Genomic DNA, 95,601 nt, shown 5'->3' on the forward strand with positions numbered 1-95,601 from the left:
TGCCGGGGTATAAGGCTGGTGATTTGGGAAAAAAGCGTTAACTTTACCATGGGAGTTGGTTTTTTGGTCAATGTAAAACTATCCCTTAACGGGGATATTTCCAACTCCCATTTTTTACCTACAAAATTTTATTTTGGACGGATGTGATTCTGCAACGGAAGTAGGAACACAACTTCTTCAGCAAAATCTACTAAAAGATGAATTTATTGCAAAATTGAAGTCCTCACTACCATCAATGCAATAGGTAATTTTAAAGCGTTTGCCGGTGCAAACATTCACTTTTTTAGCGAGGGGCTGTTTTGAAGTTGTCATTTTTTTTTAATTTAGCCACAAAGAATATAGGGAGAGAAAGAGTTATAGATTAAATCACTAGGTATCCCTAATTACATTAAGTTAGGGCGTAATGAAATTGATACATTGTGTTGCATAAATGAATAAAAAAGTTACTTATACAATATAATTCGAGTTTTAAGCTACCTTAAGTGAATGTTTTTAGTTATTAACTTTTAAACCTAATACTATGGGACTATTTGACAAATTAAAGAAAGCAACCAGTTTTATTACTGGTAATTCGGCCAAAGTTGAACTTAATGTTGCCAATGGCTATTTAGGAGCCCCCCTTACTGTTAATGTAACTGCAAAGGTTGGGGAAAATCCTCTTGAAGTGAAAAACGTTTACTTAAAAATCCGTTGCACTGAAACGACAAAGGAAGAAGTTGAAACAGACGAAGGCAAGGAAATAAAGGAAGATGAAAGCATCCTTTTTGATGAAAAAATAATTATTGCAGATGGAGGGGTATTTGAAGGGGGTAAAGAGTATTCGTTTACAAAAGAAGTTACATTGCCAGCTGATCAGGAAGCGTCATTAAATGAAACATCCAGGGTGGTAGTATGGCAGTTTTTAGCAGGTCTTGACACCAAGGGTAATGATCCTGATTCTGGTTGGAAACAAGTCATTATAAGTAAACAAACAAACTAATTACCCTTGCTTGGCAGAACTGGTAAATGTGCTTCAGAACTAATAACAGGATCACTTAGCCTCACATTAAACCGCTTAATTAGTTTTTAAATGGTGAACTTGATTTACTAATTAGTGACATACCAATGGGTAAACTAGTTTGAAATTAATATTCTACTTATGTTATTCTGAGGCTATTTATTGTTATTAACCTATTTCTGCTGCAAACTCAAACCTCTTCTCGGCGAAGTCCTCTACTTCGCCGAATTTTTGAAGGGGATTAAACATTATAAAATAATAATCGAGGAACTAACTTTATGAAGATAAACAGCCTAGGTTATAATTAGTCGTTTAATGCAATCAATATCAGACTGCTTGCTGAGATTATTACAATAGTACATCGGTTTTTTTAATTAACAGTAATCATTAATCCTAAACTTAAACATTTTGCTATGGAGAATAATGAATCCTATACAGAAATCACAACTAAAAGTTGGGGTACAAGAATAGCTGATTCCATTAAATCAGTTTTACTGGGCGTTATTCTATTTCTAGCCTCTTTTGTTGTACTTTGGTGGAACGAGGGGCGAGCCGTGAGGACTTCTGAAGGATTAGAGGAAGGACTCTCCCAGGTTATTTCAGTAAATCCTGATGCAATAAATGAGGCTAACGATGGGAAATTGATCCATATATCGGGAATAATAATCACCCAAGATACGCTTAGGGATAATGAATTCAACATTAAAGCCAACGCTCTAAAGCTTAAACGTGAGGTAGAAATGTATCAATGGGTGGAAGAGGAAAAGGAAACTAAGGAGAAGCAGATTGGAGGAAGCGAGAAAACCACTACTACATACGAATACTTAAAAAAATGGGTTGACATAGTTGTTAATTCCGATGATTTTAAGGTTAAAGAAGGTCATAGTAACCCATCAGGTTTTCCCTATTCACCGTACACAATAAGTGCAAGTGAGGCAAAATTAGGTGCTTTTATATTATCGGGCGATTTAATTTCTCAAATAAACGAATTCACCCCATATCCAATAAATAACTTTGATTCCCAAAGTTATAGGAATGCTAGAATGGTTAACGAAGGAAATGGAAACCATGGAAATGGTATTATTCAAAAAATCTACATAGGAAAGGGAGAACCAGCGAATCCAGAAATTGGGGATGTTAAGGTTTCTTTTAAAACAGTGAATTCTGGTAACCGTTATAGTATTATCGCCAAGCAAATAAAAAACACATTTGAGCCCTTTACTACCAAGTCGGGCATTAGTATTCAAATGGTGTCGCCGGGCGTGGTTTCAGCAGAACAAATGTTTAGCTCTGCCCAAAAAGGTAATACAATAACTACCTGGATTTTAAGGCTTATTGGATTTTTAATGATGTTTGGTGGAATATCGCTAATATTTAAACCACTTGTTGTATTGGCTGACGTATTGCCTTTTCTTGGGAACCTATTAAATTTAGGTTTATCTCTTTTTTCAGGAGTTGTTTCCTTTGGGCTTTCCTTAATTACTATAGCAATTGCGTGGATCTTTTATAGACCTGCGTTAGGTATAACTTTACTTGTAATAGCTATAATCACAGCTGCATATTTAATCGTTAAAGGTTCAAAAGGTAAAACAAATAAAAGCTAACACTAATATTCTGTTTAAAACTTTTATTGGAGTTATTAAAAGTTTTACTTCCCCATTTTTCGCACGCGTCGTTTAAGGCGCGTGCGTTTATTTATGTATTGGAAGCAAATAGTAACACAATACCAACTGCAAGTATACCATTTATCGCACCCACAAGCAATTGGGTGAACTAGGTTAAATGTAATTCAAATTAGGACTCACCTTGTATTCTTAACCGTGACCAATTTTTATTCTTTTATCACCATCCCTACTTAAACCTTATCCCCAGCACGGTAATATCGTCCCTTTGGGGTTCGTCGGCCTTGAAGTTTAGGAAATCGTCCAGAATGATGCTTTGCATTTGGGGCATTGGTTTACCCAGTGCCGAAACAATGGATGTGTGTAAGCGGCAGGTGGTATACTTTTTACGCAAAACGTTATTCTGGTCAGTGATACCATCGGTGGCCATTACCAGTATATCGCCTGCATGCATGGAGATACGCCAGTTTGAGAATTCCTGCTCCACGTCTGGCAGCACGCTGCCAATGGATTTGCGGTTACCCTTTAGGGTTTGCATGTTATTATCGCCCTTCAGGCAGTAGTAAAGAGGGCGGTTTGCCCCGGCAAAGGTTACCACATAGGCATTATCGGATTTGCGTTCAATTAGGCACAAAGCCACGTCCATACCATCAAAACTCTCGCTAACATCCTGCCGTAGGGCCTTGTTTACCTCGTCGTTAAGCTCGGTAAGGATAGCGGCAGGGTTATGGTTTTTGCGCTCAACAACAATCTCGCTGAGCAACCGGCTTCCAATTAACGACATGAATGCTCCGGGCACACCATGACCAGTACAATCCACAACGGCTATAAAAAGCTTATCGTTTGGCCTACCCTTGGGGCCAACCTGAGCAACCCAGTAAAAGTCGCCCGATACCAATTCCTTTGGAAGGTAAATAAGAAAGTGCTCAAAATCGTCGGCAAAAACGGTGTTAAGGTCTGGAAGTATAGCCTGCTGTATGGTTTTAGCATACTGAATACTATCGTTGATGTGTCGGTTGCGCTCCTCAAGCTCATCGCGCTGCGAGAGGATTTCTTCCTTTTGGTGCTGGAGAAGTAAGTTCTTTTCGGTTAGTGCTCGCTCCGACTCCTTTAATTCCTTGGTTCGCTCATCGACGAGCTGCTGCAGCTTGATGTTTGAAACCCTCAATATTCGGGTGTTAATCCTAACAATTACAAATATTATCAACCCAGCCAAAGCAAGGTATAGAATGAAAGCGTACCACTTTAGGTAGAAAGGATGGTCAATTGTGAACGGAAAATACTCAACCGGGCTTTCGATATCCTGGAGCGTTTTTGATTTTACCATGAACCGGTAACTGCCGGGTTTAAGGTTAGTGTACTCCTTGAATCTGCTTGTATTCCATGGACTCCAGTCATCATCGTAACCTTCAAGCTTGTACGAATACTGAAGTTGGTGGTTTGGCTGGAAGTAGGGCGAGGAGAAAAAGATAATTAGGTCGTTAACCCTGGCAGGCAGTACAATAGGTTGCTGAACCTGAACAGATTTTGCCCGCACAAAAGGTTGAGTTGCGAGGCTGTCAAAAGAAAACCCTCCGTAAACCGTGCCCTTTTTCTTTGAATATACCTGTCTGATAAATACCCTAGGTATTTGATCGGTGGGAAAGTGCTCGTTGGCATCGAAACGGAACAGTCCGTCGGTCGATGAAATCCACGATACATTATCGGAATCGGTATAAACATCAAAAAAGATGGTCTCCGGTATCAGGTTAAACTGGGCAGGGGAACGCCTGTAGGCTTTATCGGCATGCTTGGTAACCCTTTCCAGTTTACGGTTTGCCTGAAATCTATAGGTTTCAAACCAGATGTCGTTATTCCTATCGCATGCCAGTATTCTTAACCCAATAGTCCCGTTGGCATACTGAGTGCCCAGCATGGTTTCGGGTACAAAGGAGTCGGTTTCCTTATCGTAACTTGAAAGCCCACCCTCGGTGCTTGCCAGCACAAGCCCATCGATATAGTTAACCGCAATATCATCGCATTTGGGTTGAAATGGTAAAGAATAACTTTTATACTTCTCGGCTATCAGCTCATATGGATTTATTACATCCAGGAAACCTATGCCTTTATAGCGCTGAGTAAACCAAACATCTCCGTTTTTATCCTCGGTAACCTTGTAAACTTCAGAGGATGAACTATACAAATATCCCAGAAACGTGAATACGCCCCTGTTCTCCTGCAAAACCCCAACTCCATCGTAAAGGCCAACATAGAGAATGCCCGGGTAAATCTTGGATTTAATAAAGGAGTATGCATTTACTTTAATACTTGTTACTGGGATAGCTCTTTCTCCTTCAATCCTATAAATTCCGTTTGCGGTTCCTGAGAGCAAGTGTTCCTTGCCGCTTTCATCGGTGTAGATGAAAAGCCCCCACGCTAAATCGTTAATGCCGCTTACCCTTTCAAAGTGCGAATTTGTTTTAACGTGGACACCCGTATTGGAAGAGTAGTAAATGGTTCCCTTGAAATTTACAGCCGACTGTATAACCCCGCTTATTCCGTCCTGCTCAGTCCAACTTGTTAGCTGCGAATGAAAAGGCGAGTACGATATACCATTATTTAATGCCATCCAAATATTTTTGGAGTTATCGACATATAAATACCAAGCGGTATTGTCCTGTAGTCCGGTTTCCTTGCTGATGGTTCTTACAATTTTCCCGCTGTGATTGATAATGGCAACACCTCCGGAATAGGTTCCAATAGCCCAAAGTCCCTCGTCAAGCATTATTCCAGAGTAAATCCTGTTGGTGATAAAAAAATTATCGTTTGATGTTTTAAACGGGATGAGCGTTTTAAAATCGGTGGGTAAGGTGCGAGTGGTTAGTGCCTGCTTATTAAGAAGGTAAAATCCGTTTGTTTGCGTTCCAACCAGTAAGTACTGGTAATCGAATGGCAGGATGGTGTAAACCATTTGTGTACCAAGAATTTCGGTTCCGGGTACTTTTACCAGTGAATCGTTATAAAGGTAGGTTAAGCCGTAATCGCGCTGGTTAATAAAAATGAAATTATCCACATAGTATGAGCGATGGAACTGGGTTTTGGGCTCCCAGTAGTTAACGGTTAAATCGCTGTTAATTCTAAATAAAGCCTTAAAAGTTGAAAAGTAAACAGCCTGCCCGGTGTGGTAGATTTGCCTTATAAGACCTGGCTTGGCAAAACGCTCGGGCAACAGCTTAGAAAGGGAATAGTACTTAAGTGAGTTAGCCGAATCGGCGGCAAGGTATCCAACCTCATCCTGACCTCCAACCCAAACCCTGCCAGTGGGGTCGGTGTCTAGGCATCGGGCAAGGGCATTGTTAATTGAAATATGCTTCCATTCGGAGCCATCGTACTCAATTACACCAACATTATTGGCCACGTAAATCATCCCCCTGTTGTCCTGGGTAATTGCCCAGCTCTGCGAATGTCCATTATACTGCCGATGATGGAAGTTGACAAGCGGATAGCGGCCAATTTCCTGTGCAAAAAGGCTAATGCTTGTAATTGCTAATGCAAAAAACGGAAACAATTTTAAATAATGCCTCACAGCCCCTTTGATTTAAAAACACCAGCAAGTTATTAATTTATTGATATTGAAGCAAGCAAAAAAGGGTCTTTTTAGACCCTTCGCATATAAATCAGTTATCATGTTTTACCTGGAGAACTTATAGGAGTACCTGTAAACAACGCGGTACTTGTAGTCGGAGTAGTAGGCATCAACCTCATTGATATTCCCCTGGTTATCCACCTTATAGTTGCGCCGCGAATAGTCCGAAGCACCGTCCTCGTACCATTTTTCCTCAAGCAGGTTGCCGTTTTTATCGTACTTGTATGAGCTGTAAAGTATCTTGCTAGCGCCGGGTTTAGTCATGTAAACCTCAACCATCTGCTTTTTTTCATCGTAAACATAATCGTAGGTGGCACGTAGCTCTCCTCCGTAGTACTCTACCTTAGTTAATAGCATATCGCCATCGCCATAGGTAAAGGTTGTTCGGCCTAACTCCTTACCGGCAGGGGTAAGGTTTTTTTCATCAATTACCCGACCCTGTGAATCAAGAGTCCGCTCAATGATTTTGCTTAATGTTTCGGCAGGCTTATATATTGATATTTTAACCTTGTTGGTTGAATTTTCAAAAACCCATTTCTCCTCCACAGCATTGTTTGCCGAGTATTTAGTAATATCCTTTTGCTTGCCATCGGGCAAATAGGAGTAAGCCACACGGTAGGTTGTTTGGCCATCGTAACCTATTTCGGTAAGCTTATTGCCTTTAGAGTCGTAGGTAAAAGCTTGACGGAATGCCAAGGCAAATCCTTTTTTTGGAAGATCCTGGAACTGTTGGTACTCAATTTTTCGTCCGCTTCCATCGTACTTATATAAATGCCGCGAGGCAACTACTCCATTGGGCTTGTAGTTAACAACTTCCACAATATTTCCATTCTTGTCGTAAGTGGTCTCAACCGATTTATAACCCTTACTATCAACCTTATCGTTCTGTAAACGGTGAGTGTACTGGGTAATGGTTTCTATTCTGTTCTGAGCAATTTTATCCCTGCTCATGAGTTCGGTTATTGTTTGGGCGGTTAAACTCCCAAACAAAATACCCGTAAGAAACAAAAGAATACTTAAAGCTTTCATGTAAAAATGTTTACTTGGTAAACTGTTACGGCAAAGTTAGAATAAATCAAATGATTTTATACAAATTCCATACCTTTTCAGTGTAAGTATGGTGAAAAAATTAAAAATCGTCCTCTTCGGCCGAGATAGGGATAGTAACAGCAAGTATGAAAAAGTGGCGATTATTCTCGTAAGGAACAAAATGGTAATATAGCTTGCGTTTCGATTTGCGTGCAATATCAATTAACCCTAGACCGGCTCCACCCTTCTCATTAAGTTCACCTTCAACCATCTGCTGCATGAACATCTCCTTAAGTTGAGTTGGACTGGCGCTGTTTAACCTATCGAGCCTTTGCTCCAGGATGGGAACCTTATCGTTCCTAACCAGGTTGCCGGTTACAATGTAAAAGCTATCGCGCTCCTTACCCACTACAAACAAACCATTACCAATCTGTTTTTCTTTTTCATCGTAATCGTCGGAGTGTTTGGTGATGTTCTGCAAGCATTCAATCATGATGTGGAAAACCCTTTTGCGGGTTGCGGTGGGGACATTCATTTCAGCAATCTTCCTATTTGCCATAAAGGCAAATGAACGCATGATTTGGTGGTTCATTTCGCCCTTATATATAAGGGGAAAACCACTTGCTGCAATCTCATTTGCCAGGGTCGATTTTATGAAATAAATGACGCTATCCATCCGTAAAAATATCAGTTGAAGATACGTAAATAATTTTTATCCCGCAAAGTTTTAGCTCATGAACTTGTCTCCTTTTTTTACGAAACAATGCAATTTAATGATAAAATGATTTTTTTAGTGCACGAACTATATGAATTTTTAACAATACATACTACCTACCTTATCAAAACTTATGCCTGATTTATATACACCTCGAGCAAGGAGCATTTCCCCTGCGGTCGTAATATGATATCCTTCAGATCGGCAGGCAAGAGAAGCGTTTCGCCTTTAGTTAGCCGCTCGCTGAAGCCCGATGCGTAAACAACACTACATTCACCCTCAACACAAAGGTAAATAACAAAGGAATCGAGCATGTTATAGTCGCGTTGCATTGCGCTTGTAAAGGTAATCCTGTTAACGGTAAAGTACTTACAAGCGGATAGCTCACTTGTATTATTCACCTCATCCACCGGATGAGTTTTGGGGTTCTGAACCCTTGAGAAATCAATTACATCCACAGCCAGCTCGGTGTGGAGTTCGCGGGATTTACCTGAACCATCAACCCTATTCCAATCGAAAATTCTGTAGGTAATATCGGAGGTTTGCTGAATCTCGGCCAGCAGTACCCCTTTTCCAATGGCATGTACCCTACCAGCTGGTATAAAGAAAACGTCGCCAGCAATGGCCTTTTCCTTGTGCAAGTAACGCTCAAGGCTTCCCTCCTTTACAGCCTGAATGTACTCCTCGCGGGTAATATCCTTTTCAAATCCAGTGTATATAAGAGCATCCCTATCGGCATCAATAACATACCACATTTCGGTTTTACCGTAGGCATGATGACGTTCCCGAGCGGTATCATCGTCGGGGTGTACCTGTATTGAAAGGGTTTCGGAAGCATCGATGAACTTAATGAGCAAGGGAAACTCCTCGCCAAACCTCTCGTAAAGGCTTTCGCCCACAAGGTCGCCCATGTAAACCTCAATCAGTTCATTCAAGGTATTACCAGCCAAAAAACCATTCTGCACAACCGACACATCGCCTTCAACTCCCGATACTTCCCAGCTCTCACCATATTTTTCTTCGGGGTTTGGGAATTGCTTACCCATGGAATGGTGCAACCTGGTACCTCCCCAAATACGCTCCTTAAGGATAGGTTTAAACTTTAAAGGGTATAATGAATTGCTCATTGTCAACAGTTTATTTTTGCTGAAAACTATTTAAATAATTAACTTGCATTGCTACTTTTGCAAAGGTAACACTAAAAGTTGATAGGATGCTAATAATTGGTATTGCCGGTGGTACCGGCTCAGGTAAAACTACAGTTGTAAACAAGATTATTGATTTGCTTCCCAAGGGAGAGGTGGTTGTAATCCCTCAGGATTCCTACTACCGCGATAACTCACACTTACCCTTAGAGCAACGTCAGGAAATGAATTTTGACCATCCCGATTCCATTGAGTTTGAACTGCTGGTTCAACATGTTAAGGATCTGAAAGCCGGGAAACCCATTGAACAACCCATTTACTCATACCTAACATGCGCCAGAGCACCTGAAACCATTAAGATTGAACCCCGCCACGTGGTAATTATTGAAGGTATCCTGATTTTTACCTGTGAGGAACTCAGGAAGTTAATGGATATCAAGGTTTTTGTTGATGCCGATGCCGACGATAGGCTATCGCGTGTAATAGCCCGCGATATTGTGGAACGTGGCCGTTCAGTTAACAAGGTACTGGAGCGTTACGAAAAGACTGTAAAGCCCATGCACCTGCAGTTCATTGAGCCTACTAAACGTTATGCCGATATAATTGTACCTCAGGGTGGAAACAATTCGGTTGCCATAAATATTCTTACATCAATAATTGAAAAAACACTCCGTTCACATAATTTGCTGTAGCCATGCTCACCGATGTTAAGCTCGATGAAATTCTTTTCCTGGACATTGAAACGGTTCCTCAATACCCTGAGTATAACCAAATGCCCGAGGAATTTAAAAAGCTTTGGGATAGAAAGGCAAAAACGTTGGCTAAGCCCGATGAAACGCCTGAAGCAATATATGAGCGCGCCGGAATTTATGCCGAGTTTGGAAAAATTATTTGTATTTCCGTAGGCATAATTGTACCCTCTAATGGCAATTACACTTTCAGAGTAAAATCATACTATGGTGACAGTGAGATTGATTTACTCAAGGGCTTTGCCGAAATGGTAAACGGGTTTAGTTCCAAAAAACCTAACCTAAACCTTTGCGCCCACAATGGCAAGGAGTTCGACTTCCCATACATTGCCCGCCGAATGCTGGTTAACGGTATTAAAATACCCGATATCCTTAACGTAGCTGGCAAAAAGCCATGGGAGGTAAAATTCCTCGATACCATGGAGCTATGGAAGTTTGGCGATTTTAAGCATTACACTTCGCTGAACCTGCTATCGTATATATTTGGTATTCCCTCACCTAAGGATGATATAGATGGGAGCGAAGTGGCTAAGTGCTACTACGAACTGAACGATTTGAACCGGATTGTGATTTACTGTGAAAAGGATGTGCTAACAGTAGCGCAGCTTTTCCTGAGGTATAACGGTTTTCCAATTTTTTCGCCCGAAAACGTAAGCCGCTCCGAGGTTTAACCCAAAAAACTCTTTAATGCCGAGATAAACATTTCTGGTTTTTCGGCATGCACCCAATGACCAGCTTCGGGAATGCTAACAACTTGGCAATTAGGGTAAATCTCCTTTAGCCTACCTGCCTGATAGGCAGGTATATAGTTTGAATTCTCGCCAAGGATGAACAGCACATTGGCCCCCAATGCCGATGTTTTTTCAACCTCAACACCCAGTAAAAGGTGTTCAAGGTTATTTTCAAGTGCATTGAGGTTTATTTGCCACTCAAATCCAAGGGTCTTCCTTTTAAGGTTTTTGAGTAGAAAGTTTCTCAACCTCTCGTTGAGATTGTTTTGCTGCAATACCTTATCGGCATCCATACGTGAGACTATTTCTTCAGGCCTCAAAGCCTTAAGGGCTTCAATAATTCGCATGTGCTCAGCATAAGCTGATCGGAACCACTCATCCTCGGGGCTATAGCTCCACGGGGCAACATCAACCACAACCAGTTTTTCCACTTTGAATGGATACTGCGATTGGAAAAGCATTGCCACACGACCACCCATTGAGTGCCCCAACAGGTAGAAACTATCCAGTTTCAACCTATTGGTTAGCTCAAGCAAATCATTTACTAAATGCTGGTAGGTATGATCAGGTGAATGAGGGCTTTGCCCGTGGTTTCGCTGATCGGGGATTATGAGAGAGTAACTACTTTCAAGGTTTTTGGCTATGGAAATCCAGTTGTCGGACAAGCCGTAAAGGCCATGTAGAATTACCAATGGCTTACCCTGTCCAAGTTGCCTGTAAAAGAGTTCCATTTAAAAGCGAAGCTGACGGAGGTACATCTGAATGGTATTTTCCAGCCCGTAGTAGAGGGCATCACAAATAAGTGCATGCCCAATGGACACTTCGAGCAGGTTGGGAATATTTCGGGCAAAGTAGTTCAAGTTATCGAGGTTAAGGTCGTGGCCTGCGTTCAATCCAAGGCCAACTTCCATAGCTGCTTCGGCAGCTTTTACAAATGGCTCAATAGCCTGTGCAGGATTTTCAGGGAAATGCGTAGCGTATGGCTCAGTATATAGCTCAATCCGATTTGTTCCGGTATCGGCAGCATGCTTAACCATCAGGGGATCCGCATTCACAAATATTGAAGTTCTGATACCATGCTCCTGAAAACGAGCAATAACTTTTTTAAGAAAGTCCTTGTTGGCAATAGTATCCCACCCCGTATTGGAGGTAAGGGCATTGGGTGGATCAGGCACTAGGGTAACCTGGTGTGGGGTAACACTAAGAACTAACTCTATGAACGATTCCGAGGGATACCCCTCAATGTTAAACTCGGTGGTAATTACCGGGCGAATATCGCGAACATCCTGATAACGGATATGGCGCTCATCGGGGCGAGGATGAACAGTAATCCCTTCGGCACCAAAACGTTCGCAATCAATGGCTGCTTTCAGCACATTTGGAATATTTCCACCCCGGGCATTGCGTAAGGTGGCAATTTTGTTTATATTTACACTTAAACGTGTCATTGCAATCAAATAAGTTTAACTTTGTACAAAAGTAATCGTTTTTTACAAGAAATATGGTAGCCAAGGACATGATTTCCGATGTCATTCCTCCACTCAAAACCTCCGATACCGGGATAACGGCTTTGAACTGGATGGATATTTTTAAGGTGTCGCACCTACCTATTGTAAACGATAAAGAATTCCTTGGCTTAATATCAGAGAGCGATATCTATGACCTCAACATGCCCGAGGAGCCCCTTGGAAACCATCAGCTTTCGCTTTTGCGACCATATGTAATTGAGGACCAACATGTTTTTGAGGTAATGGAGGTCCTATCGCGCCTAAAGCTATCGTTAGTACCGGTACTCGATAGCTCAAAAAACTACTTGGGTGTAATCACCCTAATGGAACTTCTGCATTACTTTACTGAACTTTCAGCCCTTAGGCATAAGGGAAGCGTTATTGTTCTTGAGATGAACGTTAACGATTTTAGCTTGTCGCAAATTTGTCAGATTGTGGAGGGGAACGATGCAAAAATTCTTGCCGCTTATATTACCTCGCACCCAAACTCCACCCAAATGGAGCTAACGCTCAAGCTTAATGTCACCGATGTTACCTCAATAAAGCAAACCTTTCAGCGTTACAACTATAACGTTCTGGGAGCATACATGAAACAGGATGACGAAAGTGACTTGCTAAACGATAGGCTAAATTATCTATTCAAATTTTTGGACATATAAGCAAATGACCATAGCAGTATACGGGAAAAGAATAGATGCGGAATTTGCCGAGGCAACCCGAAATCTTTTTGCAGCACTCGAAAAATATCGGGTCAATGTTTTGATTTACCTTCCACTACTCGATTACATAAAATCAAACCTATCGTACACACCACATATCGGCGGCACGTTTATAACTACTCAGGATCTAAAGGAAACCGATGTAATGATTAGCCTTGGTGGCGACGGTACCTTTCTTGATTCTATAGCCCTAGTTCAGGATATGGGAATCCCCATTATGGGAATTAACTTAGGCAGGTTGGGCTTCTTGGCAACAACGTCAATCCCTGAAATTGACAATTCCATTGATCTGCTGATGGCCTCAAAGTACTCCATTGAGAAACGAAGCATGCTCCAGCTTGTAAGCGACACTAAACTTTTCGATCCATTCCCATACGCTCTCAACGATATGGTTATCCGTAACTCCGTTGCTGGGCTACTCCATGTTAATACATACATCAACGGCGATTATCTGAGCACATACTGGGCCGACGGGTTAATAATTGCAACACCTACAGGTTCAACAGCATACTCACTCAGTGTTGGAGGCCCAATACTTACCCCAAACCTATCGGCGTTTGTACTTTCGGCAATTGCCCCTCACCATTTAACCGTTCGTCCCCTTGTAATTCCTGACGACAGCCTGATTGAACTTGAAGTGTCAGGGAGAGACGAAGAGCTGATAGTTTCCCTGGATTCAAGAAACATCAGAGTCCCACAACCCGTTAAACTTATGCTTAAAAAAGCTCATTTCAATGCCAATGTCATCTGCTTAAAAGGAACAACCTTTTACAGAACCATTAGGAGCAAATTGCTATGGGGCATGGACAAAAGAAACTGACTGGTGGTTGAAACAAAATTGTATTTAATTCGTTTTAAATAGATAATAGTTAAACATTTACTATATTTGACTGCTGATATATATTTGCCATGCGTAGGGTAATATGTTTGATAGTGGGGTTATTGACAGGTTTGGTTCTGCATGCCCAAACCTGGAAACAAAATCGCATTGAGGTCTATTTAGGTTTGCCAGTTAACCACTATTTTGGAGATATTGGCAACTCCGCTAACACCAATGTTATTACCAGCATTAAGGATGTTAGGATTAGAGCCTTACGCGGTGGTTTTGGCGGGGGTGTTGGTTTTAAGGTTAATCCATTTATATCGGCACAAGCAAGTTTAAATACGGGTTTCCTTGGTAATACTGACGATGGCTCATACTACAGCTCCAGGGATTACAGATTTTCTACCTTTTATTCCGAGCTAACCGTAAAGGGAATTTACTACATTATTTCTGAGAGCCATCAGAATTACTACTATCGCATTATGGACTTCAGGGGCGGTTTGCGCCATATCAATAAACCGTTTAGCGTTTACGTTTTTGCAGGCGCCGGTGGTTTATTCTTCAGTGCAACACCCAATGACAAGTTGCTTTCCAGAACACCGCCACCGGGTTTTACTAAACCCGAGGTTGACGATTCAAAGTATTTTGCCCTGGTAATTCCCGCAGGTGTTGGTGTAAAGTATGAGTTTTATCCCCGTTTCCAGCTAGGGGTTGAACTTGGAGCCCGTTACGTAACCACCGATTATCTCGATGCTTTTTCATCGGTTTACTCTAGTCACAACGACATGTACTATACCATTAACTTTAACGTTTACTACAAAATTCCTTACCAAAAATTACTTAAACGCTCATTTTGGCAATTTTAATGGATAAATTAAAAAATCTATTACTTTCCTTAACCCTTTGCTGCTTAGCCATACTAGCTGGCAAAGCACAGGACCGACGCGATTTTGGGATTCAGGCGGGAACTACCTACTACTACGGTGAGTTTAACGAGGTAATGCCACTCTATAGCCCATCATTTGCAATGGGAGTAATTTTCCGGTATAACATAAATCATAACTACTCCATACGGGCATCGGCAATTTATGCCAATGTTAGCGGCTCATCCTCATCGGCAAATATAATTCCCGATCCCAACATCAGCTTTTCAAAAAATATAATTGGAGCTGAAGCAATGGGCGAATTTAACTTTTACTCCATTAACCCCACCAGCGCCCGCAAGGCAAACCTCTCGCCATATGTAAATGCTGGGGTTGGGCTTGCACAGATGGGCACCTCGTTAATTTTTCACATTCCTTTTGGTGTAGGCTTAAAATTTACCCCTGGTCAAAGGCACACCTTTGCCCTGGAATGGAGGTTTCACAAAACCTTTACCGATAAAATTGACGATTACAGCAGCCCCGACGATGGCCGCAAACCTTTTTTACACAATAACGATTGGTTCTCATTTATTGGATTGATTTATACCTATCGTATTCCAAATAACAGCTATATTTGCCCCGCATATAGATAGAATCATGTCGCTAATTGATAAAATTGACAGGAGCAGAGTCCCTGAGCACGTTGCCATTATTATGGACGGGAATGGTCGATGGGCAAAGCAGCGTGGCAACCAGCGAATTTTTGGACATAAGAACGGTGTAAAAGCGGTTAAGGCTGCCACTGAGGCCGCAGGCGAAATTGGGGTTAAGTATCTTACGCTTTATGCCTTCTCAACCGAAAACTGGAACCGCCCCAAGTCGGAAGTAGATGCCTTGATGAGTCTTTTGGTTGAAACCATCAACTCCGAGACGGATACACTCCTGAAAAATGGAATTCGCGTACTAACCATAGGCGATCAATCCATGCTGCCGCCTGATGTTCAGCGTAAGCTAAACGATGTTATAACCCGTACTGCAAGCTGCAACACCATAACTACCATTCTGGCTCTTAACTATGGCTCGCGCCATGAGATTACTGAAGCCGTAAAAAAAATTGCTGCTCAAACCAAGGATGGAACAATATCGCCCGACCAAATTACCCCCGAAATCATTTCTAAATACCTATATACTGCGAACATTCCTGATCCGGCCCTGCTGATTCGAACAAGCGGTGAGCTGAGGCTCAGCAATTTCCTGCTATGGCAATTGGCCTATACCGAGCTTTACTTTACCCCAGTTCTTTGGCCCGATTTCACCAAAGAGGATTTTTTTGAAGCAATAGTTGATTACCAGAAACGAGAACGTCGGTTTGGAAAAACCAGTGAGCAACTTTAAACGTTCGTAATTTTTAACAGTAGTTATTGGAGATTGGCTATATAAAATCATATTTTTGATGCCGAAGGTTATAATACTTTCGGCATTTTGCTTTGTAACATAGGAAATTATACTAATTTTACGCGTCAAAAATAAAAGAGTAACTGATTTGATATGATGAGATTTAGGCTTTTGGCACTTGCCATGTTCTTTATAGGGGTTTCAGCATTTGCCCAGGAAAAACCGTTTAGCTACGAACTTCCAAAAAGATATTGCGTTAAGGAGATCACTGTATCGGGGGTAAAGTTTCTAAATCCTGATGTTTTAATCTCCATGACCGCTATTAGTATTGGCGACACCATTCAGGTTCCGGGTGAAGCAATTACCAAAGCAGTTAAAAAACTGTGGGGGCAAGGACTTTTTTCAAATGTAGATATTAAAGCCTCTCGTATTGAAGGCGATGATATTTACCTTGAGATCAGCCTAACTGAGCAACCCCGCCTAACTACAGTGAATTTTACTGGCATTCGTAAAGGTGAGGCCGACGACCTGAAAGATAAGCTTAAACTCCGAAGCGGCTCCCAGCTAACTCAAGCCACCTTAGAAAATAGCATCATCATAATAAAGAAGCATTACAGGGCAAAAGGATTCCTGAACGTTGATGTTAATCCCGTACTGGAAAATGACACCATAATAAGCAACGGAACAAAGCTAACCTTCAATATCCAGAAGAACGACAGGGTTAAAATTGGTGAAATCACCTTTGAGGGTAACAAAGCCTATAGTCAGGCACGCCTACGCCGGGCATTAAAAAAGATACACCGCCGCGACCTCAACATCTTTAAATCGGCTAAGTTCATTGAAGCTGACTACGATGAAAGTTTGGATAACCTCGTTGCCTTTTACAACGAGCACGGCTATCGCGATTTTAAAATTCTAGGCGATTCCATTTACACCATCAACCCCAAAAGAATTGGTATCCACTTCAAAATTTTCGAAGGGCCACAATACCATATCCGCAATATTGAGTGGGTTGGCAATACCAAATTGCCTGCCGAGGCGCTCACGGCCGTTCTGGGGATGAAAAAGGGTGATGTTTATGATAGGAGTTTACTTGAAAAACGTCTCTTTACCGATGAAAACTCAATCTCAACCATTTACATGGACGATGGATACCTTTTCTTCCATCTTGAGCCAGTAGAGGTTCAGATTCAAAACGACTCGGTTGACCTTGAAATGAGAATTTATGAAGGCGACCAGGCTACCGTAAATAGGGTAATTATTGCCGGTAATACAAAGACCAATGAGCATGTTATCCGCCGTGAGATTTGGTCAAAACCCGGATACCTTTTCAGCAAGTCCGAAATAACCCGAACCCTCAGGGAACTTGGCCAGATGGGTCATTTTGACCCCGAAAAACTAGGGATTGATCCCCTGCCCAACCAGGCCGATGGAACCGTGGACCTTAAATATTCGGTTGAAGAAAAGGCCAATGACCAGCTCGAGGTATCGGGGGGTTGGGGTAACAAGATGTTTGTGGGAACCATTGGTATCCGTTTCTCAAACTTCTCGGTTCGGAGAATTTTCGATAAAGATGCCTGGCGTCCCGTTCCATCGGGCGATAGTCAGTCATTAGCAATCAGAGCATCAACCAACGGAACATACTATAAGGCATTTAGCCTTTCGTTTACTGAACCCTGGCTAGGCGGACGTAAGCCAACTAACTTCTCCTTCTCGCTTTACAGAACTATCCAATCAGGTGGAGTTAGCTACTTCTATCAGTCGAGCGATAAATACTTCAGGGTGAGCGGGGCTTCCGTTGGAATAGGAACCCGTTTGAAATGGCCCGACGATTACTTTACCATTTACAATGAGGTGGGAATTCAAAACTATAAGCTGAGCAACTGGTCAGGGTACTTTATCTTTACCGATGGGCAGTCGAACAACCTTAGCTACAAAGTTACCCTTGGCCGAAACTCAACTGACCAGATGATATACCCCCGAACCGGCTCAAACTTTTCGCTCTCGCTTCAAATTACCCCGCCCTACTCCCTTTTCAATGGCAAGGATTACAGTAAACCCATGGCCGACTCGGAAAAGTACAAATGGATTGAATACCACAAGTGGACTGGAAGAATACAATGGTATATACCTCTGGTTGAAAACTTGGTTCTTTACACCAATTTCCAGATGGGGGTAATGGGGTATTTTAATAGCAAGCTGGGCCATTCACCATTTGAGGGTTTTGACCTTGGCGGTGATGGTATGTCGGGATACAACCTTTACGGAAAGGAAACCATTGGTCTAAGGGGTTACCAGAACGGCTCACTTACACCATACGTTCGCATAGGTGAGAGCCTAGTTGGGAATGCACACCTTTACGACAAGTACACCGTTGAGCTGCGATACCCAATCTCACTAAAGCCGCAGGCTGCAATTTATCTGCTTACCTTCCTTGAAGCTGGTAATGCCTGGCAGAACGCTGGCGATTTTAATCCATTCAACGTTCATCGCTCAGCTGGTGTTGGGGCTCGCTTTTTCCTTCCCATGTTAGGAATGTTAGGCGTTGACTGGGGATATGGTTTCGATAAGGTGCCTGGACGTCCCGATGCACATAAGGGTCAGTTCCACTTCATTATTGGGATGCCTTTTTAATCCTTACGGTTAAAACTGTTAAACTTGGCATACAAATTGTGTGACTTTAACCTGAACCAAATATTAAAAAGTTATGAAGAGAACCATTCTGATATTAGCTGCACTTACAATTGGACTTGGGGCTTGGGCTCAAAAATTTGCCTACGTCGATACAGAGTACATACTCAAAAAAATACCATCGTATAAAGCCGCACAGGAACAACTCGACAAACTTTCAGAGCAATACCAGAAAGAAATTGAGGAAAAGTATGCCGAGGTTGACAAGATGTACAAGGACTACCAAACCGAAAAGGTACTCCTGACTGAGGAAATGAAAAAGAAACGTGAGGATGAGATCATAGCCCGTGAACGTCAGGTTAAGGAGCTGCAGATGAAGTATTTTGGTCGCGATGGGCTACTTTTCAAGAAGCGTGAGGAACTGGTTAAACCCATTCAGGATCAGGTTTTTAACGCAATCAAAGAGATTGCAGTTGAGGGGGGGTACGCAGTAATATTTGACGCTGCCGCCTCACCTAACATGATTTACACTAACCCACGATTCGATAAGAGCGAAGAAGTCCTACAGCGCTTAGGTTTTAAATAATTTTTATATATTTGCTTAAACTAAAAACGATAAACAATGAGAAAGATTCTTGGATTAGCAATAGTTGCTCTACTAACATTTAGTTTTTCAGGAGTAAAGGCCCAGAACTATAAATTTGGTCATATTAACAGCCAGGAAATACTAAAGGCTATGCCCGATAGGGATAGCGCTGAAGCAAAAATTAAGAAGTATGCTGAATCGTTACAGGATCAGATTGAGCAACTTCAGGTAGAATTCAATAAGAAGTACCAGGATTACCTGCAAAAACGAGCTACCTTCACCGATGCAATCCGTGAGATGAAAGAAAAGGAACTCACCGATATGCAGCAGAGGGCTCAGGAATACCAGCAGGTTGCCGAGCAGGATTACCAGCGTTATCAAGCTGAAACCATGAAACCTGTAATTGATAAAGCCGACGCAGCCATTAAAAAAGTTGCTAAAGCAAATGGGTTTACTTACATTTTTGATACCAGCTCGGGAGTTCTCCTTTACTTTTCAGAACAGAGTATCGATATTACTCCGTTGGTTAAGAAAGAGTTAGGCATTACAAAGTAAACTTACAATAACTTTAAATTTAGGGGGTAAACTGAACTTTGTTCGTTTAGCCCCTATTTTATTTACAATTGAAAGTAAATGAGCGGCAATTGTAATCCAATAGGAATTTTCGACTCCGGTGCGGGTGGTCTAACAGTTCTTTCAGAACTGGTTAAGGTTATGCCCTACGAGAAGTACATATACTTTGCCGATTCAGCAAATTGCCCTTACGGTTCCAAACCTGCCGAGGAAATTATCAACCTATCGGACAAGATAACACGCTTCCTAATAACAAAAGGTTGCAAGGTTATAGTTGTGGCCTGCAACACAGCAACGGCAGCTGCAATAGATTACCTGCGAAACTCATACAGCATACCATTTATTGGAATGGAACCAGCAATTAAACCCGCATCGCAAAATACTAAAACCAAAAGCATAGGGGTTTTGGCTACGGCTGGAACTTTTAAAGGACGATTGTACATTGAAACCAGCCGAAAATACGCCGCCGATGTTAACGTATGCTACCAGGTGGGCGAAGGGTTAGTAGAACTAGTTGAATCAGGAAAAGCTGATTCCCCTGAGGCAGAACAGCTCCTGCACAGATATATCGACCCAATGGTTGATTGTAACATTGACCATCTGGTTTTGGGCTGTACCCATTACCCATTCCTAAAACCTGTGCTGGAGAGAATGCTACCCAATCATGTCACCATTGTGGACCCTGCACCGGCAGTTGCCCTGCAAACTAAAAGGATAGCCGAAAATAATGGGTTGCTATGTAATCAAAATCTAGTAGATAGCACCAGTATCGATTTTTACTCAAGCAGTAATACTGAGGTACTTAAGCTGCTCGTTGAAATGAACATTAGACCACAATACAGGATTGAAGATTTATACTTTAACAATGTGAAACTGTAAAAACCCTATTGTATCTGTAAGTAAATTTTACTCATATGCGCAAAGAGGTTGAAATAGTTATTGAGAATACCGGACAAAAGGTTCGTGTAACTCCCGGGCACTCACTTCTGGAAATTTCAAAAATATTCGAAATAAAATCCGATTACCAGATTCTGGGAGCAATGGTTAACAACCAGCTCAAGGAGTTAGACTATGAGGTTTTTACACCAAAAACAGTTCGGTACATCGATATTACTCACCCTGCAGGAATGCGGATGTACCATCGGTCGCTATTTTTCCTGCTTCAAAAAGCTGTACGCGATATTATCCCCAGTTCCAAAGTACGAATTGAGCATTCCGTATCCAAAGGCTTCTACTGCGAGATTGACGGCTGCAACCTGCCCCTGGAATTACCGCTTATATTCAACATATGCGATAGAATGCGCGAGATTGTGGCGGCAGATTTGCCATTTCGGCGCGATAAGGTATTAACATCCGATGCTATCAAACTCTTTAGGGATTTGGGTTACGAGGACAAAGCCAGGTTATTCGAAACTCGTCCTACCCTTTACACCTCAGTTTACTATCTTGGCGACATGGCCGATTACTTCTTCGGAAGTCTTGTTCCATCAACGGGCTACCTAAAAGTGTTTGACCTCACTAAGTATTACGATGGTATGCTGCTGAGGGTGCCTAAACGGTTCCAGCCCGATGAAGTGGAAGATGTAGTAATTCAGAACAAAATGTTTGAAATCTTTCAGGAATATAAGGATTGGCTTGAGATTTTAGGCGTTGAGAATGTAGGAGCTATTAACCAAGAGGTAGCCAAAGGAAATGCCAGTGAACTAATAAAAATTTCAGAGGCATTACATGAAAAAAAGGTTGCCGACATTGCCGATAGAATACACCAGCAACCCGAACCGGTAAGGCTTGTACTTATTTCCGGCCCGTCATCATCGGGTAAAACAACTTTTGCTAAGCGTTTAGCAATTCAGCTAAAGGTTAATGGTTTAAAACCATATACCATCTCACTCGATAACTATTTTGTTGACAGGGAGAAAACCCCTAAGGATGAGTTCGGAAACTACGACTTTGAGGCACTGGACGCGCTTGATGTTGATTATTTTAACAATGACCTGGTCAGGCTGCTTAAGGGCGAAGAGGTGGAAATACCAAAATTCTCTTTTGAGGAGGGTAAGCGCTTTTTTGATGGCACCAAACTTCAGATTGAACCCAATGGCGTAATAATAATTGAGGGTATTCATGCCCTAAACCCAGCATTAACCCACTTAATCCCTAACAACCAAAAGTTCAAGGTTTACGTTTCGGCATTAACCTCTATTTCAATCGATGGCATAAACCGAATACCAACCACCGATAATCGGTTAATACGCAGAATAGTAAGGGACTATCGGTATCGAGGGTATAGCGCACTGGATACCATTGGCAGGTGGGAAAGTGTTCGTCGTGGCGAGGATAAAAACATCTTCCCATTCCAGGAGGAGGCCAACGTTATGTTTAACTCAGCCTTGCTTTACGAGTTTAGCGTTTTAAAACGCTTTGCTGAACCAATAATCCAGGAGGTTCCGCCAACCCGACCGGAATACGATGAGGCTCAAAGGCTGCTTAAGTTCTTAAGCTATTTCACTCCAATATCGGAACGCGAAGTGCCACCTACCTCAATCATACGTGAGTTTCTGGGAGGTAGCACTTTTTCCTATAAATAGCACAAAGTTTTCAACAGTGTATCGTACTGATTTATTGCTGTTTGTGCATTTTTTGTTAGTAACAATTACTCGTTTAAAAGCCCAAAAGATTAGATTTTTGGGCTTTTTTGTTACATTTTAAACAATTATTTCTTAATATTGTAACTAATTAACCCTATTGTGAACCTAAACCTTAGCCCAATAAACGATGCCTAGTATCGTTACAGTGTTATATAACCTGGTTGGCATTACCCTACTGAGTTTCCTGATTGGAAACGATGTAGCATTAAATGTAAATGTTCCGAAGGCAGTAAATGCCGGTAGCGAGTTTGACGTTGAAGTTATCTTGAAAAAGGGAAACCTTAGCGGTTTTGCTCGCCTACAACAGGATTTACCCATGGGTTTAACAGCCCAGCTAGTGGAATCGTCGCTTGGCGACTTTTCATTTGACGAACAAAAACTCCGATTCGTATGGCTTCGGCTTCCTGAGGGTAAAGAGATGCGTTTGGTTTACCGGGTAAAGGTTGACGAGAGGCTTAAAGGGTCGTTCACACTAAAAGGTACATTTGCCTACGTTGACAATAATGAACGAAAAACAGCCGAATTCCAAACCTCCACCATTAGTATTAACCCATCGACCAGGATTGACCCCAATTTAATTGTTGACATTAACGAGTTTCAGACCATTATTCCACCACAAGCGCCAGTTGGATTTGTGGCTAGCAATGTTAGATGCATAAGGCAAACCCCTATCCCTTCAGGTGCTGAGAATGACTATCTGGTAAAACTACTAGTAAACAAGGGTAATGCCCAGAAGTTTGCCAAAATTGAAGAAGACGTTCCTGAAGGATTTACAGCCGAAGCGATTGAAACCAAGGATGCTGTTTTCACCTTTAAGGACCAAAAGGTTAAATTCCTTTGGATGAACCTCCCGGCCGAACCCCGATTTGTTGTATCCTACAAACTCATTGCCCCCGATGGGAAAGGAAATATTACCGTTAGCTTAAAGGGAACCTTCTCATACCTTGTGGGAGAGGCTACTAGGGTTATAGATATCATTCAAAAGGATATCGACCTAACGAACATCGACCCTGCTGCGCTTGACGGACTAATTTCTTCAACTTTCTCAACCGAAGGAGCAAATATCATCTCAGGATTTACCCCTTACTCCGAAGGTGGAATTGATATTCCAATTGAGTATAAAAAAATTGAAGACAAGCCAAAACCTAAAGCCAAGCCGGAATTTGATATGGAACCCTTTATGCTTATGCCCGAAAAAGGGGTTTACTATAGGGTTCAAATTGCAGCCGGACATAAGCCCATTGATATTAAACGATACTTTACCCGCTATAACATCAAGTATGATGTTAGAACTGAAAAACATGAGGGATGGTACAAGTATTCCATCGGTTCTTTCAAGGAATACAAGGAGGCTCGCGATTTTAGAATACTTATTTGGAATTCCACAAGAATTAACGATGCCTTTGTTACTGCTTACAACAACGGAACTCGAATTACTGTGCAGGAAGCGTTAATGATTACTAGTCAAAAGTGGTACAGGTAGTTTTATGAAAAAACTAATTAAATTACACTTAGGGAGGTTAGTAACTGTTTTAGCACTTTTGGTGGTGCTACCAAATGCGCTTCATGCCCAAATTGATGAGGAAGAATACTATAAGGGAATACTCGATACCATAGTTGAAGTTCAAAACCCAGTTTACAAACCGGTAATTTCGTTGGGTGTTGGTTACCTGAGTTTCTGGGGTGATGTACGAAATCCTATCAGTTCCCCTCTTTACGGGAATGTTGCAGGAAAGCTTAATGTTTCCAACCTGGTGGGCCGCAAGCACTACTTTAAGGGAAATATCTTTGCCATATATGGCGATATTTTTGCCCACGACCCCAAGCTCTCCTACCTTATGCAACAGCAGCCTTTGCCCCTCGACGATTTGAATAATCCTATTTTTGTTAACTCGGCCTTTAAAACCAACATCTTCCAGTTAGGATTATCGTTTGAGTACAACTTTGGCCATGTTTTTGGCCCTGCAAAACGCTTTAAACCCTTCCTATCAGTAGGTTTTTCAACCATTTTCTTTAGCCCAAAGGGCAATTTCCTCAACAACGGATCGGGGAACTTTTACTATTTCTGGTCCGATGGAACCATGCGAAATTTCCCTGAGAATGGGCCCGATGCCTACCGTGCAAGAATAGTGAGATTTGACAGCGATTACGAAACCGATTTGTCAGGAAAAGATCTCTATAAGCAGGGTAGTATCTCGCAACAAACTTACTCAGTTCCAATTGATCTTGGGTTCGACTTTTATCTCTCCGATAGGGTAAACCTAAGGGTGGGAACTGCTTTTAATTACTGCTTTAGCGATAAAATTGACAACTACGACAGTAAAATAGCCAAAGCCCAAGGATATCCTGTTAAGAATAATATCAAGGATATATTTAGCTTTACCTACTTTACCATGAATTTCGACCTGTTCTCCGATCCAAAAACAATTCTTGTGGAGAGGGTTTTTGCTATGCTGGGTGAGGATTACGATTACGAGATTTTCTTTAGCGATGCAGATGGAGATGGCGTTTTCGACAGGTTTGATGAGTGCCCCGACACCCCGGCTGGTGTTGCTGTCGATTCAATAGGTTGCCCATCCGATACGGACTTTGATGGTGTATTCGACTACATGGACAAGGAGCCTAATACCCCGGAGGGCGCTATTGTTGACGAAAATGGTTCGCAGGTAACAGCCGATGTTCTGGCTGCCATGTTTAACCGAAAGAGCGAGGCTGTTTCGCGTAAGCAGGTTCGTTTAATCCCTGTTACCCACGTTTGGTCGCGCAGTTTGAACTATACACCGGGTAAGATTCCCGAAAAACTCAGGGTTGTTGACTCCGATGCCGATGGATACATATCGTTCCAGGAACTGATGAGGGCAGTAAATGAGTTTTTTGACGGCACAAACAACCTTACCCTTCAGGATTTGTACGACCTAAACGAATACTTCTTTGCACAGTAACCCAAACCTAACCAATATATATTCTCACAAAAACCTATTTGGTTTTAAAAGGAAAGAGGCTGGTTTTTATACCCAGCCTCTTTGATTTTCATAATAATCCTTGAGAATAATGAACAAAATTAAAATGTGAACATACTATTAAAAACACCAAAATACTAAATTGTTTAGCCCTTAGTAACTTCCCTCAAACTCCATTATATTCCGATTCATTCCACCCTAAAGTCACGCAATTAACGGATCACGTTTAACGGTTCACGTTTAACGGACTATAACTTCCTCTAACTTCATCATATTCTGTTACTCCGGCTCATTCCGCCTCATTCCTCTAGAAATTTGCCCTGTTGAATATGCTAACCCAGGTAACTCAGGTTGATGTGTCTACCTACTTCTTATCGCCCCCTAAGCCAACAACCTGGTAATCGGCAACACTTAGTGTTCTAGATATATTTGGATTAAACTCCTTTATCCAGAAATCGGCACGGGCATTAGAGTTTGCATCCTTGAAATGCATTTCAAGCACTGTGCCCAATAGGTAAGCTGTCCCTCCAGTAGCCAGGTACTGGAAACCATTCATGTGTCCAAAAGCCTCGGAGTAGTTATACTTTATATCGTTCGTAGCCCAAAGCTCTACCTTGCCTTCGGGGTTTTCATAAACGTATTCCTTACATTTATAGCCCAGAATATTTTTTGTGCGTCCTGTGGCCTTATAGTACATATTATAGGCCGATAAATCTTCTTGAGGAACTGGCTCGGCGAGCTCATCCTTCCCCTTTTCCTGTTGGACTGAGTCGGGTTCAAAGTTCATGGCTATACCGCTTTTCTCACCATCCTTATCGCTTAGAATGAGCATTGCCTTGTTCTTGTAGTCAAAAATCATCAATGATTTTTCCTTCTTCCCCGTTTCGCGATTCAATGCCTCAAACTCCATGGCAAAGTTTTGCGAGTTCTTATCGAAATAAAAGGCGTATGCACCCTTGTTAACCTCTGTTGATGCGGAATCGACCGACTCAATATCCATCTTCATGCTTGAAGTAAAATTGTAGGCCGGATCAAACTTCACATTTTTGAAACCCATTAGCCCCATCATCTTTTGCTGCATATACCTATCGGCAGCGCTTGGCTGCTTCTTTTCCTGTTTTTCAGGCTGCTCCTCCTGCTGTTGTTCTTCAACCTTTTTTTCATCCTCGCCACGTTTCAAACTTTTAGCTACGGCTTTTTGGGCTTTATCCTTTAGGAAACCGCCTACTTGAGCCTCGGTTACCATGGTTACGCCCATTAGGGCAATAATCAAGGAAAATGCAAATGTTTTACGTACCATTTTTTTAAGTTTATATGTTTAAAGTAATGCAAGTTAACCAAATGATTTGAACATTGTGCTGACTGTCAGGTTATTTTTTGGAAAATATTTCAATACTTTTGCGAAGTAACAACATGATTTATGCAGAAAGGGAAAGAAACAAAGCCTCATATTGGTATTTATGGCCGCAGAAACAACGGCAAGAGCTCGTTAATTAACCTGCTTGCCGGGCAAAATGTTGCCATAGTATCGGACTTTGCAGGTACAACAACCGACCCAGTAAAAAAGTCGTTTGAGATTACCGGATTTGGACCTGTAATACTGGTTGATACTGCCGGAATTGACGATGTGGGTGAGCTTGGACAGAAAAGGGTTGAAAAAACCCTACAATCCATTAACCATATTGACCTTGCCCTGTTGGTGGTTACCTCAAATACTTGGGGCGATTATGAGGAGATGCTGGTAAACGAGTTTATCAAAACCGATACACCATACCTAGTGGTTCATAACAAGAGCGACATTGAGCCTGCTTCCAGTATTTTTAAGGAAAAGCTGAGTGGCAAGAGGCATTCGGGATTTATTGATATCAGCTGCAAATCCCAAACCCAACCCGACGAACTTATTAGCCTAATCAAGAAAGCCATTCCCGAATCGTCGTATAGGACACCCACGCTGCTTGGCGACCTTATATCGTACGGTGATATTGTTTTACTTATCACCCCAATTGATGTTGAAGCTCCCGCAGGCAGGTTGATACTCCCGCAGGTTCAGGCCATACGCGATGTTCTAGACAACGATGCCGTGGCAGTTGTTCTTAAGGAACGTGAGGTTGATGCCTTCCTACGTAAAACACAGGTTAAACCTGCATTAGCCATTACCGACAGCCAAATTTTTGTTAAAGCCGATGCATCAATCCCCCGCGACATTCCGCTAACCAGCTTTAGCATACTTTTAGCCCGCCTGAAGGGCGATTTTGAAAACTACCTTAAGGGCACTCCAAAAATATCGGAGCTAAAGGATGGCGATAGGGTGCTTCTGCTTGAAAGCTGCAACCACCATGTTTCATGCGACGATATTGGTAGAGTTAAGATTCCAAGGTGGATATCGAACTTTACCGGGAAGCAGCTCGAGTACGATGTGGTTGCAGGCCTCGATGCCCTACCCCGCGATATTAAGGAATACTCACTTGTTATTCAGTGTGGTGGCTGTATGATTACCCGCAAGCAACTTATTAACCGCTTGCGTCCGGCCATAGAGGCAGGCATACCTGTTACCAACTACGGAATGGCTATTGCCTATGTTCAGGGTATTTACCAGCGTGCCATTGCACCTTTTACAGCAAACAAGGAATCGAAAGCCGATTACCTCTAGGCTTTAGTATGGGTCAACATCAATGGCGATAACCACCGTGCTGGTTTCCCTTTTTTGCTTTAACATCGTAATACTATACCTAATAAACTCCTTGATTCGCTGCAAGGGCTGCTCACGCTTAATCTTTACAAGAATCTCGAGTATATATAGCCCTTGTACTCTCGAAATTATTGGAGGCTCAGGCCCCAGTACATTCTCACCCAGCGAATGCCTTAGGGTTTTTGCCAGATTCTCAGCGGTATCTTCCAAGTGATGCTTATCCTTATGTTTGAGGGTAATCCGAACAAGGCGGTAAAAAGGCGGATAGTGGAATCGGTTACGCTCTGCTAGCTGCCATTCCCAGAAAGTAAAAAAGTTGTTACCTGTAACGCTTTTAATAACGGGATGATCGGGCTGCGCTGTTTGAATAATAACTAAACCCTGCTTCCCCTTTCGCCCAGCCCTACCGCTAACCTGAGTAATCAGCTGAAAACTCCGCTCAAATGCTCTGAAATCGGGGAAATTAAGCATATTATCGGCATTTAGAATGCCTACAAGACTAACCCGGTCAAAATCGAGCCCCTTGGAAACCATTTGGGTGCCAACCAGAATATCAATTTTACCTTGCTCAAAGCCCGAAATAATTCGCTCATACGATGAGCGGGAACGGGTAGAATCCAAATCGATACGCTCAATAACGGCATCGGGGAAGAATACCGAAAGTTCATCCTCAACCTTTTCGGTTCCAAAACCCTTAGGCTGCAGGTTTGTACTCCCGCATGCAAGGCATGAACCCATCTGCTCCATACCAAAGCCGCAGTAATGACATGTTAACTGATTGGTATACTTGTGGTAGGTAAGCGTAACATCGCAATGCTCACAGTGGGGCACCCAACCGCAATCGGCACACTCAATAAAAGGAGCATACCCTCGCCTGTTCTGGAAAAGTATTACCTGCTCCTTTTGGGAAAGAGCGTTCTCGATGGCACTCAGGAGAGTATCGGAAAAGTGCGACTTCATTCGCTTTCGCTTACGAGCGTCGCGGGTATCAACCACAATAGTACGTGGTAATTCCAAACCACTAAAGCGCTCCAGCATCTTTACTAATCCAAACTTACCGGATTTAGCGTTAAAGTAAGTCTCTACTGCCGGTGTTGCGGTACCAAGTAAAACCTTAGCCCCAACCTGTTTGGCTAGGACAATAGCAGTATCACGAGCGTGGTATCGGGGTGCAGGGTTGTACTGCTTGAATGTATTTTCATGCTCCTCATCAACAATTACTAACCCTAAATTTGAAAAAGGCAAAAAAATTGAAGATCGAACGCCGAGAATTACATCGAAAGGCTCCTCGCTTAGCATTTTCAGGTAAACCTCAACGCGCTGAGAGTCTGAGAACTTGGAATGGTAAACACCAACCCTATTCCCAAAAACTTTGCGCAGACGATTAATTATTTGTGTGGTCAATGCGATTTCGGGTAACAGGTAAAGCACCTGTTTCCCATTTTGCAATGCTTGGTTAATAAGATGAATGTAGAGCTCAGTTTTTCCGCTTGAGGTAACTCCGTGCAGCAGCACAATATCGTGTGAGCTAAATTGGTTTTGTAATTCGTTGAGGGCGTTAATCTGAAAATCTTCCAGGGCAAGGGGGTTACGAGTAGTAGGATCGCTATTAGCATTATCAATCCTTGAGGTTTCAACCTCATCCTGGACTATATATCCTTTGTCAATTAACGACTTTAAAACGGATGCCGACACATCAACCTTTTCCAGCAGGGTTTTCCTGAGAACCCTTGCAGTAGATAAATCGTTTGGAGTAGTTGCCTGTGAGGCAATAGCAAGTATTAGCCTTTGCTGTGCTGGTGCACGTTTAAGTGAATCAATAAGCTCACAGAGCTTTTTCTCATCGGAGTATTCCGGTGCCAAAGCAATATAATTTTCGGTTTTAGGGCGATAATCGGACTCTATATCCTCAGTTATGAAAAGCAATTTGCGCTCCAACATCGATTTTATAACGCTCATAGGATGTTTGAGACCCGACTTTTGGGTAAGCTGCTGGATGGTAAGCTTACGCTTTTGCCCTAGCAGATGGATAAGGGTCATCTCCTCATCGGAGAGGTCAATTTCATCAAATTCGCCAGAAGCAATGTAGGTATCGCTCTCCATTTTTAATCCCGATGGTAGCGCAGCTTTCATTACCTCGCCAAGCGAGCACATGTAGTACTCAGCAAGCCATTCCCATAACTTATACTGGCTAGGAAGCACAATAGGCGTAGTATCAATAACCTGTAAAATATCCTTTACCTGTTGTACCTGGGGTTTTTCAGAGTGTACCCTGTAAACCAGAGCTGAGTAAAGCCTGCGTTGGCCAAACGATACAACAACCCGGACCCCAGGTTGAATCATTTTTTCCATCTCAAAGGGTACGGAGTAGGTGTATGTTGCCTGAAGAGCTAAAGGCAAAATAACATCAGCATAAAGTTGGCTTGTCATTATAACAGCTTTTTCACTCTGGAAAGTTATATAAAATAGTTGTTCATGCTAAGGCTTAAGCCTAACTGTTAATATCTTTATGGAGCTAACTGAAACAGCAAAAAACTTGCTTACAACATTTTGTGTTTTTATCAATGAAATGGTAATGCAAATCATCAATTATCTTCGTTTTGTCAAAATAATTTTACTAACTTGCGAAAAAATTATTCCTTGCGGAAGTTTATAAACAGGGTAGATTAATTGAATTTTTAGAAGCGATGAAGGATTTGTTTAAACTTAAAGGTAAACTTTTAGTCCTAATAGTTGTTAGTGTTATTATATCCGTAGGTTTAAGTTCATGCCATAATAATATTCCATGTCCGGCCTACGCAAGTGTGGTAAAGTAAAGTATATTTGTATAAAATTTTGGCCTATGAAAACTAGAAGAATCGTAACTGGATTATTGCTACTTGCATTTGTAGCAGTATTAGCAAGTTCATGCTCCAAAAAAACTTGCCCAGCCTACAGTAAAATTTACCGTAGTACAGTAGTTAACAACTAGGCTATCCTATCTTGTATTGCCCACAAAGGATTTGTCAATCCTTTGAAATATTGAATATTACAGGGTTTCTCGGTAAGAGAAACCCTTTATTTTTATTCATTATCAAGGTTTTATGTGTTAGTCGGTACACAAAATGCGTGTTGAAAAATTATTTAGAATGTTAAATTAGTTCATATGCTTTAGATGAAAAGCAAAATTTAATAACTTGTACTGCCAATTAAACCGATAAACTATGATTGAAATGTTTAACTCATCGATTGGGAAAAAGCTGGTAATGAGCATAACCGGATTGTTTCTAATGGTATTCCTGCTAGTTCATTTAACTGTAAACATGCTGCTACTGGTGGGCGATGGTGAGGTTTTTAACCGAGCAGCTCATTTCATGGCCAGCAACCCTGCCATTAAGGTAATTGAGCCCTTGCTGGCAATCGGCTTTGTGTTTCACATTATCTATGCAACCTACCTTACCATTAAAAATCAAAGAACAAGGCCAATAGGTTACTCAAAAACTACTTCTAATGGTCTTTCAACCTGGTCGTCGAAAAATATGTTCATTCTGGGTACTACCATTTTCATTTTCTTAATCATACACCTAGCAAATTTCTTTTGGAAGCTAAAGTTTGGAACCGTTGAAACCATTACTTACGGGAGCGACACTATGCCCAACGCATACGCATTGGTTTCGGGTCTTTTCATAAGCTACTGGTGGTACGATTTGCTTTACGTGATTGGTGCAATTTTTCTTGGATTACACCTGAGCCATGGTTTTTGGGCTGCATTCCAAACCCTTGGATGGAATGGTACAAAATGGCTAAAACGCCTTGAGGTGTTAGCCTATGTTTACGCCATTATTATTGGAACGGGATTTAGCATCATCCCAATCTATTTTTTACTGTTTAAGTAGATTTTAATCCGATTATAAATATCGACAGCTATGAGTAAGCTAAACGCCAAAATACCTGAAGGCCCATTGGCCGAAAAATGGACTAATCATAAAGCGAAACTCCGACTGGTAAACCCAGCCAACCGACGAAAACTCGACATTATTGTGGTAGGAACAGGCCTTGCAGGTTCATCGGCAGCATCAACACTTGGCGAACTGGGGTACAACGTAAAAGTGTTTTGCTACCAGGATAGCCCCCGAAGGGCTCACTCCGTTGCAGCACAAGGCGGAATAAACGCTGCTAAAAACTATAAGAACGACAACGATAGCGTTTACAGGCTATTCTACGATATGATTAAGGGTGGCGATTTCAGAGCCCGTGAAGCAAATGTTTACCGTGCTGCTGAGGTAAGTAACCTTGTAATTGACCACTACACCGCACTGGGAGTACCTTTTGCCCGTGACTATGGTGGATTAATTGAAAACCGTTCGTTTGGGGGCGTTCAGGTTTCAAGAACCTTTTACGCTAAGGGACAAACCGGCCAACAGTGCCTTATTGGCGCCTACTCCGCCCTCTCGCGCCAAATTGATAAAGGAACTGTTACTATGTACCCCCGCAGGGAAATGATGGATCTTGTTGTAATTGACGGAAAAGCACGAGGGATTATAGTTCGCAACTTAATAACCGGCGAGATTGAGCGCCACTCGGCTCATGCAGTAGTCTTAGCCACTGGAGGTTACGGCACAATCTATTACCTCTCAACACTCGCGCTAAACTCAAATGGCTCAGCCGCATGGCGTGCCCATAAACGTGGCGCATTGTTTGCCAATCCAAGTTTTGTGCAAATTCACCCAACCAGCATTCCGGTGCTAAACGACCACCAGTGCAAGCTTACCCTCATGTCGGAATCGTTAAGAAACGACGGCCGGGTGTGGGTGCCAAAAACAAAGGGTGACCCCCGCAAACCCAACGAGATACCAGAGGACGAACGGGACTACTACCTGGAGCGTCGTTACCCTGCTTTTGGGAACCTTGTTCCGCGCGATGTGGCCTCACGTGCCGCCAAGGAACGCTGCGATGCCGGTTACGGGGTTGGCCCAACAGGCCTATCGGTTTACCTCGACTTCCGCGATGCCATTCAGAAAAAGGGCCGTAAGTACATTGAGGAAAACTATGGCAACCTATTTGAAATGTACGAGAAAATTACAGGAGAATCGCCTTACGAGGTACCCATGCGCATTTACCCTGCTGGCCACTACACCATGGGAGGGCTATGGGTTGACTATAACCTGATGACTACCATCCCTGGCCTATACGCCATTGGCGAAGCCAACTTTAGCGATCATGGGGCAAACCGCTTAGGTGCCAGCTCACTCATGCAAACCTCGGGCGATGGTTACTTTATACTACCCTACACCATTGCCGATTACTTAGCCGACGAGATAAAAACTCCCAAAATTCCCACCAATACCCCTGAGTTCGATGCAGCCGAAAAAGAGGTTAAGGAACGGATTGAAAGGTTAATGGCAATTAACGGAACCGAAACGGCTACCAGCTTCCACAAGCGGCTTGGAAAGATCATGTGGGATTACTGCGGGATGGTTCGCAACGAGGAAGGGCTTAAAAAGGCACTTACATTGCTCGATGAGCTAAAGGATGAGTTTTGGAAAAACCTTAAGGTTCCCGATACTGCCAGCGAGCTGAACCAGGAACTGGAAAAGGCAAATCGCGTAGCCGACTTTCTTGAACTCGGTAAACTTATGGTTTACGATGCACTTAACCGTAAGGAAAGTTGCGGGGCACATTTCCGGGAGGAAAGCCAAACTGAAACAGGAGAGGCCAAACGCGACGACGAGAACTACTCATACGTTGCAGCCTGGGAGTTTACCGGCGATGGCAAGGAGCCAATACTCCATAAGGAAGAGCTTAAATTTGAATACGTTAAGCTTCAAGAGCGCAGCTATAAATAGCATCTCATCAACCATATAATACTAAAGGCTATGAAGGTGAAACTCAAGATATGGCGACAGAAAGATTCCCTTAGTAAAGGAAAATTCGAGGTTTATGAGCTCGATAATGTTGCCCCCGATATGTCGTTCCTTGAAATGCTCGACTCGCTGAACCAGCGACTGGTTAGGGAGGGAAAAAGCCCGGTGGCGTTCGATCACGACTGCCGCGAGGGGATTTGCGGTTCCTGCGGCATCTACATAAATGGTCGACCCCATGGAAACGACCACCGAACCACCACCTGTGAACTGCGTATGCGCCGCTTTAAGGATGGCGAAACCATTACCATTGAGCCCTGGCGTGCAGCAGCTTTCCCTGTTGTGAAAGACCTAGTGGTTGACCGCTCAGCCTTTGATAAGATTATACAAGCTGGAGGTTACATTAGCGTGAACGCAGGTGCCGCACAGGATGCCAATGCTATTCCTGTACCCAAACACAATGCCGATGTTGCCTTCGACACGGCATCGTGCATAGGTTGTGGGGCATGCGTGGCTGCTTGTAAAAACGCATCCGCAATGCTCTTTGTGGCTGCCAAAATCACCCACCTCGCACAATTTCCACAAGGGCGGGTTGAAGCACCCGAGCGGGTTAAGCGTATGGTAGCCAAAATGGATGAACTAGGTTTTGGCAGTTGCACTAATACACGTGCTTGCGAGGCTGAATGCCCAAAGGGTATTTCCATTAGCACAATTGCAAAGCTAAATCGCGAATATATCACAGCTAAACTTAAGGACTAAAAATGCCAACTAAAAAAGATAAATCGCCCGACATACTGCTTGTTCCGGTTGATTTTGGGGACTACTACGAAAAGGCCATTGAATTCGCTCAGAAATTAGCCCCAATTACAAAATCACAAATCCATTTACTTCATGTTCTTGATTTAAAGGATTGGTGGCTCGATGAGGTTAAAGAGGAACGGCTTATCAATGAGGCCTTTAATAAACTGCTTAACATATCGCGCCAGTTTGGATTACCTGAGGACTCAAAGCTGATGGTGCTAACCGGAAAACGACACCATAAAATTGTGGAATACGCTGAGCAGGAAAACGTCCGCTTTATCCTTATGGTCGATAATTACCCATTTGCCCAGGAAGGAAAAAGAATTGGATCAACCCTGGAGAACGTGATAATGAAGGCTACCAAGCCTGTAATAACCGTAAAAACCGTTCCTGAAACAATCTTTAAGAATATGCTTGTTCCCCTGGATCTGACTAAAAATTGCCGTGTAAAACTATTTAACTCTGTTGCCCTTGCTCTAAAATTCGACTCTAAACTAAACATCGTATCGGTAATTTTTGGGGATATCGACCCTGAAAAAAGCCGAATAAATGAAAAGATTGAAAAGTATGCGGCTGTTTATGCTGAAAATCACATACCCCATACTAAAAAATTGATTCGCAAGGATGAAGATTTTGCATATCAGGAAATACTTGATTACGCCGATGAAATTAAGTGCGACTCCATTATAATTATGACGCACAAGGAAAACGTGGGCTTTGATAACTACGTGGGCGCATTTGCTCACCACATTATCAATGAGGCCAAGGTCCCGGTTATCAGCCTTAACAATGCATCATCAACACAAACAACCAGGGATTTACTGTCGTCAATTATTGATCCCTTAAATATTTTTTAGGGTGTTGGCTCACCAATTTGCCTAAATATGTTATAAATTTGCAGTGCAAACAGGCGGGAGTAGTTCAGCTGGTAGAACATCAGCTTCCCAAGCTGAGGGTCGCGGGTTCGAGTCCCGTTTCCCGCTCAAACGTAAAGGGGTTAACCCCTTTACGTTTTTTTATATAGCTTTATTTAGCTACAACCATGAGCTTAAACCTGTTTATGTAAAACAATTAAACGGGTTGATGTTCATTTTTTTGATTAATTTTGCAGTTTAGTAAAAACGGATTAAATGGCAGTAAAAAGAGTAAAGAAAACATCAAACACCGAGGATTTACTTACGTGTATAGTTGATGCTATTCAAGAAAAAAAGGGGAAAAACGTTGTATCGCTTGAGATTGGAGCTTTGCCGAATGCCGTATGCAAGTACTTTGTTTTCTGTAATGCCGACTCCACCACACAGGTAGATGCCATTGCAAACAATATTGAAGATAAAGTGTTAGAGAAGCTGGGCGAAAAGGTTTACCGCTCCGATGGTTACCAAAATGCAATATGGATTGTACTAGACTACATCGATATAGTAGTGCATGTATTCCAAACCGAATGGCGCAACTACTACCGTGTTGAAGCACTTTGGGCCGATGCTAAAGCTATACAGTACGAAGAAGTTTAACAATAATACGTAATAATAGAAATAGTCTTATATGGCTGAGAACAACAATAGCAACCCTATGATGAACGATGAAAACGGCAAACCCAAAATGCCACGATTCAACGTTTACTGGGTTTACATCATTATAATTCTTGGATTTTTCCTGATCCAGTATTTTTACTCTGGCAAAACAGCTCAGCTAACCACATGGCAGGAGGTAAAAAACCAAATGCTGGAAAAGCAGGAAATAAGCAAGCTATTGGTGGTAAGGAACGCTGGCAAGGTAGAGGTTTACCTTAAGGAAGATAAGCTAGAGAAGTACAAGGATCGACTAGGACAGGGGTTTGGCGCTGTTCCAAAGGCAGGGCCTCACTTTTACTTTACCATTGGTTCCATTGAAACCTTTGAGCGGCAGCTTGCCGAGGCACAAACCAATATAGAGGAAAGTCAAAAAATATACCCGGAATACGTTGACCGGCCAAACTATTGGGCCGATATACTCTCATGGGTACTTCCGTTCGTAATACTTGCAGCCATTTGGATCTACATTTTCCGCAGAATTTCCAGAGGCGGTGGAGGCGGACCAGGAGGCGGGAATATTTTCTCGGTAGGTAAGTCAAAGGCACAGCTGTTTGATAAGGAAACACGCCCAAGGGTTGACTTTAAGGACGTGGCAGGGCTTGAGGAAGCCAAAATTGAGGTAATGGAAATAGTTGATTTCCTCAAAAACCCCAAGAAGTACACTGAGCTGGGTGGTAAAATTCCCAAGGGTGCTTTACTGGTAGGCCCTCCGGGAACTGGTAAAACACTACTTGCCAAGGCTGTTGCCGGCGAGGCCAACGTTCCCTTCTTTAGCATGTCCGGTTCTGAGTTTGTGGAGATGTTTGTAGGCGTGGGAGCATCGCGCGTTCGCGACCTGTTCCGTCAGGCCAAGGAAAAGGCTCCATGCATTGTATTTATCGACGAGATTGATGCCATTGGCCGAGCTCGCGGTAAAAACCCGAGCTTCTCCGGTAACGATGAGCGTGAGAACACCCTTAACCAACTTCTCACCGAGATGGATGGATTTGCCTCCAACCAGGGTGTAATCATTCTGGCAGCAACCAACCGCGCCGATATTTTAGACCGTGCTCTTTTGCGTGCTGGTCGTTTCGACAGGCAAATTCATGTTGAACTGCCCGACCTCAAGGAACGTCTCGATATCTTTAAGGTTCACCTTCGCCCTCTTAAGCTTGAGGAGAATCTCGATATCAGCTTCCTGGCAAAGCAAACCCCGGGATTTTCTGGTGCCGATATAGCCAATGTGTGCAACGAAGCTGCTCTTATTGCCGCGCGTAAGAATAAAAAGTATGTTGAGAAGCAAGATTTCCTTGATGCCATCGACCGTATCATTGGAGGGCTTGAAAAGAAGAATAAGATTATATCAAAGGAGGAGCGTCGCACCATTGCCTACCATGAGGCTGGACACGCCACCGTTAGCTGGCTGCTTGAGCATGCTAATCCTTTGCTCAAGGTATCAATCATACCCCGTGGCAGGTCGTTAGGCGCGGCATGGTATTTACCCGAGGAACGACAGATTACCACAACCGAGCAGCTATTCGACGAGATGTGCTCAACCCTTGGAGGTAGGGCAGCTGAGGAGATAAACTTCAATAAGATATCAACTGGCGCTCTGAGCGACCTGGAAAGGGTAACCAAACAGGCCTACGCCATGGTTGCTTACTTTGGAATGGGCAAGAATCTTCGAAATATAAGCTACTACGATTCCACCGGCCAGGTTGAATTCACATTTTCCAAACCCTACAGCGAGAAAACCGCTGAACAAATTGACGAGGAAGTTAAAGAAATAATCGATAAGGCCTACGAAAGGGCTAAGCAGATACTTACCGAGAATCACGAAGGTCATGTTCAGCTTGCCGAGCTACTACTTGAACGTGAAGTTATCTTCAGCGAGGATTTGGAAAAGATATTTGGCCCACGGAAAACCCTAAGCCGTGAGCAAGAACTGGTAAAAGAGCTTGACGAGGAGGCTCACAAGCAAGATTTAGAAAGCAAAGAAAACCAAACCGAATAAACCATGGACCAAAACTGGCAGGAGGTGTTTTCCACCTCGCATACATGGCAGGCCGAAATGGCTAAACAAATCCTCGAGGAAAACCAGATTCCTGCTGTTGTGGTTAACCGTAAAGATTCCAGCTATCTTTTTGGCGAAGTTGCAGTGTATACAGAGACTGAAAACGCTGAAAGGGCTAAAGAACTTTTAAAAGATATACAGGGTTGAGCGAGTTTTTAAAACGTACCATTAGCGGATTACTTTTTGTAATCGTACTGGTTGGGGCAATTTACATTGGCCACATAACCTTTTTCATTCTTTTTTTAGCCATTACCACTGCCACCATGCTTGAGTTCTACCATTTAGGACTTAAAGCCAAGTTAAGGCCACAATCGCTACTTGGAGTATTCATTGGGATGGCCTTCTTTATTTGGTCGTACTTCTACAGCTCAGGCCGGATTGAGCAGCTAACGCTTTACGGTTTTGTACCTTTGCTCGTTTCAATTTTTGTTGTTGAACTTTACAGGCATCAGCAAAAACCAATGCAGAACATAGCATTTACCCTGCTTGGTATTTTCTACATTGCCTTACCGTTTTCGTTAATGAACTTCATTACCATCAATGGCTCCTCGTATAGCATGGATTACAACCCGAACATATTACTAGGAATACTCTTTCTGGTTTGGGCAAACGATACCGGAGCATACGTTGTTGGTGTGAGTATGGGTAAGCATAAAATGATTCCCCGCATATCGCCCAAAAAGAGCTGGGAAGGTTTTGTTGGGGGTATAGCCACCACGCTACTGGTAGCATGGGTTATTGCAATGTTTTTCGATGAGGTAAGCCTTAAACACTGGCTTGCAATAGGACTAATTACAACCTTTATGGCGGTACTGGGCGATTTAGTGGAATCGATGTTCAAACGCAGTATAGGGGTTAAGGATTCCGGGAAATTTCTTCCGGGACACGGGGGGCTACTCGACCGTTTTGACGCATTGTTAATGGTACTCCCCATGGTTTATGTTTACCTTGAAGTAATGATGATTATTTAAATTTTTTAGTAGATATGAAGGTTCACAAGGAGGGATACTCAATTCTTTTTGTAACACTGGCAGTCCTGGTGGTACTATGCGCCGTTTCCTGGTTAATCCTGCCAAAAGCAATTTCAATTGTTGCAACGGTAGCATCGGTGCTGCTAATGGCTTTCTTAACCCGATTTTTCAGAGTACCTTCAAGGCAAATTGAAAACCGCCAGAATGCGGTTTTATCGCCTGCCGATGGCACAGTTGTTACAATTGAGGAGGTAGAAGAGAACGAGTACCTTAAAACCCGATGCATACAGGTTTCAATATTCATGTCGGTTTGGAATGTCCATATCAACTGGTTCCCAGTAAGTGGCGTTATTAAGTACTACAAGTATCACCCCGGCGATTACCTTGTTGCATGGCACCCAAAATCGTCGTCGCACAACGAGCGAACCACGGTTGTGGTTGAGCGCCCCGATGGTGTTAAAGTATTACTCCGCCAGATTGCTGGCGCAGTAGCCCGAAGGATTGTTTGCTACGCCGAGGTGGGGAAACCTGTAAACCAGTGCTCTGAGCTAGGTTTTATCAAGTTTGGCTCACGGGTTGATGTATTCCTCCCGCTTAACGCCGACATTAAAGTAGCCATTGGTCAAAAGGTGACCGGAAACCTTACGGTTATTGCTACCGTTTAGCCAGTACTTACACCAACACAACCTCTACACCTTTTTCCTCAAGCTGTTTAACAAACAGCTCGTTAACCCCTTTATCGGTAATTATCAGGTCAACCTGGTCGAGCTGACATATCCGACTAAAACCCCTACGGCCGAATTTTGAGCTATCGGCCAAAACAATTACCTTTTCGGCGCTAGCTATCATTTGCCTGTTCAGCGAGGCCTCAAGGGCATTGGTTGTGGTTAGACCAAATTCGGGGTCAATACCATCAACTCCCATAAAGAGCTTGCTGCATCGGAAACCCTCGAGCATCTTTTCGGCAAAGGGGCCAACAACCGATGTGGCGGTATGTCTTACCAGTCCTCCTAGCTGTAATACCTCAGCCACTCCCCTTACGGCAAGCTCACGGGCGGCAACCAGCGAGGCACATATGACAGTAATGTTACGTCGTTCGCCTATTTGGCGTGAAAACTCATTGATGGTACTCCCAGAGGCAAGAATAATACTCTCCCCATCGGAAATTAAACTGGCCGCATAGCGCGATATGCGCTGCTTCTCCTCAACATATAGCTGCTCTTTCTCTATTACATGCCTATCGGCTATGTACGGGTTACTTACCGATGCGCTCCCATGCGAGCGGAATAGCAGATTCCTACTTTCAAGAAGTTTCAGATCCTTTCGAATGGTAACCGCTGAAACTCCCAGTTGCTCGCTAAGCTCAACTACCGATACATAGCCTGTCTCCTTGAGTATTTCAAGAATTTTTCTATGCCGTTCCGCTATGCTCAATGTCATACCTACCAATTTTATCTCAAACATAGTGATTTTTTAAATCCGATGTCTTAAGTAGATACCTAAAAATAATTTCATTTAATTTCGTTTTGTTTCGTTTTATTTGTTATTTTTACCAAAAATATTTCGTTGTATTACTAATTCTTACGATATGAATAGAGAACAGATGCTCAGCCAAGCCGTGTCAAATGATCAGGGATTTGACTTTGTAATTATTGGGGGTGGTGCAACAGGTGTAGGAATTGCTCTTGAAGCAGCAACCCGTGGCTATAGAACGCTGCTACTGGAAAAACATGATTTTACAAAATCAACCTCAAGTAAAAGTACCAAGCTGGTACATGGCGGGGTGCGGTATTTGGCTCAAGGCGATATTGCTTTGGTGCGCGAGGCCTGTATCGAGCGAGGTAGGTTGCTAAAAAATGCCCCCCACTTAGTAAAAAATCAAAGCTTTGTGATTCCAACCTTTGGCTGGTTCGATGAGCTGATGTACACTGTTGGCCTAACGTTTTACGATTTACTGGCTGGCCGCTACAGCCTTGGGCGTTCGCTCAGGGTTTCAAAGAAAAGAGCGCTGGAGTACATTCCAACCATCGAACCTAAAAAGATTACTGCCGGTGTGGTTTACCACGATGGCCAATTCGACGATTCGCGCCTGGCCATAAATGTCCTTCAAACAGCAACCGAACATGGTGCCTTGGTGCTTAACTACATGAACGTGGTTAAACTCACCAAAAACACCAATGGTACTGTCGACGGGGTTGTGGCTGAGGATTTGGAAACGGGCAGGAGCTACACTTTCCATGGAAAAGCAATAATAAACGCAACCGGCGTTTTTGCTGACGACGTACTGCAAATGGACATCCCCGGCCAGGCAAAAACCATTTCGCCAAGTCAGGGTGTTCATGTTGTGCTCGATAAAAGCTTTTTACCCGGCAACCATGCCATGATGATACCCAAAACCGACGATGGACGGGTACTATTTGCTGTTCCGTGGCACAACCGCATAGTGGTTGGTACTACCGATACCCCCATACCTAACGCATCGCTTGAACCTGTTGCGCTTGAGGAGGAAATAGAATTTATTCTGAACACTGCCGGCCGATACCTAACCAAAGCACCCAAACGAAGCGATGTGCTTAGCGTATTTGCGGGATTACGGCCGCTTGCAGCACCTAAAGGCGATTCAAAGAAAACCAAAGAAATATCCCGGAGCCATAAAATCATTGTAACCCAGTCCGAGCTCTTTACCATGGTGGGAGGCAAGTGGACAACCTTCCGCAGGATGGCTGAGGATATGGTAAATAAGGTTGAAGCGGTTAAGGGCTGGGAGAAAAGTAAATCAAGAACCCGGAACCTGAAAATTCATGGTTACTCAAACAATGTTAACCATAGCGACCCGCTCTATGTGTATGGAACCGACAAGGAAAAGATCCTTGAACTGGCAAAGGTAGAGCCTGAACTTGGCGAAACCTTAAGCCAGAGTCTTGGCATTATTAAAGCCCAAGTGGCGTGGGCAGTTCGCCATGAAATGGCCCGTAATGTGGAAGACTTTTTGGCGCGTCGTACCCGATGCCTGCTCCTGGATGCTCGCGAGAGTATGCGCATTGCACCTGCGGTAGCAGCTATAATGGCAAGGGAATTGAACCATGATAAAAACTGGGAACGCGAACAGGTGGAAAATTACTTAGCTATTGCACAGAACTACATTCTTAGCTAATTTGTGAAACCCTAACAAAACCTAAAATCTACCTAAACCTATGGAAAAGTTTATAATGGCACTCGATCAGGGCACAACCAGTTCCCGCGCCCTGATTTTTGACCAAAAGGGGAACATTCGTTCCATGGCCCAAAAGGAATTTCAGCAGATTTTCCCTAAACCGGGCTGGGTTGAGCACGACCCCAACGAGATTTGGTCATCGCAGGTGGCGGTTGCAGCCGAAGCCATGTCGAAAATTGGGATTAACGGTCAAAATCTGCATGGCATAGGTATTACAAACCAACGCGAAACCACTATTGTTTGGGACAGGAATACCGGTGAACCCATCTATAACGCCATTGTTTGGCAGGATCGCAGAACTTCATCGCTTTGCGATGAGCTTAGGGCAAAGGGATTCACTGACACGATACGACAAAAAACCGGACTGGTGATTGATGCCTACTTTAGCGGAACAAAGGTTAAGTGGATACTCGATAATGTTCCCGGCGCACGCGAAAAGGCAAACCGGGGCGAGTTAGCCTTTGGTACAGTGGACACCTGGTTGGTGTGGAAGTTAACCCGCGGAAGAACCCACGTAACTGACGTTTCCAACGCCAGCCGAACCATGCTTTTCAACATTAACACCCTAACATGGGACAAAGAGCTGCTCGAACTTTTACAAATCCCTGAGAGCATTTTGCCTCGCGTGGCTTCGTCGAGCGAGGTTTACGATCATACCAATACTACATTTTTTGCAACAAAAGTACCTATTGCAGGCATAGCCGGCGACCAGCAGGCAGCCCTTTTTGGACAAATGTGTGCCAGCCAGGGCATGGTTAAAAACACCTACGGAACCGGTTGCTTTATACTCATGAACACCGGGAAAAAACCTTTTCTCTCAAAAAATAATCTGGTAACCACTATTGCCTGGCAAGTAAATGGCGACACCTACTATGCCCTTGAAGGTAGCATTTTTATTGGCGGAGCCGTAGTGCAATGGCTACGCGATGGTTTAGGTATCATCAAAAGCAGCGCTGAGGTGGAGGAGTTGGCCCGCCAGGTACCCGACAACGGCGATTTATACCTTGTACCAAGCTTTACCGGAATGGGTGCACCGCACTGGGATCAGTATGCACGCGGGTTGATGATTGGTATCTCTCGCGGAACAACACGTGCACACATTGCCAGAGCTGCACTGGAAAGCATCGCCTTTCAAACCATGGATGTGCTTGATGTTATGGCTAAGGATACCGGCATAAACCTTACGGAATTGCGAGTTGATGGCGGTGCTTCAGCTAATAATCTGCTCATGCAGTTCCAATCCGATGTGCTTGGCATCAACGTTGTACGGCCTAAAACAATAGAGACAACCGCTATGGGTGCAGCTTACCTGGCAGGGTTAGCCACGGGTTACTGGAAAAATATTGAGGAGATTGCCAACCTTTGGCAACTCGATAAAACTTTCACTCCCGGTATGCCAGCCGAAACCCTACAAAAAATGAAGGATAAATGGGCCGATGCTGTTGAAAGAGCAAAATCGTGGCATAGGTAAACCAATATATAATCCCCAGATTATGTTATACTTGCAATTAAATCAATAAAAATGGACAACAAGAAGAATAACAAAATGGCAATTGGGCTTTCAATTGGTCTTGCCTTAGGAGCAATAGTTGGGATTACTGCAGGAGTGTTGCTGAACGACATCGCACTTTGGTTATCAATTGGAATAGGAAGCGGAATGGCATTTGGGATTGCAATAGGTGTTTTAATCGGTGATAGAAAAAAACTGTGAATAATGACTCGTGACGCATTATTAAAGTAATAATGAGGTTTGTTGTTAGCCAAGCGAAATTGAACGATTTCCATGGAACTTGGGTTTAAATTTTCAGCTTGAAGCCCTCGCTGTAGCGTTTTGTCACGTAATTACTTTTGTCCATACGCATAAATTAGTGTAGACATTTTTCAGTACGGGTCACAGCCGCTCGTTTAACGATTCACGATTCACGTTTAACGAACTAAACTTCCTCTAACCCTATCATATTCCGATTCATTCCGACTCATTCCGACTCATTCCGACTCATTCCGATTCATTCCGACTCATTCCGATTCATTCCGATTCATTCCGACTCATTCCGATTCATTCCGACTCATTCCTCAAAAAAGTTTCCGCCTTCCCGTTTTTACTAGCCCGGTTGAATTTGTTAATTCATTGTACCTTTGATAAATGATTCAAAACAATATACTTACCAAAATTTTTTCATACTATTGTAAAAACTTTGACGCGGTGAAACACCCATGTAAGTCAGCTTGCACAAACACAGATGAACAACCGAGCGTTGTTTGCGAGCTCGACGAAGTCAAACTATGGGTGTTCCATCCGCTCGATAAAGTTTATTAAAAGCAAGACTGTAACGTGTTAGTAATTAATAATATAAATATTTTGTACGGATGAAAAAGTTGATAATTTTTTTAGGTATAGCGTTGACTATAGGTGTTATTTTAGCTCCCCTTAAATTGATAGCATGGTCGGAACACCCACTACTGGCATACCCGGTTCTGAGCAGCATTCCCGACCTCACAAAACGAAATCCGGTTGAGGTGCAAAGCCTTAAAGCTTTTCTTATAAAAGAAGAAAAGGGGTTGGCTGAATTTCTGATGCGATACGAGGAGTGGGCTAAAACAAACTTACCCAACTATGCTCCATTACCACAGGGCCTTGAGTTTAAGCACACTGGCAACCAAAGCGATATTGTTTACCGTTTTCTCACAGCCCTCAGGTTAAACCCTAATATCAAGCTAAGATTGTACTTACATTTACTTCCAAACCAGGATATTAATGGGAAAACCGTTATTCCGCCCTCGGAATTAACCACTCTGACCGATGTTAGTTCGCTAAGCCACACCAACTACGTGGTGATTAATGAAGGCGAATTGGTTGCTCCGCTCCAAGTGCTGTGCACCGCCAACGACGAGCCCGACTATGGGTTTGATTTGGGTTTGTTTGAAGATAATGGCACCAGCCACGGAAAAACCTATGGATTCGGCGTTCAACCCTTTGGCGATCCTAAACTCGAGTACGGCAGCCAGGCTCCTTTTCACATGGGGTTTTACCACGAGGCAAAGCTGGTTTACGCTTTTGGCCCATTCCTCAGGAAAACCTACCCCGAATACCGCATAAGCCTTTTCAAGGCACTGGCTGAGTACGCATTTGCAACTGGCAACGACTACTGGGGTTGGCGATTCATGGGCTGGGGAATGCACTACCTTGGCGACCTATCGATGCCGTACCACACAGCCCCCCTACCCGGAATGAGCGCCGCTCGAATGATTTGGATTAACCTCAAGGCTATTATTGGCTTCCCAAAAAGCAAAAACGATGCCGTTCAGCTGGTATCAAATAAACACTCCGTACTTGAGCAGTACCAATGGATAGCCATGCGTGAGGCATATAGCAACTATGATACCAACCCACTAATTGAAGCGCTTAGAGCTGAAACCCCCATTACACCCTATTCCAACGACTTTGCCCGTACTGTAGTGAGCCAAATATCGGTTGACCGAAGCCGTAAAGTTGACAAAGCCCTAAAAGAATTCTGCCCCCCACTTCTGGTAAAAGACCCATCGTTTGAGGCCAGTAAATCAAAAGAACTTGACAACCTTATGGATCAAATCAACAATTACTCAGGAGCAAATGGGATTGAACAGCTTAACGCATTGCTTACTGAGATGCTCCGTACCTACAGCATGTCGTTACGAAGCTACTACAACGCAATTGTTAGCAAAGCATAACCGATAATTTGCTATTTTTACGCCGTAAAAATGTAAACAATGATAAAGTATAAACGGATACTGCTTAAACTTAGCGGCGAAGCTCTTATGGGCGACGATAAGTACGGTATTAACACCCAGGTGCTTACCAGCTATGCCAAACAGATAAAGGAAGTTGCTGACCTTGGCGTTGAAATTGGGATTGTTATTGGTGGGGGAAATATTTTTCGGGGTTTGAGTGGCGTTTCCAAAGGATTCGACCGGGTAAAGGGCGACCAGATGGGAATGCTGGCCACGGTAATTAACAGCTTGGCGCTACAATCGGCCATTGAGGGAGCAGGCGGAAAGGCTAAGGTTTTTACCGCCACCAAGATGGAGCCCGTTGGCGAGCTCTACACCAAAGCAAAGGTTATTGAAGGGTTCAAGCAGGGCTACGTGGCGATTATTGCAGGCGGAACCGGGAATCCTTTCTTCACTACCGATACAGCCTCAGCATTACGCGGTGTTGAGATTGAAGCAGAGGTTCTCCTGAAAGGCACCCGTGTTGATGGTGTTTACACTGCCGATCCCGAAAAGGACAAAACAGCCGTAAAGTTCGATGAGCTAACCTTTACCGATGCTTACGAGAAAAAGTTAAAGGTGATGGATCTTACCGCCTTTACCATGTGTAGCGAGAATAACCTTCCTATCCTTGTATTCGATATGAACACCCCGGGCAACCTAATGAAAGTTGTTACCGGCGAAAGAATTGGTACATTGGTAAAAAATTAATACTTTTAGTGTCCGAAACAATAAAAATCATAAAGCCATGAACCTTGACGATGCAAAAAAAGTTATAGATATTGCCGAGAGCAAGATGCAAAAGGCCATTGAGCATTTGGATAATGAGCTTAGGGTTATCAGAGCCGGAAGGGCAAACCCGGCCATGCTTTCCGGCGTTATGGTTGACTACTACGGAACAATGACCCCGCTCACCCAGGTGGCAAGCGTGGGCAGCCCCGATGCCCGCACCATCGTGGTGCAACCCTGGGAAAAAAAGATGATCGACCCCATTGAGAAAGCCATCATGGCCGCTAACCTTGGCTTTAACCCCCAAAACAACGGCGAATCAATTCGCATAATGGTACCTCCCCTAACCGAGGAGCGCCGCAAGGATTTGGTTAAGCAGGTAAAGCACGAGGGTGAGAATGCCCGCGTGAGCATTCGCAACGCCCGCCGCGATGCCCTTGAGGAAATCAAGAAGATGCAGAAAAATGGCCTGCCCGAGGACGCCGCTAAGGATGCTGAAACCAAAATCCAAAAAATTACCGACAACTACAATAAGAAAGTAGATGATGTGCTCCACAAAAAGGAGCAGGAAATACTTACCGTATAGGATGTGAACGTTCCGTCATGCAAGGGTGTTACTTAACCGGTAACACCTTTTTTTTATCCATCACATTCTTAGCCTCGATATACCGGGAAAAACTTTGTCGAGGAATCTCATATTTAGTGTACCGTGTGCAGGGGTAGTGTACAGTGGGAGGGGTGATATTTAAGGATAAAGGATAAAATTTTAAAATTTCAGATTTCAGATTCATGATTGAAGGTGGTTTCTTAAGCCATCAACCAACAACCATCAACTAAATTGTTATCACAGAGTTACACAGTGTAACACGATGTTTCACAGAATGGCATTGACGAACTACGCTTCACGAACAACCAGCAACTACTCCTGTCATTCCGAACTAGTCGAAGAATCGCATTAATGAAGAGTTGTAGATTCAATGAGATGCTTCGGCTGGGCTCAGCATGACAAGGTGAGAGAGGATGCTAAGGGTGTTGTCATCCCGAGCGTTGTCGAGGGATCTCATAAAAGGATAAAAGGGGAAAGAGATGCTTCGGCTGGGCTCAGCATGATAATCGTCTTATGAGCCGATCAACATCAAATATCAGAGAGTGTAGGACTTAGCTTACAAGAACAACGAACAACGAGCAACGAGCAACCTTTCCAGCCCCGTAGGGGCTAAACATTTGTAACTCCATCACGACTCCTACCTGTATAGCGATGCACGCTATGGCATTCCAAAGAGCAAGGGTGAAACGTTGCATCGCAACAGATAAGCATGGCAAAGAGCCTTTTACATGTTCTTTCATGTCTTGATACAAGAAAGAACCAAAGAAGATCAAGGCTGAAAGGCCCGACCCATTGACAGGTCAGGCTTTTATACCACTGCTTGCTTCTTCCACTCCATTCCCTCTCAGAAAAAAGGTTTTGGGTGAGGTCGTTTTCCATATTCAACATAGATGACCCCTCTAAATCTCCCCTGAGAGGGGAGACTTTAGCCCTGTAATTAGGTCTCCTAAATGCTTTCCCCCTCTCCTATCAGGAGAGGGCTGGGGTGAGGTCGTTTCCCACGAACAACGAACAACCTTTCCAGCCCCGTAGGGGCTAAACATTTGTAACTCCATCACGACTCTTACCTGTATAGCGATGCACGCTATTGCATTCCAAAGAGCAAGGGTGATGCGTTGCATCGCAACAGAAAAGCATGGCAAAGAGCCCTTTACATGCTCTTTCTTGTATTGATACAAGAAAGAACCAAAGAAGATCGAGGCTGAAAAGCCCGACCCATTGACAGGTCAGGCATTTATGCCTCGGCTTGTGTCGCTCATTGTTGTACGAGGAATCGCATTAATAAAGAGTTTATGGTACAAAAGGATTCTTCGGTGAACTCAGCATGATTTGAGGGCTAAATTCTCTTTTCCTAACAAACAACAACCGTCAACTTTCAACTAAATCAACTTCACCATCTGTGTTTCATTGGATTAACCATCAAATAATGTGTATCGCAGTTTAAACCACTTATTCAGCGTAATCTGCGTTCTATTAATCTCACAATCAACAATCAACGAACAACTTCATTGGTTAGGTAGAATAGTAAGTAAAAAATTAAAAGACCGTTTGATAATTTGTAATAAATTTTTTATACTTGTTCTAGCAATAAAACTCTATTTTATAGCGCCTATACACCCAAAAATGGAAATAAGGCGCAACTAAGTAGCGCATATAAACTAGTTGTGTGCAACCTTGACCTAAAAACCATAAAGAATGGAGTTTGACAAGAAAATATTATCCTTTTTAAAACCTGATTTAGTTGATAAGATTCTGCAAGAATCAAGTATAAAGGAATTCCCCAAAGGAACTGAAATTTTAAGAGAACAACAGTATGTTAAAGTATTGCCTCTTGTTGCAAGTGGACTTGTAAAAGTATATTCAAGATTTGACGAGAAGGAATTATTACTCTACTATATTGAGCCTGCTCAAAGCTGTGTTATGACATTCTATGCTGCACTAAAAAACACACCAAGCAAGGTTTTCGCTACAACCGAAGAGGATTCAAAGATTATTTTAATTCCTGTACAACTATTGCCTAATTGGCTTAAAGAGTATCCTGACTTCAACGAACTATTTTTTAATCAATACAATCTAAGGTATTCAGAACTTTTAGATACAATTAGTCAATTGTTATTGGATAAAATGGATAAGAGACTTTATGATTATTTGAAAAAGAAATTGGAATTAATTAATAGTATTTCAATTAAAATGAGTCATAACCAGATAGCTAACGAATTAGGAACTGCTCGTGAAGTAATAACCAGAGTGCTGAAAAAACTTGAATCCGATGGGAAAATAATACAAAAATCTGGTGAAATAAGAATTATCGCTGATTGGTGACCACGGTCACTGCACAGCAATAAAACACCACTTACCTTTGTAACGCAATAATGCAGGAATATTTAAATTTTAAAAAAATGAAAAAAAACATGGGAAAAGCAGACAGAATTATTAGAGTAATAATCGCTGCAATAGTCGGAGTACTTTATTTCACAGGAACAATTTCTGGAACATTAGGCATTGTTCTTTTAGTATTTGCAGGTGTTTTCGTTTTAACTAGCTTGATAAGCTTTTGTCCACTTTATGCACCATTTGGAATTAGAACATGTCCGTTAAATGAAAAAAAGTAAGACTATGAAAGCAATAAAATTAGCAGCAATTATCTTTGGATTATTTAGTTTGCTACTTGTTATTTCTTGTAGTAAAGATGACGATAGTACAAATAATACACAGAGTCAAGTACAGAACAATATTCAAAGTGGTACTTGGCGAATAACGAAATTTATAGACTCCGGAACAGATGAAACCAATCATTTTGCGGGTTACAACTTCACCTTTAAGAGTTCAGGTGTATTAAACGCAAACAATGGTACTAATAATTACGATGGCACTTGGAGTATTACTGACAGCAACAGTAATGATGATAGCCAAGATGATTTAGACTTTAACATAAATTTTAACTTAACTAATGATTTTAAAGACTTAAATGATGATTGGGATTTTATCTCTCAGTCCACTACTAAAATTGAACTTATAGATGTTAGTGGTGGAAATGGCGGAACTGATTATCTAACATTTGAAAAGAATTAAAGGCAGCACACAACATCGTGTATAAGTAATGGCGGGGTCTGTAACTAATTTTAGCATTCAGCCCCGCATATACTTTTGTGTTAGTTGGACTGGATTTGCTCCGAAGTCCGCCACTACTCATACACGTCACCGTTATACGTCATTGTCTGTAAGATAGATGGAGAGTTGATTAAATATGAAACCCGAAGTTAAAGAACGTCTAATAATTGGTTTGATTCAGTACTTAAGTGCCCAATCATCAGGTTCAGGCAATTTTGCCGTGGCTGATGGTTATATGGCAATTGATAATTACTTCTCTGCTATCTTACTTGACCAAGGAATTGACCCAACTCGAAATCATAAACAAAAGCTAAACCTTATGCTCTCGCATTTTGGAGACCTGCTGCGAAAGGCTGAAGCTACTCAAGATGATCTTGAAGAATTCTATGATTATTGGCAAAAGGTACGATATTCCTCAATGATTCCGACACCGAACAAAACGCTTTATTTCCTTCGTCTATGCTATCGTATTATATTCGTTATTTTGGAGGAAGTTGCCTTCCGAAATGGTAAATCTCATAACGAATTGGAAGAGGAACTATATACTGAAATTCTAGGAAACCGTTGGTCAAGTTTTGATGAAGAGATTGGTTACATTCATGAAGTATGGCAGCAGGAGGCCGAAATTCAAGGTGAAATGGGCATCGGCTCTAAACTTGGCAATAAAATGCTAAATCCATCTAATTTTTGTGCAATTTGTGCATTAACCGATGACGAAATTACCAAAGAAATTATTGCCAAAGATTCTGAATTTGGGTCTAAGGTTGCGGATTTTTATCAATCGTTTCTCAAATTAGTTGTGTATGTTCAAAATGCCCGCTTTAAGCAAGGTGTTGAACCTGATGAAATTACGAATTTCATGTTATCCTTAAGATTGGGTTACCATGGGCAAAGTATGAAGGAAATAGCAGACGATTGGGGGAAAATGATTGCCAAGGCTCTTGAATCTCTTAAGAATAAGTCAACAGAGACTCAAGATAGAGAGGATGACAACGGCGTATAACACGGTGTTTGTGGTTCGCTACGCTCCCCTAAATTTTGCTTCGCAAAACTTCACAAACACCGAAGCCGTTAACTCACCACCCCAACATTCAGCAGTTCCGCTGCCAGGGTAAGGCGTTGTACCCAGTTCCCGGGCAGAACCATGTGGTGGTTGCCAAAGGGAGTTTCCGTAAAATACTTTGAGGCCGAAGGGCTAAGCTCAACCTCCAGCTGGGTGCGACAGGCATTCCGGCTTTTGGGCTTATCGGTAACCCTGGCTAGCGTTACAAATATGTGGTTCAACGTACTGTCGAACCTAAAGATGGTTACCTCATCGCCCTTAAGCTGGCCGCTTACGGCGTAACCCTTGCCGGTTTCAAAGTGGGTATCGAGCTTAAACGAGGTTAGATGGTTAACCGGCGCAGTACAGTGGGCAAGCATGGCTTTGCCATTGCCCACATGAGCTATATTGGCCATCCATGGAATGGCGTTGCATACCTCTGACGATAGCATCATTGCGGCAGCACTGCAAATATCGGCCTCGCAGGCTGTGGGTATGCCATCGTAGTTTAGCTTGGCTAATGCCAGGCAGGCGGTATGTCCGGTCTTGTTGACCAATGGGAAACATTCCACGGCCATGGCGTTAAGCCTGTAAAACGGAATAAGCGAGGCAAGCCCCTCATATATCTTACCGCTCTCAATGAGTTCCACCCGGTTCTCGGCCATGCCAAAAAGCGAGGTAAAGTCTGGCGAAACCTGCGATATCTCATCAAAAACAATATCATCCCAGCTAATATCAACCTGCTCAACCCCCAGCTTGCTTTGTAAAAGGTAGGGGTTAACACCGCTGGCCACAAGCCACGGCGATGAGCTGCCCACCACACCAAGTCGCTGACCGTGAAGCTTGCGTACCCCCACAAAGGCATTGTAGTACTCACTCAGGTACTCGGCGGTTGAAGGGTTATCGGCATCGAGCAGTACGGAACGTATGTTATGCTGGTTCATCCAGGCTTTAACCTCGGTGGCAGCAGCCCATGCGTTGGCGTCGCGTGAGGCGAGCAGCAGGTAAAAGCGGTACTCCTGCACCGACTCAATGGCTATATGCTCAGAGCCCCCGGTCAGAAACATAAGCACATCGGGCTTATCGTTCACAAACTCCATCTCCTCGGGGTTAAACAAACCCATATACTTCTTTTTGGCCTTGTCGAAAACTGAAAGCTCTGCTGCCGGAAAGGCAAGCAACTTTACCCTTAACCTATCCTTAATAAAATCGTTACTACTCATTGTTTTCAATGCTTTTAACAATACTGATTCCGAATCTGATATACTGGTAAACATCCTCAGGAGTGCCATCGATACGGTTGTTGTTCCTTACGTGTCCCAACCTAACCACCACGGCATTCAAGCTAGGAATTACAAAGATATACTGTCCCAGCAAACCGCGAGCATACCAGGTCTTGTATCCATCAACATTTATCATCCACCACTGGTAACCATAGAAATCGACATTCCTGTTAGTTTCTGGGTCAAAGAGGTAACTTGCCGGCGTAAGCGACTCGTTAAGGTATTCTTCCGGCACAATCTGTTCCCCATTCCAACGGCCACCGTTCAGCACCAGCTGACCAAAGCGGGCAAAATCGCGGGCATTGGTGTTAAAGCAGCAGAACGCCTTTTCAACGCCATCCTTGCGGTCCAAACACCAAAGGGCATCGTGTTCGGCGCCAATCTTTGACCATATCTTTTCCGAGGCGTAATCGGCCAGCGTTTTACCGGTTGCCTTTTCAATAATGAGCGATAGCAGCTGTGTGTCGCCGCTACGGTACTCAAATGTCTTTCCGGGTTCCTTTACCACCGTTTGGTTTAGCACCAGCTTGGGCAGGTTTTTTCCATAGTAACCCTGCGTGGTAAGGGAGAATAGCGTACTATACGATTCGTCCCAGCTTAGCCCTGAGCTCATGGTGAGCAGATGCTTTATGGTGATTTTTGCCTTATCGCCCTCAGCAAACTCAGGGAGGTAGTTCCCAACTGGTTCATCGATACTTTTCACATAACCATCGCTTAGGGCACAACCCATGAGCAGGCTAACAATGCTCTTGGCCATTGAAAACGAGTTGGAGTATGAATCTTTTCCGTATCCATCCCAGTACGATTCAAAAAGTAGAGCGGTATCCTTTACAACCAGGAAGGCTACTGTGCGGAAATCGTTAAAGTATTTAAGCTGATCGTTGGTAAGCTGATAGGAGTTGTACTTTTCATGCAACCTCCAGGGTTGAGGCGTACCCGCCTTAACGGTACGGTTATGGAATATTTTGTAGTCGTCGATATTTACCTGCTGGTAAATTAGTGCCCGCACAATGTAATGGTTCTGTGGCAAAGCCAAATATACTGCAAGGGCTACAACAACCACTACACTGGCCACCTTAAGTTTTCGCTTCCAGTTCATAGCATGCTAGGTTTAGGTTGATATGTTGTGTCGAAATTAAGGATTGTTTTGGATTTTTTGTGATATTTGTTCTCAAAATATTTCATTTGACCCGAATTATGAAAAGCATGATGCTCCGAGTAGCGCTTATTTCAACATATATATCGATTTTTTTTAATTCCATTGCTCAACCTGATAGCTCTGGGGTAGGCCTCTACCTTTTGGGACAATCGTTTTTTGATAACAAGGAGTTTACCGGGAACATCAAAAAGGGGTATACACACCCCGGCTTTTACATACAACCGGCCATCAAATTTGAAACGGAACAGTACAGCATTGCAGCGGGTTTCCATACTTTATACCTTGCCGGTGCCGACTCGCTTGAACGGTTAGTACCTGTTTTTTCGGCTAGATTACAGCTAAATAGCAAGGTAACCCTAATTGTAGGAACATTAGAATCCAAAAACGGCCACTGGCTACCCGAGCCACTATTTAAGCCCGAAAGGCTATTCCTGAACCAACCCGAAACGGGTGTACAGTTCTTGTATCGAGGGACTGAGAGCAAAGCCGATTTATGGATAAACTGGGAGCGTTACATCAAAGCTGGTAGCCCATTTCAGGAAGAGTTTACCGTAGGCTTTACACATCTGTACCACCGGAACAACAATACCGGATTCTCCAATGCCTTTCATGCAATGGCTTTCCACCATGGCGGGCAAATTGATAGCACCAACCTACCCGTTCAAACACACATAAACCTTGGAGTTATTCCTGCATATAGCTTACAGCCCCTGGCTAAAACACGATTTGAATTTTCATCATCGCTTTACTACTACAAAAACCTTTCCCCATCGTTTACCTCCTATTACAGCTCAGGCTTTGGCCTACACCCTCAGCTCAGAGCATACCACAATAGCACCACCATCGATATTGGTTACTGGTACTCCGATGGGTTCATAAATCCGCGCGGCGAAGAGCTTTTTGGGTCAATATCTACAATTAATCCTACATTCAACCAAGCGGTTCGCACAATGGGTACTTTTTCAATTGAATTCCAAAAGCTATTTCGGGAAAGATTGCTGCTGAACGCAAATTTCAAGGCATACTACGATTTTAAGTCGGGATTGCTGGAGTACAGCTACACGCTACGGCTGTTGTTTGATGGTAAGCTTACACGGGTGAAGTAAAAAACCCGACCTGTGGTGGTCGGGTGGCAAGCTTTACAATTTTCGTTTTCTACTTATTTTCTTTAGGACAGTAGATGTTAACCATCTGCTCAGCTGGTTTGTAGCCCAGCTCCACAGCTTTGCGGAAATCGTCGCACCCCGACTTGAACTCCTGAACGTTCATTTTTGAGATACCGCGGTTATAGTATGCCTCGGCATTCTTGGGGTCGGCCTTAATTATAACATCATAATCGGGGATGGCATCCTTATGGTTGCCCATAATTGCCTTTGAAACGGCACGGTTGTAGTAAGCCTGAACGTAATTGGGGTCAATGGAAATCACCTTGTTGAAATCGGCAATTGAACCCTTGTAATCCTTTTGGAACGCACGGGCAACACCCCTGCCGTAGTATGCTTTAAGGTAATCGGGTTTAAGCTCAATGGCTTTATTGAAAGCAACAACGGCCTGCTTGAACTCACCCTTACGGAGCAATGCTCCACCCTTTACTCCGTAAGCCAATGGCAATTTAGGGTTAACTGCTATGGCCTTATCGAGTACCTTAATGGCATCGTCGAATCGCTGCACATTGGCAAAGGCATCACCAAGGCTATAAAGGGCTTCCTCGTCCTTGGGGAGTTCCTTAAGTGCTATTTCCAAATCGGCAATTGCACCATTGTAATCCTGAATTTTTAGTTTAAAGATTCCCCTCTTCTTGTAGGCCTCAGGGGTAGCGTTAGCCCCTTCAATCATCTTATCGTAATCGGCAATTGCTCCCTTAAAGTCGGCAAGGTTTGCCAGCGACTCGCCACGGCTGTAAAATGCCTCAAGGTTTGAGCCATCGAGCTCAATACTGCGGTTATAGTCCTTGATGGCTTGCTCAAAATCCATGGTTGCAGCGTTTAACAACCCACGCTGGTAGTATGCCTTTGAGCTGGAATCGTTCATTGCTATAGCCCGGTTCAGGTCAGCCATGGCCTGCGAATACTGCTTTAGCTTACGGTACGATACTCCTCGTTCAATGTACAGCTCAAAATGAGTTGAATCAATACCAATAGCCGTACTAAAATCGGCCAAAGCCAGCGAGTCGTTATTTAAAGCGGCAAGGGTTACACCGCGCTTAAAGTAGTAATCGTAGCGTTTGGGGTTTAACTTAATGGCTCTGTTAAACTTTTCAAGGGCAAGCTCATACTTGGCCGAATCGAGCAGCTTTAAACCTTCATTGTAGCTGTTTTGCGCTAAACGGGGCTTAAGCAAAATGTAGGCTGCAAAAGCTATGATAACCAGCCCAACAAGTATAACCACAGTACGTTTCATACAAATCTGCTTTAATATCAATTCAAATTTATACGATTATTTTGATATAAAGGTTATTTATTGGCTTCAACTATCAACGCGCAGTTGAGTTTAGCCACCTCGCGCGCAAAACGTGGGTTTTGGTTTGAGAGTAAATCGGTTAGCTTGTGATAGTTGGGGTCGTCGTGATGGCTTATGAAGAAAAGCGATTTGTAGTTCCTGAGGTAAAAGTTATAGCTATCGCTATAGTTTCGGTAGGTATTGTCGTTAACCGTTTTGAGCAGGGTGTAGGTTGAACAGATTTTTTGTGCATGCTTCCTAAAATCAACCGAATTGGGATAATCAATAACATTGAGGTACCAACCCGTTGAATCGGTAACCGGGCAGAACGATACCATATCGTTATTGAGCATGAATTTCACCTTAGCCAGTGTATCGGATAAACGGTTGGTCATATGCTGGCTACCATAGAGGCCAAGTTCCTCGGCAGCAAAGGTTGCAAAAACAATGGTTGTTCGGGGTGCAAAACCCGATTGCTTAAGAACTCTGGCAATTTCAAGGGTTACCGCAACGCCGCTGGCGTTATCGTCGGCACCGGGAGCCACGTCAAGAGGGCTTTCGGGTTCAGTACTTCGTAAAATACAATCGTGATGCCCCCCAATAATGGTAAGGCTATCGGGGAACTCAACCCCAGGCAGTGTACAAACCACATTGTACTGCCAGGTTTCATAGTACTGGTTTCGGAAATATACGTTAAGCTGGAATGAATCGAGACGGGCAGTAGCGTATCCGTAGCTTTTAAACTTATTCATTATTGCAACGGCTACTTCGCGCCTGTTTTCGGCCAGTGCAAAACGTGTACCAATTCCCTGTAGCATCCCAATTGTAGCAGCAATGCTATCGGCATGGATTTTTTTGGTTAACTGGGCAATTTCAGGATCGGGCTTACTGGTGGGGTCAACAATTTCTTCGTCCTTTGAACAGGACACCACAATGCCAAATAGCAATAGGGCCAACAACCCCTTAAATACATAACGGTAGGTAGAAGTCATAAACTTTAGTTTTGATGTAAAAATAAACATTCTGTTAATTCCGTAACGCTCCCAATTCAGAAAATTGATACCTTTGGTGGCTGAACCCTGAAATTAAAAGGTATAACAAAACCAATTACCCGATGGAGAACTTATCACTAAGTCAATTCAAGAAGTATAACAACCTTATAGGATGGTTCACTTTTGCCATAGCCACGCTGGTTTACTTGCTTACCATTGAACCCACTGCCAGCTTTTGGGATTGTAGCGAGTTTATAGCCAGCGGCAATAAGCTTGAGGTAGGTCATCCTCCGGGGGCACCCTTTTTCATGCTTATGGTTCGTTTCTTTACCATGTTTGCACCATCCCCGCAATGGGTTCCTATACTTGCCAATAGCCTATCGGCCCTTGCCAGCTCATTCACAATCCTGTTCCTTTTCTGGACCATAACCTACATGGCTCGGCGAATTGTTTCGCCCAAAGCAACTGAGTTCACCTTAACCCAGGTAATACTCATACTTTCATCGGGGTTTGTTGGCGCTCTTGCCTACACCTTTTCAGATACGTTCTGGTTCTCAGCGGTTGAAGGTGAGGTGTATGCCACCTCTTCGCTCTTTACAGCCCTTGTTTTTTGGGCAATCCTAAAGTGGGAAGAGCAAGCCGATCAGCCCCATGCCACCCGATGGATCATTCTAATTGCCTTTTTAATGGGTATTTCAATTGGAATACACTTACTCAACCTATTGGCTATTCCGGCCATTGCTCTTGTTTACTATTTCAGGAAATACAGCTACTCGCCTAAAGGCCTATTTTACACCCTTTTGATTTCAGGCGTGCTGCTAATTACCATAATGTATGGTATAATTCAGGGATTTGTTGTGATAGCCTCAAAGGTAGAGTTGCTTTTTGTAAATTCCTTTGGACTACCAATTAAATCGGGAGTTTTCTTCCTGTTTACCGTTGTACTGGCGCTGCTTGCTTACGGTATTTATAGAACACATAAGCAAGGCCGCGTGGTGCTGAATACAATTTTTGTAGGGCTTACGGTGATAATGATTGGCTACAGCTCGTATGCTGCAATAGTAATTCGCTCGTCGGCCAATCCGCCAATGGATCAGAATAGCCCCGACAACATGTTCTCACTACTATATTACCTTAACCGTGAACAGTATGGCGATAGACCTTTGCTGTACGGTCAGGTATTCAATGCACAGCCTATAGCAAGGGTTGAGGGGGAGCCTACCTATGCGCCAAAGAATGGTAAGTACGTTTTTGTTCGCACCAAGGATAAATACGAGTTTGACCCTGAATTCAAAATGCTCTTCCCCCGTATGTGGAGCAACGAACAAAACCATGTTAACGCTTACAAGAAATGGAGCAACTTTGATGGCAACCCCATTAAACGATTTGGGCCTGATGGCAAAACCGAAACCATTTACGTGCCCACCTTTGGCGAGAACTTACTCTTCTTCTTCCGATACCAGCTTGGCTTTATGTACTTCCGCTACTTTATGTGGAACTTTGCTGGCCGCCAAAACGACCTTCAGGGGCATGGCGAGGTAACCAAGGGTAACTGGATAAGCGGAATCCCTTTCATCGATAACCCACGTTTAGGGCCGCAGGAAAAGCTGCCTGAAATTTACCGTAACAATAAAGGGCGAAACCAATACTACCTACTCCCCCTGCTCTTAGGCTTAGCCGGTTTATTGTACCATCTTCGTAGGCATAAGCACGATTTTTGGGTAACCACCATGCTTTTTGTGATGACCGGAATCGCTATAGTTGTTTACCTGAACCAAACGCCCTACCAGCCACGTGAACGCGACTATGCCTATGCGGGAAGTTTTTACGCCTTTACCATCTGGATAGGTTTAGGTGTTTTAGCAGTTTATGAATTGCTGAGGAAAATTAAGGATAACCCAGCCACGGCTGTGGTTACAGCATCGGTATGCACGCTGGCCGTACCCGTACTAATGGCCAACGAGAACTGGGACGATCACGACCGCTCAGGGAGCTATGTGCCAGTTGATTTTGGGTATAACATGCTTATTGGATGTAAACCCAACGCCATTCTTTTCACCTATGGCGATAACGATACTTTTCCCCTATGGTACTCACAGGAGGTGGAGGGCGTTAGAACCGATGTTCGTGTTGCTAACCTAAGCTACCTGCGCGGAGAGTGGTACATTGAACAGATGCAGCGTAAAGCTTACCAAAGCGACCCCATACCAATCCGAATGACATATGACCAATACTTTACCGGTGCTCGCGATGCAATTGTGGTGATTGATAGGATAAAAGAACCCCTGAACCTTGACCGTGTGGTGGATTTCTTCCTTTCTGACAAACCCGAAAATATGATTCAATCACCATTTAACCAAAACGAAAGGATAAACTACATCCCTTCCAAACAGCTTTTCCTAACCGTTGATAAATCAGAGGTTAAAAGCAAAGTCGATTTGCCGGACAACTACCTAAACCGCATTGCCGACACCATGACCTGGACACTTAACAAGCAGGTTGTGCTTAAGGACGGGCAGGTAATCCTTGACCTTATTGCTACAAACCAATGGAGGCGTCCCATTTATTACGCCACAACTGTTAGCGGTGAAACCTATTTAGGTTTGGATAAGTATTTCCACCTGGAGGGTATGATGTACCGTGTACTACCTATTCCTGCCTCGCGGCAGTGGGGGACTGGTTCGGTTAACACCCGCGAGATGTGGGAAAACCTCATGGAAAAGTATAGGTTCAGGAGCTTGAACAACCCCAAGGTCTATCTGGACGAAAACAAGATGCGAATTGTATCTAACTACCGTAACCTTTTTGCTCGCCTTGCCAATGCTTTAGTTGATGAAGGCAAAATGGATTCGGCCATCACTGCACTGAACAGGTGCATGGAGCTAATTCCTCCTAAAAATGTTCCGCTTAACTACTTTGCCCTTTCCATGGTTGAAGGCTATTACCGTGCAGGCGATATGCAAAATGCCCTGAAATACTCTCAGCAAATGGTAAACCAAGCCTCCGAGGCCATATCGTACATGATTTATGATCTGGACGAGTTTCAAAAAAATTGGCTTGGAAACGAGCTTCAGCTAAATCTTGCAATACTTTATGAGTTAACACGAATGGCCAACCAGTACGAGAAGGGCGAGTACGCTAAACAGCTAACTGATAAGTTCAACTCATACGTTACGGTTCTTGAAGGGTAGTTATGATAAATCTTAGTCCCCCGCGTTTTTTTCAGAGGTTCTTCAGGAATGTGATTTGGAATTTCCCCTCCGAAAAGGAAGGGGTTTTCCTCACGTTCGACGATGGTCCAACGCCGGGAGTTACCCCATGGGTGCTGGAGCAGCTGCGCAAGTACAATGCAAAAGCTACCTTTTTTTGCCTGGCAAAAAACATTGAGATGCACCCTGAAATTTTTGAGATGATTGTGGCCGATAGACATGCTGTGGGAAACCACTCCTACAGCCATATCAAGGGATGGGGAACCGACACCACTCAGTATGTGCAGGATATTATTTACGCCAACAGCTTTGTAAACAGTAACCTCTACCGCCCACCCTACGGGCGTATAACGCCCAAACAGTTCAAGCTGCTAAAATCGCAATACAAGATTATTTTGTGGGATGTGCTTAGCATGGACTACAGCCGAAGGGTCTCACCCAAAAGGGTTTACCAGTACGTAGTACGAAATGCCAAACCTGGGTCAATCATTGTTTTTCATGATTCCTTGAAGGCTGAGCGTAACCTGCGCTACGCACTGCCCCGCGTACTCGATAATCTCAGCTCTAAAGGGCTAACCTTTAAATCGATTATTATTCCATGAACAGAATAATTAGATGAGTAATATACTCTTTATTGTTCAACTTCCGCCTCCGGTTCATGGTGCTAGTTTAATGAATAAGCTGGTAATGGGTAGGGCTTCGCAATTGCCAAACAACAAATGCTTTACCATTAGCCTTAACTTCTCAAAATCGCTTTCCGATTTACAGCGGTTTAAACCCCGTAAAATACTTAGGGCCATAACGGTTGTTTTCGAAATTATTGGTAAAATCATTAAGTACAAGCCCGATATAGTTTACTTCTCAATGGTTCCCATTGGACTTGTGTTGATTAGGGATAGCTTTTATTTAATGCTTTGCAAGGCATTATCACAAAAATCAAAAAAGATAATTCATCTTCACCGGCCGGGAATGCTACAGTTTTATAGTCAAAAACCATACCTGTACCGATTCTATAGCTTTATTTTCAAAAACTGCGAAATTGTTCACCTAACCCCTCGCCTGGCCAGGTTGGAGCTTTCCCCTTTGAACTTAAAAAAAACTAAAATTACCGTTATTCCCAACTCCATAATCAAAACACCCGAATACGAAAGGCACGAAAAGGACTGGAGCAATATCCTATTCCTTTCAAATTTTCTAATACATAAGGGGCATTTTGAGCTGGTTGAAGCATTTGCAATACTCAGCAGCAAATACCCACAGCTTAAGCTCACCCTTGCAGGGGCATTCCCATCCGAAACGGAAAAGCAAAACTTGCTGGAACGAATCAACCAGTATGGGTTGAACAGAACGGTTGAGGTTGTAGGCCCTGTTTACGGTCCCAAAAGATTTGAACTGTATAGTAGGGCAGGCATCTTTGTACTTCCATCAAAGCTAGAGTACTTCCCCCTGGTTATTCTGGAAGCCATGTCGGAACGATGTGCAGTTATAACCAGTGGAAAGGAAAATTTACAGGATACCTTTGTTGATGGCAAGCAACTGCTTTTCCTTGAAAGCGTAGACCCCTACAATATTTCGCAGAAGATTGAAAGATTAATTGAATCACCCCAACTTACCCAATCAATTGCGAACGAAGGCTATAAAAGGTTCACCGAAATCCAGGAAGAAAGCCTCTTAAAAATAGACAAGCTCTTCACCTGCCAATAAAGATTGATTGTACTTTCTATAATTTTCATGATTGCCTTCAATCCTAGGGCATCTACCATAAAATCTATATCTTTGCAAAAATCTTTTTACGGAATGACAACCATTGAACAGGTAAAAGAGCTTGCAAAGCGCCGCGATGCGCTGAGGAGGTATCTTTGACATCGACAAGCTTAGTATAGAATACGAAGAGGAACAGCAAAAAACACAAGCCCCCGACTTTTGGGATAAGCCCGATGAAGCAGAGAAACAGCTTAAGAAAGTAGCTTCAATCAAATCCTGGATAGATGGCTTTAATAAGGTAAACAGCCTTACCGAGGATTTACAGGTTATGTTTGACTTTGCCAAGGAAGGTGCTGCAACCGAAGAAGAAATTGACTCCCACTACAGGCAAACCCTCCAAGCCATTGAGGATTTGGAGCTAAAGAACATGCTACGCAAGGAAGAGGATAGGCTTGGGGCAATCATGAAAATCAACTCCGGTGCCGGAGGAACTGAAAGTATGGACTGGGCGGCCATGCTCATGCGCATGTACATGCGCTGGGGCGAGCGGAATGGCTACGAGGTAAAAGTTGTAGATGTGCAGGATGGCGAGGAGGCCGGCATAAAATCATGTACACTGGAGTTTGTGGGCGAAATGGCTTACGGATTTCTAAAGGGCGAGAATGGCGTTCACCGCCTGGTTCGCATATCCCCATTCGATAGCAATGCCCGAAGGCATACCTCGTTTGCATCGGTCTTTGTTTCACCAGCAGTTGACGAAACCATTGAAATAACCATTAACCCAGCCGACATTAAATGGGACACATACCGTTCATCGGGGGCCGGTGGCCAAAACGTAAATAAGGTTGAAACAGGCGTCCGCCTTTACCATATCCCTACGGGCATCGTAATTGAGAATACCGAATCGAGGTCGCAATTCCAGAATAAGGAGAATGCCATGCGACTACTGAAATCGCACCTTTACGAATTGGAACTACGCAAACGCCGTGAGATTCAGGCCGAGATTGAAGGGAAAAAGAAAAAAATTGAGTGGGGCTCACAAATCCGGAACTATGTGCTCCACCCCTACAAACTCGTTAAGGACCTACGGTCGGGCTATGAAACCTCCGATGTAAATGCCATACTCGATGGCGACCTTAACGAATGTATTAAAGCTTACCTGATGCAATTTGGCGACGAGTAGCCAATGCTACTCGTTTTTTCTTAGCCGGGCACGGGTAATTAAACCCACTGGTATAAAGGCAAAAACACGCCGGGCATGTTCCCTTGGTACTTGCGAAAGGAATAATCCAAGCACTACAATGGCTATTCCAGCTATTTTTACAATTCCTAAAGTTTCGCCTAACAGGAAATAGGCAAAAATGGCTGTAAGCACAGGAATTGCATTGGCAAACGAGTTTGCCTTGGTTACCCCAAGATGCTTAACCGAGTATGTAAATAGCAAAAAGGCAAAGGTTGATGCAAAAATTCCAAGCTTAACAAGCGGCATTAGCGAGGCAATGGTTACTCCAACGCTCATGAAATGGTTAAACTCAAACAAGAAAAATATTGGCAGAAAGTAAATTACGGCAATAGTATTCTGGTAAGTAATTATTGTAAAAACATTGTAGGCCGATGTCAACTTCCTAAGGGTAAGTGAATAGCCCAATGCGGCAAATACAGCCAGAAACATAAGGGCTATACCAACAGGGTTAGCCTCAAGTTTCCCAAATCCCTGATGGAATATAACCATGCCAACCCCTATAACCGAAACCATGATACCCACAAAATTCATTAGTGTTACTCGGGTCTTGTAAATATAAAACTCCCCCAAGGGGCTGAAAAGTGGAATGGTTGAGATAATTACAGCAGCTAATGTAGATGAAACCATGGTCATCCCAAAACTCTCACCCATAAAGTAAAGAAAGGGTTCAAAAAAGGCTAGCAAAAGGAAGTATTTCAAATCGCTAGCTTTAATTCTGGTCAGCTTCCTCATTATTAGTCCTACCGTGATAAAAAGGAAAATGGCAGAAATTGATAGCCTACCAACCACCAAAGTGATAGGTTTATAGAATTGGAATACCTCCTTATACCAAATAAAGGAGAGCGACCAAAAAACCATGGCCAGCACAGTTGCAGCATAAATCCCAATGGAATTATTCTTCATTGTTTAAAGTTCAATTTATTGGCAAAGGTTTAGAACGGTATAAACCCAAAAGGTTTACGCGACAAAAATAAAAAAAGGGCGTTGAACACTCAACGCCCTAATTTAATAATGCAAGCTTATTTTGCGGGAGGCAAAAGCACCTTGTTAATTACATGAATAACACCATTGGTAGCCTGTACATCAACAAGAACTACCGAAGAGTTCTCGTTAATTGTAACGGTTGTACCAACATTAACATTGATATCGCCATTCAACGTAGGCACATTACCACTAGAAAGTTGATTCGATTTCACATTACCTGATACTACATGGTAGAGCAGAATGGGCGTTAAATCATCCTTTGAAAGCTGGTCGATTCCTGATACTCCAATTTGAGTGAAAAGTGCACTAAAAGCATCGTTGGTTGGAGCAAACACTGTAAACGGACCCTGGCCCTTTAAGGTTTCAACAAGTTCAGCTTTTACCAGAGCCGAAACAAGAGTGCTGAAACTGCTATTAGCCAATGCTATATCAACAACCGTGGGTGGAAGTATAACCTTATCGATAACATGAACTATACCGTTAGTTCCAACCACATCGGTCGCAACAATTTTAGAATTGTTGTTCAGCTTAACAGCAGCGGCATCGACAAGTAAGGAAACTTTAGAGTCATTTGGTCCTGCACTCAAAGTTGAAACATAGCCAGTTTGAAGCTGAGTGGACTTAACTGCAGCACCTAAAACGTGATATAAAAGTATTGGGGTCAAATCCTCGGCATTAAGCGCATCTAAACCACTTACACCTAAATCAGTGAAAAGTTGACTAAATGCATCGTTTGTAGGAGCAAAAACCGTAAACGGTCCATCAGCTTTAAGAGCATTAACCAGGTTGGCTTTGGTTAGCGCAGCCACTAAAGATGTAAAACTGCTGTTTGCAAGGGCAATATCAACCACTGTTGGCGGAAGTAAAACCTTATCAATTACATGAATAACCCCATTGGTGGCTGAAATATCGGCAGCGGTAATACCAACATTTCCGTTGAGTTTGAGCATACTTGCATCAACCTTAAGTGAAACACCTAATCCACCTGCACCGGGGCTAAGAGTTGAAACATAGCCACTCGCAAGCTGATTGGATTCAACCTTACCCGATAAAACATGGTAAAGCAGAATTGGGGTTAGCTGGTCAGCAGTTAAGGCATCTATACCACTTACACCCAACTGATTGAAAAGCTCGTTGAAGGCGGCGTTGGTTGGAGCAAATACTGTAAAAGGACCAGTTCCCTGAAGGGTTGTAGCCAGGTTCGCCTTCTGGAGGGCTTGAACCAGAATTGAGAACTGTGGATTGGAAACGGCAACCTCAACAATGTTTTTAGGCATTTCCATCTCCTTTTCTTCATCCTTTTCGCAACTTGTTAATAGTAGCGTTCCCGCTAGGCCTACCAAAGCTAGTAGAGCAAATAGATTTTTTCTTGTTTTCATAATCGTGTGTTTTAGTTGATTATGCCCTACTAACATTAAAAAATAGTCTTTGTTCATTTTATATTCTATTTACATATTCTTTTGTTTGTTAATTTTTGTTATTTATATATCATTTTTATTGATTGATTTATTTGGCTGGATTTGGATTTATTTAACAAAAATCAATAATTTTACAGAAATTTGGTTGCAGGTATGGAAGAACTCATCAGGCTACGTCACGAGCTGCATCGCAACCCTGAACTCTCTGGCCAAGAAAGAGCTACGGGGAAAAGAATTCGTTTTTTTCTAAGCCGCTACCAACCACATGAGCTTTACTCAAATATTGCTGGTGAGGGAATGGCTGTAGTATACAGGGGCAAAGAGCCTGGCCCTACAGTACTATTCCGATGTGATATGGATGCCCTGCCCATTACTGAGCTTTCCGATTTTAAGTACAAGTCCAATACTCCCGGAGTTTCACATACCTGTGGCCACGATGGCCATATGGCCATTGTTTCAGGCCTGGCCGTTCGTTTTTTTGAGAATCCCTTAGAAAAAGGAAAGGTGATTCTGTTCTACCAACCCTCAGAGGAGAATGGTTCCGGTGCCAAGGAATCCATTGAAAGGCTAAAAGAGCTAGACCTCATTCCCGATTATGCCTTTGCGCTTCATAATTTACCCAAGTACAAAAAGGGCAGCGTAGTACTTGGCCGATACACCTTTACGGCAGCCTCAAAAGGCTTGATTATTAAGCTTACCGGACGAAACTCCCATGCAGCCTTCCCAGAACTGGGACTTAATCCATCGGCGGCTACAGCTGAAATCATTCAGCACCTGCTGGCATTGCCAACCAATTTTAAGTATAAGAACTTTGTGCTGGTAACCCTTATACACGTTAAGGTAGGTGAAGTGGCCTTTGGAACCTCAGCCGGTTCGGCTGTTATTATGGCTACACTCAGAGCCTTTGACGATTCCGATATGCACCTGCTTTCCGATAACGCTCTCAAAACATCAACCCAAATTGCAACCAGACATGGCTTAGCCATTGAAACCGAATTTACCGACGATTTCCCAGCCTCAGTTTGCGACCCGCAACTTACTAATGTTGTAGAGAAAATTGCCTCCGAGCAAAAGAAAGAGGTTATATACCTCAATGAACCCAACCGCTGGAGCGAGGATTTTGCCCACTTTACAGGGGTATGCCCATCGGTAATATTCGGACTTGGTGCGGGTGAAGACCACCCCGATATACATAGCCCAACCTACGATTTTCCCGATGACCTAATTATTGATGGAGTTGACCTACTGGAATCAATAGCACGAGAAATCACTTCCTCTGAATCCTTTTTAAAATACTAACCAGCCAGCCGTCAGGACGCTGGCTTACTAAGTAAACCCCTGCAAATACCAAAGCTGCAGCAGTTATCTTTTTGGCATCGAGGCTATCCATTCCCACCGATACAGCAACTAAGGCCGCTATAACAGGCTGAGAGTAAATATATATGCTAACAGTGCTTGCCTGAACGTACCGTAATCCCCATCCGTTCAGGAGGTATGCTAAAAATGTCGGGCCAAGTAAAACAAAAAGTATTGATGCGTAAATCATTGGTGGAATAACTGCCCACCTTGTAGTGGCTAAATCGTAAACACCAAAAGGAAGTAGGGAAATCAAACCAACCACAAAAACACCTTTCATAACCGTAATTGGTCTATACTTTAGCATAAGGGGCTTTACTACCACAAGGTAAAACGCATAGAAAAGAGTATTCAGGAAAAGCATGGCATTGCCAAGGGTATGGTTCTGCCCAACCTCCAAGGAGCCCTTGCTCAGGATAAGCAAAAGGGCACCCGATGCACCAATAAACAAACCTGTTACTTTAACAAAATTGATATGCTCCGATAGGACAAAGTATGCAATAAGCATTACCATCGCAGGGTTCAAGGTTGATATGATTGATGACTCGATTGGGGTACTATAGTTTAACCCATTGAGGAATAGCAGCTGATTGAATGAAATGCCAAACAACCCCGATGCAATAAATCGTGGATAATCAGCTTTGCTTATTCTCTCATCACTCTTATCAAATATCGAAATCAACCAGAAAAGAAACGAGGCCGTAACCACCCGAAGAAGAGTGAATGCCATGGGCGATAGGTAATTGGGCATAACCCCTTTGGCTATTGAGTAGTTAAGCCCAAACATAATGTTTGCAAGTATTATGGCTAAATGTGCCTCGGCTCGCTTATTTTTTCCAATCACCATATACATTAAAAATACAATGCAGTAGGATTTCTAAAACAAAGTAAAGTTTAAAAATGCAAAACTTACAGAAGGGTTACAAAGTTCATGTTTTTAACCCAATAAACAATTTAGCTTTTAATTAGCCATGATTTAAACCCTAAAACTTTAAATTTGTTAATTATTGCATTTGAAATTAATGCATAAGCAAACCGCCCATATTAAGGAAAACCCTGCACAACGTATAAAGGCAAAACTTGCCCTAATACCGGTTTTGCTTGGGCTGGGGGTAACAGGGGTCTTACTATACAATGAATTTAACCCTAGGGCTTTTGACGTTATAAACTTTACATGGAAATCAGCGTTGTGGTTAATGCTGGCTTGGCTTTTCATGGTTGGCCGCGATTTGGGTTACACCCTCCGGCTAATGATTTTAAGCGATGGTAAATTCCGATTCTGGAAGGCTTTAAGGGTGATAATGCTCTGGGAATTTACCTCGGCAATCACACCATCGGCTATAGGTGGCACCAGCGTGGCAATTGTTTATGTCAATAAGGAAGGTTTAAATCTTGGGCATAGCTCAGCACTGGTAATGATAACCTCCTTCCTGGATGAGCTTTACTTTGTGGTAATGTTTCCACTCCTGGTTTTGCTGGCAGGTTACCATGGATTATTCGATATTGGTACCACAAACAGCATGGCCAAGGAACTTTTAACATTCAGCATTATTGGCTACTCATTAAAACTTGCCTGGGTAATAACCTTGGTTTACGGTTTATTCTTTAATCCCCGTGGACTTAAATGGTTGTTACTTTTGATTTTTAAACTACCATTCCTGCGGCGATGGAAGCATGGAGCAAATCGCGCCGGCTCCGATATCATAAACAGCTCCAAGGAATACCGAAACAAGCCCACTTCGTTCTGGGTAAAGGTTGTACTGGCCTCGTTTCTCTCGTGGTCATCGCGTTTCCTGGTTGTAAATGCGTTACTTATGGCATTCTTCAGCATTGAGCACAACCTGCTAATTTTTGCACGCCAGCTGGTAATGTGGATAATGATGTTAGTGAGTCCAACTCCCGGAGGTAGTGGCTTTGCCGAGTTTGTTTTTACCCGTTACCTTTCAGAATTTATTCCTGTTGATGCAGCATTAATTGTTCCTGTTTCTGTGGCAATGGCCTTGCTGTGGAGACTGGTTACTTACTATCCTTACCTCTTTCTGGGTAGCATAATTTTCCCCCGCTGGGTTCGTCGACACTTCATCAAGTAAATACTTTTCATACTGACAGCTCTAAAACAAATCGTTTTTAAAAGCTGTTTAGTTTGATATTAAAAAGGAGGTTATGAATTATTTCTATATTACCGGTACTAGCTCGGGAATTGGGTTGGCGCTTACTCGCCAAGTACTAAGCAATGACAGCTCCTATGTGGTTGGATACTCGCGTAGAAATGTGGTTAGCCACCATAGGTATAAACATATTCAAATTGACTTCAGCCAACAGGGAGCAGCAAGAGAGGTAGAAATACCTTTCTTCCCCAATGCCAAACACGTTGTACTTATAAATAATGCTGGCATGCTAGGCGACGTAAAACCTATTGGTAAAATCGATAATGAACAGCTTGAGAAAACATTCATGGTTAATACCGTTAGCCCTGCAATACTAACTAACCGTTTAATATCGTTATATCTACCCTCAGCCGAATTAATTACCATTGTGAACATCAGCTCTGGAGCAGCGCGCCATGCGGTGGAATCGTGGAGTGGGTACTGCGCATCCAAGGCAGCTATCGATATGTTTTCACTGGTGCTACATGCTGAACAAAAGCTGGTAGGCGACCCAAAGGTTAAGGTAATTTCATTAGCACCCGGAATAGTTGACACCCCCATGCAGGACTCGGTTCGTAAAGTTGACCCAACGTACTTTCCCCAATCCGAAAGGTTTCACCATTACAAGCAGAAAGGAATGCTTGCCTCAACCGAGCAGGTAGCAAAAAAAATCGTTGAGCTGATAGGTAACCCGCCCAACGATCCAATTATCGATTTACGTATGCTTTAATTACTCAACTCCCTGATATACTTTATCATTGACTCGAAAATAAGCTTGCCATCGGTATTGCCAAGCTCATCGTCCGAGGCACGCTCTGGGTGGGGCATCATACCAAAAACATTGTGGCGCTCATTGCATACACCGGCAATGTTCTCCACTGAGCCATTGGGGTTGGCACTTTCCGAAACCACTCCGCTCTCATCGCAATAGCGGAAAAGTATTTGACCGTTTATTCGCATTTGGGCAAGTGTATCCTTATCGGCGTAGTAACGACCCTCGCCATGGGCAATGGGAACCTTAAGCGCCCTGTCGCGGGGTAAGTACTTTGTAAGAGCAGTGTTCTTGCTGTCAGGTACCAGGTGAACATTCTTGCATATGAACTTTTGGCTGGTGTTGTGCAGTAATGCTCCCGGTAAAAGTCCACTCTCGCAAAGAATTTGGAAACCATTGCAAATACCAAACACGTAACCCCCATTATTGGCAAAATCAATTACCCTGTTCATTATTGGCGAAAACTTGGCCAGGGCCCCTGATCGTAAGTAATCACCATAGGAGAATCCGCCCGGCAGTATTATGACATCAATATTGGGATCAAAATCGGTTTCCTTGTGCCAAAGGGTTACTACTTCTTGCTCAAGTATCTCCTTAATTACATATACTGTATCCTGATCGCAGTTGGAACCAGGGAATACAACTACTCCAAACTTCATGCTAATGCAATTAATATGCGTCAAAGATAGCCAATAATATAAAATCGTCAAAATTAGGTTTGAACCAATAACATTTTTGGTTTAAATTTGATAATCAATTATTAAAAAAATGATTAAAAACACTCTACGTCTAGGCTTTATAGCTATAGCTTTTGCATTTATCTTTGCAATCCTATTTATGGTGTACAGCACCATAACCTTCTACAATCCTGATAGGGAAATTACTCTTCAAGCTTCACTAAACCCCGACACTGTTGCTATAAGTACGTCGTACCAACTGATAACCTGGAACATTGGTTATGCCGGGTTAGGCGACAATATGGACTTTTTTTATGACGGGGGAAAGCGAACCCGCGATACTAAAGCACGAACATTAGAAAACCTCGATTCCATTAAAAAATTCATTCTGCAAAACCGCACCGATTTTATTTTTCTTCAGGAAGTTGATTTAGCATCGCGTCGATCATACAACACCAATCAACTTCAAATTATCGGCCAAGCGGTTAACTACTTTACCTTCTTTGCCACCAACTATCAGGTGTCATTTGTTCCGGTTCCACTTAAAAACCCAATGGGCAATGTAAATTCAGGAATTATGACTCTTAGCCGCTTTACCCCAATGAATGCGGTAAGAGTTCAGCTGCCTGGCCTATCGCCATGGCCTAACAGGGTTTTCAACCTACGTCGCTGCCTGCTGGTTACCCGTTTCCCGGTAAGTAATGGCCGTGAATTTGTACTTATCAATACCCATAACTCAGCATTTGAAAACGATAGCCTCAAGATGGCAGAAATGAGTTTCATTCGCCAGGTAGCATTAAGCGAGTATGAAAAGGGAAATTATGTGATAATCGGAGGCGACTGGAATCAACTACCGCCCAATTTTCCGCCCGACAGGTTCGGAAATGCATACGAAACCAAGGCTTTCAAACCTCTTTCCATTGAAAGCAACTTTATGCCAAGCGGATGGCAATGGGCTTTTGACCCATCAAAGCCTACTAATCGATATCTGGATAGGCCATTCAGTAACCAGTGTAGAACGGTTATTCTCGATTTCTTCCTGCTTTCGCCAAACATTCATATTACCGATATCGCAACCACCGACTTAAAGTTCAGGCATTCCGATCATAACCCCGTTAAACTATCATTTGTTCTCATGCCAATCCAATAGTATCAATGGAAAATGCAATCTTATAATCCATTAGGTGATGTTAATCAAAGTTAATACTATCTTTGCCATTTAGATTTTGTTTGTATTTAAGAAAAATCTATATTTAGCCTGATTATTGTTGATGATATCTGCTTAATGAGATAATGCCAAGCCAGCGTATGCAGGTAACCGACCAGGATTTACAGTATTTTGTAAATACTATTAAAAGTGTTTCAAAGTATGACTTTTCCGAGTATTCGGAGAAGTCGCTTAAGCGCCGTTTGCAAAAAATTCTTGAAGATTACAACCTCGACCTAACCTCCCTGCTTACCTCGCTCCGGCTGGATAGGGATTTTCTGGAGAAAGTGGTCAAGGAAGTAACGGTTAATACAACAGAGCTATTCCGCGATCCACCGGTTTGGCATCTTTTGCGCTCCCGTATCCTACCCCGATTCAAGAACAACAAAACCATAAATATTTGGCATGCCGGTTGCTCCACCGGACAGGAGGTTTACTCCATGATGATTCTCCTGAACGAGATGGAAATGCTCGACAAGGCAAAAATATTTGCAACCGACCTAAACTCCGATGTGCTGGATGCTGCTAAGCAAGGAGTATACAAATACCGCTTTAACCTCGGCTATCTGGATAATTTCGATAAGGTTATTAAGCAAAACCCTCTCAACTTTGAGGAGTATAACGACGTTCCATACGAAAAGTATTTCGATATCGATAAGGTAAGAGATACTATCACCATGAAAAAGTTCTTAACCGAGCGTCCCATTTTCCGCAAACACGACCTTGTGGTCGATGGCAATATCTTTTTTGCCAAGTTCGACCTTATACTTTGCCGTAACGTAATCATTTACTTTAACTACTCGCTTCAGAACAAGGTTTTTGAACTCTTTCATAATAATCTTTACCCCAAGGGGATATTACTGCTTGGGATGCACGAAACCATACTTGGCCCTTGGGCTTCCCGTTTTGAACGATTAGGTCAGGCTTACATAAAAAAATAAATTTTACCATGAAGGCTTTTGCTAACATGAAACTTGCACAAAAAGTTCAACTTGCCATAATCCCTTTAATGGTTGTGCTCTTTGCCTTTGCAGGTTTAATCCTAAATTACTTTTCCCGTACCAGAACCATTAATAACGCCGTTAAAGAGGCTTACGTTTACATCGATAAGCTAATTGACATTGCAAACATTATTGAACAAAAAACTGGAAAAGGTTTAAGCTCAAACGATATCTTTGAGCTAAAGCCCTACTTCGCTAAGCCGGCTTTCAACAAAACCGATTTCCCCTCATTAATTTCACGGAATGGCGAATACGTTTTACACATTACCCGCCAGGGAGCACGACTCCCAATGAAGACCATTCAGGAAATTAAGAACCTCAAAGCCAACGAGGGCTTCATATACTACCAGGATATTACCGATGACATTACTGAGAACCGAATACTTGTTTACAAGTACTACAAACCATACAATGCCTACTTTGCCATTTCAGTAAGTCCAACCGAAGTTCTTGAGCAGGTCAAGGCTAACAGGAGAGCCATGATTGCCATCGTTTTCCTCTCTTCGTTGATATCTGCACTTGTTGTATGGCTTTTGCTCAAACCCATCACAAAACAGCTGGCCCACCTCTCCGTTCGACTAAAACAGCTTGCACAGGGCGAGATTCCTCCAACTGTTAAGGTTACCGACAGGAGCGAGCTGGGAACCTTAGCTGAGTCGCTAAACAGCTTAATCGACGGGCTTAAGGGTACTACTGAATTTGCCCGGCAAATTGAACAAAACAAGCTCGATTTTGACTTTAAGCCTCTCAGCAAAAACGATCAGCTTGGATTGGCTTTACTACAAATGCGCGAAAGCTTAAAACGAGCCCAACAGGAAGAGGCTAAGCGTAAGAAGGAGGATGATATCCGTACATGGATTAACGCAGGTCTTGCCAAGTTTGGCGATATACTTCGTCAAAACAACAATAACCTTAACCTCCTTGCCGATAATGTTATCCAAAACCTGGTAAACTACCTTGATGCTAACCAGGGAGGAATTTTCATGTTTAAGGAGTACGAATCGGAAAAACACCTCGAACTCCTCTCAGCCTTTGCCTATAACCGGAAGAAATTCCTTCAAAAAAGCATTATGCTTGGCGAGGGACTCGTGGGCACCTGTGCGGTTGAGAAGCAAACCATTTACCTGAAAGAAATCCCAAGCGATTACATTGCCATTACCTCCGGGTTGGGTGAGGCCACCCCAACATCGCTGCTCATTGTTCCCCTTAAGCTTGAGGATGAGATTTTTGGAGTTATAGAAATAGCATCGTTTAATGAGTTTGCCCCATACCAAATTGAGTTTGTTGAAAAGGTTAGCGAGAGCATAGCCTCAACCCTGAACTCGGTTAAGAATAATATCAGAACCCGTGAGCTGCTTGAACAATCGCAACAGCAACGCGAGGAAATGGCTGCACAGGAAGAAGAGATGCGCCAGAACATGGAGGAAATGCAGGCCACCCAGGAGGAAATGCAGCGTAAGAACCTTGAACTCGAAATCATCACCTCGGCCATTAACCAGTCGTTGGTATCATGCTCACTTAACGACGATGGCTTTATTGTCGACTCCAACCTGGTATTCCAGGAGATGACCGGCTACAGCAAGGCTGAACTTGAGGGAATGCTGCTTGAGAGCTTAATTGTCGACTCACAGCGCGAGGAGTTTAGCAAGCTATGGAAATCTGTCCTTAACGGACAGCCGATCAATACAACCCTTCACCTGGTTGGGAATAATGGCAGGGAACGCTTCCTGCTGGCTTCACTTACACCCGGTTTCGATCCCATGGGATTGCTAATCAAGATACTCCTTGTGGGACACGATATAACCGAGTCAAAGAAACTCGAATTGATGACCCAGCAGCAAGCCAAAGAAATTGAAAAGAATATCAAGCGCATTAAGGAAGAGCAGGAGATATCGAACCTGCGCCATCGGGAGATGGAAACCCTGCTCAAGGCTCTTGACCAAAATTGCCTGGTTACCATAATAGAACCCGATGGTCTTATTACCTACATCAATAACAAAAATGTAGAAGTGCTGGGCGACAAAAAGGAAGACATTGAGAACCGATTCATTCAGGATATTGATTTTACCGCTAAAAATAAACCCAAAGAATTTGAACGTTTTTGGAAATCGCTTCATAAGGGAATCAAACAAACTCGCGAGTTCTCACTTGATGTAAAAGGCGAAACCCGCTGGGTGCTGGAAAACTACACCCCAATTATGGATGAAAGTGGTAACCTTTACAAAATAATAAATATTGCCCTGGATATAACCGAGAATAAACGGAAAGAAATGGAACTAAATGCTGTTATTGAACAGCTTAAGCAACAGCTCAAGAAATAGTGAAGTATGACCATACGCTACGAAATAGGAATTGTTGACACCCGGAACGTAATCAAAACGTTGCTCGATGATTATGGCTTCGATTTCCGCGATTATGCCCTTACCTCACTCAAGCGGAGGCTGGAGTACATCATATCGCTTTACGCGCTTCGCGATGCCGAGGGCCTTATTGCCAAGCTAAAGAGTAGCAAGGATTTTTTAGACCAATTCCTTTACGATATTACCCCTGAAACCACCGAAATGTTCCGCGATCCATCGTTCTGGAGAATTCTAAGGGATGAAATCATTCCTGAACTGGTTAAGTCGGGCTCATCAAAACCCCGCATATGGATTGCATCGTTCGACTCGGGCGAAGAGCTTTACTCGTTATCAATCCTTCTAAAGGAATTGAATTTACTTAACGAGGTAAATTTATACTGCAACGTACTCTCCGATCATACCATACAGCGCATCACATCGGGTCGCTTGGATCCTAAAGATATGGAGGTGAATGAGGCAAACTACCAACGTTTTAACGAGAAAGGGAAGTACTCGTCGTACTACCGAACCGAGGCAAACAACATTATTTTTGACGTTAGCCTTATTAAGGATGTAAACTTCATCAAGCAAAATACATTAATTGATGAGGATCCGGGTGCACCAAAGCTTATAATCTTCCGTAACCAGGCAATTTACTACAACCAGCTTCTCAGCGAAAAGGTTTTCGCCAAGCTTGCCAACTGCCTGGTAGCTGGGGGGTATTTAGCAATTGGGGTTAAAGAAACTTTGGAAAATACCAACGTTAGTAATAAATTTACTCTTTACAACGAGGCAGAAAGAATTTACAAGCGAAAAACCAACTAGTTTTTATGTATAAAGCAGTTATCATAGGAGGATCGGCAGGAAGCTTTCAGGTTATTACCCGAATACTACACGCTTTGCCCCCAAACTACCCACTACCTGTCCTTCTTTGCCTGCATAGGTTAAAGCATGTTCGCAGCGGATTTGTTGAGGCCCTTTCCATCAAATCGGGCATTCAAATTATTGAACCAAACGATAAGGAACAGATCAAACCCGGTAAAGCATACCTGGCTCCAGCTAATTACCACATGTATGTGGAATTAGGAAATAAAATAGCCCTTTCAACCGAGGAACCGGTTAACCATTCACGCCCCAGCATCGACCTTTCATTTATTACCGCTGCTCAGGTTTACCGTGAAAAACTAGTGGGAATTATTCTCTCTGGAGCAAACCGCGATGGTGCATACGGGCTAAAAAAAATAAAGGACTTAGGCGGGCTAGCCATTGTTCAAAACCCTGATGAATGCCAGGTTAGAACCATGACCGAAGCCTCGCTCAAGATGACGCCTGTTGACTTTGTTTTTAATACTAACGAGATTATTAAGTTTCTTCAAAACATCAAAGTATAAAAACATGAAACCAGTTAACCCGACTAACCGATTTGTACCTGTTATAGTATTGGTTTTGCTGCTAGCCAGTTCCCTATTGGTTTTCAACTTGATCTATAACACGGCATTGGAAACCGGGCAAAAAATATCTCCTTTGATTATAAGCCTTTGCCTACTCCCCTTTCTTTTTGGATTGTGGTTCTACTTTATTGTAGTTAAGCAACGAAACCTTATCGATGGCCTTCAAGCCCAAATTGAATTGCTTAAAGCGCAGGTTGAATCATTCATGAAATCGCAGAAAAAGGAAACCACTCAGGAAATCCGAAAAGAAACCCTTGACTACAAAAAATTGCTTGAAAAGATTATCCCTAACCTTCCTACTGACGATATTGTAAAATATGGCGAGGCACTCCTTGCCAATGTTGCCAAAACCGCCGAAATTGTTCAGGGGCAACTATACCTTAAAAATTCACAAACCGATGTGTTTAGCTTTAAAGCTGGCTACGCTTTCTTTTCCGAGACCACCCCACCCGAGTACCGGGAAGGGGAAACCCTCGCAGGACAGGTGGCCAAAAACCAAAAACTTATAAACATTGATAATATACCCGAAGGTTACATTACTATACTATCCGGCCTGGGAAAGGGTTCGCCTAAACATTTAATTATTGCCCCAATAATCTCTACCGAAAATACAACTATTGGGATAATAGAGCTAGCCTCTTTCAAACCCTTTACTAGCGAACACGAGGAACTTTTTTCCCAGCTCGGACGTAAACTTGGAGAGATATTAAGTGTCAATCAACAATAACCAAACTGCGGCATGATTTCATTCGGAATTATATCGACCACCGATAGCAAACAAGTAATCCGGCAAAGGGTAACTCAAGCCTTCCTGTTTAGCCTTATGTTCCCCGTGATTGCCTGGATTGTTGATATCCTATCCAGAGGAATCCCCTTTAACTTGACCAGCATCGCAGATATACATGCCACCAATCCCATTCATTGGATTATTGATTTGGCTCCCTTTGTGATTTCCTATGTTACGTGGCTACAGCTTACCCGACACTACCGTAGGATTCTTTTGCTGGAGAGGGAACTCCGGCAGCGCGATGAGGACATTGAGAAAAATGCACGCTTTGCCCAACGCATTGGCGAAGGCGACTATAATGCACCTTTTCAGGTTGGTGGTGACGATGATATCCTTGGAAAGTCGTTGGTTATCATGCGCGACAACCTGCTTGCAAACCAGAAAAAAGAGGCTGAGCAGAACTGGATAACCAAGGGGAAAGATGAAATATCGCACATCCTACGCCTGCACCACAATATTGATGAGCTTTCGTACGACGTACTGGTTAAGCTGATAAACTACATACGAACCATACAGGGAGCAATTTACCTTTACGATGAAGAGAAGCAGAAACTTGTTAACCTTGCCACGTATGCTTACAACCGCCGTAAGTACATTAAGCAGGAGTTTCGTATTGGCGAGGGGCTTATAGGCGAGTGCGCCTACGAGCGTGAATTTATTTACCGAACCGAGGTACCCGATAATTATGTCACCATTACCTCAGGTATTTTGGGCGATCGTAAACCCAAAAGTTTGCTGCTTGTACCCCTTATCACCGATGAGAAACTTGAGGGAGTTTTAGAATTTGCCTCGCTTGACGATGAGATACCCGAACTGACCATTCGATTCCTGAAAGAGGTGGGTGAAATAATAGCCCGCACCATCTTTAACCTGCGCATAAACCAGAAAACTGAAAAATTGCTGCAGGAAGCCCAGCAAATGGCTCAAGAACTCAAGGAGAACGAGGAAGAACTTCGCCAGAATGCCGAGGAGATGAAGATAACTCAAGAAGAACTTGAGATATCGAATGCTAAGCTCGAAGCTAAAATCCAGGAAGTTGAAAATGCCCAAAAACGTTTACACTCGCTCCTTGAAAACGCATCGGAAATTATATGGATATATAATAGCGAAAAACAGCTAACCTACATAAGCCCCTCGGTAACCAAAATTTTAGGGTATACCCCGCAGGAAATGATGAGCGGCAAGGATATCGATCGCCTAACCCGCAAGGGCGAAGCCGCTTTTAACGAAATGTTTGAGCAACTCCTGGAGAATCCCCGTATTGCTATCACCATCCAGTACACCTTTATGAAAAAGGATGGTGAAAAGATTTTCCTTGAAGTAACCGGTCGTAATTTGCTCGACGACCCTGCCATTGGCGGTATAATCATCAACTCACGCGATATTACTGAACGTAAACGCGCCGAGAAAGAGGAGCGCATGCGTAGCAAAATGCAATCGCTTTCCGAGAACTCCCCCGATATTATCATGCGCGTAAACCCAACCGGGCAATTCTTCTATGCAAACCCCATGGTGGAAACCTACCTAGGAATTGACTACAGGGAATTGGTTAACCAAACAATAACCGCGCTTGACGGTATTCCGGTGCTTTCGAACTTTATTCGCGAAGCCATAAAAACCATTAAGGTTGAAAAGGAAAAGTACGAAGGCGAAATTACTTTTACCACCAACCGGGGCGAAACGGTAATGCACATTGTTGGCATCCCTGAATTCAATGAGAACGAGCTTGAGACCATACTGTTTGTTGCCCACGATATAACCGAGCAAAAGCAAACCGAAAGGGAAATTCAGGAAAAGAACCGCAAAATCACCGAAAGTATTAACTACGCCCAGCGTATTCAAACATCAATCCTACCAAATAACAGAATCATTAGGCAGTACCTGCCCAAATCGTTCATTTACTACCATCCCAGAGATGTTGTTAGCGGCGACTTCCCCTGGTTCTTCATTAAGGATGATTTCATTTACATAGCTGCTGTTGACTGTACTGGCCATGGGGTTCCAGGCGCTCTGCTCTCCTTTATTGGCTACTTTACACTGAACAACGTGGTTGACCACGACTCATCGTACACAGCCGGTCAAATACTTGACCATCTACATTTTGGGGTTCGTAAAACCCTTAAGCAGGATCGCCCCGATGCCGATGCCCGCGATGGTATGGATATTGCTTTTTGCAAAATCAACCCCAAAAACAAGGAACTCCAGTATGCAGGGGCTCACCGTCCGCTTTACCTTGTACGGAATGGAGAACTAACTGAATACAAGGGCGACCGCAAAGCAATTGGCGGTATTCCTCATCCCAAAAAGGCCGAAGAACCATTTACCAACTATATTATAGAGTATAAACCGGGCGACAGGGTATTCTTCTTTTCCGATGGTATAGTTGACCAGGTTGGTGGCCCTGAAAAGAAAAAGTTTGGAGCTCAAAGTATTCGTGATATCATTATGAACAACCAAAAAACACCGATTCACGAACTTAACGACGTGTTTGCAAAAGCACTTACCGATTACCAGGGTGAAAATAAACAGGTTGACGATATACTTTTAATTGGTATTGAATTTTAAAAATGTAATATATTTGTAACTCATATAACTCATCGGGCTATGGATCGAAAAAACATTAAAGGGTTTCTTGAGTTCGTTTACGACTTTTACAAGTCGATGAAGGCTCATGAAATTACTCTCGTTTACGAGGGTGAAATAACCCATCAAATAACCAAAGCCTTCACCTCCCTTACCGAGTCAAATATGGCCAAGGAGGAGGAGTCGAACTCCGTTCAGAAAAAGGTTTTCCATGTAATGGTGGAATGCCTCCAGAACATCAGCAAACATGCCGATAGTTTCGGCTCCGACGATTTTCTGTTTGCTGGCCGTGGTATTTTCATGGTTAGCAAAGGCGATTCGGAATACCACGTTACTACTGGCAATGTGATTGAAAACTCCAAGATTGAGGAACTCTCAAAAATCCTTGATCACATTAACTCGCTCGACAAGGAGGGATTGAAGCAACTCTACAAAACCCAGATGCGCGAAGGCCGCCTTTCCGAAAAGGGTGGAGCCGGATTGGGTTTCATTGACATAGCCCGAAAAACCGGAAGGAAGCTTGAGTACCACTTCCTCCCCATCGACGAGGAAACCCATTTCTTTGTTTTAACTTCAACCATTTCAAGATCAGAATAACAGTACCGATATGGAAACCATAAAAATAATGGGGACCGATGATACCCCAACCGTAATTCTGGATGCTCAAAACGAAATCTTCGAAATCTCGGGTCGTTCCTTGCCCGAGGACGTTACTGCATTCTACGATCCAATTCTGCAGTGGCTCGATGACTACTCAGCAGCGCCAAAACCCAAAACCATCTTTACCTTTAAGCTGGTGTACTTTAACACGGCCAGCTCTAAGCTGCTCCTCGATATTCTGATGAAACTTGAACAGCTCAAGGAGGGCGGTCACGACGTACTTGTGCGTTGGTACTACCCTGAAGACGACGAGGATATGCAGGAAGCTGGCGAGGAGTACGCCGATATAGTTGATGTTCCTTTTGAACAAATTGGCTACACATTGAGTTAGATTCTTTTCCCTTTTTTAGCCCAAGTGAAGAAGAATGAGTGAGGAGATTCTCAAAGCGTTAATGCAACTCTTTGCAATTATTGCAAAGCAGGACGAAGGTGTTGAGCTCAAGGAGCGTGACTATGTTGTTAATTTCCTCACCCAGCAACTCAACGATGAGGCAGTAAAGGAATACATCAGACTCTTTGATGAGCATGCAGGCCTTCTCGACAAAGAAGACAATGCCGAAAACGATGAGGAAAAGGGCAAACGAAAACTTACTTCGGTAAAGGATTCCGTTCGTATTCTGGGTATTTGTAAGAAAATCAACAAAACTCTTACCCAGAAACAAAAAATTGTTGTTCTGGTTCGATTGTACGAGCTTATCAATGCCGACCGCAAGTTTACTGAACAACGAATGGCTATCATCAATACCGTAGCCGAAGTATTTAAGCTTACCAAGGAAGAAATATCGGATATTGAAAATTTTGTTATAAAAAATTCACCCGAAGAGTTAGACATTCCAAGTATTTTAACCATTCACGATAAACCCTTTACGGGCAAAAACTGCAAGCACATTGGCACCGAAGCCCTGGATGGTTACATATATATTCTCCAGATAAAAAGCGAGGACCTTTACTTCCTCCGGTATACAGGCAATGAGGATATTTACCTTAACGGATTACCCATTCACAACCGCCGCATCTATCTTTTTGCCAGCGGGAGTTCACTTAAACTACCTAAAGGGAAGCCGGTTTACTACACCGATGTAGTTTCCCACTTCCTGGCCGACTCCACATCAATCCGCATTTCTTACAAGGTAGAAAATGTAGGTTTCCAGTTCAAAACAGGCGATATTGGTTTAAGGAATATCTCCTTCTCGGAAGGACACGGCAAACTGGTTGGAATCATGGGCGCTAGTGGTGCTGGTAAAACCACACTGCTAAACGTACTTGCTGGTATCGAAAAGCCTACCACAGGCCGTGTTATTGTTAACGGCTACGACCTTCACAATGAAAAGGAGAAACTTGAAGGTGTTATTGGCGTTATCCCGCAAGACGATTTGCTCATTGAGGAGTTAACCGTATTTGAAAACCTATACTACAACGCAAAGCTTTGCTTTAAGGATAAAACGGAGGAGGAACTGGTAGCCCTTGTGGATAAAACCCTTGCAAATCTTGGTCTTTTAGAGCGTAAAAACCTCAAGGTTGGAACCCCGCTCAACAAGATGATATCGGGCGGTCAGCGTAAAAGGTTAAACATAGCCCTTGAGCTAATTCGCGAACCCTCCATCCTTTTTGTTGATGAGCCCACCTCGGGGCTTTCGTCGCGCGACTCAGAAAACGTAATGGACCTACTCCGTGAGCTAACGCTCAAGGGTAAGCTCATATTTGTGGTAATTCACCAGCCCTCATCGGACATCTACAAAATGTTCGATAACATGGTTATTCTGGATACAGGCGGATACATGATTTACTACGGCAACCCTGTTGAGGCCGTGATGTATTTCAAACGTCTTGATATGCAGATTAATAGCGATGTTGGCGAATGCCCTGTTTGTGGTAATGTAAACCCGGAACTTATCTTCAACATCATTGAGGCACGCGTAGTTGACGAATTTGGCCGTTACACTCCCATACGCAAGGTCTCGCCCCAGAAGTGGGAGGAACAATTCCGTGAAAACATTAAGCTATCCCACATCCCCGATGAGAAAGCTGAGCCACCCAAAACCCTAAACATCCCGTCGCGGTTTAAACAGTTCCTCATCTACACCAAGCGCGACTTCATGTCCAAGGTAAGCAACACCCAGTACATTGTCCTTAACCTGCTTGAGACCCCAATTTTAGCTTTCATTCTGGCTTACGTTATTCGCTACATTGCCGACCCAAACTCTGACATTTACATCTTTTACGAGAACGAGAATATCCCCATATACCTATTTATGGCACTAATTGTAGCCCTGTTTATTGGCTTAACGGTTAGCGCCGAGGAAATTTTCCGCGACCGTAAAATACTTAAACGCGAGGCTTTCCTTAACCTGAGCCGGTCGAGTTACCTTTTCTCCAAAATAACACTCCTGCTGGTACTCTCGGCCATCCAAACTGCAACCTTTGTTATTATTGCCAACAGCATTCTGGAAATCAGGGGCATGTACTTTGACTACTGGTTGGTGCTTTTCAGCACAGCTGTTTGTGCAAATCTGCTTGGCCTCAATATCTCCGCAACATTTAACTCTGCCATTACCATCTACATCGTAATCCCTCTGCTCATGATTCCCATGATGGTACTCTCAGGTGCAATGTTCAGCTTTGAGAAGCTCAACCGTTCAGTGGGAAGCTTTAACCGGGTACCACTCATTGCTGAGTTCATGATTACCAAATGGGGTTATGAGGCACTTGTTGTTCACCAGTATAAGGATAATGCCTTCCAAAAAATTTTCTACGACATCGACAAGGTAATCAATAATGCCAACTACAAAACGGTTTACTATATCGATGAGCTGGAAAAGCGCGCTACCGACCTCATTGATTTATTGCCCCAAAAGGACAACCCTGAAGCACAGAAAAAGATTGCCGATAGGCTAGCTGTGCTTCGCAAAGCCATTATTAATGAAACCTCATACGAATCGCCTTCAATAACCTTTGATAAACTCAATAAACTAACAATTAATACAATAGACGAAACAACCGTTTACGCCATATTCGACTACCTCGACAGGCTTAAGAGCCACTACTCCGATATCTATAGCACCCAGTCGCAGAAGCGCGAGCGAATGATATCATTCCTCGTAAATAATAACCGGGAACTCTACGAGGCCAAGCGTCGTGCCTACGATAACGAGAGCCTTGCCGACCTGGCAACAAAAACCTTTGAAAAGAACAAGATTGTGCAATACGGCGATGAGCTGGTTCAGCAGTATGATCCTGTTTACCGCGACCCAATCCCAAGGCATTACCTCGATTTTCGTTCACATTTCTTAGCTCCCCGTAAGCATTTTCTTGGCATGTATTTTGATACTTTCTGGTTTAACCTGGTGATCATTTGGCTTATGACCATAGTACTATACATAACCCTTTACTACGAATCGCTAAAAAAATTGCTCGATTTTTTGGGGAAAATTAAAATTCCAACTCTAAAAAAATAAAATTTTGTATCTTTACTTTTCGAAACAGGATATTAAAATGAAAAAACTGCGTTTTATATACTACCTATCGCTGTTTGCAATACTTTCACAAGTTATTACCGCTTGCAACTCGTGTAGCAAACAAGGGGTTGATGTGACACAGGATTTATATGTTCCTGACTCAGTGATTGAGGTTGCACCGCCCCAGGTAAGCAAAGCGGTTACTGAGCAAATGATGCAAAATATTTCATCGCCAGTTGAAACAGCGGCACTTATTAAAGGGTTAAAAATACCCTTCAATAAAAACTTTCTGGCCAGCACCAAGCAAGCCGAAAAGTTCAACACAAACTTTGAGAAAGCATTTGCCCTTGGGCTTTATGGTTGCGATTTGGGTTACCTCAACATGTACGAAAAAACCTCGTTTGTGGTCGATTACATCTCAACCATTAAGCGCTTAGCCGATGATATTCAGGTAGGTCAATTCTTTGACTTTAATACCCTGAAACGCCTGGCCACCAATAATGAAAACCTGGACTCACTAATCCTTATCTCACAGCAAAGCTTCAACCGTATTGATAACTATTTGGCTGAAACAAACCGCTCAATGCTAAGCGCTGTAATTGTAGCTGGTGTTTGGGTTGAGGGGGCTTACCTTTCGAGCCGCGTGGCTCAAATTAGCAATCACCCAAGAATTAGGGAAACCATTGGAGAACAAAAAACCATTCTCAACTTCCTGCTTGCCCTCCTAAAGGTTTACGATAAAGATCCCAGCATGGCAAAGCTTATAACCGATTTTGAAAACATCAAAAAGATATACGATGAGGTAAAAATTACTTATGAAGTTGGAGAACCTGAAATGGTGGAGGAAAACGGAGTTTTGACCTTCAAGCAAACCGATAAGCAAATAATTCAAATGGACGATGAACTCTACCAAAGGTTGATTGTGGGTATACAGGAATTACGTAACGATTTATTAAAACTGTAAGAAATTTTCAGCTATGAAAAAGATATTATTCTCGTTATTGGTGGTGTTGATGGGTGTTACCTATTTTAACAAAGTAAATGCCCAATCGGAAGAGGAGTTGGTGCAAATCTGCACCATGGTAGCCGGCGATGCCGAATACCTAAAGGATTTCCGTATTAAGCTCGATGCTGGCGACCCTCCCCCTGTTCAACGATTTCCAATTCTCCTGAAAAAGGATATCAAGTATCGCTTCACGGTTTGCAACTCCAAGGACTACGAAGGAAAGGTAATTCTGCAGCTTTTTGACAATAACAGGCAGCTGGCTACAACCTATATAGTTGCCACGGGTAAGGATTACCCATATATAGATTGGGTATGTACCAAAACTGGAGCCTACCATTTGGTTTACTCCTTCAGGGATGGGAAAGCGGGACTGGCCGTTGGCTTACTCTCCATGGTAGGAACAATGTAAGAAATACACTAAATATTCAACAAAAAAACCGCCTAAAAGGCGGTTTTTTTTATTGACTACTAATTTCCTCTAAAAATGTTTCAGTATCAACATTTTATTAGCCCAAATTATTTTGTTAGTTCATGGAACTTGAGTTTCACTTTTCACAATTCTTCTAACTTCCTCTAACTCCATCATATTCTGTCTATTCCGACTCATTCCGATTCATTCCGACCCATTCCCGCCTCAAACATTGCGTTTCACGGCTCACGATTCACGTTTCACGGACTCTAACTTCCTCTAACTCCATCATATTCTGCCTATTCCGATTCATTCCGACCCATTCCTCAAAAATCATGGCACTTGGGTTAATTTTTCTCTACCTCCAGTACAAGATCTTTTACCTTACTCCAGCGGGCAACATCCATTTTTGGACCAAGCACCTCAATAACATGCCCGGATAGAATAGCCCCTATTTCACCACACTTAAGGAGTGAAAGGCCTTTTGATAATCCGTAAAGGAACCCTGCTGCGTACAAATCGCCAGCTCCGGTGGTGTCGATACTTGAAACTTCAATTACTCCAACCTCATAGGTTGTTTCACCTTGCTTAATGATAGAGCCATCGGCCCCCAGCTTTACAACAGCAATATCGGCCAGCTTTCCAAGCTCATTCAATGCCTCAACGGGCATTTTACCCGTAAATGCTTTTGCCTCTTCCTCGTTGGCAAATACAATATCAACATAGTTTTCAACTATTTCGCGGAGGAAATCACGGTTCTCCTCAACTACATTATAGCTTGCCAAATCCAGCGAAATGCTGCAACCACTCTGTTTGGCAAGTTCCACTGCTTTCCTTACAAGACTATGGTTTTGCACCAGGTAACCCTCAATATGAAAATGGGTGTACCCACTAAATAGTGAGGGGTTAAGGTCGTTAGGGGTCATTTCAATGGCTGCACCAAGGTAAACAGCAAAGGTGCGCTCGGAATCGGGGGTGATAAAGGCCAATGCCCTACCCGACTCGGCGTTACCCTTAAGCATTATGGGATTTATCCCATTCTGCGTCATATCGTTAGCAAAAGCCTGGCCAAACGAGTCGTCGCCCACCTTGCCAATGAAAGCTGTACTCATGCCAAGATTTGCCAAGCCGTGAATGGTGTTAGCAGCGCTTCCGCCTGCGGCAAGGGTACGGGGGAGCCCCTCGGTCTGGGCCAGTATGATTTGCATGCGCTCAGCATCAACCAGCTGCATGCTTCCTTTGGGTAAATTCAGCTCAAAGAGTTTTGCATCGTTTGGTAGCTGCACAAGGATATCAACCAATGCATTCCCAAGTCCAAGAAACTTTGCCATAATCTATCAGCGGTTTAATCAGATGGTAAATATACAAAAAAATAAAACCCCGATTTTCATCGGGGTTTGCTCCTCATCTAGGACTTGAACCTAGGACCCCCTGATTAACAGTCAGGTGCTCTAACCAACTGAGCTAATGAGGAGTGCTGTTCTGTTATTGCGGTGCAAAAATAATATTTTTTGAGAATACGAACCAAATTTTTTAAAATAAATTTTATCCAAATTGCCCAATACCACTAAACTACAACATTCTGAGGGTTTTGCAAAATCCACTTTTGGATATTGTCCAGAACAATACTTGCCCGCTTGCCGATTGCCTCGTGGGTGGCATAGGCAATGTGGGGTAGTAAAATAGTATTGGGGGCTTTAAGCAATGGGTGATCGGCCTCAATGGGTGGCTCATGCTCATATACATCAATAGCAGCCCCGGCTATCTTCCCTTGCTGAAGGGCTGTACTTAAAGCCATACAATCGACAATGCTGCCCCTGGCGGTGTTAATAATCACCGCCGCTGGCTTCATCAGGCTTATCAGCGACTTATTAACTAAACCCACCGTTTGTTGTGTTGCAGGTAGATGGAGCGATAAAATATCGGAGTCTCTGAACAGTTCTTCAAGCTCTACAAAGGATACTCCGGGAGTGGGCTTGGGTGTACGGGTATGAGCTATAACCTTACATCCGTAAGCTAAGGCCAGGTTAGCCACTCGCTGACCAATTGCACCAAACCCTAGTATTCCGAATGTTTTGCCAGCCAGCTCGCCACCTAAGAAACCACTACGGGTGCCCCCGTTACGGGTTACAGCATCAAAAGGAACAATATTGCGGAGCAATGAAACCGCTAAGGCTAACGTTAACTCAGCCACTGCTGTTGTACTATACCCTGCTGCATTACACACGGTAATTGAGTGTTCCCTACAGTAATCGAGCGGAACATGGTCGACCCCGGTAAATGCAACCGAAATTAGCTTAAGCGTGGGGCACGACTGTAGGGTTGATGCTGCAATGGGGTGGTTTGAGATAACAAGCACTTCAGCACCTTGAATGCGCTGCTGCAAATCGGACTGTGAGGCTGGAACGGTATCGAAATACACCACTTCATAGCCATGTTTAAGCATTTCTGCTGCAAACGCTTCTGGCGTTGTCCTGTTAAGCCCTATGGGCTCAGCAAATACTATTCTTTTACTCATTGCTAAACTTTTTTATCAATACTGCTGGTAATGAATACAAACTAGGTGCTCAGAAGGAACCGCCATGGTACCTTTGACCAGTATGGCCCAGCATAGTCAATTCCAATGCGGGGCGTGGTTATGAAACCAGGTGCAACTCCGTTATCCTCTAGCCAAAGGCGATTTGAGGTCACCAAATCTTCACCATAAAAGGATTTGTCAATGGCAAGCAAGCGGGTAAGCTTTCCGGGGCCATCGGCTCCTGTTACCCCCCTTACAAGTACGGCCTGTGGATTGTTTTCAACCGAGGTAACCACATTGAACATCCAGTACATCCCGTAGATAAGGTAAACGTAAACCAGCCCACCCCGTGCGAACATCACCCTGTTACGCTCGGTCATGCCCTTGCTGGCGTGGCAACCCAAATCATCGGTTCCGCGATAGGCCTCAACCTCAGTTATAGTTACCCGTAACTCGTCGCCGCTTTCGAATTTTCGAACCAGTGTTTTGCCCAGCAGGTCTGGGGCCACCTCAAGAACATCGCGCTGGTAGAACTTACTATCGAGCCGCATAATCCTCTTTCTTTACTATTGGGAAACTATGCCCAAAAAGGAAAAGCGCACTGAACACCGCTACAAACGATATGCCTGTATGGGTAAGCATGGTATCCTCAAAAAGCATCGAAATCAAAACCATTACCCAAAAATAGAGAACTGGCATTGCCTTTAAATTCGACGAAAATAAAAAGGGTAGAGATAGCGAAAGCAGGAAAACTGCTAACCCAATAATTCCTGCCGAAGCCCAAATTGTTAAGTACTGATTGTGAGGCATAAACCGGTAGCTCTGTGGTAAATCAACCCTATAAATATCATAGAATTGGTTCATGGCAGTAGGCAAATCGCCGTAACCAACACCAAGTATAGGGCTCCCCTTAATAACGTGCCATGCCGCACGGGCATAAATCAAACGGCGAAGAACAGAACCTCCTGTTAGTGTGCCTGATTGCCTGAACTTATTTAGCTCATAGAAAAACTCGTAGAGTCGGCTATCAAAACCTGTTACCCTCTTTTTGAAAATTGTATTTGTATACCCAAGTTCAACTAAAGCAATATCGGCCGAATCGAGGTGACTTAATCCGACAGAGTCCTTTGTAAGCCCTGCCGATGTTAAGTAGCGTATTAAGGTGCTCCTTAAGGGTTGACCCTTTTTATCGGTTCCATCGTACGATAGATTGCTCCGTTTAGGCCACTCGTTACGTAGTTCATCTTCGCAAATGTTGATATTTACAAGATACCCATTCTCCGTTTCCTTGGATAACAAATCGTGTTGGTAGGGATTTCCATTTACTGTAGTAGTTTTTGGGCTATTTTCCGGGCTAAGCCTAATGGTATTCATGCTATCATACTTATGCAATAAGTACGATAACATAAGAAAAATCAATGTTGATAAACCAGTAATAGTAACAAAGCGAGCAACAGAGCCAAGCCCAAACAGATACTTGATAACAATTAGCACTATCAAAAGAACTAGCATTAAAATGCCGGTAAACGAAGCCAAGAGAAAAAGGAAAAACAGAAACCATATCAAAACAAAGAGATGAAGCAGTACGGCAAGGTTTTTCGTTGGCGGTTGAAGCGCTATAAAGTAAACCATGATGGCAAGGGCAAGATTTACCATCAGTGCAAGCCTAATATGCGATATGAACGGCGATATTTTTCTAATATCGGCTGTATCGCCGGTAAGGTAATTGTAGGTACCTAGTATTGTAACTATAAAAGTGGAAAGAATAAAAAGGCAGAGTAAAAGCCTAAACTCCTTACTGGTTAATTCCTGGGAAGCAGCAATAATTGGTGGTATCAGTAGGACAGGCAGCCAAAGGCGGACAATCTCAAGGCCTAAACGATGATTACTGGAAAGCAATCCGCTAAGCAGGATTGGTAAATACATTGCCATGAAAACCAAAACCATTGGTTGGGACTTCAGCCGTTGTAGCTTTATAGCCCAGTTGCCGCTCAAAAGAAAGTTAACAACCAACGTAATTGTTCCAATGCTTAAACCAATAATTGAGGAGGGTAAACTGCACAGAATTACCACAAGAGCGGCAAGATATACTTTCTGATGGAAATGCTCACCAAACATCAACTCAGTAAATTTTTACAAATATAGTTAATTGGAAGGTAGCCTACTGGTCAACAGCTATTGGTTCTTGATTAATTGAATATGAAAATGTATTAACCCCCTTTAAGCTGTGTAAAACTAACAAATCAGCGTTATCTGCGTTCCCTTGAATTTTCTCTCCGCTTGTCATCCTGAGCGGCCTGTCCCGCCCTGGCGGGGAGCGAAGGATTTCATTTTTAGCGTGCAGTGTGTAGTGAACAGTGTACAGGGGTGGTTGGTGGTTGGTGTTTAGTGTTTGGTTTTTAGTGTTTAGTATTTGGTTAATATTACCTGTGTAAATCTACAAAATCAGCGTAATCTGTATTCTTTTGAATTAACTATCAAACATCAACTAACAACTACTCACACTAAGTCCTATTGGGTTAAGGAGCCTTATTCAAGGGCAAGGGGTATTAGGTTATTTTTTGCAAAAATATCTTCAAGGATAAATTTCGCATTTTTATGTTAAAATATCACCAAGAATTTGATATCGCATTAAATGTTAGTAACTTAAAAGCCTTCCTTATATCATTTTTGTATGAAAGCAAATAATGCACTATCCTGGAAAATCCTGATTTTACTGCTGATGAACTGGTTAGCAATTTCGGGGTTTGCACAAAAGGGAATTCCTTTTATTACCAACTTCACGCTCCCGGTGAGCATGAGCACTGATAACTATCAGGTTGTTCAGGGTGATAACAATATGATATATGTTCTTAACCAGAACGGCATTTTCAGTTTCGATGGGTACAACTGGGAACATCTGCCAGTTGGTGGGCAACCTATGGCAATTACTTATTTAGATAAACTATTTGTAGGTGGCGATAAGGTTCTGGGTTACTTTAAGAAAAATTTGAATGGAATAAATGTTTTTGTACCCATAGAGCAGAATAGAACTGAATTGTTCTACCTTTTTCATCACTTTAACAATATTCTTTACGCTGCCGGTGTTGATGGCATTTATAAAATTCGAAGAGTTGAACCTTACAGGGTTGAAAATTACTATACCGAGAGGGATAGTACCCAAATCATTACCGATATGTTTAGTGTGGGTGAACAATTATTCATCGTAAAAAACAAATCGGCAGTTTTTAGGGTTTACAAACAGGATGCAACACAAATCAATACTTCGGTTCTGGGGAATAGCGAGATACTGTTCTCATTTAAACATAACAATGAACAAATTATTGGAACAAGTTCCAATAGAGTTTTCAAATTTGACGGAAAAACATTCTCGCCAATCATTTTAAAAGACCAGAATTACATTGATGCCAGCTACTTAACAAGCGGTATCTCATTTGATGATAAGTCAATTGCATTATCCACATTAATTGGCGGATGTGTAATTGTAAATACCATTACCGGCGAAACAAGCCATTTCATTAACTACTCCAGCGGTTTGCCCGATGATGAAGTTAACGCAATGGGTAAGGACAGCAACGGAGGACTTTGGTTAGTACATGGAATGGGAATTTCCAGGGTTGATTTATCTGTCCCTATCTCGTCGTACCATCACATTTCGGGACTGCAGGGAAACATTCTATCTACAGTAAAGTTTAATGGTTCATTATACGTGGGAACCAGCGATGGGCTATATAGGCTAACTGAAGTACAGAATTACTCTACCAAAACCATTCAGTTCACTACCCAAAAACCCGTTGTAAAAAAAGTAAAACAAGCTGTTCAGCCACAACCCCCTCAGGAACCTGAAAAAGACCAACAGACAACTGCAAAGAAAAAAGGCCTATTTGCCAGAATCTTTGGTGGGGAACGAGCAGAGCAAATGCCAATGGAACCTAGCCAAATCCAAACCAATGAAATTGAAACCGAGCAAATAGAATACGAAAAAAAAGTAATTAAAAGGAAAGAGCGATTGTTGCTCTCAAGCAACTTTATTTACCAAAAAATTAGTGGGATAAGTGGTAAAATTAGCGCGCTTCAGACCTGGAACAATATTCTTTTAATAGCGTCGAGCACCGGATTATACTATATTGGCATGGCTGATCCAAAACCCATTATTCCCAGCCAATATATTTTTAGCATCAATCCAAGTGTTTTCGATAAAAATGTCCTATACATTGGTTCGTGGGGAACACTTTACCGAATTAAATACGAAGAAGGCAATTTAAACCCAAAGGCGGTATTAAAACTTAATAACGAAAAAATTACATCGGTTTCGGAGATAACCGAATCGGAAATAGTTTTTACAACTGATTATAAAGTGTACAAAGCAACTAATATTAACTCAGGTAACCCCAAACTGATTCCCATTTCCGAAGGTAAATACTCGGTTGTATCGCCTGTTGTACGAAAGGTAGGTGCTGAATACCTGATTATTACCCCTACAAGGATATTTAAGTTTTACCATACTGCCGATAGCATTGGTGCACATCCCGAATATGCCCAACAAACCAATTACAAGGCATTCTACTCTAGCCCCGAGCAAACCTGGTTAAGAGCCGGACAGATTTGGTACACCTTCCCAAAAACGGAACAGAATCAAAGGATTGCAAAATACATTGGATTGCTTGACCGGGTTAACTCTATAAGCTATGCCGATAGCAACGAGGTTTGGGTGGTAAATGGTTTTAGCCAGCTATACAAAATCTACCCAACCAAGCAAAACGATACCCTTAAAGCGGTTAACCTTTTCGTAAAACAGGTTTTGGATAAATCAGGGAATAGCCTTAACACCAATTACGTTGAGCTGGAAGCTAACAACAATGCATTTAAGATTAAGCTGGGTGCACCCTTCTACCTGAAGGAGAAAGGCGTGGAATACCAGTTCAAGCTTAAGGGGCTTATGTCCGAGTGGTCCGACTGGGGTAATGTTCCAGAAAAAGACTTCCCATACTTCCCTCCGGGAAACCACGTCCTGCAGATTCGGGCCCGCGACGCCATGAATAATATAAGCGATATTAAGGAGTACTCGTTTAGCGTTACCCCTCCATTCTACCAAACAATTTGGTTTTACTCACTGGTTGCAGCCATTGCTGTTGCTCTTATTGTAGTAATTATTAGAGCTAGGGAGAAAAACCTCATCAAGGAAAAACAAATCCTTGAACAAAAGGTAAAGGAAAGGACAAAAACCATTGAGGAGCAAAAGAACGCCATTGAGAAACAGCGCGATGAGCTTAAAGTGTTGAACCAGGAAATTCTACAGCAGAAGGAGGAAATTGAAGCGCAACGCGATGAAATAACATCGCAACGTGACCAAATAATATCGCAGAACCAGGATATCATTAAGAGTATTTCGTATGCCCGACGAATACAAACAGCCGTAATGCCAAGCAAGGAAGTTGCCGACATGATACTTAAGGATTACTTTATTTTACTTAAACCCCGCGATATTGTTAGTGGCGATTTCTACTGGATGACCCAGAAAGGGAGCAAAATAATTGTAGCCGCTGCCGATTGTACCGGGCATGGAGTACCCGGCGCATTTATGAGCTTGCTGGGAATTACCCTCCTTACCGAGATTGTTAAAAATACCAACGATGTTCGCCCTCACATTCTGCTGAATGAGCTAAGAACCAATATCAAAAAAGCCCTAGCGCAGGTGGGCAAGGAAAACGAAACAAAAGATGGAATGGACGTTGCCCTAAGCGTAATTGATTACGATACTAGCACCCTCCTGTTTGCCGGTGCGTACAATCCGCTCTACCTGATTAGAGACAGAAAATTGATTGAGTACAAGGGTGATAAAATGCCTGTTGGAGTACATATAAACGAGGTAGAATCATTTACCCTCCATGAGATTGAGATAAAAAAGAACGATTGCATATACATGTTCTCCGATGGGTATGTTGACCAGTTTGGCGGGCCCGATAACCGCAAGTTTATGTCAAAGAACTTCAAGGAACTCTTGCTTAGTATCTCCGAAAAGAATATGACAGAGCAAAAAACAATTCTTGACGACACCATTGACCAATGGATTGGCCCCCACGACCAACTCGACGATATACTGGTAATGGGAATACGGCTATAGAACCCGGAACAGAACTGGTTCATTGTTGCTAATACCCGCCCGCACTGAATTACATTAAACACCTTTATATTAAACCCCTTTAAACCGTGTAAAGCTAACAAATCAGCGTAATCTACGTTCTACAAAACTCACTATCATTCATCAACGAACAATTTCAAGTGTTAAGTAGAGTAGTATGAAAAAATTAAAAGTTCATTTGATGATTAATGAAAATATTATATTTTTGAATAAACCTTACAAAAAGTACGGTTATACACCCAAAATAGATGTATATAATTACTTTTGGTACGGTTATAAACGAGTTGTGCACCATAAGAAAAAGACCGCAACCATCATATTAACCTTAAAAATTTAGAAACATGACAAGACGAGTTTTTTATAGTTTTCACTACAAACCTGATAACTGGAGAGCTTCTCAGGTTAGAAATATTGGAAAAGTAGAAGGTAATAAACCTGCTTCGGATAACGATTGGGAAACTGTTACAAAAGGCGGAGACAAAGCCATTCAAAAATGGATTGATGACCAACTTAATGGTCGTTCGTGTACCATAGTTTTGATTGGAGAAAATACTGCTGGTCGTAAATGGATAAAGTATGAAATAGAAAAATCTTGGAATGACGGAAAAGGTTTGCTGGGTATTTATATCCACAATCTGAAAAATTCAGCAGGAGAACAATCAAATAAAGGCAAAAATCCTTTTGATGATTTTACAATGCAAAGGGATAATAAAAAACTATCAAGTATCGTAAAGACTTATGACCCGCCATACACAACAAGCAAAAATGTTTATGATTATATAAGCGAGCATATTGAAGATTGGATTGAGACTGCAATCCAGATTCGAAATGATTATTAAAAGAGAAAAAATGTCAACTGACTTCACATCCGTCCAAAATAAAATTTTGTAGATAAAAAATGGGAGTTGGAAATATCCCCGTTAAGGGATAGTTTTACATTGACCCAAAAACCAACTCCCATGGTAAAGT

Annotated in this window: 79 protein-coding genes and 2 tRNA genes; 59 read left to right on the forward strand and 22 right to left on the reverse strand. The window is 42.9% G+C overall.

The annotated features are described in order from the left end of the window. Window positions 1-520 precede the first annotated feature (520 nt). Together WHS63_RS03965 and WHS63_RS03970 are read left to right on the forward strand one after the other, a co-directional pair. Entirely contained in the window at window positions 521-979 is a 459-nt protein-coding gene (locus tag WHS63_RS03965) for a hypothetical protein (RefSeq protein WP_445203993.1), read from the forward strand. Between the two features lie 431 nt (window positions 980-1,410). Further along, on the forward strand, window positions 1,411-2,601 hold the full coding sequence (locus tag WHS63_RS03970) for a TMEM43 family protein (protein ID WP_445203994.1): 1,191 nt from the start codon (window positions 1,411-1,413) through the stop codon (window positions 2,599-2,601). Window positions 2,602-2,848: 247 nt separating this feature from the next. Here WHS63_RS03970 and WHS63_RS03975 read toward each other — a convergent pair whose 3' ends face one another. From WHS63_RS03975 to WHS63_RS03990, 4 genes are all read right to left on the reverse strand, one after another. After that, window positions 2,849-6,184, reverse strand: coding sequence for a SpoIIE family protein phosphatase (locus WHS63_RS03975; protein ID WP_445203995.1), 3,336 nt, complete (start codon window positions 6,182-6,184; stop codon window positions 2,849-2,851). A 105-nt stretch (window positions 6,185-6,289) separates the two neighbouring features. Continuing rightward, window positions 6,290-7,273: a hypothetical protein gene (locus WHS63_RS03980; protein ID WP_445203996.1), complete on the reverse strand. Its 984-nt coding sequence runs from the start codon at window positions 7,271-7,273 to the stop codon at window positions 6,290-6,292. Between the two features lie 100 nt (window positions 7,274-7,373). Next, the gene (locus tag WHS63_RS03985) at window positions 7,374-7,949 is read right to left on the reverse strand and encodes a SiaB family protein kinase (protein ID WP_369488668.1); all 576 of its coding nucleotides are present in this window, start codon (window positions 7,947-7,949) and stop codon (window positions 7,374-7,376) included. Between the two features lie 170 nt (window positions 7,950-8,119). Beyond that, a complete protein-coding gene (locus tag WHS63_RS03990; protein WP_445203997.1) occupies window positions 8,120-9,115 on the reverse strand; it encodes a type I phosphomannose isomerase catalytic subunit in 996 nt (331 codons plus the stop codon). A gap of 86 nt (window positions 9,116-9,201) precedes the next feature. On the opposite strand from WHS63_RS03990, the gene udk reads away from it, so the two are divergent. Both udk and WHS63_RS04000 read left to right on the forward strand, forming a co-directional pair. After that, window positions 9,202-9,825 carry a uridine kinase gene (gene udk / locus WHS63_RS03995; protein WP_369488672.1) on the forward strand — a complete coding sequence of 208 codons (624 nt, stop codon included), beginning with the start codon at window positions 9,202-9,204 and terminating at the stop codon, window positions 9,823-9,825. A gap of 2 nt (window positions 9,826-9,827) precedes the next feature. Continuing rightward, on the forward strand, window positions 9,828-10,553 hold the full coding sequence (locus WHS63_RS04000) for a 3'-5' exonuclease (RefSeq protein WP_445203998.1): 726 nt from the start codon (window positions 9,828-9,830) through the stop codon (window positions 10,551-10,553). On the opposite strand, the gene WHS63_RS04005 is transcribed toward WHS63_RS04000, so the two are convergent. Continuing rightward, window positions 10,550-11,344 (reverse strand): alpha/beta fold hydrolase, encoded by a 795-nt coding sequence (locus WHS63_RS04005; protein ID WP_445203999.1) that lies wholly within the window; start codon window positions 11,342-11,344, stop codon window positions 10,550-10,552. The genes WHS63_RS04000 and WHS63_RS04005 overlap by 4 nt on opposite strands. Next, window positions 11,345-12,061, reverse strand: a complete 717-nt coding sequence (locus tag WHS63_RS04010) for a pyridoxine 5'-phosphate synthase (protein WP_445199694.1) — start codon at window positions 12,059-12,061, stop codon at window positions 11,345-11,347. Window positions 12,062-12,114: 53 nt separating this feature from the next. Between WHS63_RS04010 and WHS63_RS04015 the strand changes: the two genes are divergently transcribed. The 12 genes from WHS63_RS04015 to WHS63_RS04070 all read left to right on the forward strand — a co-directional run bounded on the left by WHS63_RS04015 (window position 12,115) and on the right by WHS63_RS04070 (window position 25,298). Beyond that, the gene (locus WHS63_RS04015; protein WP_369488680.1) at window positions 12,115-12,780 is read left to right on the forward strand and encodes a CBS domain-containing protein; all 666 of its coding nucleotides are present in this window, start codon (window positions 12,115-12,117) and stop codon (window positions 12,778-12,780) included. A gap of 4 nt (window positions 12,781-12,784) precedes the next feature. Continuing rightward, window positions 12,785-13,660 carry an NAD kinase gene (locus WHS63_RS04020; protein WP_369488682.1) on the forward strand — a complete coding sequence of 292 codons (876 nt, stop codon included), beginning with the start codon at window positions 12,785-12,787 and terminating at the stop codon, window positions 13,658-13,660. A gap of 89 nt (window positions 13,661-13,749) precedes the next feature. Next, on the forward strand, window positions 13,750-14,529 hold the full coding sequence (locus WHS63_RS04025) for a DUF6089 family protein (RefSeq protein ID WP_445204000.1): 780 nt from the start codon (window positions 13,750-13,752) through the stop codon (window positions 14,527-14,529). Then, window positions 14,529-15,179 carry a DUF6089 family protein gene (locus WHS63_RS04030; protein ID WP_445204001.1) on the forward strand — a complete coding sequence of 217 codons (651 nt, stop codon included), beginning with the start codon at window positions 14,529-14,531 and terminating at the stop codon, window positions 15,177-15,179. The genes WHS63_RS04025 and WHS63_RS04030 overlap by 1 nt, the downstream gene beginning before the upstream one ends. A gap of 4 nt (window positions 15,180-15,183) precedes the next feature. Further along, window positions 15,184-15,921 carry an isoprenyl transferase gene (locus tag WHS63_RS04035; protein ID WP_445204002.1) on the forward strand — a complete coding sequence of 246 codons (738 nt, stop codon included), beginning with the start codon at window positions 15,184-15,186 and terminating at the stop codon, window positions 15,919-15,921. A 153-nt stretch (window positions 15,922-16,074) separates the two neighbouring features. Continuing rightward, window positions 16,075-18,555, forward strand: a complete 2,481-nt coding sequence (gene bamA, locus WHS63_RS04040; RefSeq protein ID WP_445204003.1) for an outer membrane protein assembly factor BamA — start codon at window positions 16,075-16,077, stop codon at window positions 18,553-18,555. A 73-nt stretch (window positions 18,556-18,628) separates the two neighbouring features. Beyond that, a complete protein-coding gene (locus WHS63_RS04045; RefSeq protein WP_369488692.1) occupies window positions 18,629-19,138 on the forward strand; it encodes an OmpH family outer membrane protein in 510 nt (169 codons plus the stop codon). A gap of 36 nt (window positions 19,139-19,174) precedes the next feature. Continuing rightward, a complete protein-coding gene (locus WHS63_RS04050) occupies window positions 19,175-19,693 on the forward strand; it encodes an OmpH family outer membrane protein (protein WP_369488694.1) in 519 nt (172 codons plus the stop codon). A 78-nt stretch (window positions 19,694-19,771) separates the two neighbouring features. Next, the gene (murI, locus tag WHS63_RS04055; RefSeq protein WP_445204004.1) at window positions 19,772-20,590 is read left to right on the forward strand and encodes a glutamate racemase; all 819 of its coding nucleotides are present in this window, start codon (window positions 19,772-19,774) and stop codon (window positions 20,588-20,590) included. A 35-nt stretch (window positions 20,591-20,625) separates the two neighbouring features. Continuing rightward, entirely contained in the window at window positions 20,626-22,296 is a 1,671-nt protein-coding gene (locus WHS63_RS04060; protein ID WP_445204005.1) for a nucleoside kinase, read from the forward strand. Between the two features lie 187 nt (window positions 22,297-22,483). Next, window positions 22,484-23,839: an SPOR domain-containing protein gene (locus WHS63_RS04065; protein WP_445204006.1), complete on the forward strand. Its 1,356-nt coding sequence runs from the start codon at window positions 22,484-22,486 to the stop codon at window positions 23,837-23,839. Between the two features lie 4 nt (window positions 23,840-23,843). Next, the gene (locus WHS63_RS04070; protein WP_445204007.1) at window positions 23,844-25,298 is read left to right on the forward strand and encodes a hypothetical protein; all 1,455 of its coding nucleotides are present in this window, start codon (window positions 23,844-23,846) and stop codon (window positions 25,296-25,298) included. A gap of 382 nt (window positions 25,299-25,680) precedes the next feature. Here WHS63_RS04070 and WHS63_RS04075 read toward each other — a convergent pair whose 3' ends face one another. Next, a complete protein-coding gene (locus WHS63_RS04075) occupies window positions 25,681-26,616 on the reverse strand; it encodes a DUF4412 domain-containing protein (protein ID WP_445204008.1) in 936 nt (311 codons plus the stop codon). 120 nt (window positions 26,617-26,736) lie between these two features. Here WHS63_RS04075 and hydF point away from each other — a divergent pair, with 120 nt between their 5' ends. Next, complete coding sequence (hydF, locus tag WHS63_RS04080; RefSeq protein ID WP_445204009.1) at window positions 26,737-27,966, forward strand: [FeFe] hydrogenase H-cluster maturation GTPase HydF; 1,230 nt, start codon at window positions 26,737-26,739, stop codon at window positions 27,964-27,966. Between the two features lie 3 nt (window positions 27,967-27,969). Here hydF and priA read toward each other — a convergent pair whose 3' ends face one another. Beyond that, window positions 27,970-30,435 (reverse strand): replication restart helicase PriA, encoded by a 2,466-nt coding sequence (priA, locus tag WHS63_RS04085; protein ID WP_445204010.1) that lies wholly within the window; start codon window positions 30,433-30,435, stop codon window positions 27,970-27,972. A 773-nt stretch (window positions 30,436-31,208) separates the two neighbouring features. Here priA and WHS63_RS04090 point away from each other — a divergent pair. The 10 genes from WHS63_RS04090 to WHS63_RS04135 all read left to right on the forward strand — a co-directional run bounded on the left by WHS63_RS04090 (window position 31,209) and on the right by WHS63_RS04135 (window position 39,906). Next, window positions 31,209-31,880, forward strand: coding sequence for a succinate dehydrogenase cytochrome b subunit (locus WHS63_RS04090; protein ID WP_445204011.1), 672 nt, complete (start codon window positions 31,209-31,211; stop codon window positions 31,878-31,880). Between the two features lie 30 nt (window positions 31,881-31,910). Further along, a complete protein-coding gene (locus WHS63_RS04095; RefSeq protein WP_445204012.1) occupies window positions 31,911-33,830 on the forward strand; it encodes a fumarate reductase/succinate dehydrogenase flavoprotein subunit in 1,920 nt (639 codons plus the stop codon). Between the two features lie 30 nt (window positions 33,831-33,860). Then, window positions 33,861-34,604, forward strand: a complete 744-nt coding sequence (locus WHS63_RS04100) for a succinate dehydrogenase/fumarate reductase iron-sulfur subunit (RefSeq protein ID WP_445204013.1) — start codon at window positions 33,861-33,863, stop codon at window positions 34,602-34,604. A 2-nt stretch (window positions 34,605-34,606) separates the two neighbouring features. Next, window positions 34,607-35,503, forward strand: coding sequence for a universal stress protein (locus tag WHS63_RS04105; RefSeq protein ID WP_445204014.1), 897 nt, complete (start codon window positions 34,607-34,609; stop codon window positions 35,501-35,503). A gap of 53 nt (window positions 35,504-35,556) precedes the next feature. Further along, a tRNA-Gly gene (locus WHS63_RS04110) sits at window positions 35,557-35,629 on the forward strand. 147 nt (window positions 35,630-35,776) lie between these two features. Next, window positions 35,777-36,157, forward strand: a complete 381-nt coding sequence (gene rsfS / locus WHS63_RS04115) for a ribosome silencing factor (protein WP_369488716.1) — start codon at window positions 35,777-35,779, stop codon at window positions 36,155-36,157. 31 nt (window positions 36,158-36,188) lie between these two features. Beyond that, window positions 36,189-38,210 carry an ATP-dependent zinc metalloprotease FtsH gene (gene ftsH, locus WHS63_RS04120; protein ID WP_445204015.1) on the forward strand — a complete coding sequence of 674 codons (2,022 nt, stop codon included), beginning with the start codon at window positions 36,189-36,191 and terminating at the stop codon, window positions 38,208-38,210. 3 nt (window positions 38,211-38,213) lie between these two features. Next, window positions 38,214-38,417 (forward strand): putative signal transducing protein, encoded by a 204-nt coding sequence (locus WHS63_RS04125; RefSeq protein ID WP_445204016.1) that lies wholly within the window; start codon window positions 38,214-38,216, stop codon window positions 38,415-38,417. Continuing rightward, window positions 38,414-39,241 (forward strand): phosphatidate cytidylyltransferase, encoded by an 828-nt coding sequence (locus tag WHS63_RS04130; RefSeq protein WP_445204017.1) that lies wholly within the window; start codon window positions 38,414-38,416, stop codon window positions 39,239-39,241. The genes WHS63_RS04125 and WHS63_RS04130 overlap by 4 nt, the downstream gene beginning before the upstream one ends. Before the next feature lie 14 nt (window positions 39,242-39,255). Then, complete coding sequence (locus WHS63_RS04135) at window positions 39,256-39,906, forward strand: phosphatidylserine decarboxylase family protein (protein ID WP_445204018.1); 651 nt, start codon at window positions 39,256-39,258, stop codon at window positions 39,904-39,906. A gap of 7 nt (window positions 39,907-39,913) precedes the next feature. Here the strand turns inward: WHS63_RS04135 and WHS63_RS04140 are convergent, their stop codons facing one another. Continuing rightward, on the reverse strand, window positions 39,914-40,681 hold the full coding sequence (locus tag WHS63_RS04140; protein ID WP_445204019.1) for a DeoR/GlpR family DNA-binding transcription regulator: 768 nt from the start codon (window positions 40,679-40,681) through the stop codon (window positions 39,914-39,916). 148 nt (window positions 40,682-40,829) lie between these two features. Here WHS63_RS04140 and WHS63_RS04145 point away from each other — a divergent pair, with 148 nt between their 5' ends. The 10 genes from WHS63_RS04145 (at window position 40,830) to WHS63_RS04190 (ending at window position 51,652) form a co-directional block, all read left to right on the forward strand. Then, a complete protein-coding gene (locus tag WHS63_RS04145) occupies window positions 40,830-42,395 on the forward strand; it encodes an FAD-dependent oxidoreductase (protein WP_445204020.1) in 1,566 nt (521 codons plus the stop codon). A gap of 40 nt (window positions 42,396-42,435) precedes the next feature. Then, a complete protein-coding gene (gene glpK, locus WHS63_RS04150) occupies window positions 42,436-43,926 on the forward strand; it encodes a glycerol kinase GlpK (RefSeq protein WP_445204021.1) in 1,491 nt (496 codons plus the stop codon). 51 nt (window positions 43,927-43,977) lie between these two features. Continuing rightward, complete coding sequence (locus WHS63_RS04155; protein ID WP_445204022.1) at window positions 43,978-44,166, forward strand: hypothetical protein; 189 nt, start codon at window positions 43,978-43,980, stop codon at window positions 44,164-44,166. 656 nt (window positions 44,167-44,822) lie between these two features. Beyond that, window positions 44,823-46,163, forward strand: a complete 1,341-nt coding sequence (locus tag WHS63_RS04160) for a hypothetical protein (protein ID WP_445204023.1) — start codon at window positions 44,823-44,825, stop codon at window positions 46,161-46,163. A 39-nt stretch (window positions 46,164-46,202) separates the two neighbouring features. Then, complete coding sequence (pyrH, locus tag WHS63_RS04165; protein ID WP_445204024.1) at window positions 46,203-46,913, forward strand: UMP kinase; 711 nt, start codon at window positions 46,203-46,205, stop codon at window positions 46,911-46,913. 37 nt (window positions 46,914-46,950) lie between these two features. Then, the gene (frr, locus tag WHS63_RS04170; RefSeq protein ID WP_369488733.1) at window positions 46,951-47,517 is read left to right on the forward strand and encodes a ribosome recycling factor; all 567 of its coding nucleotides are present in this window, start codon (window positions 46,951-46,953) and stop codon (window positions 47,515-47,517) included. Between the two features lie 1,716 nt (window positions 47,518-49,233). Next, window positions 49,234-49,860, forward strand: coding sequence for a Crp/Fnr family transcriptional regulator (locus tag WHS63_RS04175; protein ID WP_445204025.1), 627 nt, complete (start codon window positions 49,234-49,236; stop codon window positions 49,858-49,860). A gap of 77 nt (window positions 49,861-49,937) precedes the next feature. Then, on the forward strand, window positions 49,938-50,150 hold the full coding sequence (locus WHS63_RS04180; protein WP_445204026.1) for a YgaP family membrane protein: 213 nt from the start codon (window positions 49,938-49,940) through the stop codon (window positions 50,148-50,150). Between the two features lie 4 nt (window positions 50,151-50,154). Then, on the forward strand, window positions 50,155-50,610 hold the full coding sequence (locus WHS63_RS04185) for a hypothetical protein (RefSeq protein ID WP_445204027.1): 456 nt from the start codon (window positions 50,155-50,157) through the stop codon (window positions 50,608-50,610). Between the two features lie 175 nt (window positions 50,611-50,785). After that, window positions 50,786-51,652: a hypothetical protein gene (locus WHS63_RS04190; protein WP_445204028.1), complete on the forward strand. Its 867-nt coding sequence runs from the start codon at window positions 50,786-50,788 to the stop codon at window positions 51,650-51,652. Between the two features lie 68 nt (window positions 51,653-51,720). Here the strand turns inward: WHS63_RS04190 and WHS63_RS04195 are convergent, their stop codons facing one another. Together WHS63_RS04195 and WHS63_RS04200 are read right to left on the reverse strand one after the other, a co-directional pair. Further along, window positions 51,721-52,914, reverse strand: coding sequence for a hypothetical protein (locus tag WHS63_RS04195; RefSeq protein WP_445204029.1), 1,194 nt, complete (start codon window positions 52,912-52,914; stop codon window positions 51,721-51,723). Further along, window positions 52,907-54,073 (reverse strand): serine hydrolase domain-containing protein, encoded by a 1,167-nt coding sequence (locus WHS63_RS04200; RefSeq protein ID WP_445204030.1) that lies wholly within the window; start codon window positions 54,071-54,073, stop codon window positions 52,907-52,909. Before WHS63_RS04200 ends, WHS63_RS04195 begins: the two co-directional genes overlap by 8 nt. A 107-nt stretch (window positions 54,074-54,180) precedes the next feature. On the opposite strand from WHS63_RS04200, the gene WHS63_RS04205 reads away from it, so the two are divergent. After that, window positions 54,181-55,239, forward strand: coding sequence for a hypothetical protein (locus WHS63_RS04205; protein ID WP_445204031.1), 1,059 nt, complete (start codon window positions 54,181-54,183; stop codon window positions 55,237-55,239). Window positions 55,240-55,288: 49 nt separating this feature from the next. Here the strand turns inward: WHS63_RS04205 and WHS63_RS04210 are convergent, their stop codons facing one another. Together WHS63_RS04210 and WHS63_RS04215 are read right to left on the reverse strand one after the other, a co-directional pair. Continuing rightward, window positions 55,289-56,533 (reverse strand): tetratricopeptide repeat protein, encoded by a 1,245-nt coding sequence (locus WHS63_RS04210; RefSeq protein WP_445204032.1) that lies wholly within the window; start codon window positions 56,531-56,533, stop codon window positions 55,289-55,291. 53 nt (window positions 56,534-56,586) lie between these two features. Further along, on the reverse strand, window positions 56,587-57,564 hold the full coding sequence (locus tag WHS63_RS04215) for a M28 family metallopeptidase (RefSeq protein ID WP_445204033.1): 978 nt from the start codon (window positions 57,562-57,564) through the stop codon (window positions 56,587-56,589). 122 nt (window positions 57,565-57,686) lie between these two features. Here WHS63_RS04215 and WHS63_RS04220 point away from each other — a divergent pair, with 122 nt between their 5' ends. The 4 genes from WHS63_RS04220 to prfB all read left to right on the forward strand — a co-directional run bounded on the left by WHS63_RS04220 (window position 57,687) and on the right by prfB (window position 63,660). Then, a complete protein-coding gene (locus WHS63_RS04220) occupies window positions 57,687-60,755 on the forward strand; it encodes a protein O-mannosyl-transferase family (protein ID WP_445204034.1) in 3,069 nt (1,022 codons plus the stop codon). Window positions 60,756-60,757: 2 nt separating this feature from the next. Then, window positions 60,758-61,375 (forward strand): polysaccharide deacetylase family protein, encoded by a 618-nt coding sequence (locus WHS63_RS04225; protein ID WP_445199206.1) that lies wholly within the window; start codon window positions 60,758-60,760, stop codon window positions 61,373-61,375. Between the two features lie 13 nt (window positions 61,376-61,388). Next, window positions 61,389-62,477, forward strand: coding sequence for a glycosyltransferase family 4 protein (locus WHS63_RS04230; protein WP_445204035.1), 1,089 nt, complete (start codon window positions 61,389-61,391; stop codon window positions 62,475-62,477). 93 nt (window positions 62,478-62,570) lie between these two features. Beyond that, window positions 62,571-63,660 (forward strand): peptide chain release factor 2 gene (prfB, locus tag WHS63_RS04235; RefSeq protein WP_445204036.1). Its coding sequence is split into 2 segments (ribosomal slippage): window positions 62,571-62,633 and window positions 62,635-63,660, totalling 1,089 coding nucleotides; the frame shifts between segments, so codons are not numbered across the junction. Between the two features lie 6 nt (window positions 63,661-63,666). Here prfB and WHS63_RS04240 read toward each other — a convergent pair. Both WHS63_RS04240 and WHS63_RS04245 read right to left on the reverse strand, forming a co-directional pair. Then, a complete protein-coding gene (locus WHS63_RS04240; RefSeq protein WP_445204037.1) occupies window positions 63,667-64,623 on the reverse strand; it encodes a DMT family transporter in 957 nt (318 codons plus the stop codon). A gap of 116 nt (window positions 64,624-64,739) precedes the next feature. Continuing rightward, on the reverse strand, window positions 64,740-66,083 hold the full coding sequence (locus WHS63_RS04245; protein ID WP_445204038.1) for a fasciclin domain-containing protein: 1,344 nt from the start codon (window positions 66,081-66,083) through the stop codon (window positions 64,740-64,742). Between the two features lie 192 nt (window positions 66,084-66,275). On the opposite strand from WHS63_RS04245, the gene WHS63_RS04250 reads away from it, so the two are divergent. Continuing rightward, window positions 66,276-67,421, forward strand: a complete 1,146-nt coding sequence (locus WHS63_RS04250; RefSeq protein WP_445204039.1) for an amidohydrolase — start codon at window positions 66,276-66,278, stop codon at window positions 67,419-67,421. Here the strand turns inward: WHS63_RS04250 and WHS63_RS04255 are convergent. After that, window positions 67,390-68,325, reverse strand: coding sequence for a DMT family transporter (locus WHS63_RS04255; RefSeq protein ID WP_445204040.1), 936 nt, complete (start codon window positions 68,323-68,325; stop codon window positions 67,390-67,392). The two genes, WHS63_RS04250 and WHS63_RS04255, sit on opposite strands and share 32 nt — an antisense overlap. Window positions 68,326-68,500: 175 nt before the next feature. Here WHS63_RS04255 and WHS63_RS04260 point away from each other — a divergent pair, with 175 nt between their 5' ends. Both WHS63_RS04260 and WHS63_RS04265 read left to right on the forward strand, forming a co-directional pair. After that, entirely contained in the window at window positions 68,501-69,568 is a 1,068-nt protein-coding gene (locus tag WHS63_RS04260) for a lysylphosphatidylglycerol synthase transmembrane domain-containing protein (protein ID WP_369488768.1), read from the forward strand. A 73-nt stretch (window positions 69,569-69,641) separates the two neighbouring features. After that, window positions 69,642-70,355 carry an SDR family NAD(P)-dependent oxidoreductase gene (locus WHS63_RS04265; RefSeq protein WP_445204041.1) on the forward strand — a complete coding sequence of 238 codons (714 nt, stop codon included), beginning with the start codon at window positions 69,642-69,644 and terminating at the stop codon, window positions 70,353-70,355. On the opposite strand, the gene purQ is transcribed toward WHS63_RS04265, so the two are convergent. Then, on the reverse strand, window positions 70,352-71,056 hold the full coding sequence (gene purQ / locus WHS63_RS04270) for a phosphoribosylformylglycinamidine synthase subunit PurQ (RefSeq protein ID WP_445204042.1): 705 nt from the start codon (window positions 71,054-71,056) through the stop codon (window positions 70,352-70,354). The two genes, WHS63_RS04265 and purQ, sit on opposite strands and share 4 nt — an antisense overlap. 109 nt (window positions 71,057-71,165) lie before the next feature. On the opposite strand from purQ, the gene WHS63_RS04275 reads away from it, so the two are divergent. The 12 genes from WHS63_RS04275 to WHS63_RS04330 all read left to right on the forward strand — a co-directional run bounded on the left by WHS63_RS04275 (window position 71,166) and on the right by WHS63_RS04330 (window position 85,972). Beyond that, window positions 71,166-72,224 carry an endonuclease/exonuclease/phosphatase family protein gene (locus WHS63_RS04275; RefSeq protein WP_445204043.1) on the forward strand — a complete coding sequence of 353 codons (1,059 nt, stop codon included), beginning with the start codon at window positions 71,166-71,168 and terminating at the stop codon, window positions 72,222-72,224. 143 nt (window positions 72,225-72,367) lie between these two features. Continuing rightward, a complete protein-coding gene (locus WHS63_RS04280) occupies window positions 72,368-73,222 on the forward strand; it encodes a CheR family methyltransferase (protein WP_445204044.1) in 855 nt (284 codons plus the stop codon). Window positions 73,223-73,230: 8 nt separating this feature from the next. Next, window positions 73,231-75,603, forward strand: a complete 2,373-nt coding sequence (locus WHS63_RS04285; protein WP_445204045.1) for a PAS domain-containing protein — start codon at window positions 73,231-73,233, stop codon at window positions 75,601-75,603. Window positions 75,604-75,609: 6 nt separating this feature from the next. After that, on the forward strand, window positions 75,610-76,446 hold the full coding sequence (locus tag WHS63_RS04290) for a CheR family methyltransferase (protein ID WP_445204046.1): 837 nt from the start codon (window positions 75,610-75,612) through the stop codon (window positions 76,444-76,446). A gap of 5 nt (window positions 76,447-76,451) precedes the next feature. Further along, entirely contained in the window at window positions 76,452-77,012 is a 561-nt protein-coding gene (locus WHS63_RS04295; protein WP_369488782.1) for a chemotaxis protein CheB, read from the forward strand. Window positions 77,013-77,016: 4 nt separating this feature from the next. Beyond that, window positions 77,017-77,799, forward strand: a complete 783-nt coding sequence (locus tag WHS63_RS04300; RefSeq protein ID WP_445204047.1) for a GAF domain-containing protein — start codon at window positions 77,017-77,019, stop codon at window positions 77,797-77,799. 12 nt (window positions 77,800-77,811) lie between these two features. After that, a complete protein-coding gene (locus WHS63_RS04305) occupies window positions 77,812-80,424 on the forward strand; it encodes a PAS domain S-box protein (protein ID WP_445204048.1) in 2,613 nt (870 codons plus the stop codon). Window positions 80,425-80,463: 39 nt separating this feature from the next. Then, window positions 80,464-81,039, forward strand: coding sequence for a SiaB family protein kinase (locus tag WHS63_RS04310; protein WP_369488788.1), 576 nt, complete (start codon window positions 80,464-80,466; stop codon window positions 81,037-81,039). 10 nt (window positions 81,040-81,049) lie between these two features. After that, window positions 81,050-81,433 (forward strand): DUF1987 domain-containing protein, encoded by a 384-nt coding sequence (locus WHS63_RS04315; protein WP_369488790.1) that lies wholly within the window; start codon window positions 81,050-81,052, stop codon window positions 81,431-81,433. A gap of 34 nt (window positions 81,434-81,467) precedes the next feature. Then, a complete protein-coding gene (locus WHS63_RS04320) occupies window positions 81,468-84,557 on the forward strand; it encodes an ATP-binding cassette domain-containing protein (protein ID WP_445204049.1) in 3,090 nt (1,029 codons plus the stop codon). Window positions 84,558-84,594: 37 nt separating this feature from the next. Further along, a complete protein-coding gene (locus WHS63_RS04325) occupies window positions 84,595-85,521 on the forward strand; it encodes a hypothetical protein (RefSeq protein ID WP_445204050.1) in 927 nt (308 codons plus the stop codon). 13 nt (window positions 85,522-85,534) lie between these two features. After that, window positions 85,535-85,972, forward strand: a complete 438-nt coding sequence (locus WHS63_RS04330; protein WP_369488795.1) for a hypothetical protein — start codon at window positions 85,535-85,537, stop codon at window positions 85,970-85,972. Between the two features lie 347 nt (window positions 85,973-86,319). Here WHS63_RS04330 and WHS63_RS04335 read toward each other — a convergent pair whose 3' ends face one another. From WHS63_RS04335 to WHS63_RS04355, 5 genes are all read right to left on the reverse strand, one after another. Continuing rightward, window positions 86,320-87,303 carry an adenosine kinase gene (locus tag WHS63_RS04335; protein WP_445204051.1) on the reverse strand — a complete coding sequence of 328 codons (984 nt, stop codon included), beginning with the start codon at window positions 87,301-87,303 and terminating at the stop codon, window positions 86,320-86,322. A gap of 69 nt (window positions 87,304-87,372) precedes the next feature. Next, window positions 87,373-87,446: transfer RNA gene (locus WHS63_RS04340), tRNA-Asn, on the reverse strand. A 93-nt stretch (window positions 87,447-87,539) separates the two neighbouring features. Further along, window positions 87,540-88,490 (reverse strand): NAD(P)-dependent oxidoreductase, encoded by a 951-nt coding sequence (locus WHS63_RS04345; RefSeq protein WP_445204052.1) that lies wholly within the window; start codon window positions 88,488-88,490, stop codon window positions 87,540-87,542. 41 nt (window positions 88,491-88,531) lie between these two features. Next, window positions 88,532-89,041, reverse strand: a complete 510-nt coding sequence (locus tag WHS63_RS04350; RefSeq protein WP_445204053.1) for a DNA-3-methyladenine glycosylase — start codon at window positions 89,039-89,041, stop codon at window positions 88,532-88,534. Next, complete coding sequence (locus WHS63_RS04355) at window positions 89,028-90,608, reverse strand: O-antigen ligase family protein (protein ID WP_445204054.1); 1,581 nt, start codon at window positions 90,606-90,608, stop codon at window positions 89,028-89,030. The genes WHS63_RS04350 and WHS63_RS04355 overlap by 14 nt, the downstream gene beginning before the upstream one ends. Before the next feature lie 556 nt (window positions 90,609-91,164). Here WHS63_RS04355 and WHS63_RS04360 point away from each other — a divergent pair. Together WHS63_RS04360 and WHS63_RS04365 are read left to right on the forward strand one after the other, a co-directional pair. Further along, window positions 91,165-94,614: a SpoIIE family protein phosphatase gene (locus tag WHS63_RS04360; RefSeq protein ID WP_445204055.1), complete on the forward strand. Its 3,450-nt coding sequence runs from the start codon at window positions 91,165-91,167 to the stop codon at window positions 94,612-94,614. Window positions 94,615-94,973: 359 nt separating this feature from the next. Beyond that, entirely contained in the window at window positions 94,974-95,471 is a 498-nt protein-coding gene (locus WHS63_RS04365) for a TIR domain-containing protein (RefSeq protein WP_445204056.1), read from the forward strand. The last annotated feature ends 130 nt before the right edge of the window (window positions 95,472-95,601 follow it).

It is taken from the genome of Tenuifilum sp. (assembly GCF_037481895.1).
Taxonomy (GTDB): Bacteria; Bacteroidota; Bacteroidia; order Bacteroidales; family Tenuifilaceae; genus Tenuifilum; species Tenuifilum osseticum.

Coding starts and splice junctions, on each gene's coding strand:
- WHS63_RS04305 (WP_445204048.1), top strand. CDS start 77,812: ATGATTTCATTCGGAATTATATCGACCACCGATAGCAAACAAGTAATC.
- WHS63_RS04210 (WP_445204032.1), bottom strand. CDS start 56,533: ATGAAACGTACTGTGGTTATACTTGTTGGGCTGGTTATCATAGCTTTT.
- ftsH (WP_445204015.1), top strand. CDS start 36,189: ATGGCTGAGAACAACAATAGCAACCCTATGATGAACGATGAAAACGGC.
- WHS63_RS03990 (WP_445203997.1), bottom strand. CDS start 9,115: ATGAGCAATTCATTATACCCTTTAAAGTTTAAACCTATCCTTAAGGAG.
- WHS63_RS04345 (WP_445204052.1), bottom strand. CDS start 88,490: ATGAGTAAAAGAATAGTATTTGCTGAGCCCATAGGGCTTAACAGGACA.
- WHS63_RS04125 (WP_445204016.1), top strand. CDS start 38,214: ATGGACCAAAACTGGCAGGAGGTGTTTTCCACCTCGCATACATGGCAG.
- WHS63_RS04205 (WP_445204031.1), top strand. CDS start 54,181: ATGATGCTCCGAGTAGCGCTTATTTCAACATATATATCGATTTTTTTT.
- bamA (WP_445204003.1), top strand. CDS start 16,075: ATGATGAGATTTAGGCTTTTGGCACTTGCCATGTTCTTTATAGGGGTT.
- WHS63_RS04030 (WP_445204001.1), top strand. CDS start 14,529: ATGGATAAATTAAAAAATCTATTACTTTCCTTAACCCTTTGCTGCTTA.
- WHS63_RS04315 (WP_369488790.1), top strand. CDS start 81,050: ATGGAAACCATAAAAATAATGGGGACCGATGATACCCCAACCGTAATT.
- WHS63_RS04065 (WP_445204006.1), top strand. CDS start 22,484: ATGCCTAGTATCGTTACAGTGTTATATAACCTGGTTGGCATTACCCTA.
- WHS63_RS04295 (WP_369488782.1), top strand. CDS start 76,452: ATGTATAAAGCAGTTATCATAGGAGGATCGGCAGGAAGCTTTCAGGTT.
- udk (WP_369488672.1), top strand. CDS start 9,202: ATGCTAATAATTGGTATTGCCGGTGGTACCGGCTCAGGTAAAACTACA.
- WHS63_RS04240 (WP_445204037.1), bottom strand. CDS start 64,623: ATGAAGAATAATTCCATTGGGATTTATGCTGCAACTGTGCTGGCCATG.
- WHS63_RS04255 (WP_445204040.1), bottom strand. CDS start 68,325: ATGGTGATTGGAAAAAATAAGCGAGCCGAGGCACATTTAGCCATAATA.
- WHS63_RS04250 (WP_445204039.1), top strand. CDS start 66,276: ATGGAAGAACTCATCAGGCTACGTCACGAGCTGCATCGCAACCCTGAA.
- WHS63_RS04290 (WP_445204046.1), top strand. CDS start 75,610: ATGACCATACGCTACGAAATAGGAATTGTTGACACCCGGAACGTAATC.
- WHS63_RS04135 (WP_445204018.1), top strand. CDS start 39,256: ATGAAGGTTCACAAGGAGGGATACTCAATTCTTTTTGTAACACTGGCA.
- WHS63_RS03970 (WP_445203994.1), top strand. CDS start 1,411: ATGGAGAATAATGAATCCTATACAGAAATCACAACTAAAAGTTGGGGT.
- WHS63_RS04280 (WP_445204044.1), top strand. CDS start 72,368: ATGCCAAGCCAGCGTATGCAGGTAACCGACCAGGATTTACAGTATTTT.
- WHS63_RS04060 (WP_445204005.1), top strand. CDS start 20,626: ATGCGCAAAGAGGTTGAAATAGTTATTGAGAATACCGGACAAAAGGTT.
- WHS63_RS04070 (WP_445204007.1), top strand. CDS start 23,844: ATGAAAAAACTAATTAAATTACACTTAGGGAGGTTAGTAACTGTTTTA.
- WHS63_RS04265 (WP_445204041.1), top strand. CDS start 69,642: ATGAATTATTTCTATATTACCGGTACTAGCTCGGGAATTGGGTTGGCG.
- hydF (WP_445204009.1), top strand. CDS start 26,737: ATGCAGAAAGGGAAAGAAACAAAGCCTCATATTGGTATTTATGGCCGC.
- WHS63_RS04185 (WP_445204027.1), top strand. CDS start 50,155: ATGAAAGCAATAAAATTAGCAGCAATTATCTTTGGATTATTTAGTTTG.
- murI (WP_445204004.1), top strand. CDS start 19,772: ATGAGCGGCAATTGTAATCCAATAGGAATTTTCGACTCCGGTGCGGGT.
- WHS63_RS04335 (WP_445204051.1), bottom strand. CDS start 87,303: ATGGCAAAGTTTCTTGGACTTGGGAATGCATTGGTTGATATCCTTGTG.
- WHS63_RS04225 (WP_445199206.1), top strand. CDS start 60,758: ATGATAAATCTTAGTCCCCCGCGTTTTTTTCAGAGGTTCTTCAGGAAT.
- WHS63_RS04245 (WP_445204038.1), bottom strand. CDS start 66,083: ATGAAAACAAGAAAAAATCTATTTGCTCTACTAGCTTTGGTAGGCCTA.
- WHS63_RS04145 (WP_445204020.1), top strand. CDS start 40,830: ATGAATAGAGAACAGATGCTCAGCCAAGCCGTGTCAAATGATCAGGGA.
- frr (WP_369488733.1), top strand. CDS start 46,951: ATGAACCTTGACGATGCAAAAAAAGTTATAGATATTGCCGAGAGCAAG.
- WHS63_RS03980 (WP_445203996.1), bottom strand. CDS start 7,273: ATGAAAGCTTTAAGTATTCTTTTGTTTCTTACGGGTATTTTGTTTGGG.
- WHS63_RS04000 (WP_445203998.1), top strand. CDS start 9,828: ATGCTCACCGATGTTAAGCTCGATGAAATTCTTTTCCTGGACATTGAA.
- WHS63_RS04050 (WP_369488694.1), top strand. CDS start 19,175: ATGAGAAAGATTCTTGGATTAGCAATAGTTGCTCTACTAACATTTAGT.
- WHS63_RS04095 (WP_445204012.1), top strand. CDS start 31,911: ATGAGTAAGCTAAACGCCAAAATACCTGAAGGCCCATTGGCCGAAAAA.
- WHS63_RS04180 (WP_445204026.1), top strand. CDS start 49,938: ATGAAAAAAAACATGGGAAAAGCAGACAGAATTATTAGAGTAATAATC.
- WHS63_RS04010 (WP_445199694.1), bottom strand. CDS start 12,061: ATGACACGTTTAAGTGTAAATATAAACAAAATTGCCACCTTACGCAAT.
- WHS63_RS04365 (WP_445204056.1), top strand. CDS start 94,974: ATGACAAGACGAGTTTTTTATAGTTTTCACTACAAACCTGATAACTGG.
- WHS63_RS04325 (WP_445204050.1), top strand. CDS start 84,595: ATGAAAAAACTGCGTTTTATATACTACCTATCGCTGTTTGCAATACTT.
- WHS63_RS04140 (WP_445204019.1), bottom strand. CDS start 40,681: ATGACATTGAGCATAGCGGAACGGCATAGAAAAATTCTTGAAATACTC.
- WHS63_RS04090 (WP_445204011.1), top strand. CDS start 31,209: ATGATTGAAATGTTTAACTCATCGATTGGGAAAAAGCTGGTAATGAGC.
- WHS63_RS04020 (WP_369488682.1), top strand. CDS start 12,785: ATGACCATAGCAGTATACGGGAAAAGAATAGATGCGGAATTTGCCGAG.
- WHS63_RS04105 (WP_445204014.1), top strand. CDS start 34,607: ATGCCAACTAAAAAAGATAAATCGCCCGACATACTGCTTGTTCCGGTT.
- WHS63_RS04310 (WP_369488788.1), top strand. CDS start 80,464: ATGGATCGAAAAAACATTAAAGGGTTTCTTGAGTTCGTTTACGACTTT.
- WHS63_RS04350 (WP_445204053.1), bottom strand. CDS start 89,041: ATGCGGCTCGATAGTAAGTTCTACCAGCGCGATGTTCTTGAGGTGGCC.
- WHS63_RS04175 (WP_445204025.1), top strand. CDS start 49,234: ATGGAGTTTGACAAGAAAATATTATCCTTTTTAAAACCTGATTTAGTT.
- WHS63_RS03965 (WP_445203993.1), top strand. CDS start 521: ATGGGACTATTTGACAAATTAAAGAAAGCAACCAGTTTTATTACTGGT.
- WHS63_RS04300 (WP_445204047.1), top strand. CDS start 77,017: ATGAAACCAGTTAACCCGACTAACCGATTTGTACCTGTTATAGTATTG.
- WHS63_RS04045 (WP_369488692.1), top strand. CDS start 18,629: ATGAAGAGAACCATTCTGATATTAGCTGCACTTACAATTGGACTTGGG.
- pyrH (WP_445204024.1), top strand. CDS start 46,203: ATGATAAAGTATAAACGGATACTGCTTAAACTTAGCGGCGAAGCTCTT.
- WHS63_RS04160 (WP_445204023.1), top strand. CDS start 44,823: ATGAAAAAGTTGATAATTTTTTTAGGTATAGCGTTGACTATAGGTGTT.
- WHS63_RS04190 (WP_445204028.1), top strand. CDS start 50,786: ATGAAACCCGAAGTTAAAGAACGTCTAATAATTGGTTTGATTCAGTAC.
- WHS63_RS04015 (WP_369488680.1), top strand. CDS start 12,115: ATGGTAGCCAAGGACATGATTTCCGATGTCATTCCTCCACTCAAAACC.
- WHS63_RS04220 (WP_445204034.1), top strand. CDS start 57,687: ATGGAGAACTTATCACTAAGTCAATTCAAGAAGTATAACAACCTTATA.
- WHS63_RS04360 (WP_445204055.1), top strand. CDS start 91,165: ATGAAAGCAAATAATGCACTATCCTGGAAAATCCTGATTTTACTGCTG.
- WHS63_RS04025 (WP_445204000.1), top strand. CDS start 13,750: ATGCGTAGGGTAATATGTTTGATAGTGGGGTTATTGACAGGTTTGGTT.
- WHS63_RS04275 (WP_445204043.1), top strand. CDS start 71,166: ATGATTAAAAACACTCTACGTCTAGGCTTTATAGCTATAGCTTTTGCA.
- WHS63_RS04285 (WP_445204045.1), top strand. CDS start 73,231: ATGAAGGCTTTTGCTAACATGAAACTTGCACAAAAAGTTCAACTTGCC.
- WHS63_RS04195 (WP_445204029.1), bottom strand. CDS start 52,914: ATGAGTAGTAACGATTTTATTAAGGATAGGTTAAGGGTAAAGTTGCTT.
- WHS63_RS04355 (WP_445204054.1), bottom strand. CDS start 90,608: ATGTTTGGTGAGCATTTCCATCAGAAAGTATATCTTGCCGCTCTTGTG.
- WHS63_RS04260 (WP_369488768.1), top strand. CDS start 68,501: ATGCATAAGCAAACCGCCCATATTAAGGAAAACCCTGCACAACGTATA.
- WHS63_RS04330 (WP_369488795.1), top strand. CDS start 85,535: ATGAAAAAGATATTATTCTCGTTATTGGTGGTGTTGATGGGTGTTACC.
- WHS63_RS03985 (WP_369488668.1), bottom strand. CDS start 7,949: ATGGATAGCGTCATTTATTTCATAAAATCGACCCTGGCAAATGAGATT.
- WHS63_RS04230 (WP_445204035.1), top strand. CDS start 61,389: ATGAGTAATATACTCTTTATTGTTCAACTTCCGCCTCCGGTTCATGGT.
- glpK (WP_445204021.1), top strand. CDS start 42,436: ATGGAAAAGTTTATAATGGCACTCGATCAGGGCACAACCAGTTCCCGC.
- purQ (WP_445204042.1), bottom strand. CDS start 71,056: ATGAAGTTTGGAGTAGTTGTATTCCCTGGTTCCAACTGCGATCAGGAT.
- rsfS (WP_369488716.1), top strand. CDS start 35,777: ATGGCAGTAAAAAGAGTAAAGAAAACATCAAACACCGAGGATTTACTT.
- WHS63_RS04100 (WP_445204013.1), top strand. CDS start 33,861: ATGAAGGTGAAACTCAAGATATGGCGACAGAAAGATTCCCTTAGTAAA.
- WHS63_RS04200 (WP_445204030.1), bottom strand. CDS start 54,073: ATGAACTGGAAGCGAAAACTTAAGGTGGCCAGTGTAGTGGTTGTTGTA.
- WHS63_RS04005 (WP_445203999.1), bottom strand. CDS start 11,344: ATGGAACTCTTTTACAGGCAACTTGGACAGGGTAAGCCATTGGTAATT.
- WHS63_RS04035 (WP_445204002.1), top strand. CDS start 15,184: ATGTCGCTAATTGATAAAATTGACAGGAGCAGAGTCCCTGAGCACGTT.
- WHS63_RS04075 (WP_445204008.1), bottom strand. CDS start 26,616: ATGGTACGTAAAACATTTGCATTTTCCTTGATTATTGCCCTAATGGGC.
- WHS63_RS04320 (WP_445204049.1), top strand. CDS start 81,468: ATGAGTGAGGAGATTCTCAAAGCGTTAATGCAACTCTTTGCAATTATT.
- priA (WP_445204010.1), bottom strand. CDS start 30,435: ATGACAAGCCAACTTTATGCTGATGTTATTTTGCCTTTAGCTCTTCAG.
- WHS63_RS04155 (WP_445204022.1), top strand. CDS start 43,978: ATGGACAACAAGAAGAATAACAAAATGGCAATTGGGCTTTCAATTGGT.
- WHS63_RS04215 (WP_445204033.1), bottom strand. CDS start 57,564: ATGACTTCTACCTACCGTTATGTATTTAAGGGGTTGTTGGCCCTATTG.